79 protein-coding genes and 1 pseudogene (1 of these 80 running past the window's edge) are annotated in these 101,589 nt (G+C 70.3%); 46 read left to right on the top strand and 34 right to left on the bottom strand.

What is annotated here, in order from left to right; translation table 11 throughout:
• The 4 genes and pseudogenes from OEB96_RS35500 to OEB96_RS35485 all read left to right on the top strand — a co-directional run.
• Positions 1 to 709, top strand: a pseudogene (locus OEB96_RS35500) (HNH/ENDO VII family nuclease); the annotation flags it as partial.
• Entirely contained in the window at positions 709 to 1,167 is a 459-nt protein-coding gene (locus OEB96_RS35495) for an SMI1/KNR4 family protein (protein WP_266221295.1), read from the top strand. The pseudogene OEB96_RS35500 and the gene OEB96_RS35495, both read left to right, overlap by 1 nt.
• A 35-nt stretch (positions 1,168 to 1,202) precedes the next feature.
• Positions 1,203 to 2,186, top strand: a complete 984-nt coding sequence (locus tag OEB96_RS35490) for an HNH endonuclease (RefSeq protein ID WP_266221294.1) — start codon at positions 1,203 to 1,205, stop codon at positions 2,184 to 2,186.
• Positions 2,187 to 2,209: 23 nt separating this feature from the next.
• Positions 2,210 to 2,626 (top strand): DUF4265 domain-containing protein, encoded by a 417-nt coding sequence (locus OEB96_RS35485; protein ID WP_266221293.1) that lies wholly within the window; start codon positions 2,210 to 2,212, stop codon positions 2,624 to 2,626.
• A gap of 163 nt (positions 2,627 to 2,789) precedes the next feature.
• Here OEB96_RS35485 and lon read toward each other — a convergent pair whose 3' ends face one another.
• Positions 2,790 to 5,210 (bottom strand): endopeptidase La, encoded by a 2,421-nt coding sequence (gene lon / locus OEB96_RS35480; protein WP_266221292.1) that lies wholly within the window; start codon positions 5,208 to 5,210, stop codon positions 2,790 to 2,792.
• Positions 5,211 to 5,366: 156 nt separating this feature from the next.
• Between lon and OEB96_RS35475 the strand changes: the two genes are divergently transcribed.
• The 9 genes from OEB96_RS35475 to OEB96_RS35435 all read left to right on the top strand — a co-directional run bounded on the left by OEB96_RS35475 (position 5,367) and on the right by OEB96_RS35435 (position 16,007).
• Entirely contained in the window at positions 5,367 to 7,493 is a 2,127-nt protein-coding gene (locus OEB96_RS35475) for a hypothetical protein (protein WP_266221291.1), read from the top strand.
• Between the two features lie 143 nt (positions 7,494 to 7,636).
• Entirely contained in the window at positions 7,637 to 8,932 is a 1,296-nt protein-coding gene (locus OEB96_RS35470; protein ID WP_266221290.1) for a hypothetical protein, read from the top strand.
• A gap of 19 nt (positions 8,933 to 8,951) precedes the next feature.
• Entirely contained in the window at positions 8,952 to 9,329 is a 378-nt protein-coding gene (locus OEB96_RS35465; RefSeq protein ID WP_266221289.1) for a hypothetical protein, read from the top strand.
• Positions 9,330 to 9,405: 76 nt separating this feature from the next.
• Positions 9,406 to 10,215 carry a cytochrome c biogenesis protein CcsA gene (gene ccsA / locus OEB96_RS35460; protein ID WP_266221288.1) on the top strand — a complete coding sequence of 270 codons (810 nt, stop codon included), beginning with the start codon at positions 9,406 to 9,408 and terminating at the stop codon, positions 10,213 to 10,215.
• The gene (gene hemA, locus OEB96_RS35455; protein WP_266221287.1) at positions 10,212 to 11,582 is read left to right on the top strand and encodes a glutamyl-tRNA reductase; all 1,371 of its coding nucleotides are present in this window, start codon (positions 10,212 to 10,214) and stop codon (positions 11,580 to 11,582) included. Before ccsA ends, hemA begins: the two co-directional genes overlap by 4 nt.
• Positions 11,583 to 11,721: 139 nt before the next feature.
• Positions 11,722 to 12,690, top strand: coding sequence for a hypothetical protein (locus OEB96_RS35450; protein ID WP_266221286.1), 969 nt, complete (start codon positions 11,722 to 11,724; stop codon positions 12,688 to 12,690).
• The gene (locus OEB96_RS35445) at positions 12,690 to 14,333 is read left to right on the top strand and encodes a DUF1588 domain-containing protein (RefSeq protein ID WP_266221304.1); all 1,644 of its coding nucleotides are present in this window, start codon (positions 12,690 to 12,692) and stop codon (positions 14,331 to 14,333) included. The genes OEB96_RS35450 and OEB96_RS35445 overlap by 1 nt, the downstream gene beginning before the upstream one ends.
• A gap of 37 nt (positions 14,334 to 14,370) precedes the next feature.
• Positions 14,371 to 15,603 (top strand): DUF1501 domain-containing protein, encoded by a 1,233-nt coding sequence (locus OEB96_RS35440; RefSeq protein ID WP_266221285.1) that lies wholly within the window; start codon positions 14,371 to 14,373, stop codon positions 15,601 to 15,603.
• A complete protein-coding gene (locus OEB96_RS35435; RefSeq protein ID WP_266221284.1) occupies positions 15,600 to 16,007 on the top strand; it encodes a hypothetical protein in 408 nt (135 codons plus the stop codon). The genes OEB96_RS35440 and OEB96_RS35435 overlap by 4 nt, the downstream gene beginning before the upstream one ends.
• A 14-nt stretch (positions 16,008 to 16,021) precedes the next feature.
• Here OEB96_RS35435 and OEB96_RS35430 read toward each other — a convergent pair whose 3' ends face one another.
• Positions 16,022 to 17,866: a hypothetical protein gene (locus tag OEB96_RS35430; protein ID WP_266221283.1), complete on the bottom strand. Its 1,845-nt coding sequence runs from the start codon at positions 17,864 to 17,866 to the stop codon at positions 16,022 to 16,024.
• A gap of 136 nt (positions 17,867 to 18,002) precedes the next feature.
• Here OEB96_RS35430 and hemC point away from each other — a divergent pair, with 136 nt between their 5' ends.
• From hemC to OEB96_RS35415, 3 genes are all read left to right on the top strand, one after another.
• Positions 18,003 to 18,944, top strand: coding sequence for a hydroxymethylbilane synthase (hemC, locus tag OEB96_RS35425; protein ID WP_266221282.1), 942 nt, complete (start codon positions 18,003 to 18,005; stop codon positions 18,942 to 18,944).
• A 140-nt stretch (positions 18,945 to 19,084) separates the two neighbouring features.
• Positions 19,085 to 20,569: a hypothetical protein gene (locus OEB96_RS35420; protein WP_266221281.1), complete on the top strand. Its 1,485-nt coding sequence runs from the start codon at positions 19,085 to 19,087 to the stop codon at positions 20,567 to 20,569.
• A gap of 78 nt (positions 20,570 to 20,647) precedes the next feature.
• Positions 20,648 to 22,183 (top strand): ATP-binding protein, encoded by a 1,536-nt coding sequence (locus OEB96_RS35415; RefSeq protein ID WP_323137467.1) that lies wholly within the window; start codon positions 20,648 to 20,650, stop codon positions 22,181 to 22,183.
• On the opposite strand, the gene gspC is transcribed toward OEB96_RS35415, so the two are convergent.
• Positions 22,180 to 23,190, bottom strand: coding sequence for a type II secretion system protein GspC (gene gspC, locus OEB96_RS35410; protein WP_266221279.1), 1,011 nt, complete (start codon positions 23,188 to 23,190; stop codon positions 22,180 to 22,182). The two genes, OEB96_RS35415 and gspC, sit on opposite strands and share 4 nt — an antisense overlap.
• Positions 23,191 to 23,501: 311 nt before the next feature.
• Between gspC and OEB96_RS35405 the strand changes: the two genes are divergently transcribed.
• The 3 genes from OEB96_RS35405 (at position 23,502) to OEB96_RS35395 (ending at position 28,125) form a co-directional block, all read left to right on the top strand.
• Positions 23,502 to 24,038 (top strand): hypothetical protein, encoded by a 537-nt coding sequence (locus OEB96_RS35405; protein WP_266221278.1) that lies wholly within the window; start codon positions 23,502 to 23,504, stop codon positions 24,036 to 24,038.
• Positions 24,039 to 24,044: 6 nt separating this feature from the next.
• Positions 24,045 to 24,380 carry a hypothetical protein gene (locus OEB96_RS35400; protein ID WP_266221277.1) on the top strand — a complete coding sequence of 112 codons (336 nt, stop codon included), beginning with the start codon at positions 24,045 to 24,047 and terminating at the stop codon, positions 24,378 to 24,380.
• A gap of 130 nt (positions 24,381 to 24,510) precedes the next feature.
• Complete coding sequence (locus tag OEB96_RS35395) at positions 24,511 to 28,125, top strand: serine/threonine-protein kinase (protein WP_266221276.1); 3,615 nt, start codon at positions 24,511 to 24,513, stop codon at positions 28,123 to 28,125.
• 54 nt (positions 28,126 to 28,179) lie between these two features.
• On the opposite strand, the gene OEB96_RS35390 is transcribed toward OEB96_RS35395, so the two are convergent.
• Positions 28,180 to 31,506: a zinc dependent phospholipase C family protein gene (locus OEB96_RS35390; protein ID WP_266221275.1), complete on the bottom strand. Its 3,327-nt coding sequence runs from the start codon at positions 31,504 to 31,506 to the stop codon at positions 28,180 to 28,182.
• 474 nt (positions 31,507 to 31,980) lie between these two features.
• Here OEB96_RS35390 and OEB96_RS35385 point away from each other — a divergent pair, with 474 nt between their 5' ends.
• Positions 31,981 to 34,374 carry a metallophosphoesterase family protein gene (locus OEB96_RS35385; RefSeq protein ID WP_266221274.1) on the top strand — a complete coding sequence of 798 codons (2,394 nt, stop codon included), beginning with the start codon at positions 31,981 to 31,983 and terminating at the stop codon, positions 34,372 to 34,374.
• A gap of 30 nt (positions 34,375 to 34,404) precedes the next feature.
• Here OEB96_RS35385 and OEB96_RS35380 read toward each other — a convergent pair whose 3' ends face one another.
• The 6 genes from OEB96_RS35380 to OEB96_RS35355 form a co-directional block, all read right to left on the bottom strand.
• Complete coding sequence (locus tag OEB96_RS35380) at positions 34,405 to 34,626, bottom strand: hypothetical protein (protein ID WP_266221273.1); 222 nt, start codon at positions 34,624 to 34,626, stop codon at positions 34,405 to 34,407.
• A 99-nt stretch (positions 34,627 to 34,725) separates the two neighbouring features.
• A complete protein-coding gene (locus OEB96_RS35375; RefSeq protein WP_266221272.1) occupies positions 34,726 to 35,448 on the bottom strand; it encodes a redoxin domain-containing protein in 723 nt (240 codons plus the stop codon).
• Positions 35,449 to 35,489: 41 nt separating this feature from the next.
• Positions 35,490 to 37,298 (bottom strand): apolipoprotein N-acyltransferase, encoded by a 1,809-nt coding sequence (gene lnt, locus OEB96_RS35370; RefSeq protein ID WP_266221271.1) that lies wholly within the window; start codon positions 37,296 to 37,298, stop codon positions 35,490 to 35,492.
• Between the two features lie 2 nt (positions 37,299 to 37,300).
• On the bottom strand, positions 37,301 to 39,145 hold the full coding sequence (gene aspS / locus OEB96_RS35365; protein WP_266221270.1) for an aspartate--tRNA ligase: 1,845 nt from the start codon (positions 39,143 to 39,145) through the stop codon (positions 37,301 to 37,303).
• A 74-nt stretch (positions 39,146 to 39,219) separates the two neighbouring features.
• Positions 39,220 to 39,771, bottom strand: coding sequence for a YaeQ family protein (locus OEB96_RS35360; RefSeq protein WP_266221269.1), 552 nt, complete (start codon positions 39,769 to 39,771; stop codon positions 39,220 to 39,222).
• A gap of 133 nt (positions 39,772 to 39,904) precedes the next feature.
• On the bottom strand, positions 39,905 to 41,476 hold the full coding sequence (locus OEB96_RS35355) for an AAA family ATPase (protein WP_266221268.1): 1,572 nt from the start codon (positions 41,474 to 41,476) through the stop codon (positions 39,905 to 39,907).
• Positions 41,477 to 41,989: 513 nt separating this feature from the next.
• Here OEB96_RS35355 and OEB96_RS35350 point away from each other — a divergent pair.
• Complete coding sequence (locus tag OEB96_RS35350) at positions 41,990 to 42,832, top strand: hypothetical protein (protein WP_266221267.1); 843 nt, start codon at positions 41,990 to 41,992, stop codon at positions 42,830 to 42,832.
• 27 nt (positions 42,833 to 42,859) lie between these two features.
• Here the strand turns inward: OEB96_RS35350 and OEB96_RS35345 are convergent, their stop codons facing one another.
• From OEB96_RS35345 to OEB96_RS35335, 3 genes are all read right to left on the bottom strand, one after another.
• Positions 42,860 to 43,909, bottom strand: a complete 1,050-nt coding sequence (locus tag OEB96_RS35345; RefSeq protein WP_266221266.1) for a hypothetical protein — start codon at positions 43,907 to 43,909, stop codon at positions 42,860 to 42,862.
• Positions 43,910 to 43,981: 72 nt separating this feature from the next.
• The gene (locus OEB96_RS35340; protein ID WP_266221265.1) at positions 43,982 to 45,364 is read right to left on the bottom strand and encodes a CotH kinase family protein; all 1,383 of its coding nucleotides are present in this window, start codon (positions 45,362 to 45,364) and stop codon (positions 43,982 to 43,984) included.
• Between the two features lie 255 nt (positions 45,365 to 45,619).
• A complete protein-coding gene (locus OEB96_RS35335) occupies positions 45,620 to 45,799 on the bottom strand; it encodes a hypothetical protein (RefSeq protein WP_266221264.1) in 180 nt (59 codons plus the stop codon).
• Positions 45,800 to 46,119: 320 nt separating this feature from the next.
• Here OEB96_RS35335 and OEB96_RS35330 point away from each other — a divergent pair, with 320 nt between their 5' ends.
• The 5 genes from OEB96_RS35330 to OEB96_RS35310 all read left to right on the top strand — a co-directional run bounded on the left by OEB96_RS35330 (position 46,120) and on the right by OEB96_RS35310 (position 52,524).
• The gene (locus OEB96_RS35330; RefSeq protein ID WP_266221263.1) at positions 46,120 to 46,980 is read left to right on the top strand and encodes a metallophosphoesterase family protein; all 861 of its coding nucleotides are present in this window, start codon (positions 46,120 to 46,122) and stop codon (positions 46,978 to 46,980) included.
• Between the two features lie 41 nt (positions 46,981 to 47,021).
• Positions 47,022 to 48,785 carry a hypothetical protein gene (locus OEB96_RS35325; RefSeq protein ID WP_266221262.1) on the top strand — a complete coding sequence of 588 codons (1,764 nt, stop codon included), beginning with the start codon at positions 47,022 to 47,024 and terminating at the stop codon, positions 48,783 to 48,785.
• Between the two features lie 189 nt (positions 48,786 to 48,974).
• On the top strand, positions 48,975 to 50,177 hold the full coding sequence (locus OEB96_RS35320; RefSeq protein WP_266221261.1) for an FHA domain-containing serine/threonine-protein kinase: 1,203 nt from the start codon (positions 48,975 to 48,977) through the stop codon (positions 50,175 to 50,177).
• Positions 50,178 to 50,195: 18 nt separating this feature from the next.
• Positions 50,196 to 52,085: a cytochrome c3 family protein gene (locus OEB96_RS35315; protein WP_266221260.1), complete on the top strand. Its 1,890-nt coding sequence runs from the start codon at positions 50,196 to 50,198 to the stop codon at positions 52,083 to 52,085.
• A gap of 13 nt (positions 52,086 to 52,098) precedes the next feature.
• Positions 52,099 to 52,524 (top strand): hypothetical protein, encoded by a 426-nt coding sequence (locus OEB96_RS35310; protein ID WP_266221259.1) that lies wholly within the window; start codon positions 52,099 to 52,101, stop codon positions 52,522 to 52,524.
• A gap of 19 nt (positions 52,525 to 52,543) precedes the next feature.
• Here the strand turns inward: OEB96_RS35310 and OEB96_RS35305 are convergent, their stop codons facing one another.
• Positions 52,544 to 54,136, bottom strand: coding sequence for a phospholipase D-like domain-containing protein (locus OEB96_RS35305; protein WP_266221258.1), 1,593 nt, complete (start codon positions 54,134 to 54,136; stop codon positions 52,544 to 52,546).
• A 151-nt stretch (positions 54,137 to 54,287) separates the two neighbouring features.
• On the opposite strand from OEB96_RS35305, the gene OEB96_RS35300 reads away from it, so the two are divergent.
• Positions 54,288 to 55,379: a hypothetical protein gene (locus OEB96_RS35300; RefSeq protein WP_266221257.1), complete on the top strand. Its 1,092-nt coding sequence runs from the start codon at positions 54,288 to 54,290 to the stop codon at positions 55,377 to 55,379.
• Positions 55,380 to 55,414: 35 nt separating this feature from the next.
• Here the strand turns inward: OEB96_RS35300 and fliW are convergent, their stop codons facing one another.
• The 5 genes from fliW to OEB96_RS35275 form a co-directional block, all read right to left on the bottom strand.
• Positions 55,415 to 55,801: a flagellar assembly protein FliW gene (fliW, locus tag OEB96_RS35295; protein WP_266221256.1), complete on the bottom strand. Its 387-nt coding sequence runs from the start codon at positions 55,799 to 55,801 to the stop codon at positions 55,415 to 55,417.
• A complete protein-coding gene (locus OEB96_RS35290; RefSeq protein WP_266221255.1) occupies positions 55,798 to 56,025 on the bottom strand; it encodes a carbon storage regulator in 228 nt (75 codons plus the stop codon). The genes fliW and OEB96_RS35290 overlap by 4 nt, the downstream gene beginning before the upstream one ends.
• Positions 56,026 to 56,273: 248 nt before the next feature.
• Positions 56,274 to 57,881, bottom strand: a complete 1,608-nt coding sequence (locus OEB96_RS35285) for a sigma-54-dependent transcriptional regulator (RefSeq protein WP_266221254.1) — start codon at positions 57,879 to 57,881, stop codon at positions 56,274 to 56,276.
• 174 nt (positions 57,882 to 58,055) lie between these two features.
• Positions 58,056 to 59,666, bottom strand: a complete 1,611-nt coding sequence (locus tag OEB96_RS35280; protein WP_266221253.1) for a peptidase MA family metallohydrolase — start codon at positions 59,664 to 59,666, stop codon at positions 58,056 to 58,058.
• The gene (locus OEB96_RS35275) at positions 59,663 to 61,972 is read right to left on the bottom strand and encodes a coiled-coil domain-containing protein (protein WP_266221252.1); all 2,310 of its coding nucleotides are present in this window, start codon (positions 61,970 to 61,972) and stop codon (positions 59,663 to 59,665) included. The genes OEB96_RS35280 and OEB96_RS35275 overlap by 4 nt, the downstream gene beginning before the upstream one ends.
• A gap of 561 nt (positions 61,973 to 62,533) precedes the next feature.
• On the opposite strand from OEB96_RS35275, the gene OEB96_RS35270 reads away from it, so the two are divergent.
• From OEB96_RS35270 to OEB96_RS35255, 4 genes are all read left to right on the top strand, one after another.
• The gene (locus OEB96_RS35270; protein WP_266221251.1) at positions 62,534 to 62,758 is read left to right on the top strand and encodes a hypothetical protein; all 225 of its coding nucleotides are present in this window, start codon (positions 62,534 to 62,536) and stop codon (positions 62,756 to 62,758) included.
• A gap of 209 nt (positions 62,759 to 62,967) precedes the next feature.
• Positions 62,968 to 63,621, top strand: a complete 654-nt coding sequence (locus OEB96_RS35265; protein ID WP_266221250.1) for an RNA polymerase sigma factor — start codon at positions 62,968 to 62,970, stop codon at positions 63,619 to 63,621.
• Complete coding sequence (locus OEB96_RS35260) at positions 63,618 to 64,310, top strand: anti-sigma factor family protein (protein WP_266221249.1); 693 nt, start codon at positions 63,618 to 63,620, stop codon at positions 64,308 to 64,310. The genes OEB96_RS35265 and OEB96_RS35260 overlap by 4 nt, the downstream gene beginning before the upstream one ends.
• A gap of 38 nt (positions 64,311 to 64,348) precedes the next feature.
• Positions 64,349 to 64,834 (top strand): hypothetical protein, encoded by a 486-nt coding sequence (locus OEB96_RS35255; RefSeq protein ID WP_266221248.1) that lies wholly within the window; start codon positions 64,349 to 64,351, stop codon positions 64,832 to 64,834.
• A gap of 378 nt (positions 64,835 to 65,212) precedes the next feature.
• Here the strand turns inward: OEB96_RS35255 and OEB96_RS35250 are convergent, their stop codons facing one another.
• Complete coding sequence (locus tag OEB96_RS35250) at positions 65,213 to 65,458, bottom strand: hypothetical protein (RefSeq protein ID WP_266221247.1); 246 nt, start codon at positions 65,456 to 65,458, stop codon at positions 65,213 to 65,215.
• Positions 65,459 to 65,524: 66 nt separating this feature from the next.
• Here OEB96_RS35250 and OEB96_RS35245 point away from each other — a divergent pair, with 66 nt between their 5' ends.
• Positions 65,525 to 67,417 (top strand): biosynthetic peptidoglycan transglycosylase, encoded by a 1,893-nt coding sequence (locus OEB96_RS35245; protein WP_266221303.1) that lies wholly within the window; start codon positions 65,525 to 65,527, stop codon positions 67,415 to 67,417.
• Positions 67,418 to 67,443: 26 nt separating this feature from the next.
• Here the strand turns inward: OEB96_RS35245 and thrC are convergent, their stop codons facing one another.
• On the bottom strand, positions 67,444 to 68,799 hold the full coding sequence (gene thrC / locus OEB96_RS35240; protein WP_266221246.1) for a threonine synthase: 1,356 nt from the start codon (positions 68,797 to 68,799) through the stop codon (positions 67,444 to 67,446).
• 47 nt (positions 68,800 to 68,846) lie between these two features.
• Here thrC and OEB96_RS35235 point away from each other — a divergent pair, with 47 nt between their 5' ends.
• Complete coding sequence (locus OEB96_RS35235) at positions 68,847 to 71,198, top strand: hypothetical protein (RefSeq protein ID WP_266221245.1); 2,352 nt, start codon at positions 68,847 to 68,849, stop codon at positions 71,196 to 71,198.
• On the top strand, positions 71,195 to 71,788 hold the full coding sequence (locus OEB96_RS35230; protein WP_266221244.1) for a class I SAM-dependent methyltransferase: 594 nt from the start codon (positions 71,195 to 71,197) through the stop codon (positions 71,786 to 71,788). Before OEB96_RS35235 ends, OEB96_RS35230 begins: the two co-directional genes overlap by 4 nt.
• 45 nt (positions 71,789 to 71,833) lie before the next feature.
• Here the strand turns inward: OEB96_RS35230 and OEB96_RS35225 are convergent, their stop codons facing one another.
• The 7 genes from OEB96_RS35225 to OEB96_RS35195 form a co-directional block, all read right to left on the bottom strand.
• Positions 71,834 to 72,145, bottom strand: a complete 312-nt coding sequence (locus OEB96_RS35225; RefSeq protein WP_266221243.1) for a hypothetical protein — start codon at positions 72,143 to 72,145, stop codon at positions 71,834 to 71,836.
• A gap of 101 nt (positions 72,146 to 72,246) precedes the next feature.
• Positions 72,247 to 74,772 (bottom strand): alanine racemase, encoded by a 2,526-nt coding sequence (locus OEB96_RS35220; protein ID WP_266221242.1) that lies wholly within the window; start codon positions 74,770 to 74,772, stop codon positions 72,247 to 72,249.
• Positions 74,773 to 74,777: 5 nt separating this feature from the next.
• Positions 74,778 to 75,983: an NAD(P)/FAD-dependent oxidoreductase gene (locus OEB96_RS35215; protein ID WP_266221241.1), complete on the bottom strand. Its 1,206-nt coding sequence runs from the start codon at positions 75,981 to 75,983 to the stop codon at positions 74,778 to 74,780.
• Positions 75,980 to 76,312: a (2Fe-2S)-binding protein gene (locus tag OEB96_RS35210; protein WP_266221240.1), complete on the bottom strand. Its 333-nt coding sequence runs from the start codon at positions 76,310 to 76,312 to the stop codon at positions 75,980 to 75,982. The genes OEB96_RS35215 and OEB96_RS35210 overlap by 4 nt, the downstream gene beginning before the upstream one ends.
• 17 nt (positions 76,313 to 76,329) lie before the next feature.
• Positions 76,330 to 77,598, bottom strand: a complete 1,269-nt coding sequence (locus OEB96_RS35205) for a 2Fe-2S iron-sulfur cluster-binding protein (protein ID WP_266221239.1) — start codon at positions 77,596 to 77,598, stop codon at positions 76,330 to 76,332.
• 27 nt (positions 77,599 to 77,625) lie between these two features.
• Positions 77,626 to 78,363: a YggS family pyridoxal phosphate-dependent enzyme gene (locus tag OEB96_RS35200; RefSeq protein WP_266221238.1), complete on the bottom strand. Its 738-nt coding sequence runs from the start codon at positions 78,361 to 78,363 to the stop codon at positions 77,626 to 77,628.
• Entirely contained in the window at positions 78,360 to 78,938 is a 579-nt protein-coding gene (locus OEB96_RS35195) for a Maf family protein (protein ID WP_266221237.1), read from the bottom strand. The genes OEB96_RS35200 and OEB96_RS35195 overlap by 4 nt, the downstream gene beginning before the upstream one ends.
• 152 nt (positions 78,939 to 79,090) lie before the next feature.
• On the opposite strand from OEB96_RS35195, the gene OEB96_RS35190 reads away from it, so the two are divergent.
• Positions 79,091 to 80,059 (top strand): hypothetical protein, encoded by a 969-nt coding sequence (locus OEB96_RS35190; RefSeq protein ID WP_266221236.1) that lies wholly within the window; start codon positions 79,091 to 79,093, stop codon positions 80,057 to 80,059.
• Positions 80,060 to 80,394: 335 nt separating this feature from the next.
• On the opposite strand, the gene OEB96_RS35185 is transcribed toward OEB96_RS35190, so the two are convergent.
• Positions 80,395 to 81,165 (bottom strand): hypothetical protein, encoded by a 771-nt coding sequence (locus tag OEB96_RS35185; RefSeq protein ID WP_266221235.1) that lies wholly within the window; start codon positions 81,163 to 81,165, stop codon positions 80,395 to 80,397.
• A gap of 492 nt (positions 81,166 to 81,657) precedes the next feature.
• Here OEB96_RS35185 and OEB96_RS35180 point away from each other — a divergent pair, with 492 nt between their 5' ends.
• The 7 genes from OEB96_RS35180 (at position 81,658) to OEB96_RS35150 (ending at position 91,160) form a co-directional block, all read left to right on the top strand.
• Positions 81,658 to 83,262 (top strand): hypothetical protein, encoded by a 1,605-nt coding sequence (locus tag OEB96_RS35180; RefSeq protein ID WP_266221234.1) that lies wholly within the window; start codon positions 81,658 to 81,660, stop codon positions 83,260 to 83,262.
• A complete protein-coding gene (locus tag OEB96_RS35175) occupies positions 83,259 to 84,488 on the top strand; it encodes a 2-hydroxychromene-2-carboxylate isomerase (RefSeq protein WP_266221233.1) in 1,230 nt (409 codons plus the stop codon). The genes OEB96_RS35180 and OEB96_RS35175 overlap by 4 nt, the downstream gene beginning before the upstream one ends.
• A 122-nt stretch (positions 84,489 to 84,610) precedes the next feature.
• Positions 84,611 to 86,992: an SF1B family DNA helicase RecD2 gene (recD2, locus tag OEB96_RS35170; protein ID WP_266221232.1), complete on the top strand. Its 2,382-nt coding sequence runs from the start codon at positions 84,611 to 84,613 to the stop codon at positions 86,990 to 86,992.
• Between the two features lie 51 nt (positions 86,993 to 87,043).
• Positions 87,044 to 87,793: a YebC/PmpR family DNA-binding transcriptional regulator gene (locus OEB96_RS35165; protein ID WP_266221231.1), complete on the top strand. Its 750-nt coding sequence runs from the start codon at positions 87,044 to 87,046 to the stop codon at positions 87,791 to 87,793.
• 92 nt (positions 87,794 to 87,885) lie between these two features.
• Positions 87,886 to 88,488 carry a crossover junction endodeoxyribonuclease RuvC gene (ruvC, locus tag OEB96_RS35160; protein WP_266221230.1) on the top strand — a complete coding sequence of 201 codons (603 nt, stop codon included), beginning with the start codon at positions 87,886 to 87,888 and terminating at the stop codon, positions 88,486 to 88,488.
• Positions 88,485 to 89,114 carry a Holliday junction branch migration protein RuvA gene (ruvA, locus tag OEB96_RS35155; RefSeq protein WP_266221229.1) on the top strand — a complete coding sequence of 210 codons (630 nt, stop codon included), beginning with the start codon at positions 88,485 to 88,487 and terminating at the stop codon, positions 89,112 to 89,114. Before ruvC ends, ruvA begins: the two co-directional genes overlap by 4 nt.
• Positions 89,115 to 89,312: 198 nt before the next feature.
• Positions 89,313 to 91,160, top strand: a complete 1,848-nt coding sequence (locus OEB96_RS35150) for a serine/threonine protein kinase (RefSeq protein WP_266221228.1) — start codon at positions 89,313 to 89,315, stop codon at positions 91,158 to 91,160.
• A 21-nt stretch (positions 91,161 to 91,181) separates the two neighbouring features.
• Here OEB96_RS35150 and OEB96_RS35145 read toward each other — a convergent pair whose 3' ends face one another.
• A complete protein-coding gene (locus tag OEB96_RS35145) occupies positions 91,182 to 91,979 on the bottom strand; it encodes a hypothetical protein (protein ID WP_266221227.1) in 798 nt (265 codons plus the stop codon).
• A gap of 273 nt (positions 91,980 to 92,252) precedes the next feature.
• On the opposite strand from OEB96_RS35145, the gene OEB96_RS35140 reads away from it, so the two are divergent.
• Entirely contained in the window at positions 92,253 to 93,218 is a 966-nt protein-coding gene (locus tag OEB96_RS35140; RefSeq protein ID WP_266221226.1) for a hypothetical protein, read from the top strand.
• 52 nt (positions 93,219 to 93,270) lie between these two features.
• A complete protein-coding gene (locus OEB96_RS35135) occupies positions 93,271 to 93,582 on the top strand; it encodes a PEGA domain-containing protein (RefSeq protein WP_266221225.1) in 312 nt (103 codons plus the stop codon).
• Between the two features lie 56 nt (positions 93,583 to 93,638).
• Here the strand turns inward: OEB96_RS35135 and OEB96_RS35130 are convergent, their stop codons facing one another.
• The 4 genes from OEB96_RS35130 to OEB96_RS35115 form a co-directional block, all read right to left on the bottom strand.
• A complete protein-coding gene (locus OEB96_RS35130) occupies positions 93,639 to 94,346 on the bottom strand; it encodes a spermidine synthase (RefSeq protein ID WP_266221224.1) in 708 nt (235 codons plus the stop codon).
• Between the two features lie 16 nt (positions 94,347 to 94,362).
• On the bottom strand, positions 94,363 to 95,781 hold the full coding sequence (locus OEB96_RS35125; RefSeq protein WP_266221223.1) for an AMP-binding protein: 1,419 nt from the start codon (positions 95,779 to 95,781) through the stop codon (positions 94,363 to 94,365).
• A 60-nt stretch (positions 95,782 to 95,841) separates the two neighbouring features.
• Positions 95,842 to 97,053: a hypothetical protein gene (locus OEB96_RS35120; protein WP_266221222.1), complete on the bottom strand. Its 1,212-nt coding sequence runs from the start codon at positions 97,051 to 97,053 to the stop codon at positions 95,842 to 95,844.
• 118 nt (positions 97,054 to 97,171) lie between these two features.
• Positions 97,172 to 98,758, bottom strand: coding sequence for a penicillin-binding transpeptidase domain-containing protein (locus tag OEB96_RS35115; RefSeq protein ID WP_266221221.1), 1,587 nt, complete (start codon positions 98,756 to 98,758; stop codon positions 97,172 to 97,174).
• 343 nt (positions 98,759 to 99,101) lie between these two features.
• On the opposite strand from OEB96_RS35115, the gene OEB96_RS35110 reads away from it, so the two are divergent.
• Together OEB96_RS35110 and mutL are read left to right on the top strand one after the other, a co-directional pair.
• On the top strand, positions 99,102 to 99,998 hold the full coding sequence (locus tag OEB96_RS35110) for a GGDEF domain-containing protein (RefSeq protein ID WP_266221220.1): 897 nt from the start codon (positions 99,102 to 99,104) through the stop codon (positions 99,996 to 99,998).
• A 288-nt stretch (positions 99,999 to 100,286) separates the two neighbouring features.
• Positions 100,287 to 101,589, top strand: partial view of a DNA mismatch repair endonuclease MutL gene (mutL, locus tag OEB96_RS35105; RefSeq protein ID WP_266221219.1) — the 5' portion only. 632 nt of this gene lie beyond the right edge of the window; 1,303 of the gene's 1,935 nt are visible here — the first part of the coding sequence; the start codon lies at positions 100,287 to 100,289; its stop codon lies beyond the right edge, outside the window.

The following is a 101,589-nucleotide window of genomic DNA, read 5'->3' as shown; positions in this document are numbered from 1 at the left end:
CACGGCCGGCCACACGCGTCACGGCAGCGACGCCGGACAGCCCGGCGGTACGCCGGAGTTCACGATCCGGGTGACCCCGGACATATGCGCCGAGATCGCCGCGTGCTCGGGCGGCGTGACCAAGCGGGGCCCGGTCTACATCTGGGACGCCCCGATCGACGACTGGGCCCGCACCGCGGTCGACATCGGGACCGACTTCATCCCGGTCGTGTCGACGCTCAAGTCGGTGTACGATGCGGTCCAGCGGCTCGACAATGGCGAGGACACTCTCGACGTGCTCATGTCCTCCGGGGCGGAGGGGCTACTCGGCCTCATCCCCGGCGGCAAGGCAGGCAAGCGGCTCGGCGATGCCGTCGATGCGGTCGCCGACGTCGCAGACGCAGCGGGCGGCGTGCGGAAGGCCGCAGGGAGGACCGGTCGGGTCAGCGGAGACGCACTGAAAGCTGCCCGTTCCGAGTTCAACAAGGTCAAGCCACAGTTCTGGAAGGACGAAGCCGGGAGAAACCCGGGAGCGTGGTCCGCTGATGCTCTCGCTCGCATGAAGCAGGGAAAGGCTCCAATCGGCGCCGATGGGCACCCGATGGAGCTTCACCACCGAACGCCGCTGGCTGAGGGCGGAACGAACAGCTTCGACAACCTCGCTCCGATGATGCGGACAGAGCACCGTCTCGGCCCCAACTACAAGAAGAACCACCCAAATTTACCGTGATGGAGATTGCGATGGCGCTCGATGAAATGAATCGCGCCCTCAAGGCGCGGAATGATGTGGCAGTCGGCGAGGGTGCTCTCGATGAGGCGATCGACCTCGCCGAGGCCCAGCTCGAGGTGGCCTTTCCACCCGACGTGAGGGAGTATCTGAGGCGGTTCGGGCACGTGGAAGTTGGTCATCTCGAGTTCTTCGGCCTAGGCCGTGGGATTCCGAGCTACCTGGACATCGTGCAAGTGACAACCAGCGAGCGCACCGAGACAGGCTGTCCACTGCCCAAACATCTCGTCCCAGTCCTGAACGATGGCGGCGGAAATCTATACTGCGCATTCTCCGCAAACGCGAGGATGTCCGGTATCGTGCTTTGGGATCACGAGGCTGGGCCGGACCAAGTCCCCGAGCCAATCGCTTCATCGTTGGAGGCGTGGTTCCTCGATGTCTTGCGTGAACTGGACGCGTAGCAAGCCTGCCATCCCACCCGTCCGGGAGGTTCTTCTTGCCCGACCCGCTGGTGGTCTCGCCGCTCGACGGTCAGGCGTACAACCGCTGGAGCTACGTGCACAACCGGCCGCTGGTCGCGACCGATCCCACGGGCTACACCGGGAGCTTCGGCAGCTCGGACGACGACGTGCGGGCGCTGCCGCGACTGTGCGACAGCGAGACCCACTGCTACCGCCCGATCGTCGTCCCCGATCCCAACTCCCCGAGTTCCGCGCTGGACTCGTGGAACCGCGCCGTGGCGATGTTCGACGCGTACAACGGGATCGGCCAGGGCGGCCCGAGCCACAACCCGCACACGGCCGGCGACACCCGCCGCCGCGACGACTCCGGCCAGCCCGGCGGCACGTCGGAGTTCACGATCCGGGTGACCCCGGACATGTGCGCCGAGATCGCCGCGTGCTCGGGCAGCGTGACCAAGCGGGGCCCGGTCTACATCTGGGACGCCCCGATCGACGACTGGGCCCGCACCGCGGCGGACATCGGGACCGACTTCATCCCCGTCGTGTCGACGCTCAAGACGGTGTACGCTGCGGTGCAGCGGCTCGACAATGGCGAGAGTGCATTCGACGTGCTCATGTCCTCCGGGGCGGAGGGACTGCTCAGCCTCATCCCCGGCGGCAAGGCAGGCAAGCGGCTCGGCGATGCCGTCGATGCGGTCGGAGACGTCGCGGACGCGGCCGGGGATGTGCAGAAGGCTGCGAGAACCGCTGGCGGACCAAGGGCAGGCAAGCCTTTCACTCGAAAGGGGAAGGCCGAGATCGATACGGCGAATGCCCAGCGGAATGGAGGTGTGAACCTCTGCGAGAATTGCGGAACGCAGGTCGTGCCGGGACAGAGGTCTCAGCGTGGTGTCCGTCCGCCAGGGAACGAACGCCAACGCGATCATATCATCCCGAAGAGTAAGGGTGGGGATGGATCTCCGTCGAACGGCCAAGTCCTCTGCCGCGATTGCAACCTAGACAAGAGCGACAAGCTATGACTGAACCAGGACGCTCCAAACATGTGAAGGTGCTCTTCGAAGTGGAAAACGAGGGCGGGCAAGTTGAGTTCGAGAGTCTCTGGGCCATTCCAGTTCCGAACGGCTATCAACTGGACAACATACCGTTCTATGCGAGAAATGTGGCATACAACGACATCATCTCTGCCCAGGCTGATCAAGACGGAGCGTTGCGATACGCAGGGCTGAACGCTGCCTCGGGGCACAGCACGATTCGACTCTGGTTTGCGGACGAGCTGAACGTTGCGAAGGTGCGTGACCATCTTCGAGAGATGGGGTGCTCTTCGGAGCTAGACTTGTCGCGGCTTGTCGCGGTCGACGTGCCCCCATCAACCCCATATTCAAGGGTGCGCGCGTACCTCGATCAACTAGAGGCCGCAGGGGTCTTCGAGTACGAAGAGGCATGTCTCGGACAAGAATGACGGCAGGCCTGCCATTCACGATCCGGGTGCCCCCGGAATGTGCGCCGAGAGCGTGACCAAGCGGGGCCCGGTCTACATCTGGGACGCACCGATCGACGACTGGGCCCGCACCGCGGTCGACATCGGGACCGACTTCATCCCGGTCGTGTCGACGCTCAGGTCGTCACTGGGCCGCGTCGGCGTCGGGGTCGGCGTCCACGGGTGCGGGCGCTGGCTCGGGCTCGAGCAGGCACAGCGAGAGCACGTCGTCCACGTGGTCCACGTAGTGCAGCCGAAGGTCCTGGCGCACGCGCTCGGGGATGTCCGGCTCGTCCTTGGCGTTCTGCCGCGGCAGGATCACCTGCCGGATGCCCGCGCGGTGGGCGGCCAGCACCTTCTCGCGCACGCCACCGATCGCGAGCACTCGGCCCCGGAGCGTGACCTCGCCCGTCATGGCGATGTCCGTCCGCGCCGGTCGTCCGGTGAGCACGGACACGAGGGCGGTGGTCAGGGTGATCCCCGCGCTCGGGCCGTCCTTGGGGACCGCGCCCGCCGGGACGTGCACGTGCACGTCGTGCTTGCCGATGAAGTTGGGGTCGAGCCCGTAGCGATGGGCATCGCTGCGCACGAGGGACAGCGCGGCCTGGGCCGACTCCTTCATCACCTCGCCCAGGCGTCCGGTGAGCCGAAGCGTGCCCTCGCCCTGGGTCAGCGTGGCTTCGACGATGAGCAATCGTCCGCCCGTCGGGGTCCATCCGAGCCCGGTGACCACGCCGGGGGCGGGCGAGTGATCGACGCGCTCGTCGTGGTACTTGGGCGGGCCGAGGACGCGCAGCAGGTCGTCTCGACCCAGCCGCTGACGGGGCGCTCGACCCTGTGCGAGCTCCATCGCAACGTCGCGGAGCAGTCCCTCGAGCTCGCGCTGCAGGTTTCGCACCCCGGACTCGCGCGTGTACTCGGTGGCCAGCGACAGGAGGACGTCGTCGTCGAGCTCGAGCGCGGCGGTCTCGAGCCCGTGATCCTCGAGGGAGCGCGGCAGCAAGTAGTCGCGCGCGATCGAGATCTTCTCCTCGACGGTGTATCCGGCCAGCTCGATGATCTCGAGCCGATCGCGCAGCACGTGCGGGATCTTGTGGAGATCGTTGGCCGTGCACACGAAGATCACCCGCGAGAGATCGAAGGCGGTGCCCAGGTAGTGGTCCTCGAACGCATCGTTTTGCTCGGGGTCGAGCGCCTCGAGCAAGGCGCCGGCCGGGTCGCCGCGGAGGTCCGGCCCCCCGAGCTTGTCGATCTCGTCGAGGAGGAACACGGGGTTCTTGGTGCCGGCGCGCTTCATGCTCTGGATGAGCCGCCCGGGGAGGGCGCCCACGTAGGTCCGCCGGTGTCCTCGGATCTCGGCGTCGTCTCGCACGCCGCCCAGCGATACCCGCACGAATTCACGGCCCAGGGTCTGCGCAATGCTGCGCCCCAGCGAGGTCTTGCCGACCCCGGGGGGGCCGGCCAGGCACAGGATGGGCCCCCGCTTCCTGGGCGCCAGCTTGCGCACGCACAGGTACTCGACGATGCGCTGCTTGACCTTCTCGAGCCCGTAGTGCTCGCGCTCGAGCAGCGCGCGGGCTGCCTCGATGTCGAGCGAGTCGGGCGTCGCGGTGGCCTCGCTCCACGGCAGGTCGGCGACCAGCTCGAGGTAGGTGCGCACGATCGTGGCCTCGCCGCTCTGAGGGTTCATGCGTCGCAGGCGGCCCAGCTCGCGATCGACGATGGTGCGGGCGTCGGGGGGCAGATCGGCCTCCTCGAGGCGGATCTCCAGCTCGGACAGGCCGTGATCGTCGTCGTCGTCGCCGAGCTCGCTCTGGATCGCCCGCAGCTTGTGCCGCAAGAGCGCCTCTTGCTCGTGCCGCGAGAGGTGCTCGCGCACGTGTCGATCGAGGTCTCGCTTGACCTGCAGCACGTGGATGCGATGACTGACGAACTCGACCACCTTGCGCAGCCGGTCGGTCACCGTGAGCTCGTGGAGGAGCTCGGCGAGCTCGGTGGACTCGAGCCCCACGTGGGTGGCGCAGAGGTCGGCGATGCGGCTCGGAGCCCGCTCGGCATTGATGACGGCCAGCCCCTGCGTGCGCTGCTTGCTCTGTGCATTGGTGGGCAGCAGGCCGTCGTGCTGCCTGACCAGGTCTTGCAGCGTGCCGGCGAGCGCATAGGCCAGGGTGGGATCCCCCATGGGCTCGTGCGCGCGTTGATAGCGGGCGATCGAGGGCGTCTGGATGCGATCGACCTCGAGCAGGTGCACGCGCTCGATGCCTCGCACGATGGCGGTCATGCGCGAGCCCACGCCCAGGAGCGCCTGGGTGACCTCGGCGAGCACGCCCACCGGATAGAGGTCCTCGAGGCCCGGGCGCTCGGTCAGCTCCTCGCGCTGGGTGGCGACGATCACCAGCCGATGGCGAGGATCGTCGCGCGGGCGCTCGCGAGCCATGCGAATGGCATCGACCGACGCGTGGCGCCCGAGCTCCACCGGCTGTCCGATCCCTGGCAGCAGGGTCATGCTGCGCAGCGGCAGGAGGGGAAGCTCCCCGGAGGCAGGGCGACGACTCGAGCCCGACATGGGCCCGTCACGTTAACACTCCGCGCTGCTCCCCGCGAGGCCAGCCGCGACCGTGGCCTGCACCCGGGCCGATCCCACCAGGAGTAGAGGGGAGTGGAGGGAGTGGCGGAGTCGTGGCGGGGAAGTGGCGGGGAAGTTGTGATAGGAAGCCGGGGCGTGGCCGAGCCCTCGACCGACCCGACTGCCTCCGAGCCCGCGCCGGAGGCCGTCCGAGCCGAGTCGGGGTCGCCGTCGGCGCTCGGGGACACATGGCTGGGAACGCTCGCGGGACCCCTTTGCCTGGTGTTGGTCAGCGGGGTCGTGATGCCACCCCATCGGGGGCTGGTGTGGCCGCTGACCCTGGCCCTGGTGATGGTGGTGGTGGGTGAGCGTCGGCTCGTCCGGCTCGCGTCGGCTCGGGTGCGGCCGGGCCTCGGGATGGGGAACCCCGTGGCTCGGACGGCGCTCCTGGGGACGGCGCTCGCCTCGGTGGCGGTGCTGGCGACCGTGCTCGCACGCGCGGCCGGCTCGCTGATGGTCGAGGTTCCCGCGGCGCTGTGGGGGGCCGGGGCCGCGATCGTGGCGGGGCTCGCATGGTCGGTGCTGGTGCGCTGGCTGCCGCAGCGCGCGAGGCCGGTGGTGCTCGTGGCATTGACGGCCACGATCCCGATCGCAGGGGTGATGGGAACGCGTTTCGAGGCGGAGGGTCCCCATGCGCACGGCTGGGCGCACAGCGGCGCGATCTTGGGGATCCACCCGTTCCAGACCACGGCGATCCTCGTCGATGGGCAGGGACCCATCGATCTGCCCATCAACGACTACGTGGAGCCCGATGGCGGACGGGGATATGGCCCCCGAGCGCTGGCCGATGCCATCGATCGGGCGCTGGCCTCGGCGGCCGACCGCGTCCACCCCGACGGCCCGGCCCGGATTCGTCGCGCGCTGCTCGACGCCGAGGTCGAGGCGGTGGTGACTCCGGCCGTGCACGAGCGGCTCGATCGAGCGCCCAACGAAGCGACGCAGCCTCGCTTCGTGGTGCGCTCGGGATCCTTTGGCCGAGGCAGCCGCGTGGAATTCGTGTGCCCCGGGCGTCGGATCGATCCTCGCGGGCCCCAGGGCGAGACGGTGATGAGCCGGATGTGTGCCGACAAGTACGCATCGGAGGCCAGCGCGGGCCTCGGGGTCACCGGACGCTGGTCCGGCTACTCCGAGGGCCGCGGTCAGGATCGCGGGGGGCTGCATGCCCTGTGGGGCTGGACGCGCGGTGACGACGTCGAGGGGCGTCGAGTGATCGAGCGAGAGACCCGGATCTGGGCGTGGATGGTGCTGGGTCTCGTGGCCGCGATGGTGCTGTTGCGCCCGCTCGCGTCGTTCGGTCGAGGCGTGCGGGGCATCGGGGGCGCGATGGGCGGCCTGGCGGTGGCGGCCCTGGTGCTCGGCGTGGTCTCGGGCGTCGGCGACCTGGCGGTGGGCGCATGGCCGGTCCGGCCTTCGTGGGAAGGAGGCTTCCAACTCGCGGCGTGGCTGCCCGCCCTGGCCCTGGGCGCGCTGCCGCTGTTCGGACTCGAGCTCCGCGCGGGCGAGGCCGGGGCGGCCCAGGCCGGTCGGGGGGTTGCCGTTCCGGCGGTCGTGGTGGTCGTGGGCACGTTGATCCTGGCCACCGCCTTGCCCGCGCTTCGCTGGGCACTGCCGTGGTCCGGCGCGGACGGGCTCGAGCTGGTGCCCTTCGTGCGCGGCCTGGCCGAGGCGATCGGCGAGCGCCACGGACTGACGATCTTCGAGGTGGAAGGGGCGGTGGCGTCGTCGCTGGTCGCGTTGCTGCTGGGAGGGGCACTGGCCACGGGGGCAGCCGGCGTGGCCGCCCGGTCTCGGCTCGGCCCGCACGGGCGCACCCCGGTCCTCGATCTCGCGTCGCTGGGGTGCGTGGTGGCGATCGCTGCGGGCCTGGTCGTTTCGCGTAAGACGGCCGGGGCCGCGGCGTTGGTGCCCGGAATGGTCGGCATGGCTCTGGTCCTGGGCAGCGGGCTGTCGAGGCTGGCGACACGGGCCCCCTCGTCCAAGGGGGCGGGGGCCATGGGGAGGGCCGTGAGGCTGGGGTGGCTGCCGCACCTTGGCTGGACCGCCCTGGGGGCCGCCTTGGTGTGGGCCGCCGTCGAGCCCCTGCCGGCGCACCCGTTCGTGACCCTGTGCACGGTGGCGGGGCTGATGATCGTGATCGGGGCGGGGGTGGCCAGCGCATTCGTGGGCCGGCCCCGGCCGGACCCCGATCCCACGCTTGAGCGCCATGGCGGAGGGCGTTTATGATGCCGCCGCTCGCGCGCCGGACGCCCATGCATCCGGGTGGCTCCCCAAGCCTTGGCTCCCCTCCGGTTTCGAGTCACCCGCACCGTCCCCACCCACCCGTCTTCGCCCAAACCGTCTTCGCCCAAACCAAGGCCTCCAACGCGATGACCGCTTCCTCTTTCCACCGCGCGTCCAGCTTGCTCGCCGCCGCGTCGCTCGCCGCCTCACTGCCGATCCTCGCGGCGCCCTCCACCGCATTTGCGGCCGCGCCCGTGTTCTCCTCGGGCTCGGTGCTGCTGGCGGCGCCCGCCAAGCCGCCGGCCGAGCCCGCGACCGACGGTCGTACCATCGGCGTCCTGCGCTTTACCGGGTCCCCGGCCGCGTCGGAGCTACGCGCCACGCTCCAGCCGTCCCTCGAGGAGGCGGGCTTCACCGTGCGTGGGATCGCGCTCGAGCTCGGCGAGGCGACCAAGAAGGTCAAGTGCAAGGGCGCGAGCGACAGCGACGAGTGCCTGGCCGCGCTGGGCAAGTGGCTGAACGCCAACCCCAAGACCGCGGCCGACTTCATCCTGTTCGGTCGCGTCGGCGAGGGCAACGACGTCTCGCTGGTGATGTTCGACGTCACCAAGGGCCAGCGCGTCGCCACGTTCGACACCCGGTTCAACGAGGGTGATCTCATCCTGCCGATCGTGCTGCCGCAGGCGCTGGTGACCGCGCTGCAGGAGCACATGACCCCGCCGCCGCCCGCCACCGAAGAGGAACTCGCGGCCATTGCGGCGCTCGACGAGCCCGAGAAGACCCCCGAGGAGATCGCGGCCGAGAAGGAAGCGATCGCGGCGGCGGAAGCCGCTGCTGCGGCATCCCAGCAGGATCAGGTGATCGACACCGACAAGATCCAGGCCGACCTCAAGGAAGACTTCGAGACGTTTTGTCGCAACGAGCCCCGCAAGAAGCGCGAGTCCAAGGATGAGCCGCGAGATCTACGCCCCGCGTGCAAGCGAGGGCCGTTTTGGGGGTATTGGCAGCCGCGGGCGTGGGTGGCCCTGGGCCTGACCTCCGGCGCGGCCCTCGGGGCCGCCGCCATGTACACGATGGCGCTGGTGGGTCGTGGCCCCTACGGCGACGCCGTCGATGCCCTCGACGCCTACAACACGGCGGTGGGCGGCGATCCGCGGCGCGACCCCAACCTGGCCACCAACGGCGACCAGTCCTACGACGCGCTGGCCACCGAGGTCAGCCGCACCGGGGCGATCGTGCGGCGCCGCGCGATCGTGGGCGACGTGCTCCTGGGAACCACGGTGCTGCTCGGCGGCGTGCTGGGCATCATCATCTACCAGGATCGCACCGATGCGAAGCGCTTCATCAAGGAGGAGAAGTCGATCAAGGCCATCTCCGATGTGCGCGTCGGCCCCATCCTCACCCGCGAGACCCAGGGCGCCGGGTTGAGCTTCCGTTTCTAGGTTGGACCCTCGGCCCGTCATGCCACGCATCTTCGTCGCCCAGTCCCTCGTCGATCAGTGGCTCGCCGACGGCATCATCTCGCTCGACGGCGACCTGCTGCGCATGTCGGCGGTGGGGACTCCCACGTCGCTGTTCATCAATCCCGCCGTGTACTTCGAGAAGGTGGATGGTGACGAGCCCGATCCCTACCAGGTGGTGGGCTGCGTCAAGAGCTCGCAAGAGCTGGCCCAGATGGGGGCCGAGCACTTCGACACCTCGGTGGTGCTCGGTGAGCTCGCCTACACGGTCATGCCGGGCTTCATCGCGGTGCCCGTGGGACCCGACGGGACCGAGACCCTGATGGATGGGGCGGCGTGGGCGCGGCTTCAGGGAGCCCTGGCCCTGATGGCGGGCTAGGTGCGTCCGCGCGCGCCGGGGCCACGGCGAGGGTGCGCAGACCGTCCGTGATCGGGCATGCTCTGGTCCACGGGCGATGCTGATCTTGTTCATCCTGGCCGCGGTGGCGTATGGCGCGGCGACCTTTGCCTACGGCAGCCGAGCCACCGAGCGCGAGGGTGAGGACGACAGCGGGCCGTTTCGCTACGCACGCTTGCTGCTGGCCGTGGCCGCGGCGCTGCACGTGTTCGCGATCGGGGCGCAGTGCGTGCACGGGGATCACCCGCTCAAGAACATCTACCTGGCCACGAGCTTCGGCACCCTGATCGCGGTCGGTGGCTATCTCGCGCTGGCCCGGCCGGGCAAGGGGCTCGATGCGCTGGGCCCGGTGCTCGCTCCGCTGGGGCTGGTGGGCCTGGCGCTCGGCGTGATGTTCAGCGACGTGGTGGGAACCGCGGGGACCGTCCCCGGGGGCAAGGACGTGGGCAGCGCCCACGTGGCGTTTGCCTCGGCCGGCCTGGCCGGGTTCACGCTGGCCGCGGGCGTCGCGGGGCTCTATCTGGGGATGGAGCGCAGGCTGCGGAGCAAGCAGTTTCGTCCGGGAGGCGGAGGCCTGAGCCTGCAGGGGCTCGATCGCCTGCACCATCGCCTGGTGCTGGTGGTCACGCCGGTCTTCACGCTGGCCATGGTGACGGGCGTGCTGTGGATGGTGGAAGAAGGCGGGCTGCAGCTGATGCGTGGGCGCATGTTCGAGGTCGCGGCCGCGGTGGTGGCCTGGGTCGCCTCGGTGGCGCTGCTGGTGTCGCGCGCGATCTGGGGGACCCGCGGGCGACGCTCGGCGTGGCTCACCCTGGTGGCGTTCCTGGCCATCGTCCTCATCGTCGTTTCCTACGGGGTGCGCTCGTGAGCTCCGAGCTGTTCGCCGTGGGCATCAACCACAAGGGCGCACCGGTCGAGCTGCGCGAGCGGCTGGCCGTCGACGACGATCAGCTCACGGGGCTGCTGCGGGCGCTGCGGGAGCGCGCGGGGCTGCCCGAGGCGATGATCGTCTCGACCTGCAATCGGGTCGAGATCTACGGGGTGGCGCCCAAGGCCGAGCTCGCGCGCGGCGTGCTGGAGATCCTGGCCTCGCTGCGCTCGCTCGATCCGCGACACCTCCAGGAGCACTTCTTTGCCCGCGCGCACGTCGATGCGGCGCGCCACATCTTCCGCGTGGCCGCGAGCCTCGAGAGCCTGGTGGTCGGCGAGCCGCAGATCCTGGGGCAGGTCAAGGCCGCGTTCTCGCGCGCGCGGGAGGATGGCGCCGTGGGACCGGTGCTCGATCGCTGCATGAGCCTGGCGTTCAAGTGTGCCAAGCGAGTGCGCAACGAGACCGACGTCGCGCGGGGTGGCGCGAGCGTGCCGTCGGTCGCGGTGGATCTGGCGCGGAGCATCTTCGGAGACCTGGCCGGCACCTCGGTCGCGGTGCTCGGCGCCGGCGAGATGGCCGAGCAGGCCGCGCTGCACCTGCAGGCGGCCGGGGCCGCCGAGATCGTGGTCGTCAACCGCTCGCGTGAGCGAGGGCAGGGGCTGGCGGCCAAGGTCGAGGGGCGCTACGAGCCGTGGGACCGACTCGAGCCCCAGCTGCGCAGGGTCGACATCGTGATCGCGAGCACCGCGGCGCACGACCCGGTGATCAACCGCAGGATGCTCAAGCCGGTGATGCGATCACGACGTCATCGGCCGCTGTTCCTGGTCGACATCGCGGTGCCACGCGACGTGGACGTGGACGTGACGCGCCTCGACGACGTGTTCCTCTACAACGTCGACGACCTGCAGGGCATCGTCAACGACAACCTTCGCAGCCGCCGCGGCGAGGCCGACAAGGCCGATGCGCTGGTGGAGCAGGAGGTGGCGACGTTCGGCCAGTGGCTGCGCTCGCGCGCGATCGGCCCCTTGATGGGCCAGCTGCAGGCACACGGGCGCGGGGTCGCCGAGGCCGAGCTCGCGCGCGTGATGCCCAAGCTCGGCACGCTGACCCCGGCGCAGCAGCAGCTGGTGGAGCAGCTCGGTCGACAGATCGTCCAGAAACTCCTGCACAAGCCCATGGCCAACCTGCGGCGGGCCTCGGCCGAGGGGGTGGATGGCTTCGACGGGGTCATGCTGGCGGAGGCGCTCGCCGTGTTGTTCGAGCTCGAGACGGGCGCCAGCACGGCGGACGAGCCCGAAGACGAGGCCGCGGCCGACGTGCAAGAGTCCGATCCATCGGCCAGCGGTGCTCGTCGCACGGCGTAGTCGGGACTGCAGGGCGTGATTCCGCTCGGTGTCCGAGTGGCCAATCGATGGCGATCGAGATCACGGGCGAGTGGACGAGGACACGAGTTTCACTCCGATCGTCCACCCGGACGCGACACCATCCGCTATCATCCCGTCGATGTGTTCGGCTCGGCGGGTGGTGCTCGCGGTTGCCATGGCGATGGCCTGCGACGCAGGCGGTGACGCGGAGGAGGGGGCCGACGAAGGCGAGCGGCCCTCCCCCTATGCCGACGACGGTGACGATCCCGAGGCCGAGCCTCCGGGGCTCGGTCCCGACGAGGTGCGTGCGTCCGCGATGGCGGGGTTGCAGGCCTTCGTGGCGCTGCAGCCCGACGAGGTGACCGATGCCTTCGAGACCATGATGGTGCTCGAGGACGGCTGCCCCGAGGAGCAGCTCGCGGTCAGCGAAGGAGAAGGCTCGGTCATCACCTGGTACACCGAGGGCTGCGTCACCAGCACCGGGCTCGCGCTGCGTGGTGGAGGGCGCTTCGAGAGGTTCGGGTTCGTCGACGGCGATCGCGTGGTGGAGGGCGTCACGCTGTCGTCCGAAGGCGGAGCGATGCGCATGGACACGAGCGATGGGCGCTGGCTCGAGCTGTCGGGCTACGTGTACCACGAGCGCGGGAGCTCGCCCGACGGCAACGACAGCTACTTCGAGATCAACGGTCGCCTCGCGGCCGACCAGACCACCGCCGCCGGCTCTGCGCTGCTCGACGGGCGCTCGTTCGCGCAGGGGGGCCTCTATAGCTACGCGGGCGGCGGCTACCAGGTGCTCGGCGGGCAGGGATCGCTGGGCGGCGAGCTCGTGAGCCCCGCGCAGGCGTTCCAGTTCTCGGAGCTGCTGCTGGTCCCGCAGGCGTGCGGGGTCGAGCCGGGGGGCACGATCTCGGTGCGCGACGACGTGGGCTACTGGCACGACGTGGTGTTCGATGCGTCCACGTTCGAAGGCGACGAGGAGCCCGTGTTCGAACCAGATCTGTGCGACGGCTGCGGGACCTACGTGGTGGCCGGCGAGCTGCTCGGGGATCTGTGCGTGGAGCGATCCGACATGGAGGCGCTGCTGGCCTGGGAGGAGTTCCCGTGGTGATGGACGCGATCGGGCGGGGACGCGGGCTCGTGGCGTGCGCCTGGCTCGTTGCCGCGGGCTGCTCGGAGCGTGACGCCGAGGGCGTCGATGCGCGCACGGGCCTTGCGCCCACCGAGCTGCTCGTGCGGGCGAGCCTCGATCTACGCGGGGTCCGGCCGTCCGCGGACGAGCTGGACGCGGTGCGCGACGACCCCGAGCGCGTGGGGGAGCTCGTCGCGGGGTTCGTGGACGATCCCGCCTTCGGCGAGCGCATGAAGGACGTGTTCGCGGGAGCGTTTCGCACCCGGACCGACTTCTATCCGCCGTTCGATTCCCTGGTCGACGAGGAGTACGAGGTGGACGAGCAGATGGCCCTCTACGCCGCGATCGGCGAGGAGCCCCTCGAGCTGCTGGCCGTGATCGCGCTCAATGATCGGCCGCTGACCGAGCTGCTGCGCTCGCCGGTGACCTATGTCGATCCCTCGCTCTTGCCGCTGTGGCCGCTCGAGGAGGTCGAGCCCGAGCCCTCACTGCGGCTGCCGCCCGGGGTGGTGGCGGCGCGCTACGTCGACGGCCGACCCGAGGCCGGGGTGCTCGGCATGAACTCCTTGTTCTGGCGCCACTCGTCCACGGTGGAGAACGCTAATCGAGGGCGGGCCAACGCGCTGTCGCAGGCGCTCTTGTGCCAGTCGTACCTCGACCGTCCGATCGACTTCCCCTCGGATCTCGACCTCACCGACTCGGAGTCGATCCGCCACGCCATTGCGACCAACGCCGCGTGCCAGGGCTGCCACTCCACGCTCGATCCGCTCGCGAGCTACCTCTGGGGCTACGTCTATCCCGAGGCGGAGCGGCCACAGCCCCACTACGTGGTGGAGCAGGAGCGGGCCTGGCAGATCCACACGGATGCCCGGCCCGCCTACTTCGGCCGGCCCGGCGAACGCCTGGTGGATCTGGCCGAGCACGTCGCCGAGGACGAGCGCTTCGTCGGGTGCGCGGTGCGACGGGTCTACGAGGGCATGCTGGGCCGCAAGGCGCGGCTCGAGGACGAAGGGGCGCTGGCGGTGCACCGCGAGGCGTTCCTGAGCGGTGGGCTCACCCTGCAGGCCCTGGTGCGCTCGATCCTCGAGGACCCGAGCTATCGGGGCGAGGCGTGGTCGCCTCGCTTCGGCGGCGAGCCGGCCCCGGTCTACGAGAAGGTCGCGCCGGTCGGCGTGCTCGGCCGCTCGCTGACCCACCTGACCGGCTACGAGATGCGCTTCGTCGGTCGGTCGGCCACCAGCCTCGATCTCGCGCTGCGCTCGCTGGCGGGGGGCTCGGATCGAGGGGACACCACCAACGTGTCGACCGGCGCGGTGCTGGTCCAGCGTCGCCTGGCCGAGGCCGGGGCGATCCATGCGGTGACCGCCGTGCTCGAAGGCCGCGATGGCGGCGGCACGCTGCATGCGTTCCTGGCCGACCGGGATCTCGATGCCGCGCCCACGCGGGCGCAGCTGGTCGGGCTCGTGCGGCTCGTTCGCAGCCGCGCGCGGTCCTCGGACGACGCCGAGATCGAGGCGCTGGCCGGGGTCTGGGACGACGTCGCGGCGCTGTCGGGACCTCACGAGGCCTGGATCGCGGTGGTGACGGCCACGCTCGCGGATCCCGATCACCTGCTCTACTGAACCTCCCACCCTCCAACCCTTCCACGGTCGATTGCACATGCTGACGCGAAGGAGCTTGATCGGATCCCTGGCTGCCTCCACGGCGGTGCTGGCTGCCACTCCGGCGGTGCTGGCCGATCGTGGCGACGCTCGCTGTCGGTTCCTGTTCATCAACGCCGAGGGCGGCTGGGATCCGCTGTGCGTGTTTGCGCCGATGTTCGACTCGGCCGAGATCGAGCTCGAGCCCGACGCCGAGCCCTGGACGATCGGAGGCTTGTCACTGGTCGATCACCCCCAGCGGCCGCTCACGCGCGGGTTCTTCGAGCGGCGTCACGGTGACGTGGCCCTGCTGAACGGGGTCTCCACCCGCAGCGTCAACCACGAGACCTGCCAGCTGGTGGCGTTGACCGGCTCGACCTCGGAGGAGCGTCCCGACTGGGCGACGCTGCTCGGCCAGGCGCAGCGCGACGACAACCCGCTGCCGCACCTCGTGGTCAGCGGACCCTCCTTTCCTGGGCCCTACGCGGTGTTCGTGAGCCACGCCGAGGGGCTGCTCCAGCCCACCATCGATGGCTCGATCCTGCTGCGGTCGGAGGCGCCGCTGCCCCTGCCTCCCGCCCCCTCGTCGCGGGTCGTCGATCGCTTCCTCCATGCGCGCGGGGCCGCACGGGCCAGCGTGGCTCCCCAGGCGCCCATGCTGTCGGACTACCGCGAGGCGCTGGCCCGCGCCCGCTCGCTGTCGGATGCGGGCCTTCAGCTCCGCCTGGTCAGCGGCGAGGACTTTCGCGGCAGGCTGCAGACGGCGGTCTCGGCGTTGGCGTCGGGCGTGTGTCGCTGCGCCACCGTGGGCACGGGGTTCTCGTGGGACACGCACGACGACAACCGCCTGCAGACCGGGCTGTTCGAGGGGTTCTTTGGGGACCTCGACGAGCTGCTCGTGACGCTGGCCGAGACGCTCGGCCCCGGAGGCCAGCCCCTGGCCCAAGACACCGTGGTGGTGGTCACCTCCGAGATGGCCCGCACCCCTGCCTTCAATGGCACGGGCGGGCGCGATCACTGGCCCTTCACGTCGATGATGGTGATGGGACCGGGAATCGTGGGGGGCCGGTCCTTTGGGGGGTTCACGTCGCTCTATACGGGAATCGGGGTCGGCTCGGATGGTGGTCCCGATCCCTCGCAGCCCGGAATCTCGGCCGAAGCCCTGGGCGCGAGCTTGTTGGTGCTGGGGGGGATCGATCCGGGCGAGGTCCTGCGGGGCGAGGTCGAGCCGATCGCGGGGCTCCTTGCATGAGGCCGAGGAGGGCGTGGGTCGCGTTCGTGGCCGGGGCCGTCCTCTTCACGGGGCTGGCGAGCGGATGCGACGAGGAATCCGGGGACGAGCCGAGTGAAAGTGAATCGGACGGTGAGCTCGCGCCTTGCGACGAGCAGTCGGTCCTCACCTACGACACCTTTGGGCGGGGGTTCCTGGCCACCTACTGTGATGGCTGCCACGGCGCGGCGGTCACCGACGAGCGCCGACGAGGAGCCCCCGTGGAGGTCGTGTTCGACACGCGGGAGGGCGCCGAGGCCTACGCGGACCGGATTCTCGCACGCACGGCTCCTCCCGACGGATCGGAGGCCACCATGCCGCCCGTGGGGGGCGTGACGGAGGACGATCGCGCGCGGCTGGTCGTGTGGCTCACGTGCTGGGAGTGAGCGTCGGGAGCCGCCTACTTGCCCTCGAGCTCTGCGCCGACCGCACGGCAGTCCTCGATCAGCGTGGGTCGGGCCTTCTTGCTCACGTGGGGGAGCAAGCGCCGGGCCTTGTCCACGTCGCCCATGGTGCATGCGGCCAGCGCCTGCACCTCGACCGCGTCGCTGCTGCGCTCCACCTTGTTGCTCGCGTGGGCCTTGTCGAACGCGGTCTTGGCATCGCCGGCTTCGAGGGCGGCGCGGGCCTGGACGAGCAGCTCGGGTCCGGTGTGACCCGCGACCTTGGAGGTCACGTCCACGCCGTGGGTGCGGCACTCCACCATGGCCTGCGAGCGAAGCTCGCGACCGAGGAGCTTGCGGAACGCGGCGCGAGCCCGGGGCCCGTCGTGCAGGGCACACGCCGCCCTCGCCATCCCGAGCAGCGCGTCCTGGCTCTGGGTGGCCTCGTAGTCGGCGGCGGCGCGCTCGTAGTCGGACGTGTCGGGCTTGACGGTGATGATCGAGGCGTCGGCATCGGGCGGCGATGGCTCGGGGGGCTCGGCGGCCTCGAACGGAGGGGTGGGGTCGGCGGCGTCGGGCGGAGGCGTGGGGTCGGCGGACGGCGGCTGGGTCTGGGTCGGGGTTGGGGTCGGGGTCGGGGTCGGGGCCGGTTCGGGAGGGCGCGGCGGCGAGGTGGGCGGCTCGGGGGCGACCGCCGCGGGCTTGGCATCGGCGTCGGACTCGTCCGTGCCGCCGGCCAACCACATGATCGCGGCGAGCGAGAGCACGACCGCGACTCCCCCGGCGATCCACGGAACGAGCGGCGTCCCGCGTGGAGGCGGCATGACATCGGCGAACGGCTCGGCGGTGCGCGGTCGCGAGGGCGCGGCCGCAATGGCGTCCACCGTGGGGGCCGGCATCGTCGGGGTCTGGCTCGCAAGCCGCGGCAGCGGGAGTCGCTCCCGGCTGGGGAGCTCGACGTCGAGCCGCGGGATCGCGTCATCGCTGATCTCGATGTCGAGATCCATGCTCTCGCTCGGCCCCGTGGAGGGGCGGGTCTGGTCGAGATCGTCGGCCGGCGGCTCGCCGAAGTCGACCGGCGAGTCGTCGGGGTCGTCGACCGGCGGCTCGTCGGAGTCGACCGGCGGCTCGTCGGGGTCGTCGACCGTGAACTCGTCCTCGTCCTCGCTCGCGTCGGGACGGTAGGGGGCGTGGGGACCGGTCGGCAGCCGGAGATCCGCGAGATCGATGAGGTCGCTCGTCTCGGCGGGGGTCGAGATCGGTACGGGTACGAGCGGGCGGGTGTCGATCATCCCGCTGAAGTCGCGGACGTCGTTCTCGAGCGGTGCATGGCTCGAGTGCGTGTTGGGCCGGAACTCCGGCGGAGGGGGGAGGGCTCCGGTCGATCGAGGCGACACGGTGGGAGGCGGCGCGAGCATGGGCGCCCCCGACTTGCTCGATCCCGCAGGGGGCAGTCGTAGATCGCCCAGGGTCGATACGGGCTCGATCGGCGCGGCGGGAGTCGCCGCGCTGCCCGGGGAGGGGAGCGTCACCTTCGGGGGAGCCGGCACGCTCCCGACCTTGGGCTGCGCGAGCTTGGGTGCCGCGACCTTGGGTGGTCCGACCTTGGGTGCCGCGACCTTGGGCGGCCCGACCTTGGGTGGCCCGACCTTGGGTGGTCCGACCTTGGGTGGTCCGACCTTGGGCGGTCCGACCTTGGGTGGCCCGGCCTTGGGCGGTCCGACCTTGGCCGGCCCGATCGTGGGTGGGGGCGCGATCTTGGGCAGGCGTGCTCTGGGCGGCGAGGGAACGGGCTTGGCAGTTCCGCTCGAGCCTTCGAGTCGCTCGTCCCGGCCGTCGTCGAGTTTGGGTCCGTCGCCCACGCCAGCGGTGATCCTGCCATGACGAGGACTCGATGTGGATGCCGAGATCGCCCGGGAGGGCCCGGGGGCAAGTCACGAGGCCGGGGCCGGTCGCGCCGGCTCTCCAAAGCGGCCGAAACCTCGTAGCCTTGCGCCGATGACCGACGCTCGACCCGTTCGAATCGGAACCCGCGGCTCGGCCTTGGCGCTGTGGCAAGCCCGCCACATCCGCGACGAGCTGATGACCGAGCATCCCGGCTTGGAGGTCGAGCTGGAGATCATCACCACCGAGGGCGATCGCGTGCAAGACCGTCCCCTGCACGAGATAGGAGGCAAGGGGCTGTTCGTTCGCGCCATCGAGCAGCGGCTGCTCGACGGCACGGTGGACGTGGCCGTGCACAGCATGAAGGATCTCCCGGCCTTCGGTCCGCCGGGACTGATGATCGCGTGCACCCCCCCCCGCGAGGATCCCCGCGACGCGTTGGTCGGTCCGGCCGGCGCCACCCTGGCCACGCTCCCCGCGGGCTCGCGCGTCGGCACGGGCAGCCTACGGCGGGGCGCGCTGGCGCGACGGATCAACCCCGGGGTCGAGATCGTGCCCATCCGCGGCAACGTGCCCACGCGCATGGGCAAGGTCGACGCGGGCGAGCTCGACGCGGTGCTGCTGGCCGCGGCCGGTCTTCGCCGGCTGGAGCAGGCCGCCCGCATCGTCGAGTACCTCGATCCCGACGCGTTCTGCCCCGCGCCGGCGCAGGGGATCCTGGCGCTGCAGTGCCGGGAGGATGATGCTCGCATCCGCGGCCTGCTCGCGGCGCTGGCCGACGACGATGCCACGCTCGCGTCGGCCGCCGAGCGCGGGTTCGTCCAGCGTCTGCAGGCCGGCTGCACCGTGCCCATGGGGTGCCACGCCACCCGCGTGGGCGATGAGGTCGTGCTCTACGGGCTGGTGGTGCATCCCAGCGCGGCGCCCTGCTTCGAAGCACGGCGCCGTGGACCCGCGGATCGGGCCGCTGCGCTCGGGCGCTCGTTGGCCGAGGAACTGCTGGCGGCCGGGGCCGACCGGGTGCTCGCCGCACTCGCGACGACGAGCCCGGGCTGACGCCTCGGGATGCGGCCCACGGCCACGCACGTTGCGTCGTCCCGCTCACGTCTGCGCGCGTCGGGACGGGCTGGGGACGGGTCGGGGGCGGCCGATTGGGCCCCCGCGGGCCGTCGCTCCACGCTACCGTCGCAAGCACCATGCGCATGCGATCGAACTCGTGGGTGCCGCTGCTCCTGTGCCTGGGCTGCTACTCCGGGCCGCTGCCTGCGGGCGACGCGACCGACGGCAGCGGAGGCAGCGAGGATGGCGGCACCGCCGGCACCGTCGGCACCACGACGAACGCGGGCACGATGGGCACGACCACCTCCACCACCACCTCGACCGAGCCGACGTCGACCGGGAGCACCGGTGCGACCGAGTCGGCCGACTCCACGGGCGAGGAGCCGCCCGTCGAGGGGCCGCTGCTCGATCGTCTCGAGGTGACCGACGTCGAGCTCCCCGAGGGGGTCAAGGCGGGGGTGAGCAACTGGCGGATCTGGGGCACCGGCCCGCTCCTGGTCGCTCCCGTGTTCACGGTGCCGCTCGCCAACTGCGGCACGCTGGTGGGCCTGACCACCGGCGCCGGCTCGCTCACGGCCCGCGTGGCGGTGCTCGACGCGGACGATGCACTGGTGGAGGTGCTCGACCTCGCGTCGGGCCTCGAGCTGCGCGGTCTCGCGGCCGAGGACGATGGGCACTTTGGAGCCCTCGTGTGGGACGACGCGGCCAATCGGATCTGGGTGCGCCGCTACGATCTCACCGGGGCCGAGCTCTCGTCGACCGAGCTGACCAACGCCGACAACGATCCCACGGACTTCGGGATCGGCGACAGCCGCCTCGAGCACGGGGGCGGTACCTACGGCGCCTACTACCACGTGCACTCGCTGTCGGGTCACGAGGGCGACACCCTCAAGTGGGTGGCGGCCGACACCGGGATGCAGACGACCGGGTGGGCGTGGGGCTGCTCGCACAGCATGAGCAACCTGCTGCGCTGGAACGCGGCGGCCGACCGCTTCTTGCCGGTGTGCGTCACCGATTGCTACCCGGGAACCTCGGGAGACTTCGCCACCAACAGCATCGGCGGGGTCTACCTCGACCACTCGCAGGGCCACGTGATCGACGTGGATGCGGGCTGCAATGGCAGCGTGGCGGGCGAGCTGGGCGGCGCGGCGCCCTCGCCCGACGGCTGGGCGCTGGTGTTCAATGCCCACCAGGCCCCGGCCACGCCGGGGCAGGGATCCTACGATCCCGGCACCATGAACCAGGACGTGGCGCTGTCGATGATCTCGGGCACCCTCGCCCCGGGTCCGGTGGTGTGGCTGACCGACACCGCCGGCATCGACGAGGACGACGCCTCGATCGCACGCTGGGAGCCGGCGGGGGACGACGCCGAGCAGTACGTGGTCGGCTGGCACGAGCGCGACGTGGAGCGCTGGCTGCTGGCGCGCATCGACCCCGCCGGGGCGTTGCTCGAGGGACCGGTCGACGTCGGCGGCGTGGCTCGGTGGGGACGCCGTGACGATCCCTTCCGCGAGCACTACGACGGCGACGTGATGTGGGCGTGGTTCGATGCCCCGGGGAGCACCACGCTCCACGTGGCTCGGCTGCGCTCGGGTGGCAGCCATCGCTGCGCTCCGTTCTGATCCGCGTCCTGATCCGCGCCGTGGAAGAATCCCCTACGCAATCGATGCGCGCGGGGATGGCTTGCATGGCTCGCGCGCGTGTGCGATCGAGGCGTTCGCACCGGATCGGTCGTGAAGGAAGGGGACGACAGCTACCGCCAGGCATGGCAGGCAGCGCCGATGGCCATTCTCACCCTCGACGCCGAGGGCAGCGTGCGCAGCTCCAACCCGGGCGCCGAGCGACTGTTCGGGCGGTCGCGCGAGCTGCTGCAGGGCGTCGCGCTGGAGTCGTGCTCGCATGCCCTCGATCGCGGTGCGCTGCGGCAGATGCTCGGCGAGGCGCTCGCGGGCGGGGTCCCCCCGCGTCAGGAACTCCGGTTCGTGCGCGCCGACGGCAGCGAGGTGACCACCGGCTTCAGCGTGGCCCCGACCCGCGATCCCGCCCGAGGTTCCGACGGACAGCTGGTCTGCATCCTGCGGGACCTGACCCGCGAACAAGCGTTTCGCCCCCAGCTCTTGCACACCGAGCGCATGGCGTCGATCGGCGCGCTGGCCTCGGTGGTCGCCCACGAGCTCAACAACGCGCTGGCGGGAGCCTCGGGCTGTCTACAACTGCTGCCTCGGCCCAGCGATCCCGGCGCGGCCGAGCTGTTCGATGCGACCAGGAGCGAGCTGCAGCGCGCGGCCGACATCGTCAAGGAGCTCAAGGGCTACGCGCGGGCCGAGGACGGCATGGCGGAGCGGGTCGAGCTGCCGGGCCTGTTGGAGCGTCTTCGGCGGCTGCAGCGATTCCACCACGGGGTGTCGGAGGCCGCCGCCGCCCTCGAGCTCCAGCTCGATGATGCGCTGCCCGTGTTGGTGGGCAATGCCAACCAGCTGCTGCAGGCGCTGCTCAACCTGGTGCGCAACGCCGAGCAGGCGACGGCGGGCTTGCCCACCGAGCGACGCGTCATCACCATCCGCGCGCGGATGCAGGCCGACGTGGTCGCGATCGAGGTCGTCGATCGCGGACCCGGCGTCCCTGCGGAGCTTCGCGGGCGGCTGTTCGAGCCGTTCTTCTCGACCAAGCCGGCGGGGGAGGGGACCGGCCTCGGCCTCACCGTGGTGCAGGCGGTCGCGGCCGGTCACGGGGGACGCGTGGAGGTCGACGAGACCCCGAGCGGTGGGGCCACCGTGCGCATGGTGCTGCCGATCGGCGAGGCCGGCCTCCGGCCGCGAGCGGCGGCCATGCCCGTGCCCGCCACCGCGGCCCCTCCCGGCCGGCTCCAGGGCATTCGTGTGCTCGCGGCCGACGACGAGCCCGTGATCCTCCGCGTGGTGGAGCGTGCCTGCCTGCGCAACGGGGCGACCGTCACTTGCGTGAGGGGGACCGCGGAGGCCGAGCAGGCGCTGCGGGATCAGCCGTTCGACGTGGTGCTGCTCGACGTTCGCATGCCGGCCGGCGGGGGTCCCGAGGTGTTTCGCACGATCGTCGCCGACCACCCCGGGCTCGTGCGTCACACCGTGTTCATGAGCGGAGACGTCTCGTCCGCCATGACCGACGTCATCGGCCGCGGCCACGCGGGGGTGATCGACAAGCCCTTCGATCTCGACACCCTGCTCGATGCGATCGAGCGCGCGCTGGCGAGGGGCTAGATGATCGAGATGTCGAGCCGCAGCTCCTGGCGCTCGCCGCTGCGGTTGCGGGTGAGATCGACCGTGAGGTGCGAGGCGTTGCGAAGCCGTGCGTAGAGCTTCATGGCGCCGTCGAGCGAGTCGAGGGGCTGGCCGTTGATCCCGGTGATCACGTCGCCGCTGCGCAGCCCGAGCATGTTGGGCACGGAGCCCGACTTGACCCGCGAGAGCCGAAAGCCCTTGAGGTCGTCGCGCGAGTAGGGGCGAGCGTTGCCCTGACCGGCGAGCACGGCGGGATTGGCCAGCAGCTGGCTGACGAACTCGCGCTTGACCGTGCAGCTCATGCCCTGGCACGAGATCGCATCGCTGGCACCGTCGATCTCGTTCTTGTTGGTCTTGGGCGGGTCCTTGCCCTCGTCCTTCGGCGTGGGCATCGCGGTGGGCACCGGCGGTGGATCGTCGGACGAGACCTGCAAGTACTCCACGCGGGTGGCGGTGCGCAGGTACACGATGCCGAGATCGACCGCGAGCAGGGTGACCTGGTCGAGCACCTCGTCGCCCTCGGCATAGACACCCGTGCCGCCGTCCTGCTTGGAGATCGTGGCCAAGGAGATGCCGGGAGCCTCGGCCTCCATGGTGGCGACCAGGGCGAGCGGGAGCTGGCTCCGCACGGCGCCGGGAAACTCGAGCTCGCCCGTCGGCGTCACGGGAAGCGCCGGCTGGGCGGCCTCCTCGGGCGGTGCGTCCTCGGGCACGCAGGTGGGGCAAAAGGCGTTGTAGCGGGTGATCCGGGTCAGCCGCGCGTCGGGCTGGGTCTTGACGGTGGGGATCTTGGGCTTGCGCTTGGACTCGTCCTCTTCGTCGTCGGCCTCCGCCTCGGCTTCATCGTCCTCGGCGGCCGCGGCCTCGGGCGGCTCGACGTCCATGACCTTCCAGCCCATGAAGGCTCCGATCGCGTGCGTGCCGAGGTAGAGCGCCACCAGGGTGGCGGCACCCGAGACCAAGCGGATCGCGACAGGGGCAGGCATACCTGGTAGGGAAGGCAACGAGAGGCCCTACGGAGCGCTGTTCTCGCGTCTCGAGTGGCCCCAGCTGGCCCCCGGAAGGACCGGGCACCAGGGCAGAGAGTAGCCCAAGCAGCGCGACCGGGCCATCCCGGGCCGATCCCGGGTCGATCCGTGGCCGATCCAGAGCCGATCCAGAGCCGATCCAGGGGGGCCCCACGAGCTCATGGGCCCGGGCGCTTGCCTCCATGGCCTCGGATGCCGTAACACACGACCTGCGGGGGGCACTGCGCCGGGCAGGCATCCCCTTCGGATCTCGAGGAGCGATTCTTCCAATGACGACCAAGACCGCGCTACTGGCGACCCTCGTGCTGGCCGTGCTCGCTTGCGAAAAGGGCGGCGAGACCACCCCTCCCACCACCGGTGGTGAGGCGACCGATACCCCCACCGACACCACCGCCGCCGGCGGGGACGCAGGCGGCGGCGAGGCAAAGACCGAGCCAGGGGCGCCCGGTGTCAAGTGGGCCGACAAGACCTATCAGCAGCGCAAGGAGTGGATGGGGATCGAGGTCCTGCCCCAGATGAAGGCGATGTTCAAGGAGTACGACGAGGCCCAGTTCAAGGGCTTCGGCTGCGACACCTGCCACGGCGCCGATGGCAAGGACAAGAACTTCGCCATGCCCACCGACTCGATCTACCCGCTGCCCAAGGACGATCCCGTGAAGGCGGCCATGGAGTACGACGAGGCGGTCACCAAGTTCATGGTCGAGAAGGTCACGCCCGAGATGGCCAGGCTCGTGGACGAGGAGCCCTACGACCCCAAGACCAAGACCGGCACCTTCGGCTGCTTCAGCTGCCATCCCACCGAGTAGGTCGTCATGCGCAAGGAACTGCAGGCCACCTTCGCCTCGACCGCGGCGGCCCTGTTCCTGGTCGGCTGCGGCAAGGAGCCGCCGGCCACCACGCCACCGGGGGGCGCGGGGGCACCGGTCGCCCAACCATCCGCCGAAGGAGCGGATGGTCTGGGGAGCGCCGATGATGCACCCGGGAGCGACGCCGAGGTCGAGTGCCTGGGCATCAACGAGTGCGCGGGCAAGAGCGCCTGCGGTGTCGCGGGCTCCCATGAGTGCGGCGGTCAGAACGAGTGCAAGGGCAAGGGCTGGATCCTCGCTCCTGCGTCCGACTGCGAGCGCAACGGCGGCACGGAGATGTAGCCGGACCACTCCGCCGTGGCGGGACGATGTTCCGTCACGATACGGGGTAGCCCTACGGGTCGCATCGATACCTACATGCTAGGGTCCGCGGCTGCCTTGTCGGCAACGCCGACGGCATCGACGAGGACCCATGCAATCGCGACTGTTGCCCGGCCAGCGGATCGGTACCGCCACGATCGAGCGAGCCCTCGGTGAAGGGGGCTTCGCGTGCGTGTACCGGGCCCGCACGGACGCCGGGCTCGTGTGCGCGATCAAGGTCGCCCACGAGGCCACCGAGGCCATGAGCACGGCCGAGCTGGGCCTCTTGCAAAACGAGATCGAGGCCGTGCTGCGGCTGCGCCATCGCAGCCTGGTCAAGACCCATGGCTACGGCTACCTCGACGATGGCCGCCTCTACCTGGTGATGGAGCTGGTCGAGGGCGAGCCGCTCATCGATCACATCGAGCGGCAAGGTCGTCTCGATCCTGCCGAGGCGCTCGCGATGCTCGAGCAGGTCGCGGAGGTCATGGCCTACTGCCACGAGCAGGGGGTGCTGCACCTCGACCTCAAGCCGGACAACATCCTGGTCACCGACCGCCACGGGCCCGCCATCAGGGTGTTGGACTTCGGGGTGGCCCGGCTGGCCCGCGCCAGCCGGGGCGAGCAGCGGGTGATCGCGGGGACTCCCGCCTACATGGCCCCGGAGTGCTTCGGCGACACGGCGCGGCATCCCAGCATGGACGTGTATGCGCTGGGGGTCACCCTGCACGTGATGCTCACCGGCGAGCTCGCCTTTGGCGAGGGAGGCGTGACCACGCAGATCGAGCTCAAGCAGAGCGGCCCGCCGCAGCTGTGCCCCGCCACGTGGGAGAGCGCCCCGCCCGGGCTCGCCGAGCTGCTGCGGGCGACGCTGGCGGTGGTTCCCGAGGAGCGGCCCACCATGGGCGCCATTCGACGCCAGGCGCGGCGCCTCTACTTCTTGGCCCTGGCGGGCGGCCTGTCGCTCGCGGGCGGGTCGGGGCCGGCATCGGGAGGGCTGTCCTCGATCTCGGGCATGAGCGCCGCCGACGGCGGGCTCTCGCAGCCCATTCGCGTGCTCGAGCTCCATGGCCGCGACGCAGAGCTCGAGGCGCTGCGCGGTCGATGGGCCGCGGCGCAGCAGCTCGCCACGGGGGCCACCGTCGTGCTGGGGGCCCAGGGCACGGGCAAGAGCGCGCTCATCGAGCGCTTCCTCGAGGATCACGGCGCCGAGCCTGCGCTCGTCGCCTACGGGCGCTGCCGAGAGTCGGGCGACCTCGTGCCCTTTGGGGTGATCCGCGAGGCGGCGGGGCAGCTCGGCGAGAAGCTGCGGGCGCTGCCCAACTGGCGCCGGTTGGCCCGCTCGCTGCGGCACACGCTGGGCAGCCTCGAGGGCGTGCTGATCTCGCTGGTGCCCGAGGCCCAGCCTCCTGGGGCGCCCGTGGTGAGCCCGCCGCTCAAGCCCGGGGCCGAGGCCGTGGGGCAAGCCGTCGCCACCCTGCTCGACGTGGTCGCGCGCGACCGTCCGGTGGTCCTGGTGGTGGAGGATCTACAGTGGGCGGGCGCGGGGGTGCACGCCGTGCTCGAGCACGTGGCTCGGGCTGCGCTGCCCGGTGTGTTCCTGCTGCTCAGCGCGCGAGAGCGACCGGGGTGGGCCCACGACCAGCACGTGATCGAGCTGGCGAACCTGCGAGCGGCCGACAACGACGCGCTGCTGCGGGCACTGCTGGGTACCGACGATCTGGTGGTGCTGCAGCGGCTCCAGCAGCACGTGCCCGTGCTCGCGGCCGGGATCCCCCTGGCCACGGTGCAGGTGGCCGCCGACCTGCAGATGCAGGGCTGCGTGCGCGTGGGGCCCAGGGGCGGGGTGGAGCTCGACGAGGAGCGCCTGCGGGCCTACGTGCCGCCGGCCAACGTGGCCGAGGTGCTCGAGCGCCGCCTCGAGCGACTCTCGGAACCGTCGCGACGGGTGCTCGCCGCGGGGGCGCTGCAGGGGCGCCGCTTCGAGGTCGACGACTTGCTCGAGATCGGTCCCTTCGAGCCACGAGAGGTTCAGGTCGCCCTCCTCGATGCGCATGCCCTGGGACTCGTGCACGTGGACGGGCGCCACTGCTGGATCGCGCACGACACCCTGGTGGAGCGACTGGCCGGGAGCTGGGCGCCGGAGGAGGCCCGCCAGATCCACGCCCGCATCGCCGATCGCATGGGTCGAACCGCGGGTCCGCCGGGGCCTGCGGCGCACCACCTCGAGCTGGCGGGCAAGACCACCGAGGCGGTGCGGATCCACCTCGCGGCCGCTCGGCACGCCGACGTGCTGCACGATCTCGCCGCCGCGGCCCGACACTTCCGCCGAGTGATCGAGCTGTGCGAGGCGCTGCCGCCCGGCCCGCGTCGGGTCAAGATCGTGCGCGAGGCGATCTTCGAGTACAGCCGCCTCGCCGGCGCCCAGGGGGCCGTGGACGAGGCGTTCACCGTGATCGACCAGGGGGTGGCCGTGCTGGCGCGGCAGGGTCGTGGCGAGGACGAGGACATCGCGATCGACAGCGCGCGAGCCCGGCTGCACTACCTGCGCGGCGAGCTCGGCCCCGCGCTCGAGCTGTCGCGGCGGTGCGTCGAGCGGGCGGGCGACGACCCCTCCGCGCGGCGCTTCGTGGTGTTGCCCGCCAACCTCGTGGGGCGAGCGCTGTACCTGGGCGGGCGCTTTGGGGAGGCCGCCCCCGCGCTCGCCCGTGGTTGCGAGCTGGCGGCCGCCGAGGTCGAGCACGTCGAGCTGTCCCACTCGCTGGGCATGCTGGGGCTGTCATTGGCCCACACGGGGGTGCTCTCCGAGGCGCGGGTCTACCTCGGGCGGTCGGCACGGCTGGCCGACGAGCTGGGCGATCCGGTGCGGCGGCTGGCCGTGCTGTGCTACGAGGCGATCGCGGCCGAGATCACCTACGACTGGACGACGGGGGTGATCCGCAGCGCCGATGCCCTGGCCTTTGCCACCCAACAGGGCATCGACGGCCTCTACCACACCGTCTCGATGATGTTCGCGGGGCGCCACCAGTTCCACGTGGGGCAGCTCAGCCGCGCGCGGCTGCTGCTCGAGCACTCGATCGAGCGCTCGCGTCGGCAAGGACAGCGGCCATGGCGAGGCTGGGCCCACGTGTTCCTGGGCGACGTGGCATTCGTGCAGAACCGCTACGACGAGGCCACCGCGTGCTACGACGAGGGCCTGCGCGTGGGGCACGACGACGAGTACACCCGCGCCCTGGGCCTGCTGGGTCGGGCCCATGTGCGAGCGATCACCGGCGGTGACGCCAAGCGCGTGCACGACGACGCCACCGATGCCCTGCGTCGGCTGGACGCGGTCGACAACCGGTCCAGCCGCCCCCATGCGCTGCTGCGCTACGCCGACGCCGTCGAGTCCCTCGAGGCCCTCGATGGACAACCGCCCGACCAACGGCCCGACCACGGTCAGTCGCTGCGCGGGCGGGCCCAGTCGCTGCGCGGGCAGGCCCAGTCCGCCTTCGAGCGCCTGGGCCTCGAGACGGTCGACTGGTGGCCACAGCCTCCGGCGACCGCCGAGGTCGTCGGCTCGGCGCGCGCCTACTGGCGCTGTCGCGATCGGCCGACGATCCCTCCGCCGGGTCGCCCGGCGATCAGCGAGGCGCTGCTGCGGCGGCTGTCCAGGACGCTGAGCGAGGAGGCCCACACCCTGCGAGGCTTGCCCAATCGGCTGGCCCGGCGGCCACCGGGGGCGTGACGCGCTCGCCCGCTCGGCTCGCCTTGCCCGCGCGTCGATCGGCGCGCACCCACGTCACAGCGCCGGTGGGAACAGCTCGTCGTCGATGAGCGGCGTGCTGCCCACGTTGCCCACCAGCTCGAAGCCGGCGCCTCCCAGCGAGAGCTGGACGTCCACGTCCACGATCTGCTCGGTGCACCGGACGACGATCGCCTGGATCGGCACGTCACCGGCCGGCAGATCCACGCTGGGCTCGTCGGGAGTGGCGTCGGGCCACACGAATCCGTGCACCTCGAGGAACAGGTCGCCCACGTTGCTGCTGCCGACCGCGTCGCCGATGAACGCCCACACCCCGTCCTCGACCGAGTCGTCCTCCTCGCGCATGGAGAAGGCGCCGCCCGGATGATCGATGGTGCCCAGGTAGGTCACGAAGAAGTTGAAGCCGTCCGACAGCTCGGTGCCGCCCAGGCGATCGAAGCCATCCACGTCGATCACCGAGAAGGCGTTGCCGCCCGGGTCGTGCCAGGTCAGCAGCGCCGCGCCGGCCACCACGTCGGTGCCCACGATCTCGGTGCTGTCGCCGTTGGCGAAGTCGAAGATGGCGGGGTATTCGAAGCCGCCGGCACCCGAGTCGCAGAACGCCTGGTCCACCACGCCGCCCACCTCGAACACCCGGACGACCGCGGTCAGCCCATCCTCGGGCGCGGGCCAGGGTCCCTCCTCGAACTCCTCGGTCACGCCGTTGCGAGTGGTGCGCAGGACTCGAGGGCTGCCGTCCACGAGCTCGAGCGTCCAGTCGTCCACGTGCCCGTTGTCGGGGTGCACGGGCCAGCCCTGGGGGCTCGTCACGGTGGTGGTCACCTGCCCCGGCCCACCGGGCACCATCACTCGCATCTCGCGGAGGCGCGCCGGTCCAAAGGGGTTGCGGATCTCCGACCACAGCAGGCTCCCCGTGTCGAACGCCAGCTCGTAGGCTCGCGTGACGCCGTCGCGGGTCTGCTCTCCGTGCCACACGGTGCCGTCGAGGGCGTCCAGCAATTCGTCGGGCGGGTCTTCGGTGGTGTCGGCACCGTCCGACGAGCTCGAGCTCCCGGTCGCTGGCGGGCCTTCGGTGGTGTCCTCGGCGGTGGTGGTCGGCCCCGCGGTGGTTGCGGAACCCTCGGTCTCGGTGCCGGTGTCGCCGGCCGGAGGCTCGTCGCCCCCGCAGCCGGTGGTGGTCACGAACGCGGCCGCCGCGGCGAGCAAGGGGCGCCGCCGCAGACCGAGCAGGCCCATCAGACCCAGCAGGACGAGGCCGCCACCTCGGGGAGCACCACCGCGACAGCCACAGCCACCGCCACCCCCTTCGCCGTCGGCCCCGGCGCCCGTCCCATCGAGCCCCGTGCCGCCGGTGCCCGCCGTCGCGTCGTCACCGGTGCCCGCATCCATCGTCCCGCCCGACTCGTCCTCGCCCTCGGGCGGCGCGGGCAAGCCCGGGATCTGCAGGCCGTCGCACTGCGCCGGCTCGGCCGACAGCATCGGAGGATACGCGCGGCTGAGCGAGCCCACCGGATCGGCGAGCAACGACTCGAGCGAGGTGATCGCACAGCTGGCCACCGAAGGCGCGTCGGCAAACGCGGACAGCGAGCCGTCGTGGCACTCCACCGGGCTGTCCGACGGGGGCTGGGCCACGTAGTCGGTGTCGCCCAGGCGCACCGACATGCTGCCCGCCACGTCGATCCCCAGCGGGAAGATCACCTCCGAGAGATGCTCGCAGGCGCCGGCCTGCATCCAGGCGGGCGTATACGAGGCATCGAACGAGCCCGGGCCCACCCCGTCGATCGGCAGCACCGCCTCGTGGCTGGCCATGGTGGCCGCTGCGATGTTGAACGAGTGCGCATAGAGCCCGCTGTCGTAGAAGTGATCGAGCAGCGTGCCGCCCAGGCCCGGCGGTGCCGCGGCCTCCAGGCGGCCCTGGTACTCCGCCTCCACCGCGTCCTTCGCCGCGACGTAGGCGTCCGCCAGGTCGCCCAGGAACACCTCGGCCTGGGCGATGAACGCGTCGTGGATGGCCTCGCGAATGGGGGCGATGAACGGCTGGAACACGGCCTCGATGATCCCCGCCAGGTTCACGTCGACCCCGACCGCCTGCATCGCGGTGTCGAGCTCGATGATCCACTCGGGGATCACCGCATGCACCAGGGTGTCGTAGTCGATGGTGGCCACGTCGTCGGACCACTGGAGCAACGGCTCGAACAGCCCCTCGACCTCCGCGCGCGAGAAGCCCAGGCCGCTGTCGGTCCCGGTCAGCGGCTCGTTGAGCTTGGCCGAGATGTTGGCCACGGTGGCCATGTACGCCGGGTGGAACGCGTCGAGCTCGAGGCGCAGCTCGTCCGCGATCTTGTCGAACGCCGGCGGCAGCTCTTGCCCACCCGCCGAGAAGCGCGGGGCCAGCAGGCCCACGTAGGTGAAGTAGGTGGCGTAGAGGGTCGCGCACGTCACCGTGCATGCGGTGTCGTCGTCCTCGGTGCCCAGCATGCCATCGGGGCCGGCCGTGACCAGCAGCTGTGCACCATCGGCGGTGGTGGGGTCCTGCATGTCGGCGATGGCCTGCTGCAGCGCTGCACGCTGATCGTCGATGACCTGCTCGACCTCGGCCAGGTAGACCGGCGACAGCACCAGGTGGTCGGCCGGAGCCACGTCCATCGCAGCCACCACCGTGGGCAGCGAGGCACCCGGCATGGCTGCGCGCGCGGCCTCGTACTCCTCGAGCGCGTGTGCAGCCACGAGCTGCCACAGCGGGCTGTCCTCGCTGAGGTAGGTGCGGAGCACGAAGTCGGTCGGAATCAGGTGCAAGAGCGCGCCGGTGTCGAAGGCCTCGGGGTCCGCGGCATGGGCCGCGTTCTGGATCGCCGACTCGGCCAGGATGTGGCGCACCACGTTGTCGAACGCCGACTCGCGATCGGCCGTCAGCGGGGTGAGGGTGAAGGTCTCCCCGCTCATGAAGTTGACGTAGTGGTGGGCCAGCGCATCGGTGGCCCCGTGGAGGAAGCAGCCGAGCGCGTACGCACGCTCCGCCCCCGTGAGCGCCGCCTGGTACAGCAGCTCGCACTGATCGTAGGGGCGCTGACCCAGCGCGTGCGAGGGATCGGTCATGCCGGGAAACACCATGTTGTCGGGGCCGATCGCCCCCGCGCGGAACTCGAGCGGGTGGTCGCGCAGCGCCTCGAAGTCCTCCTGGGTCAGCACCACCGCGTGCTCGCCCATGCGCAGCGGGATCGTGCCGTCGTCGGCCTCGATGAGCGCCTCGCGGAGCTGGTTGGCGATCATGATGTGCACGCGCGTGGAGTAGGCGTGCGCGCGTCCGGGCAGCAGCGGGAGCACCAAGGCGAGCAACGAGACCAAGAGCAGGGACCTACGCATGACACTGGCAGGATATCAGCCGCGGTTCGGGCTCGGGGCGTGGGATTGCGCCGCGGCCGGGCACGATGGGCGGCGATCCACGACGGCGGACGTGCGCGCTCGCACTCGTGGTCGACTGGGGGAGTGGTGGTGATCACCCACCGGTGCATCCCCGAGCATCGTGTCGATCGGGACGGAGGGGTGGACCGAGGGGCGGACGGAGGGATGGACCGAGGCTCGGCGCCCCGACGTGGCCGGAGGACCCCGCGCAGCGAGGCTCGAGGCCGCGCCGTGCAAGGCGCCGTCGTCGGTGCATGGCTCGCCGGCATCGCGCCCGATCCAGGGTCGTGCACCCCGACTTCGCGGTGACCGAGTGCATCGGGTCCTCGATGGGACTCGACGACGACGGTCCTTCACGGCGGCGACCGCGAGGCCGCTCTCGTTCGCAGTCCGGTCCCAATGGGTCCGCTTTGGCGAGCTACCTTCGAACTTCGTATGTACGTGCTGCACGTCTCCGATTTGCATACCAAGGAGAGGAGGCTGAGGGATGTCTGGCAGCAGGTCGACGCTGCGCTGCGGGAGCGCGACGTGTCGCTCGATGCGGTGATCGTGAGCGGAGACCTCACGGCGCGCGCGAGCGAGGCCGAGTACGACGAGCTCTACGAGACCACGTGCCGCTTCGTCCTGCCGCTGGTCGATGGCGATCCCGGTCGCGTGGTGTTCGTGCCGGGCAACCACGACGTCAGCTGGAGCATCGACTCGGCCGAACCCGTGCGCATGACCGGTCCCGCTCGCGTGGATGCCATGACATGGGCGCGCTGGCGCACCGATCCCGCCCGCGGTCGCTTGCGCCTCGACATCGACGAGCACACCGGACACACCCAGTGGCTGCTGCGCGCCGACGGGCCTCGCTATCACCTCCGCTTCGAGCCGCTGCAGCGGTTCCTGGCGCGGTTCTACGACGACGGGCGCGCGCTCGAGGCTCACGGCGGTCGCATGTTCCAGCTGCTGAGCTCCGACGATCAGCACTGGTCGGCGCACGTGCTCCCGGGCGGGCGAGCCGCCGTGTTCGGCTTCAACTCCTGCGCCCGCAACGACCGCTGCTGGTCCGGGGCCGAGATCGCCGAGTCGGCGATCACCGCCGCCCGGGAGCTCATCGACGCGCGCGGGCTCGAGTCACGGCTGCTCGTCGCCGTGTGGCATCACGGCCTGACCGGATCGCCGCATCGTCCCGATCGCTTGCGGCCGCGAGACCTCGAGCGCCTGCGCAACGCCGGCTTTCGCGTGGGCTTTCATGGGCACACCCACCGCGAGGAGTCCCATGTGACGCGGGACCTCGTGCACGGCATGGTCGTCGTCTCGACCGGCTCGGTGGGCGCGCCGGCCGAGGACCGAGACGGCGTGGGCAACCAATACTCGCTGGTGTTCCTGTCGCCGCGTCGGATCCGCGTCGATCTGTTCGAGGCCAAGAGCGCCCAGTACGAGCACCGGCGCACGCGGGTGCTCGACGTCGCGGAGGCCGAGCACGCCGAACGAGGCGGCGTCGAGGCCCGCGTGCGGGCCCGTGTGCACCGCCGTCGCTGGCGGCTCGAGCCCAACGGGGTGGCCACGATCGACGTGTCGCTCGAGGGCCTGACCAATCTCGGCGAGGTCCCCATGGCCTCGCTCGAGCCCCCGTTCTGCAACGTGGAGGTGTTGCGCGGCGATCTGTCGATGGATGACGACGACGGTCGAACGATGCTGATCTGGCATCGAACCAGCGCGGCCTCCACCACCCACGAGGCTCGCTTTCGCCTGTCCAACGCGGTGGCGCTGTCCCGGGCCGAGCTGCAGCGCCTCGAGAGCCGCAGCGACGTGTATCCGCAGCTTCGCGAGGGATGCGAGGTGGTGCTGCACACCGTGCGCTTCGACTGTGATCGGCTGCTGCTGCGTGCCGACTTCTCGCGCACCGCGACCCGCCTGGTCTCCGTGGCGCCGTTCGTCCAGCGCATGGAGGAGCGCGCGGGGTGCCGCCGGTGGCGGCGCCAGCCGATCGAGGAGGCGGCGCTCCGCACGTTCATCACCGTCGACCGCGAGCGCACGGGCGCCGAGCTCTCGGTCGACGGGCCGTTGGTCGGCTGGCGATATGGCCTCGAGCTCCAGCTGTGGCCGCTCGGGCACGCAATCCCGCACGAGGCCTGTCGGTTGGCGCGAACCCTGCTGCGGCAGTGCTTGCGCCGCCAAGACACCGGTGATGCGCCGCGAGCCGTACTCGGGCGGCACCTCGCGGAGGCGTTCGAGGTGGCGTGGCAGGCCGTGCGGCCGAGCCAAGCTCTCCTCGGGCCGCTGTTCGGGCCGCGTGCGACCTGGGGAGGCTACCTGTGGGACGACCTCGGGCGACGCCTGGTCCCCACCTTCGGCGCCCTGCTGCCCGCGACGTGGGGCGAGTCGTTCTGCTGCGGGCGCGGGGTGGTCGGCCACGCGTTTCGCTTTGGCGAGCCGGCGTTTTGGTGGAAGGATGCGCGCGACGTCAGCCGGGTGATCCACCGGGCTCGCCCGCCGGCGTTGCCCCATGTCGACCACGAGCCGCGCTGGATCGCCGCATTTCCGCTGCGGCTCTACCAGCACGATCTGGCGATCGGCGTGGTGGCGGTCGGCATCGAGGCCGACGTCACTCCGCTCGAGCAGGCCATCGTCCGCGACGTGGAGGAGGAGTGCCGCGCCGCCTCGACCTCGCCCCGTCGCGACAGCCGGGCGGAGCTGCTGGCCCAGCTCGACTGGAGCCTCAACGCCGGCTTCTGGTCCGCTGCGATCGAGATCTTCGAGGCCGGCTCACCCGAGCACCGCCTGGCGGCCGAGGTCGCCAAGCGCCTCGCAGAGCTGGCCAGTGCCGCCTCGACTCACGGGTGACGACCGGCTCGTGCCGGCCCGGGCTGGTGATCACCCGCGATGAGGGTCGAGCTCGGGGTTGGCCTCGAGCACGCGACCGAGCTTGTCGCGGAGCATCCGGCTCATTGCGTCGTTGGGCGGGCGTAGCTCGCCCAGCACCACGTCGCATCGAGCGAGCGGCTCGTCCTCGTCTCCCCCGTTTGGGTCTGCGCTCGCGGAGGGCGGAAGGGGGTGGCGGTGGAACATCGAGGGGGCCTTGGGGCGGCGCGGCATGAGCGAGAGCGGGGAGCGGGGCCAACGGGAGGCTAGCACGCGATGGCCGAGGGCTCGGCGCCGCACCGAGCCCCATGGGCCGCGAGTCGTCGCCCGGGCTCATCCCTTGGCGTACTTCACCGAGCACCCGTAGGCCGGCGTCTCGGCCGTTCCCACCGGGGTCCCCGCCCGCAGCTCGGCGAGCGCAGCGGCGAGGTGGTTGACCGGCTCGCCGCCTTCGTTGGGCTCGCCCATCGGTGCGTTGTCGATCGCACCCCGGTAGACGAGCGTGCCGGCCTCGTCGATGAGGAACATGTGCGGCGTCTTCTCGGCGCCGTAGGTGTGGCCGACCGTGCCGTCCTCGTCGAGCAGCACCGGGTGCGTCATGCCGAACCTGGTGATGCCCTCGCGGCTGGCCTCGACCCCGTGCCCCTGCTTGCCCGGCGCGCCCGAGTTGATCGCCAGCCACACCACGCCCTGGGCGATTTCCTTGGCGGCCATGTCCACCAGCGGACCCTTGGTGTGCGCATGGTCGACGAACGGGCACTGCGGGTTCCACCACTCCAGCACCACCGTCTTGCCGCGGTAGTCGGCCAGGTGGTGCGCCTTGCCGTCGAGATCGGTCAGGGTGAAGTCGGGTGCCGGCTGACCGATCGCAGCGCTGGTCTCCGGGACGGGTGCCTTGGCGGCCGGCTCGGCGGGTCGATCCTGCTCCTTGGCATCCCCCTTGGCATCCCCCTTGGCTTGCTTGGCGTCGCCGGGGGCCTCCGCCTTGGGCTCGTTCTTGTCGCACGCGGCGAAGGTCAGACAAAGCGCGAGGGGGAGCAGGATGCGAGGCGTCATGGCGGGCTGGAGCCTACCGCGAGGCGGCGGCGCTTGGCGCGTCAGTCGTTGGCGTCCGTCTTCGGCTCGGCGGCTGCCTCGGCTGGGATCTCGGCCAGGGCCTCGGCCGGCGTCTCGGATGGCGTCTCGGCCAGAGGCTTGGCCAGGGCCTCGGCCAGGGCCTCGGTCGGCGGGGCCAGTCCTCGCCGCCGCCAGCCGATCACCAGCAGACCCAGTCCCATCAGCACGTTGAACAGCTCGCCCGTCAGCCCGTAGAGCGTGCGCGCGTCGGGGTCCATCATGGGGACCATGGCCAGCACCCCATCGGCCTCCTGCGGCCCCTCCACGTCGGGGTCGGTCACCTCCGTCTTGGCCACCGCCCGCCCGGTGGGATCGATGTACGTGCTGATCCCCGTGTTGACCGCCCGCACCATGCCCTTGCGGTGCTCGACCGTGCGGAACACCGCCAGGCCCAGGTGCTGGGACGGCTCGTGCGTCTTGCCGAACCACGCGTCGTTGGTCAGGTTGACGAACACGTGCACGCCCTCGCCCGCGGCCTGTCGCACGAACCGCGGCAGGATGTCCTCGTAGCAGATGAACGGCCCCAGCCGCCACGTGCCGCTCTGGGTCTCCACCGTCAGCACGTCCGGCCCCTTGCCCTGGGCGATGTGGGCCGCGTTGGGGATCTGCGACAGGTACCACTCCACCAGGAACGGGATCGGGAAGTACTCGCCGAACGCCAGCCGGTAGACCTTGTCGTACATCCCGGCGATCCGTCCCTGCCCGTCGATGAGCAGCGCCGTGTTGTACGGATAGTTCCCGTTCCCGATGAGCGGTCGACCGTCGGGGCCTCGCGGCGTGGTGACCGTGCCGACCACCACCGGGATCGTGAACTCCTGCTGGATCTTGCGCGGGTTGCCGGGCGGGAGATCGGTCGTGCTGTCGCGGAAGAACTGCCGCCCGTAGGGATAGGCGGTCTCGCCCCACACCGCCAGCTCGGCCCCCTGCGCCTGGAAGCGAGCCGTCAGCGCCTGCTGTCGCCTCAGGATCGGCTGCTTCTCCTCCTTGCGACGCATCTGGAAGATGCTGAAGTTGCCCTGGATCGCCGCAATCCCGAGCGTGGGCGCGGCCTCCATCTGGGCCTCCACCTGCGCGATGCGGATCGCCCCGTAGCTCGGAATCCCCACGATCCACGCCAGCGCAATCGCGGCCGACCTGCGATCGAACCGGCGCTCGTCGAGCCAGGTTGCCAGCGTGCGGTAGAGCGCGGCGTTGAGCGCCACCATGGTGCCGCTGACCATCGTCACCCCGCCCAGCTCCGCCGTCTGGATCCAAAGCGGCTGCCAGCACCAGCCCAGCGCCATGTAGATCGGGAACAGGTTGGGCAGGGCGGCCTCCATCACCACCCAGGCCATGGGGGCGACCACGAGCAGCGACGCGCCGCGCTGGCGCATCCACGCGATCACGTAGGCCGAGAGCCCCCAGATGAGCCCGTGCCACGCCGAGAAGATCGAGGCCACGATGAACGCCACCGGCATCGGCAGCATCGCGAACTTGGTCAGGAGGTTCGTCATCCAAAAGAACCCCCAAAGCACCGTCAGCGTGCCCGTCAGCCACCCGTAGCGCATCGCCTGGCGCGGCGTGCAGCCCTCGATGGCCCACAAGTACGGCACCCAGGCGACCATGCCCAGCCACCACAGGTCGTAGTCGGGGCAGCACAGCACCATCCCCACCGTCGACAGCAGGGCGGCGGCGGTGCGCTGCCGCGGGGTACGGGAGGCCGAGGCCGGCGAGGCCCGCCCTCCCGTGGTGGAGGGGGCCTTGGGGGGCACCTCGGTGGTCGGCTCTGGTTCTTCGCTGGCGGCGGCCATGGTCAGTCGCCCGAAGCACCCTCGTCGGTACCCCCGTCGGTACCACCGTCGGCTTTGGGCAGCGGGCGGTGGCGGATGTACAGCTCGTCCAGCTGAGGTTCGTCCGCCGGGGTGGGGCAGCCGGTCAAGAGGTCCTGGCCGCGCTGCGTCTTGGGGAAGGCAATCACGTCCCGCAGGCTGTCGGCGCCGCACAAGAGCATGGCGATGCGGTCGACCCCCAGCGCGATCCCACCGTGCGGCGGGGGGCCGTAGCGGAACGCCTCGAGCAGGAACCCGAACTTGGCCCGGGCCTCCTCGTCGGTCAGGCCCAGCGCCTCGAACACCCTGGCCTGCACGTCCGAGCGATGGATCCGGATCGAGCCGCCGCCGATCTCGTTGCCGTTCAGCACCAGGTCATAGGCCTGCGCGCGCACCTTGCCCGGGTCGGAGGTCAAGCTCTCCAGGTGCTCGGGCCGCGGCGAGGTGAACGGGTGATGCGACGACACCCACTGTCCCTTCTCGCTGCGCTCGAACAGCGGAAAGTCGGTGACCCACAAGAAGCGCCAGGGCTCGGGGTTGTCCTTCAGCAGCTCGAGGCGATCACGAAGGTGCAGGCGCAGGGTGCCGAGCACCGTGTGCACCGTCTTCCACTCGTCGGCGATGAACAGCATCAAGGAGCCCGGCGTGCCGCCGAGCGCCGCCGTGATGGCCGCCTGGGCCGGGGCCGCGACGTTCTTGGCGAACGGCGCCTCCCACGAGCCGTCGTCCTTGATCCGCACCCAGGCCAGGCCCTTGGCCCCGCCGTTCTCGCGCTTCTTGACGAAGTCGGTGAGCTTGTCGAGCTGGTTGCGGCCCAGGCCCGCCGCCTCGTTCGGCGGGATGCACAGGCCCTTGACGCACGGCGCCGCCTCGAACACCCGGAAGCCGCAGTCGCGGCTCGCCTCCGTCGCATCGCGCAGCTCGAGCCCGAAGCGCATGTCGGGCTTGTCGGAGCCGAAGCGGCCCATCGCCTCGTCCCACGTCAGGCGCAGGAACGGGGCCTTCAGCTCCACCCCCAGGATCTCCTGCCACAGGTTCGTCATGAGCCGCTCCATCGGCTCGAACACCCGCTGCGGGGTGGCGAACGACAGCTCCACGTCGATCTGGGTGAACTCGGGCTGTCGGTCGTTGCGCAGGTCTTCGTCGCGGAAGCAGCGGGTGATCTGGAAGTACTTGTCGAACCCCGAGACCATGAACAGCTGCTTGTAGATCTGGGGCGACTCCGCCAGCGCGTAGAACGACCCCGGGTGCAGCCGGCTGGGCACCAGGAAGTTGCGTGCTCCGCCCGGGGTGTACTTGACCATGTAGGGCGTCTCGAGCTCGTAGAAGCCCGCGTCGACCATGGTGCGGCGCGTGATGTACGACAGCTTGGCCCGCACCGCGAAGTTCTTCTGGAACGAGGGCCGGCGCAGGTCGAGGTAGCGGTAGCGCAGGCGCACGTTCTCGTTGGTCTCGAGGCGCTCGTCGTCGGCGATCGAGAACGGCGGGGTCTCCGAGGTCGAGAAGATCTCGAGCGCATCGACCTCGACCTCGATGGCCCCCGTGGCCATGTTGGTGTTCTCGTTGTCGCCCCGGTCGACCACCGTGCCCGCCACGCCGATGCAGAACTCGCTGCGCAGGCCCTCGGCCGTCGCGTGGGCGGTGGCGTCGAGATCGGGCCCGAACGCCACCTGGGTGATGCCCTCGCGATCGCGCAGATCCACGAAGATCCGCCCGCCGTGATCGCGGCGGCGGTGGACCCAACCAAAGAGGACGACGCGCGACCCCACGTGCTCGCGCCGCAGCGCGTGGCAGGAGTGGGTGCGACCGGTCTCGAGCAGAGTGGCCATGGCCGGGGAGACTAGCAGCGAGGGGGTGGGGGGCAATAGGTGGCTGGAATCGTTGGGGATCGGGCGGTCGAGGATCACCCCGGCCAAGTCAGCCGCTCCACCGTCCCAAAGAGCGAATCCCCCTCGGTCCCTTCGATGTCCAGGTAGAGCGTCCGCTCGGTGATCGACAGCGACCATGCATTGCGCCGCGCCAGGCGGTCGGCCAGCGCGTCCACGAAGTCGCGATCGATGCGATGGAGCGCGATCGTCTCGCTGCGGTGCACGTCGTGCCCCGCGAGCCCGCGCAGCCAGGCCTCGGCGTCCTTGTGGCAGTACACCGCCACCCGATCGGCCGCCTTGCTCGCCCGGTGCAGGCGCGCGGCGTCCGGCGTGCCGACCTCGATCCACGCGCGCAGCCGGCCGCTGGCGTCGCGGATCACCAACGCCGGCTCGTCGGCGCTGGCCAGCCCGGGCGTCAGCTCGATGCCCTCGGCGTGCTCGAGCGCATACGCCAGCACGCGCGTCACCAGGTACACCGCGGTCTCCGAGGGATGCCGGGCCACCTTGAACGAGAGCGTCTGGTAGATCCCTCGATCGACGTCGGAGAGCTGGAACTCGAAGCCGACCACCGTGGAGCCCTGGGCCATGGGGGGCATGCTGCCATGGCGGCACCGGGCGCGCGCCGGGCCCGGTCGTGATGGCCGAGGAATGGCCCAGGCGGTGGCCATCGAGCGTCTGCGACCTGGTTCACGGTTCCCCGAGTCGCTCGCGCCCTCCGCCTCAGCACCCGACCACGTGCACCCGCTTGCCGCGGTGCTCCACCTCGCGGTTGGTCAGCCGTTCGTCCCAACCGTGCTCTGGGCTCGTGGTCGAGCGCGGGTCGAACATCACCAGCCACCCTTCATCCAGCCCCAGTCGATCGAGGTAGTCCGCCACCTGGTCGAGCGCGCGCTCCTCGGTGACCGTCCCGCGCCGGATCTTCACCTCGATTGCATGCCGCTGTCCTCGCCACTCCACCACCAGATCCAGCGCCCGTCGCCCCAGCCCATACTCGCGCTGGATCCTCCCCCCACCGTTGACCACCCGCTGCAGGAACGCCATGAGCATCAGGTGCGGCCCGGCCTCGCGGTAGCCAAAGCCCTCGGCGGCCAAGTGCCCGTCCTCGCGCCAGAACACCTGCCAGTCGGCCATCAGCCTGGGCAGGTCGAGCGAGCCATCGGGGCGCACGAAGGCGGCGGGCTCCAGGAAGATCTGCCCCTGGCGTACGAAGGTGAGCGCGCGCGGGATGACCTCCCGGTAGATGGCGTTGGCGATGACCCACTGGCCTCGCTCGAGGCGCACCAGGCCCAGGCCGAGCACGTAGGTGAAGTCGTCGTCGAGGGTGTCGCCCCCGACGGAGCCGCCCGTGAGCATCGGCGCGATCACCCGCCGCACCCGATCCTCCCGCAGCCGCGCCACCAGCGAGTCGATGTGGGTGCGCCGCTCGAGGATGATCGTCTCCTTGGCGGCCTCGACGTGCTCGGCCGTGATCTCCACCGCACGGTCCCCGACGTCGCGGCGCACGATCTGATCGGCCAGCGCATTGGTCAACCAGGGATGCCCGCCGCCCAGCTCCCAGATCCGCACCACCGCCGCGGTCGAGAACCGCTGCCCGGTGACCGCGGTGTGCTGCTGCAAGAGCTCGCCCACCTCGGCCTGCGTGAACGGCCCGAGCGTGGTGGCCTCGGCGGTGATGTTGAACGGCGACGTCGTGCCCAGCCACGCCACGCTCCTGCGGTCCTCCTCGCGCAGCGCGTAGTCCCGCACCTGTCGCTGCCCCACCAGCACGACGCTCGCAGGGAAGGGCACCTTGCTGCGCTCGATGTAGCCATGGCGGAGCTGGGTGAGGAACGAGACCATGGCCTCGCCGACCAGGCCGTCGGCCTCGTCGAGCAAGAGCACCAGCGGACGCGAGGTCGCGGCGGCGAGCTGGGTGAGGAACGCCAGCAGCGCCCCGTCGGGCTTGGCCAACATGGCATCGAGCTCGGCGCTCGATGGACGGGGCAGCCGGGGGTGACGCCATGCGAGCGCACGATCGAAGGCCGCGAGGATCGCCGTCATGGCCCGAGCCACGTCGGGCTTCTCCCGCGCCGTCTCGAGATCGACCCATAGCGCATGCCACTGCCCGCTGGCATCGAGGTGCTCGGCCAGCCACATCGCGCTGGTGGTCTTGCCGGTCTGGCGCCCCGCGTGCAGCGTGAAGTAGCGCCGACCCTCGATGAGCGCGAGCACCGGCCCGAGCCTCCGCTCGGGGGGCAGCATGTAGTGCTCACCGGGGATGCACGGGCCGGAGGTGTTGAAGAACGGGAGCATGGCAAGGACTCCGAGCGCACCGAGGCTAGCACCACGCCCGCACGGCGCGCATGGCGGGGCACGCGGGCCTCTCGGGGCCGATCGAATGGATCGGGACTCCGTGCGCCGACCCTCCCGAGGCCACCCGACCGGATCGGGGATCCACCCGCCAACCCTCCCGAGGCCGACCGACCGGATCGGACACCCGCCCGCGGACCCTCCGGAGGCCGAGGGATCGAACGGCGCATCCATCCGCCGACCCTCCGCAGGCCGACCGACGGAGCCAGGGAATCCATTCGCCAGCCCCCGAAGGCCGCCGCCCGCATGCTGCGCATGCGAGCTCACCCCCACCACCCCCATCCGCCCACCCCCGCACGCGTCCACCCGCGCTCCCCGGAATCGACCACCGAACCACCGTCACTCATCGCTTCACCCACGCGACCGTCCCCATTCGAACCACCACCGCGCTCGAGCACCCAATCTCCCGATCTTCGCGCTGGCGCTTCCCTCGCTCCCCCCGTATTCCGACCCCGGATGTCCGGTCCCCCGCCCCTCGAGCTCGCCGCCTACGTCACCGCTCCCCGCCTCTCGGTGTCCTCCGCCGTGGCGCTGGGCATCGCCTTGCTCGCGGCCTCGCCCAAGCCCAGGCCCCAGGCCGTGCATCGAGCGGCCAGCCGCCTGCGCGAGGCGGTGGTGGAGCTGCAGCAGCAGTGGCGGCAGCACGCCGACTCGGCCCGGGGTCTGGCCATCGATCCTCGCAACATCGACACCCGCGTCGATCGTGCCTTCCGTGCGCTGGCGATCAGCCTCGAGGCGATCGCGATCCTCCCCCCCGACGCCGGCCCCGACGTCGAGACGGCCAGGAATGCCCAGCGTCGCCTGTTTCCCGAGGGCACGCGCTTCCTCAACCTTCCCTATGCACAGCAGTGGGCCCACTGCGATCGCATGCTGTCCACCCTCGCCGAGGACGAGGCGCTGCGCGCCGACGTCGAGCGGCTCGTGCACACGTCCATCCTCACCGAGGCACGCTCGGCGATGGAGGCCTACGGCGTGGCCCTGGGGATCACCAAGGCCCGCCCGAGCTCCGCCCCCGTCTCGCTCGCGGGCCCGCTCGACGCGGTCCGCAGCGCGATCGTGGCCTACGCCCTGCAGCTGGTCGCCATGCAGAGCGACGACCCCTCGCGCTTGCCCACGGCCCGCCGGGCGCTCGCCCCCATCGACGAGCTGCGCGCCGCCCAGGCGCGGCGAGGGCAGGGCCGTGATGCCTCCTCCGCGGAGCCGCCGGGCGGGGATGATGCCGACGCGGGCACCGTCACCCCCGAGACCCCGATCCCCGCCGTCGACGACGCCCCCGAGACCACCCACGCGGTCGGTTGATCGCCGCCCTCTCGGTCGCGACCCCCATCATCCCGCCGGCGGCGGCAGCGAGTCGCACGAGGTCTGGATCAGCGCCAGCGCATCCGCCAGCGGCTGCGCCAGATCCCCCTGGCAGATGTCCCCCATCAGCCCGTTGGCCACGAGCCCCGTGAACTCGTGCAGCAGCGGCGCGGGCGAGGCCGAGCCGAACGCCGAGTTGCAGCCCATGTTCTGCGGCCCGGCGATCGTCACCACCACGTAGCGCTCCTCTCCGCCCACGAAGCCGTCGAGCGCCGCCTTCGTGCTCGCCGGCACGGTGGTCGTGTACGCGGCATCGTCGTCCTCGTCGGTCAGCAGCACGATCACCAGGAGCGCATCGTCCCCGCGGTAGAACCCCTCGTTGACCCCGCCGACCGCCGACTCGTCGACGAAGTACTCGATCGCATCGAGCGGCCGCTCGTGTCCGAAGTCCGTGCAGCTCATGCAGTCCGACCTCGGGTTGGGCGCCAGGCAGTTGAAGTTCGTCACGATGTCGGGGTCGGGCCCGTCGAGCCACGGCGTGGCCCCGGTGCCGCAGTCGTTCATGGCGCTGCCGTCGAACAGCTCGCCGTCGAGCCCCATCGTCGACTGATCGGTGCCGTTGTCCACGATCGACGAGTTGGTCACCCCCAGCCGATACGCCGTGGCATTGGAGGTGGGATCGGCGATGTAGTCCTCGAGCACCTGCACGAACGAGGGAAAGTTCGCGGCGAGGTTGGCCTTCTCCTGCAGCATCGACGCCGAGATGTCGACCACGAACAGCACGTCGATGAACGTGCACCCGTCGCTCATGGTCCCGGGCAGATCGGGCGAGCCCACGTCGAGCTTGATCCCGCCGTCCTCCGCCGTCGACTCCCCCGAGGCGCCCGCCGTCTCCGTGGCCATCGGCCCGTCGCTGGCGGTGCCGTCGACCGCGACCGTCGTCCCCGAGCTCGTCCCTGGCAGGGTCGTGTCGGTGGCAGGCGCCGTGTCGAAGGGATTGGTCGGGGTCTCGTCCCCCGGACAGCCCAGCAGCATCACACCCACGGCCGCGGTCGGGATCACTCGCTCGAGCTTCATCGCCATCCTCCACGCGCAGGGCCACGGCCCCGCGCGTGCGCACGCATGGTAGCGGAAGTTCGCGCTCGGGGTCTACGGCACGCAGACCCCGGTCCCGTCGTTCATCCCACCCCCCTGCCAGCAGGCCAGCCACGCCTCCAGGAACGCGTGGCGGCCGAGGACGTACTCGCGCAGCTCCTCGAGCTTGTCGTAGTAGAGCTCGTCGTCGTAGGGCTTGTTGACGTCCTCGAGCACCGCCTGCTCGATCTGCGCCGACCACTGGTCGATCCACTCCAGCATCGGATCGGGCTCGTAGCCGTCGTGCACGATCTCGTCGATGATCTCGATGTAGCGCTGGAACCACATCGGGTCCGACAGGGCCAGGTCGAAGAACGGGCGCCCGTGGGTGGTGGGCTTCTCCCACGTGACCGGATCGGGGTTGGTGGGATACTCGCCGTCGGGTGGATCGTTGAAGTACTCGAACGAGCTGTCGAGGTCCCAGGGCAAGAGCATGAACTTGCCCCGCTCGGGATCATCATAGTAGTAGCCGTTGAGGCCGCCTGCCCATGCGCCGTCGCTGTGGGGAACCACCGCCTCGGCGGCGAAGGTGCGCAGCGCCTGCTCGAGGTCGAGGTATGCATCGAGCTCGGCCAGCGTGGTGGCATCCCTCATCGCATCGAGCCGCGCATCGTCGGTGGCGCCCTCGTTGGTCTTGAGCTCCCAGTTGGCTCGCTTCCACAGGTCGCCGGTGGGATCCTCCATGGTGCGCTGCAAGAACACGTCGTCGAGCTTCTCGACGTTGGTGAAGATCCCGTAGTACTCGCCGTTGACCATCAGGCGCGCGTTGTTGGCACAGGGCGCCCGCACCCCCACCTTGCGCATGAACGCCAGCCCCAGGCGATCGCGCAGGAGGTGCCGATTGTAGGTGTGGGCGTCGAGCGCCAGCTTGCGCAGGCCCAGCATGCGTCCGTCGGGATCGATCTGGTCGAACGCGATCTGGAACTGCATCTTGTCTCCGGGCCATGGATCCCAGTAGGTCGCATTGCCGCGCAGGCGGATCCGGGCGTCGTGGATCACGACGTCGCCATAGCGAAACTCGAGCAGCGAGTGGTAGACCTTGGGGTCCTGCCCCGCGTCCTCGATCGCCTGCCCGTGGTCCCACTCCCACTGCAGCTGCTCCCACACCGCCGGGTGCACCGTCACCTCGAACGTGGGCAGGTGATCCTGGGCGTAGATGGCATGACAGCCCTCCTCGTCGGGAGCCGGCACGTCATCGTTGGGATCGGGAGGCGCGCCGGTGGTGTCATCGGCGTCGGTGGTGGGGCTGGGATTCGATCCGCCCGAGCCATCCCCCGTACCCGTGGTGTCGGCGGCGCCGCTCGACGCTGCCGTCGCGGCTCCATCGGCTCCTCCTTCCGTGTCCGAACCGCCCGGATCTACGGTCGGATCCCCGGGCGGAGCCGAGGTGCACGCCATCACCAATCCCCACAACGACCATGACCAACGACTCGATCCTCGCATCGTCCTCCAGATCGGCGGCGCCATGAGTGGTAGGCGTCCGCCCGTCGGACAACCTATGACGCTTCCTCGCCGTTGCATGGCGATCGCGATCGATCGTCGGCGATCTCGGACGCTGGCCAGCGCTCCGGGCCGATGCCGGGGGATCCGACCGGGAACTCCGGGTGGGAGATCGGAGCACGAGATCCGACCACGGCCGGCTCCAGCCTCGCGCTAGCGGGCCGGACAGGGCTCGTCGCCTGCGGCGATCGTGCCGGTCATCATCTGCAGCAGTCGGTCGAGGGGCCCCACCGGTGCCGGGGTCTGCTCGGTGGTCGAGCGGCCGAACCACTCGACCTCGTCGAGCTCCAGGGCGAGCGTCTCGATGGTCTCGGGGGTCGCATCACGGTCCATGCCCTACTCGACAGCAACCCCGGTGCCAGGGCCACGCCGTCGTGATCTCGGGTAGTTGCACGTGAGCAAGGGCCCCAGTGGTGCGGCAGGTTGCCTCGTCCGGGGGCGACGGCCGTCGCCATTGGCTACGGTCGTTGCCTCCGTGACGCCCCGGTGACGGCGTCGGGTCGCGCCGAACGCCCCTTTGCGGCGCCACCTCCAGAATTGGAGCGCTTTTTGCGCGAAAGTGAAGGCCGTGCTTTCCTGGGGCCGTAAAGGCGGTGACCCTCTGTACCCCGCACGCGGTCCTGCTAAAAACGCCCCCGCACGACACCCGCCCGATGTCGCTTCGCTTCTTGCATACCTCGGACATCCACCTGCTGGATCTCACCGGGGTGTCCCCATGGCGCTACCTCAACAAGCGCATGACGGGACGCATGAACATCATGCTCAAGCGCTCGCGCTCGCATGATGGTCGACTGTTCCGGGCGATGCTCGACATGGTGCCCGCGCTCGGGGTCGATCGCGTGGTGGTGACCGGCGATCTGACCAACCTCTCCCTCGAGCCCGAATTCGACCTGGTGCAGCGCACCCTGCGAGCGGCGCCGGTCCCGGTCACCGTGATCCCCGGCAACCACGACACCTATACCCGGGGCAGCGTCCGCTCCGGCCGCTTCGAGTCGTACCTGGCCGAGTTCATGGATGGCGAGCGGATCGGCCGTGCGACCTATCCCTTCGTGCAGCGCCATGGCGACGTGGCCCTCATCGGCGTCTCCACGGCCATCGCCAGCTTGCCCTTGTATGCGGTGGGTCAGGTGGGCGCCGATCAGCTCACGCGGCTCGAGACCATCCTCCAGCGCACGGCCGAGGAGGGGCTGACGCGGGTGGTGCTCATCCACCACCCGGTGGTCGACGGGGTGTCGGGCGCACGCCATGGCTTGCTCGATCTCGAGGCGTTCTCGCGGGTCGTCGCTCGCCATGGCGCCGAGCTGGTGCTCCACGGGCACGAGCACGTCACCATCGAGACCGAGCTACGCGGACCCAAGGGCTCGGTCCCCATCCACGGAATTTCCTCGGGCACCAGCGTGTCCAAAAAACCCGGTCGTCAGGCGTGCTTCTCCGTCTACCACGCGACCGCCGATCACATTCGACGAGACCTGTACACATGGAACGGCAGCGAGTTTCAAGCACGACACGACTGAACAACCCCTCGGATCGGCGCCGAGACGGGACTCCACGCGGGATGAGGACCCGGGCCATCGGCCTGCTCGCCCGCCTAGGCCTGGGCATGGGCCTGGGACTGGCCGTGGGCTGCTCGAGCCCGCTGGACAAGGCGCAGACCGCATGGGCCGAGGGCGAGGGTGACTTCGCCGTGGCCGAGCCCTACTACAAGGAAGCGATTGCCAAGGGCGACGACGAGTCCGAGTACGCGGCCGAGGAGCTGTACGAGATCTACTTGCAGCTCGCCAACCTCAACAAGAAGGACCACCCCAAGGATGCCGAGGTGCAGTATCGAGGCGCGCTGGCACTCCAGCCCGACAGCGTCGAGGGCCGCACCGGCCTCATTCGCCTGCTCATCACCCTCTATCGCTACGAGGAGGCCTACAACCTCGCGTACGAGGGCGTGAGCTCGGGCAAGTGTCCCAGCTGCAAGCCGCTGCTGGCCCGGATGCTGATCGAGGGCGGCGACCAGCGCACCGAGGCCGAGGACTGGGCGGGAGCCGAGGCCTCGTATGCGGCCGCGATGGACCTGCTCCCCGATGCGGCCGTGGCGATGGGCCTGGCCCGCTCGCGCACCGCCCAGGGCAAGGTCAAGGAGGCGGCCGAGTCGCTCGAGCAGGCCGCCGGCATGATCGACCAGAACGACATCGAGGGCCGCCGTCGCTTCCTCGAGCTGCGTCGGGAGGTGGTGATGGCCGCGCTCGGGGCCGGCGAGGCCATGCTCGCCGACAAGGTGCTCGACGTGGCCCCCAAGGGGGTGACCGCCACCGACCAGCTCGGGCTCGCCGTCGAGGTCTCGATGGAGCTGACCAAGGTCGGCAAGGCCGACGAGGCGCTGTCGCGCATGCAGGCGTTCGCGCAGGCGGCCGAGGCGGGGCGGCTGGCGCTGTCCGACGAGCAAAAGGGCGAGCTGCTCGTTCGCACCGCGTTGCTGTTCGGCGCGCGCGCCAACCAAAAGCTGGCCGCGGGCGATGCCGCGGGGGCACGGGCGGACATCGACGAGGGGCTCAAGCTCGTCGCCGGCGAGCCCACCCTCACCATGCAAAAGGCCATCACCTTCGGCACCGAGGGCAAGATCGCCGACGCCCGCAAGGAGCTCGGGGCCCTGTCTCCCCGCACGCCCGGCTACCGTACCGTCGACGCGATCCTCTACGCGATGGAGGTCGACAAGCTGGTCGAGTCGGGCAAGCTGAGCCAGGCGGCCGACTACGTCGAGTTCGGCAAGAAGGCCGATCCCGAGAACCTCGAGATCCACGTGGCCGCCGCCCAGGTGCTCATGCTCACCGAGTGGGACGGCGACATGCTCAAGAAGGAAGCCAAGGAGATGCGCAAGCTCGGCATCGTCCCGTTCCCGAAGGGCAAGCACCGTCCCGTGCGCGCGGCCGAGGCCCTCGCGGAGCTCTCGTGGGCCCGCAAGGGGCTCGAGGCCCAGGACAAGCTGTTCCCGTTCCGCGATCCCAACCTGCCGGCGCGGCTCGACGCGACCGAGGCCAAGGTCAAGGCGTTCTTTCCGTTCAAGGTCGAGCACGTGGCCGAGGACAAGGCCGTCCTCGTGATCAACAACGCCGGCAACGGGCCGATCGAGCTGCTGGTCGAGGGTCGACGGTTCTTCCGCAAGAAGAAGAAGCTCCAGCCCCTCGACGCGATCGAGGTCGAGATGAACAAGCCCGGGCTCACCGTGTTCACGCTCACCGTGGGCGACACCGAGACCCAGGCGATGTTCGTGGCCGAGCCCCATACCAAGGTGGAGATCGCGCTGCCGCTGGCCGACGCCAAGCCCAAGTGACCGGCGAAGGCTCTGGAGGTGGGAACTTTGCGCATCATGTGGTCCACCTCGCAGGTCGGTCGCCAGGGGTCCCGCCGAGCCCCGGCGGGCCTGAACCCTTGCTCAGATTCTTGCGCGACTTCGCACACCCGCGTCAGTTTCAGGTCGAATGCGCGCTGAGGTCGCTTCCTTGGTAAGCTCTCCCACACGGTGAAGGCCTGCCCCCATCGTCGGATCCGTCCCCTTGGAGAAGGGGCAGTCGGTGACGTCCATCTGTGCGTCGATGTGTATCGACGTCGGCTGGTGGTGGTGAAGTGGTTGCGCGCCGAGGTCCACGAGGGGAGCGAGGCGGCCAAGCGCTTCGAGCACGAGGCCAGTCGCATGGCCGGCCGGAGCTTCGACGGCGTCATCAAGGTCGAGGACTACGGATCGGACGAGTTCGGGCGCACCTGGATGGCGATGGAGTTCGTCGACGGCATGCCGCCGAACAGCGTCATCCTTCGTCCGGGAGACACCTGGGGGGTGCATCGCCTGCTCGAGGGCGTGGGGCGCAGCCTCGACGAGCTGCACGGGCTCGGCGTGGTGCACCGCGACCTCAAACCCGACAACATCATCCTTCGCGGCGTGGCCCACGGCTGGGATCCGGTGATCATCGATCTCGGGATTGCCAAGTGGCTGGCGCACGAGGTGGCCACTGCCACTGGATCGGTGTTCGGCACGCCCCACTACATGAGCCCCGAGCAGTTCAAGGACACCAAGAGCGTGGGTCCGGCCACCGATCGCTACGCCCTGGCGGTGATCGGATTCGAATTGCTCAGCCAGGAGCTCCCCTACGACGGCAGCACGCTGCCCGAGCTGCTGCACCAGCACATGGAATCCAGCGTGCCCTCGCTGCGGATCCGGGCGACGGACGAGCACGGGATCGAGCGCCTGCGACCGGTGCCCACCCTCGACGCGTTCATGCAGGTGGCGATGGCCAAGGCGCCCAGCGGCCGCTACGGCAGCGGCGCGGAGATGGCCGAGGCGTTTCGCAAGGCCGCCATGGCCGACGGCCTGTGGTCTGCACCCGCCACGCCGGCGCCGCTGTTCGAGCCGCTCGAGCGACCGATCCTGGAGATGCGGCCGCCGCGGGGGCCGGTGCAGCGCTTCGACATACGCGAGGGGCCCGTGGTGATGGGAAGACACGAGGCCTGCCAGCTCGTGCTGACCTCGCCCCGTCTCAGTCGCCTGCACGCATGCATCTACCCGCACCGCGGGCGCGTGTGGGTGGCCGATCTCAACAGTCAGAACGGCACCCGCTATCAGGACAAGCAGCTCGGCAACTCCACCTCGATGCCCGTGCGCACCGATGGCAAGCCCTCCACGGTGACGCTCTACGATCAGGTCGTCGAGGTCGTGGCGCTTCGCCCCTGATGCCTCGGAGAGGTCGCCATGGCGATCGGCCCGGGGCAGACGTCAACGACCCTGACACCGGGGGGAACCCGGCGGGCGAGCCTCGTGTTGTTCGGCCCGGCGATCGCGTGGACCTTGCTGTGCGCCGCCGGGATCGGGGCGACGATGCTCGACGACGACGCGTGGTCGGCCGTGGATCGCAGTCGAAGCGTGGCGGTGGGCTCGGCGCGCTGCCAGACCTGTCATCCGCGCGAGCACGAGGCTTGGTTTCGCAGCTACCACCGGACCATGACTCAAGCCGCGGGCACCCAAGCCGCGGAAACCCAGCCCATCGTGCTCGCTCCATTCGCGGGCGAGCACCTCGATGCGCTGGGCTTTCGCGCCATCATGACCGGCGGGCCCCAGCGTCCGCACGTTCGCGTGGAGCGGCTGCAGCCCGAGCCGGGACAGGACCCCTTGGTGCTCGATGCCGACGTGGAGCTGACGGTGGGTAGCCACCGCTATCAGCAATACGTGGCCCGGATCGATCGCGGAGGCGGCCCGGGTGAGCGCTGGCGGCTGCCGGTCGCGTGGCACGTGGAGCTCTCGCGGTGGATCCACATCAACGGTGCCTTCCTCACTCCCGAGGGCGCCTGGGGCGACGAGGCGGACTACCTGCGCCACCTGTCGCGATGGAACGACAACTGCATCTTCTGCCACAACACCGAGCCCGTGCCCGGGCTCGACCCGCAGGGGCAGTGGAACAGCGAGGTGGCCGAGCTCGGAATCGGATGCGAAGCGTGCCACGGACCCGCCTCGGCGCACGTGGAGCGCCACGCGTGGCCGCTGCGGCGCGTGCTGGCCGGGCTCGCCCCGCACCAGGACGGCAGCGTGGCTCACCCGGGACGGCTGTCGGCCGGGCTCTCGGCCGACGTGTGCGGACGGTGCCATGGCAATCGGATCGCGGCCGACCTCGCCGACGTGCTCGCGCACGGCGATGGCTTCCTGCCCGGGCGTCCGCTGTCCGAGGTCTCGCGGCCGATCCTTCGTGATGCCACGCTCGGCGATCCGCCACAGCGTCCCTTCGAGGCGCGGTTCTGGCCCGATGGTACGCCGCGGCTCTCGGCCTACGAGTATCAAGCGCTGCTGTCCTCACCCTGCCACCAGGACGGCGCGGGCCTCTCCTGCGGCGATTGCCACACCATGCACGGGCCCGAGCCTTCCATGCAGCTATGGCCCGAGCACGACACCTCGGCCGTGTGCGGGCGCTGCCACGAGGCGGCCACGCTCTCCGACGCCGCGGCACCAGGCGGGCACGGACGACACGGGGCCATCGTCGGCTGCGAGGGCTGTCACCTGCCGCGGGTGACCTACGGTCTGCTCGAAGGGATGATGAGCCACCGTCCCACGCGTCCGCGCCCGCAGGTGCTGCTGGATCGCGACGACCAGCCCGATGCATGCACCCAGTGCCACGTGGATCGCAGCCGGGCCTGGGCTGCCGGCGCGCTCGAGGCCTGGCGCGATGGCGCGCCGCTCCCTGCGCCAGAGCCCGGCGAGATCTCGCGCGTGGCGCTCGACCTCCATGGCGGCGATCCGATCCAGCGGGCACTCGCCGCAGCCGCGCTCACGCGATCCGAGGCACCGGCCGATCCCCGCACGCGCATGGCGTGGCTGGTCGATGCCCTCGAGGACGACTACCCGGCCGTGCGCTGGTTCGGCTATCGCGGCCTGCGTCGGGTGGCTCGCCAGAGCCTCCCCGATGACGCACCGGCCGCTTCGGTGCTCGAGGCCCTCGACGTCTCCAATGCCATGGAGGATCCGGGCCTTCGCGCCATGATGGTCGACCAGCTTCGTGCGATCCTGGGTCCGGGTCCCCTGGCGGCGCAGCCCGAGCTCGAGCAGCGCCTGCACGAGCGCCGTGACGATCGTGCGATCTGGATCGGAGAGTGAGGCCTTCGTCGTCATGACCGCCGCCCGCCACCTGCGCCTGTCGCTGGCCATCGTCGCGCTGTTCCTCGCCATGGGGGTGGGGCTCGAGGCGATGCTGGGCCTGCGCGTACGAGCATGGTTCGACGATCCGCTGCGGCGCGAGCTCTTGCGGCTTGGTCATGCCCATGGTGCCCTGCTCGGTCTGGTCAACGTGGCGCTCGGGTGGGCCATGGAGCGGCTGTCGACCCCGCCCCCCTGGGCCACGCGGATCCGGCTCGCCGCGCTGCTCGGGGCGGTCGCGGTGGGCCTGGGCTTCGTGGGCGGAGGGCTGTGGCATGCGCCCACCGATCCGGGCCCGCTGGTGCTCTTGGTCCCCGCGGGAGCGCTGCTCATGGTGTCGTCGCTCGTTGCGGTGGTGCTGCTGCCGCCTCGCGATGCCGAGCCCGGCCCGAAGTCGTAGCGCCCGCTCGGGGATGACGTCACAGCAGGGGCGACAGCACCCGCGCCGTGCTCTCGGTCAGCCGTACGGGCAGCGTCAGCCTGGCTCGCGAGGCTCGCGTCACCTCGCGCGCGCGCCCCAGGTCCTCCTGGAACAGCGCGGCCAGCTCGGCGGTGAGCGCCGAGTCGTAGAACATCCCCGTGACCTCGTAGTTGATGTGAAAGCTGCGCACGTCCATGTTCGCCGAGCCGATTGCACACAGCTCGTCGACGATGAGGTACTTCGAGTGCATCATGCTCGGCTGGTACTCGAAGATGCGGCCTCCAGCGGCGAGCACGTCGTCGTAGTAGCTGCGCGCCGCCCAGGCCACCAGCCGGACGTCGTTGTTGTGGGGCGCGGGCACGAGGATTCGCAGGTCGATCCCCTTGAGCGCCGCCACGCGCAAGATGAACAGCAGCGGCTCGTCCGGCACGAAGTACGGCGTGGCCAGCCATACCCGCGACGTGGCCCCCGCGATCGCGGCCGACAGCTGCGCTGCGATCACCGAGACCAGCGGAAGGTCGGGCCCGCTGGGGATGATCTGCAAGAGCGGCCCGGCGGAGGTCACCGGCAGGTCCGGCCGGGGGGCGAACGGGCTGATGGCCATCGCGCGGGCGCGTGCCGCCTGGGCACGGCGTCGCTGCCACGGACGATCCGTGGGCAGCGGTCGCCGCGGATCGAAGCGTCGAGGGATCGTCGTGCGCTCGCCCTGCAGATCGAGGACCTCGCCCGTGCTCGCCAGCCAGTCCTCGAGGAAGATCGCCTCGAGCCCCACGACCGCATCGCCGCGAAGGTCGACGGCGAGGTCGCGCCAGCCCAGGCCCTTGCCCTGGGGGTCGAGGTACTCGTCGCCCACGTTCAGGCCGCCCAGGAACCCGCGCTGGCCGTCGACCGTCATCAGCTTGCGATGGTTGCGGAAGTCCACGCGCAGCCATGAAAGGCGCAAGGGGATCCGCAAGCGACCGAACACCGCGACCTGGCCCCCCGCCTCGCGCAGCGCATCGAAGTGCGTTCGCGGCAGGCCCAGGCTGCCCAGGTGGTCGTAGAGCACGCGTACCTTCACCCCGGCGGCCGCGCGCTCGGCGAGCATCTGGGTGATCCGTCGCCCCGCCCGGTCGTCGCGCCAGATGTAGAACTCGCAGTGGATCGTGCGCTGGGCTCCGGTGATCGCATCGGCGAAGGCGTCGAAGGCCGTATCGGGGCGGGGCAGCAGGGTGACCGACTCGCTGCGTCGCAGCGGGGCCGCCGCGCTCTGCAGGGCCAGGCGCACCAGCCCCTGCGCCGATCCCAGTCCATCCGCGGGGAGTTCCTCGAGGTTGGCCACGTCGCGCGTGTCGTCCACCGGATTGATCGGGCGCCGCAGACGTCGACGGATCCGGCGTCGCACCCGCTGCGTGAGCACCAGGTAGACGACCAGCCCCGCAACCGGCAGGAACACCAGCGCCAGGACCAGCGCCAGCGTGGCCGTGGGACGCCGTCGCTCGAGGATGACGAGCGTCGTGACCGCGAGCGCATACACGCCGAAGGCGAGCTCGATGGCCCAGCGGGGTACATCCAGGGCCAGAGGAAGCAGCGAAGCCGCGCTCGATAGCATGAGCCGATCGAGCCCGGCATACCCCACAAGCGGTAGCCCCGCTACCCGGCGGGGCGCTTGGGTCCGGAAACCCCTGAATTCGGGGAGTCGCGAAGCCCCCATCGGGCCCCGAGGCCGCCGCCGAACCGGGTTTTTGCTATCGTTCGCTGCCGTGCTGTCGCTACCCCTGGTCTTGTACGAAGCGGAGTGTCACTCCGTGGACGAGGTGGTGATCCAGCCCGGGCATCCCGTGACGTTCCACGGGGAGCAAGGGGCGCTGGTGCTCGGCGACGATCTCGACGAGGGCACGATCTCCGATGCGCTCTCGGTCGTGCTCGCGCCGGAGCAACAGGCCGAGCTCGCCGTGGCCGGCGTCGTCGAATTCTACGTCGAGGGACACGCCGAGTGGAGCTTGGTCGCCGAGAACGCGGTCGATGGCGTCATCATCCGCGGTCGCGTTCGCGACGGCGCCACGCCCGACCACCGGGGCGTGCCGCTCGACCTGCCGCCCATGCGGCACTTCGACCCCGAGCAGAGCATGGAGATCCCCCGCGCCGCGGTGTCCGTGCTGCAGCAGAGCGCCACCCGCTCCACCCGGTGGGACGTCGGCCTGGCCGGGGCCGTGCTCGATGAGATGCCGCCCGGCGATGGCGACGACCCCGCGGCTGGTCCTGATCGGCCGACCAACCGTCTCGTGCGGGTCCAGGAGCCGAGCCCCGGGTCGGGCCCAGCGATCGAGGACGACGCCATCGACTTCGCCCTCGTGAGCGGCCCGCAGGACCAGCTACCCGAGCTCGATCCCAGCGCTTCGGCCACGATGCCGCGGCTCGTGTCCGGCACGCGTCCCACCATGCGAGGCGACGACACCCTCGCTCACCACATCGATGCGCTCGAGCCCGGGACCGTCGTCTATCTCGCGGGCACCGGGGTGGGTGAGCGACTGCTGCAGCACCTCGACGAAGGCTACGAGGTCGTCGACATCGACACCTGGGACGAGGTCACCACGCGTCCCTTCCAGGACATGCCGGCCGGGCGGGGCTATCTGGTGCGGCTCGAGGATCCCAGCCGCTGTCTTGCGTGGCTCTTGCGTCGCCTCGAGGAGGGCGCCCGCATCGTGGTGGAGACGCGCGCACGAACAGCGGCCGGCGCCCGCCGCACGCTGCTCGGGGTCGAGGCCACCCCGCACGTCGTCATGTGGCTCGATGCGCACCCGCAGCGATGGCTCCGCCCCGACGGGCGTACCTGGGTGCTCGAACGGATCTAGAGCGGACGCTCGGTCCGGATGTCTGGCCCGGACGATCAGCCGGGCAAAGGAGCGTCTTCACTCCAGCGCGGATCGTGGAGGACGATCTGGGCCGCCTTGCGGCTGCGCAGTCCCACCACGACCGGCGCGAGGAGGTTGGCGGTGGCCGCGGCCGGGCGTTGGGGCACCGTGCACAGGGCCAGCGCCAGCAAGGGCTCGTCGTCGTCGAGGTGCAAGAACGCCAGGTTGCGGCGGAGCTGATCGATCGGATAGTCCCGGCGCAGGCTCAGCACGTCGATCGCCAGCAGCTCGATCGAAGGCCCGGTGGTGGAGCGCAGCCAGGCATACGCCGAGCCAGGCGAACGCGCTCGGAGCTCGAAGCTCACGCCCGTCGTCAGGCCGGGAAGCCCCAGGGGAATCTGGATGATGAGGGATTCGCTCACAGGCCAGGCTCGGGGAGCTCCGCGGCGCGGTTCCGGTCTAGGGTGGTCTGCGCCCGGAGGTTGGCCGTGGCGAGGTCTTCGTAGAGCTCCTCGCGAAATACCGGCAAACCATCAGGTGCAGTGATCCCAAGGCGCACTTGCCGACCACGGATTTCGCGGACGACCACCTCGATGCCGTTGCCGATCAGGATCTTCTGCCCGATCTTCCGTGTCAGGGTCAGCACGTCGAAACCTCTGGTTCGGCCATGTTTTCGACCGTTTGGACCTCCCGCGCAACCCCAACGCGACGACGGGTCTCACGGGAATTCGCGTCCCCTCAGTATACCGTCCGTCCGGCCCGTTGCGAGTCGATGGACTCGGTGCAGGACGCGTGTCCATGCCTACAGTCCTGGCAAGGGGTGGTCGGTGGCCCCTTGCCGCCTGCGAGCGGTCGGACGTGAAGCAAGAGGGCCCAAAGGGCCTCCTTGCCGACCTAGCGCTGTCGCTTCCGGAGCTTTTCCACCAGCGTGGTACGGTTCATCCCAAGCAGCATCGAGGCCTGGTTCTTGTTTCCGCCCGTGCGGGCCAACGCCTGGTCGATGAGGCTCATCTCGAACGCCTGGACCGCCTTGCGCAGGTCGATGCCCTCGTTCGGCAGTACGAAGTCCTCCGGCGCCAGCACGGGCGCAGGGTCGCGGGGGGGCGGCGACGTATTGGCCGCGGTGGGCACTTCCGCCACCACGGGGGTCGGCGTTGGAGGTGCCGCGGACGCAGCCGGTCCCGCGGGCGGTGGAGCGCGGATTTCGACCACCGGGCTGGAGGGAGGGGCGGCTGGAACCACCGAGAATGGAGTCGAGCGGCCCGAGAGCGACTGGATCTTCGGGGGAAGATCTCCCAGGTCGAGCATGCCACCGCCTTGATGCAGCAAGGTCATGCGCTCGACCGTGTTCTGGAGCTCGCGTACGTTGCCCGGCCACTCGTAGCGCGTCATCAGCTCGAGCGCCGGCGGCGACAGGGTCGGCGTGGGCTGGCTGGTGCGGGTGCCGAGCATGCCCAGGAAGTGCTGGGCCAGCCGCGGAACGTCCTCGATGCGCTCGCGCAGGGCGGGCAGGTGGATGGGGATGAGGTTCAGCCGGTAGAACAGGTCCTCGCGAAACGTGCCCTCGCGCGTCATCTGCTCGAGGTTCTTGTTGGTGGCCGCGATGATCCGAACGTCGCACTTGCGCGGTCGAGTCTCGCCCACGGGCACGTACTCCTGCTCCTGCAGCACGCGTAGGAACTTCACCTGGACCGCGAGGGACATCTCGCCGATCTCGTCGAGGAACAGGGTGCCCCCGTCCGCGACGGCGAAGCGGCCCTCGCGAGCCGACGTGGCCCCGGAGAACGCCCCCTTGGCGTGCCCGAACAGCTCGCTCTCGATCAGCGTCTCGGGAATCGCTCCGCAGTTGACGGGGACGAACGGCTTGCCCTTGCGTCCCGATGTGTTGTGGATGGCGCGCGCCACCAGCTCCTTGCCGGTGCCGCTCTCGCCGAGCACCAGCACCGTGCAGTCCGTGTTGGCGATGCGCTCGATCACCAGGAACACGTCGAGCAGGCGAGGGTGCTCGCCGATCAGATCGGGCGCATGGGTGTCGCGCCACGCCAGCCGCGGGTCTTGCCTCGTTCCGTCACCGGGTGCGAGGCTGCCCAGGACACGACGCACCAAGCCCGTGAGCTGCTCGAGTTCGAATGGCTTGACCAGGAAGTCGGTGGCGCCCAGGCGGATCGCATCGACCGCATGCGAGATCGTGCCCTCGGCCGACATCATGATGCAGTTGGCAGCCATGCCGCGGGCGCGGGCTCGCTTGAGCACCTCCATGCCGTCGAGGTCGTCCATGCGCAGATCGAGCAGGACCAGATCGAACGGGGTCGCGGCCATGCGTTCGAGCGCCTCGTTGCCTCCGCTCGCTCCCTGGCAGCGACAGCCCAGGACCCCGAGGTAGTTCGTCAGCAGGTTGCGATGCGCGTCGTGATCGTCGACGATCAGCACCGAGCGTCCTTCGAGCAGGGGATCGGGGACGTTGCGACGCGGAGCACCCACGGGGATCAGTGTATTGGCCACGGGTGGGGCTCGGTCAAATCGGATGGCCCGAATCGGAGCGCTCCCGCACGAAAAGCAGCGCAGGGCCAGGTCGGAGCCCGGTAGGCGCCGGAGTCGGAGGTCGAGTCGGACGCAGGGCCCGATGCGTGCTCACGGTGACCAAGCCTTGCACCGTGCCCGCCGTCACCGCGCCGATCACTCGCGGCAGTGGCTGGCCTCGTGCGCGCGTCGCTCTTCCGTTGGGGCGATCTCCGCCAAGTCGCAGTGGATCGAAGGGATGAACGGGTTGTTCCGCACCGCTCGCCCCAGCGCCTCGGCGGCTCCGGCCGTGTCACCACTGCGGAGGAGCGCTCGTCCCAGCGCCGCGGCCAGGTTCGCGTCCTCGGGCTCGGCTTGGCCCGCGATCTGCAGCAGCGGCACTGCCTCCTCCCAGCGCTCGAGCTCCACGTAGAGCTTGCCGAGCCGACGCGAGAGTACCGGATCCTGTCGCGCCCGGCGGTCGGCGTCGCGTGCCTTCTCGTACTGCATCGCGGCCGCTTCGTGGTGCCCGCGCCCCTGCAGGAGCCCCCCGAGGCGGGCGTGCTGCCGTGCCTTGCCGCCTCCGAGGTGCGAGAACACGTCGCCCAACGGCTCGTCCGCGGCCTCGCCATCCTCGCCGTCCTTGAACTCTGGCCCGCGCAGCGGGCCCTCCTTCGCCTTGGTGGTCTTGCGCCGCGTGGTTGCCTTCCACTCCTCCATGAACGCGTCGAAGTCGTCGCCCCATGCGGTGGCCAGCGCCGTCTTGGCATCGTCGCCCATCGCGACCCGGTCCAGCAGCGTCTCGAGCCCCGCCCGGCCGCGCTGCTCGAGCAGCATCCCCAGCATCGTCTCCACCTCGGCGTACGCCAGCGCGGCTCGCTCCTGGCTGGGGAGCATGGCCACCGATGGGTACATCTCCTCCAGCGTGACCAGATCGTCGCGAACGATCGCCTGGTGCAGGTGATACGCCACCCCCGGGGGCAACGGCGGCGGCTTGCGGAGCCTCCATCGCGTCTCGAGCAGCTTGGCCAGGCCCTCCTGCAGCCACACCGGTGCTTGGTTGCTCGTGCGCATCGTCAGCAGGTAGTGCACGTACTCGTGCACCGCCGTGTCGATCCAGCCGTAGCCGTACACCATCACCCGCGGTGTGATCATCATGATGCGGCGGTACTTGGTCACCCCCACCGTGCCCGTCGTACGGATGTTCTCGGTCGACAGCGGCGTGAGCATGGCGAGCTTCAGCGGATCGTCGAGCAACTCGAAGCGCACCGGGTGCGTGGGCAAGACCCCCAGGTCCGCACCCAACGCCTCGCGCGCGCTCGCCATGGCATCGAACAGGTACGGGGCCAGCAGCGCGTCCTTGGGATCGACGAACACGGCCTCCACGTAGCCGTCGGGGCTGGTCACCGTCACGCTGCCCTCGAGCGCTCGCTGGGATCCGCGCGCCAGTGCAAGGTAGTGATGGGCCTCCTCGTCCTCGCTGCTGCCCTCGCCGAGCTCGCCCGACGCGAGCGCGGCCGCCAGTAGCGCCTCTGCCTCGGCGTAGCGCCCCGCGAACACGTACAGCACCCCTTGCTTGACATCCCGAGTCGGGCCGACATCCGCTGCGTCGATCGAGGCCTGCGCCGCGTCGAGATCCCAGCTCGCCAGCGCCGTCTCGGCGGCCTCCAGATGAGGATCGCCGCCCCCTGCCTCCGCCTGCGGACCGGGCAACGCGCTCAGGAGCACCAGACCCAACATCAGGCCACGGGCGAGTCGGCGTCCGGGCCACCGGCGAAATCCACTCATCGCAGCAGCTCCTCGTAGTAGCGTTGCACGGGCTCGTCGTAGCCCGCTGGGGGATCCTCGCGCATCGCTTCCATCAGTGCGTCGCGAAGCGAACGATCTCGCTCTGCCTCGGTCGACGCATCGCCGCTCGCCGAGGGCGGCGGCGGCGGCGACCCGCGACGAAGGCTGTCGATCGCTTCCTGCAGACCCTGCCAGGCGGCTGACTCGGGGTCGATCGCCTGTCCCGGCTGGCGCCGGCCGAGCTGCTGGGCACCGCGTTCCATGCCCCGGTCCGCGCGCCGCATGGCCTTGTGCCCCGGGGCGGGGAGCTGGTCGGCCACCGGGTCGTCGAGGAGATCCTGGGCTTGCTTGCGCAGGCCCATCTGGCGCTCGGTCAGCTGCACCAACTCCTCCACGTCGTCGGGCGACAGCACCTCGCTCGGGGCAGGAAGCCCACGCCCGAGCCGATCACTCAGGCGTTCGCTCTGCTCGCGGGCGCGTCGCACCGCCTTGCCTTCTCGCTCGCTCGCTTCGGCTCCCTCGGATGCTCGCATCAGCGCTCGCGCTGCCTCCTCGGCGGCCTCCACCAGCTCGAGCGCCGACGCGCGCTCGGCCGTGCTCAGGCGCTCGAGTCGTTCGAGCGCGTCCTTCGCATCATCGAGGCCGCGACGCGCATCGCGGCCCAATCGCGCATCGTTGATCTGCTCGAGGGTCTCGCGGAGCGCCTTGGCTTCGGCACCTGCCGCCTCCTGTTCGCTCGCGTCGGCTTGCTGCTCGCCCACCGCTTCGCGCCACCGCTCGTGCAGCTTGCGGGTCTGACTTCGAAGGTTGGTCTGATCGTCTTGCAATCGCGACAGCTCGCGCAGGAGCCTCATGCGGGCGCGTTCTTCCGGGGACAGCTCCGCCGCCTGCTCCTCCTCGCCCAGCCGTTGCTGTACCTGGTCGCGCAGGCCTTGTAGCTCCCCGAGCTCGCCTCGTGCCTGCTGGAGCGCCTGCGCAACGTCACCGCGCCGCAGCATCTCCGACAGCTGACCCTCCTGTTGCAGCCGCTCGAGCACGGCAAATGCGTCGAGGTTCATGAACTCCTCCTCGACCTCCTTGCGGAGCATGGCCCGTGCCTCCGAGATCCTGCGGAGATCCTCACGGCGGCGCTGCTCGAGCTGCTCGAGCTGAGCCCGGACCGATTCGTCGCCCGCCTGGAGCTGCTCGAGCAACTCGACGAGCTTGCGCTGGGTTGCCTCGAGACGCGCGATCAAGCCTTCGAGGCGCTCGATGATCTGGCCGTCCACGAGGTCATCGATGCGAATGATCTCGTCCTCGAGTTGGGAGATCTCCTCCCGGTTGTGGTCGCGCAGGAGCTCGAGGGTTGCCGAGACGTCATCGGGGACGCGGTGCTCGGACTTCGGTGGCATCTTGGCATGGAGTTCGAGCTCGGCACGATGCAAGGACGCAAGGCGTCCGTGGATCTCCGTGAGCGTGGCGATGTCACGCTCACGTGCGAGGGTATCCATCGACAGCACATCGATCGCCTCAGCGAGGCGGGCGAGCAGTTGGCTGCTGCGGTGGAGGACGTCGCGGGACAGGGCTGCCCGCACTGCGAGCGGAGGGGGAGAGGGGCTCTTGGTCGTTCGGCCGGCGGGCCGCGGAAACGCGCGGGTGGTCATGCGCGCCGCCAGCAAGTCCACTGCGAGATCGCGGATGTCACGGAGCTTGACGATGTTGGTGGCGTGCTCTGCTTCGTCGTCGCGAATCATGAGCCGCTGCGTCGCCGATCGGCTCAGCTTCCCCGGCGGATCCGGTAGCGGAACCAGGCCGAGACCCGGATCGTTGTCGCGGACCTCGATCCAGTAGAGGACCTCGCTACGTTCGGAGACCGGGATCTGGGAGATGTCCCAGTCGTAGCTGCGTCGTAGGCGACGCTGCTCATCCAAGGGCATGGGGATGGTCAGGCGATGCGACGTACCGTCGGGAAGCTGGTACACCAGCGCCGCCGAGTGCAGACCGAAGTCGTCGCGTGCCAGGAAGCGGATGTCCACGCGGTCGGTCTCCCGGACCTCGCGCTGGCCGTCGGGCAGTGGCAAGAGCTCGATTTCCGGAGCGCGGTCTGGCTCCTCTTGCAAGGGCAGGGGAGCGGAGCGTCGGCCCGCTTCATCCATCGTATCGTCGTCATCGTCGAGCAGCACGATGGTCCAAGCTCCAGTTGCACGGACGGTGAAGGTACCGGTCCATCCGAGCCCCGCATCGTCGGTCGCATCGAGTGATATGACCTCGGGCGGTCGCGCCGTCGACAGATCCGAAGAGTCATAGTTGACGACGATGCGAGCCACGGCAGCGGGATTACGAGCATCCATCTCGACGCGGATCTCGGTACCGGCCGGGACGCGCAGCGCTCCACTGGGATTGGGTACGTCGCGGCTCGGCCTTTGGGTGTGGGGCGGGTACTCGAGCCGAAGTCGAAGGCTCGACCACGCTGGCTCCGGGCGCGTAGGTGGACGGCCATCGGCCCGGGCGATCAGAAGGCCAAGGCCGTCGGCGAGAAAGCTGGCGGTGGCAACCGAGCCGAGGAAGATCACGATTAGCGCGGTGGCTCGCCGTCGCCAGCGGGGCCCAGGGATCGCGAGGCGAAGGTCCACGTCCTCGGCGCGTGAACGTCGCACCACGTCGTCGATGTAGTGCGCGGCCAACTGTGGCGAGCCCGCGTGGAGAGCGGTTGCTGGTGCTCTCAGAGCGGTGGCGAGCTCGATCGCGCCCAGGATCTCATGGCGCAAGATGCGATGTTCGCGCGATCTCGCCCGCGAGCTTACCGGCCCGAGTGGTGCGTCATGGAAGGCAATCGTGCGGGCAGCCCGCAGATCGGACCCGAAACGGCTTCGGGCCTCCGTGAGACCATGCACGACCAGTCCCCCAAGCAGGGCGGGGAGCGCGACCGCCCAGCCCAGCGCGGCGAGGTCCCCCCGGTGCGTCCAGCCCGCGTAGAATGCGGCAAGGACGGTGACGGAGACGGCGCCCAAGACCCCATCGACGACGACCCGAAGAGCCAGGCGGTGCCGCGCCGAGGCCCGGGCCAGCCCCACGAGCGCCTCGAGGAACTCCACGGGCTCCCTCATCGATGAGCCGTTCCGTCCCCGCTGGGTCTACAGACCGTTGAGTTGGCGCAGGCGTGCACTTGGAAGGTATAACCGGCCCCAGCAAGCCCGTCACCGTCTGTTGCCCGGCTTCCATTTGCGCAACTGACGCCGGACAGTACAGTGACGCCAACCGCGCAGCCCATGGGCGTCCCCTGAATAGGCACCTGGACCCATCGTCCAAGAACGAGGAGCACGTGGCTTCCACCGATGCCGATGACCAACAACTGGTCAAAGCCGCACAAGCGGGAGATCGGCGAGCGTTCCAAGCGCTGTACCAGCGCTACGAGCGCAAGGTCTTTTCGGTCGCCTACGGGTTCTTGCGGAACCAGGAAGATGCCCTCGACGTCCTGCAGGAAGCCTTCATCAAGGTCCATCGGTACTTGCCCAACTTCGAGGGGCAGTCGAGCTTCTATACTTGGCTCTATCGAATCGTTGCGAATCTCTGCATCGATCACCTTCGTCGTAGCGGTCGCAAGCGGGATGTCGAGTTCGACGATCGGCTTCGGCACGACCGTCATACCGAGACGGTGGGAACGGCGGGCACCATCACCGCGATGGGGGATCCGTCGGCAGCGGTCAAGAACAAGGAGATCCTCGCGGCCGTCCAGGACAGCTTGGGCCGGCTCAGTGACAAACATCGCGCCGTCATCGTCATGCGCGAACTTCAGGGGTTGTCCTACGCGGACATGGCCAAGGCGATGAATTGCTCGAAGGGGACCATCATGAGTCGATTGTTCCACGCGCGGCGCAACATGCAGAAGCTACTCAGCGAGCGTCTCGAGTACATCTCGTCGAAGGCCGACATCGAGGACGCAGGTGACTCGATGACTCGGGAGGCGGCATCATGACCACCGAGATTCCCAATGATGACATCGTGCTCCAAGACCTTGGAGCCTACTTCGATGACGAGCTATCGCCGGAACGAGCGCAGAGCGTGGGCGCTGCGCTCGAGGCCGATGAGAAGCTTCGCACCGAGCACCTCGAACTTGGTGCATTGCGGGGGGTGGTTCGTGCCGCCCTCGAGGCCGAGGCGAAGGCCATTCCGGCCGCCCGGTTCGAGCAGATCTGGGATGAGATCGATCGGGCGATCGAGCGCGATGCCCGCTTGCAGGCCGGAGCTGATCGCAACGTGTCGATTTGGACGCGTCTGTGGACGGCGCTGCGGCCCTTGCGCATGCCAGCAGTCATCGCTGCTGGCGCCGCTGCGATCGCCGTCATCGTCGTGCGGCCATCGTCCGAGGGGCCGAATAATCCTGAGGGCATCGCGTCTGTGGCCCCGAGCCCACGGCCCGAGGTGGGTCAGTCGGACGCGCCACCCAAGGCAGAACAAAAGCGCGTCGTCCAAGTTCCTCTCGCCATGGAACCAGATGGGACCGATCATTCGATCGCGCCCATGCCCGTTCCAGAGAACAATGAAGTCGAGATCCACGGCATCGAGTTCGGTGCTGGCAGTGGCAGCATCTCTTCCAACGGAACAGTTACGGTGCTCTACGTCGAAGAGGACGAAGAGCCGACCATTAGTGAGCGCTCGCTATGAAGTACGGAAGGATTAGAACGAGGCTGGTTGTCTCGGCATTGGCCACCGTCCTTGCTCCGGCGGTCCCTGTCACGGCCGTGGTTGCTGGGTTGTCGCCGACCACTGCTCGCGCGGCTGACCTCGATCATGCCGATTGTCAGGTCCACGCAGTGCTCGCTTCCAAGGAAGGGGACAAGGGCATCCCCAAGGAACTCGAGTTCCTGGAGGCACAGCTCCGTGAAGACGAATTCGCCGCTTACAAGGAATTCCACCTCATCGAGCAGAAGGAGACCAGGATCTCGCTCGACAAAGTCTCCGAGATCAAGTTCCGTAGCGGTAATCGCATTGGATTGAGCTTGCTCGGTAACGATGACAAACGGCTGAGGATCCAGATCTCGCTGTCTGCTCGTGATGGCAAGAAGCAATTACTCGCCAGCCAGCTCAGCTTCAACGATGGTGCCGTCGTGATGGTCCGCGCTGGTGACTACGAGGTCGAGCACAAGAAGGGGAAATTGTTCTTCGCCCTTCAGTGCGCGCGAAGCTGAGCGTTTTGCCGTATTGCCCCGAACCGAGCCCCGCCCGACGCGAGCGTCCGGCGGGGCTCGTCGCATGGCGCTCGGAGAGCCGCTCACCGGGAGCGACCCACGAATGGTGACCGGGCAGACGTTGGGCTGGCAACCGCACAGAGATTTGCGAGTGTCCGATCCTCACCGTAGGGTTCTCGGGCTCACCTTGCCTGAGTTCGGTGGGCGTCCCTCCAGCCCATGATTGCTCCTTCGCCCGCGCCCAAGCCACCCCGTCGTCGGACCTGGCCGTGGGTCCTCGCGGTGCTTGCCTTGTTCCTGGTCGTGTTGGTGGGGCTGGCTTGGTGGCTCGTTCCCCCTTGGCTCGAGCGCCTCGCCACGGAGTCGTTGACATCGAAGCTACAGGGCAGGCTCGATCAACCGGTGCACCTGGGGCGGGTCGAGGTGAGCTTGCCCTTCGTACGTGTGCACGACCTGGTGATTGGAGACCGCGCGAGCCCGCTGGTGCGCATCGACGTGGTCGAAGTGCGCCTCGACGAGGAAGCGCTGTGGTCGGGTCGAGCCGAGCCGGTCGATGCCAAGGTGCACGGGGGGGCACTCGTCTCGGAGCGAAGGGCTCTTGAAGATCTGCTTCGCCGTCTGCATCGGGCCGAGCCCGGGGCCGATCTCGAGCGCCAGGGCCGAATTCGGCTCGTACCCCGGCACTTGAGCGTGAAGGGGCTTCTCATCGACGTCTGGCAGGGCCAGCGCGACCAGGCGACGCGCAAGGTCGGCGCCGTGATGAACCTGGATGCGACGCCTGCCACAGGTCACGTATCCATCGAACTCGAAGATCTTCTCCTCGAAGATCGCTCGATTCCCGCCTTCAAGGCGGCCTCCGTGACGAGTGAGATCGTGCTCGAACGGACGGAGAACGGTCGCTCCCTTCGCTTCCCGTTGACGGTGATCCTTCAGGACGTGGGCGCACAAATCACTCCGCAGATCGCGGTGGCGGGGGTCGATGGCCGAGTGACCATCGTCGATTCCGAAGTCTCCGAACTCGATCTCGATCTCGAAGGAGGCTTCTCCGATCGGGACGATGGCCGTTCGACCGAGCGTCTTTGGTCACTGGCGGGCCGGGTCAGACGCGATCTCTCCGAGGGTTCCCTGGACGTGTCGATGGCAGCCTTCGAGTTGGGCAAGGTGCCGGAGGTGCTCGCCCGTTTGCCGTTGGTCGAGTCAGAAGCCGCCACGGTCGGGGGGCGCGTCGCGGTGTCGTTCGGAGCAGGGCTTGCGCGGGCCGAAGGGCAGGTCCGTGTCGACGGGATCAACGTCGCTCATCCCCTGCTGGCACGAGAGGTCGTTCGGGACGTCGGGTTCGATCTGGACTTCGCTTTGGAGATCGATCCAAGCAAGCCCCGCATGGTGCTCCACCAGGCTCATGTACGCCGGCGGGGTGTGGAGCTTGGCCTTCGTGGAGAGCTACTCCATCCCGCTCAGCGCAGCGACCGGAGCTATCGGGTCCACGCCGAGATTTCGCCGACCCCATGCCAGCAGGTGCTGGAGGCGATTCCTGCGGCACTCGTGCCGGCGCTCGCCGGATTCGAGCTCGATGGAGACTTCAGCCTGAATGTGGATGTCGGCGTGGACTTCGCCGATCTCGATGCCCTCGTGCTCGATGGAACGGTCGGGTTGGCTGGCTGCGGCGTTCGGCAGCGTCCTCCCCGTGCAACCGTCGAGCACCTCGCTGGCGGCTTCACGCACCGGGTCACCATGCGCAACGGCCAGCTGCGCACCGTGCATCTCTATCCCGGGTCCGGCACGTTCACCCCCTTGCCCTTGATCTCTCCCCACATGGTGGCGGCCGTGCTGACGACCGAGGATGGTGGTTTTTGGCGCCACAAGGGGTTCTTGCCGTCGCAGTTCGAGACCGCGTTGCGTCGCAACTTGGAAGCCGGGCGGGTGCGTCTAGGGGCGTCCACGATCACGATGCAGATGGTCAAGAACGTGATGCTGAGTCACGAGCGTACGCTGGCGCGAAAGCTTCAAGAGATGATCCTGACCTGGTACGTCGAGACGGTGCTCTCCAAGGAAAGGATCATGGAGATCTATCTGAACGTCGTGGAACTGGGGCCTGGGATCTACGGGGTGACACGAGCGGCGCAGCACTACTTCGGCAAGCATCCATCGGAGCTGACGCCGCCCGAAGCGGCCTATCTCGCGTTGATGCTGCCCAGTCCCGTGCGTCGACACGTACACTACTGCCGGGGGGAGCTGAGCACGGCGTTTCAGGTGAAGCTGGCGCGGATCCTGCGGCTGATGAACGAGCGGGGCCGCCTCTCGGACCTCGACTACGAGGTCTGGAAGGAGATCCCCATCATGTTCGACCTTCGCGAGCGGGGGGACACGGGGGCGTGCCTGGGGGAGATCGAGGCGTTGATGGCGGCCAACGAGGGGCAGCGGGCGCTGTCCGGGCTGCTCACGGAGGCCGAGGACTCGTTCTTCGGCGACAGCGGCGCGCCGCCGGGGCGCTTCTTCGACATCGACGACGTCGTGCTGCCCGATCCCACTGAAGCGGATGCACCCGGCGTACCGGCGATGGATGAAGAACTCGACGATCCATAGGTCGTACGGACTGCCACCATCGGGGCTCACGACGTGCGCTCGTCGAGCACGCGATGGAGGGCGTCCACCACCTGGCCCGGGTCGTGCCCGAGCTCCACGGGAAGGTTGGCGTGGGGCGTGGAGAAGCCGAGCTGGCCCTGGTGGTAGCGGGTCTTGAACTCGGTGAACTTGAGGCCGTGCGCGGTGGAGATCACGACCACTCGATCGCCCCTGGTGATGGTGTTGGCGGCGACGAGCTTCTCGAGACAGGCCAGTGCCACGCCGGTGTGGGGGCAGTTGAACATCCCGGTGCGATCGGCCCGGGCGGCTGCGTTGGCCAGCTCGGCCTCGTCGGCTTGCTCGACGATGCCGTCGAACCGACCCAGGGCGGCAACGGCCTTGGGTAGGCTCACCGGGTTGCCGATCTGGATCGCGGACGCGAGCGTTGGACCAGCCACGACGGGCTCGAAGTCCTCGAGCGCGATGGGACGCCCCGCCGCCTTGGCCTTGAGGTAGGCCAGATAGAGGGGGTTGGCCTGCTTGGCCTGGCAGCACACCAAGCGGGGGCGCTTGGTGATGAGACCGAGGTCGAGCATCTGGTCGAAGCCCTTGGCGATGGCGCTGACGTTGCCGAGGTTGCCGCCGGGGACGAGGACCCAGTCGGGGACCTCCCAGTCGAACTGCTGCACGATCTCGATCGAGATCGTCTTTTGCCCTTCGACGCGGAGGCTGTTCATGGAGTTGGCAAGGTAGATGGTGGAGTCCTGGGTGAGGCGCTGCACCACGCGCATGCAGCCATCGAAGTCGGTGTCGAGGCTGGCCACGATGGCACCATTGGCGATGGGTTGGATGAGCTGGGCGGCGCTCACCTTGGCTCGGGGGAGCAGGACGATCACGGGGATCCCCGCGGCCGCTCCGTAGGCGGCGAGGGCCGCGGACGTGTCGCCCGTGGACGCGCACGCGACCGCGCGGATGGGCTTGCCCTCGGCGATCATCTGTTTGACGCTGCTGACCAGCACCGTCATGCCGAGATCCTTGAACGAGCCGGTGTGGCTGGTGCCGCACTGCTTGATCCACAGATCGGGGACGCCGAGCTGGTGGCCGTAGCGCTCGGCCCAGAACAGGTTGGTGCCGCCTTCGAGCAGGGACACGATGTTCTCGTCGGCGATGTGGGGTTGGACCCACTCCTTCTTGCCCCAGACTCCGCTGCCATGGGGCCACTGCGTTCGCAGGTACCGCTCCTCGAACAGCCGCATCCAGGCGGCGGGAGAGCGGGCGCGAAGCGCCTGGTGATCGTGCTCCACCTCGAGCAGCGCGCCGGAGGGGGCGCGGTAGATCACCTCGTGGAGGGGCCAGCGGCCGGGCGAGCCGTCGACGGGCGAGAACCAGGCGCGGTACTGCATCGGGCGGATGCTACACGGGTGGCGGCTGGGTCCCTATACTGACGCGGGTGACCGGTCGCATCGCCGTGCGTCGCCATCTTTCCGAGCCGCGACTGCGGCGACGCTGGCTCACCGCCGTGGTGGTGGGCGCGCTGAGCTTCGTGCCGCTGGCGGGCACGCTGGGCTACGAGAACGGCCTGTTGCTGTCGCCGCTGGCGGCGGCGCTGGGCGTGGCGGTGGGGGTGGACGGAGTTCGGGCGCTGCGTGGTGAGGCGGTCGAGACGAACCCGGTGCGACGCCTCGCGGCGCGAGCGAGCACGGAGCTGGGGATCTTGATGGGCCTGGCCCTGGTGCTGCTGCTGGTGTCGCAGCTGTGGCAGCGCAATTGCGATCCGTGGGGCGGCCTGGGGTTCTTCGTGATGGGACCGTGCCTGTCGGCGTGCATGGGCTGGGTCGCGGGGCTGTGGGGAGGACTCTGGGCGCGGCGGCGCTGGGTGCAGATCGTGCTCGGGGGATCGATTCCCGCGATCTCCACCGCGATCGGTCTTTGGCGGCTGTGGGCCGACCCGGTGGTGTTTGCGTTCGATCCGTTCTGGGGCTACTTCTCGGGGGCGATCTACGACGAGGCGGTCTCGGTGGGACCGACCTACCTGGGGTTTCGCGCCTACAACGTGCTCGCGGCCGGGGCCGGGCTGGGGCTTTGGCGGCTGTGGGTCGATCCGAGCACGATTCGCCCAACGAGGCCGGTGTCGTGGCGGGCTGCGCTGCCGGGGGGCGCACCGGTGCTCGTGGCCGGTGGGTTGGCGGCGTGGATCGGCCTGCGGGGGGCGGCGATGGGCTTTACGGCCGATGTCGAGAGCATCACCGAGGTGCTGTCGGGGACCCGGGAGACCGAGCACTTCATCATCCACTTTAATCCACGGTCGCCCACGGCACGCTCGATCGATGCGGTGGCGGCCGACCACGAGCTGGCGTGGCACGAGCTGTCGCAGGTCATGGGACGCGCGCCCGAGGGCAAGGTGCGTAGCTTCGTGTTCCTGAACGCGGGGCAGAAGCGGCAGCTGATGGGAGCAGGGACGGTGCAGGTCGCCGCGCCCTGGCGTCAGCAGATCTACCTGGACTGGCGGGGCTTCCCCCATCCGGTGCTTCCCCACGAGCTGGCGCACGTGTTTGGCAAGACGGTGGGGGACCGCTTGTTCGGGGTGAGCATGGATGGGGTGGTGCCCAACATCGCGCTCATCGAGGGCTTTGCCACCGCGATGGCGCCGCGGGCCGCCGACCGGCTGGATCTGCACGATCAAGCGACGGTGCTCGAGCGGCTGGGCAAGCGGCCGCCGCTGGCGGAGATCATGGGGCCGGCGTTCTTCACCCGGTCGTCGCGGATCGCCTATACGACGGCGGGTTCGTTTTGTCGGTGGTTGCTCGACACGCGAGGCTTCGACCGGCTGGGGGAGCTCTATCGCACGGGAGGGAATTTCGAGGCGGCCTACGGCGAGTCGCTGACGTCGCTCGAGCAGCAGTGGTCGACGTTCCTGAGCGAGCGCGAGGGGGTGACCGAGGACGACGTCAGGGCACAGGCGCAGCGCTTCGCGCGGCGCTCGGTGTTCCAGCGGCCGTGTGCTCACCGAGCGGCGACGCTGCTGCAGGAGGTGGCGCTGGCGCAGGCGCGAGGACGGCTCGAGACCGTGGTCGAGGGCTTTCGGACGCTGTGCGAGATCGAGCCGGAGGAGCCCGAGCACAAGCTGGGGCTCGCGCAGGGGCTGGCGGTGGCGGGGCGCTTCGAGGAGGCGCTGGAGGTGCTCGAGGAGGCGATGGCGACACCCGAGCTCACGGTGACGCTGCAGGCGATCGTGCTCGAGCGAAGGGCCGACGTGGCGCTGGCGGCAGGCGAGCTGGCGGTCGCGGTGCAGGCGCTCGATCAGGCGCTGCAGTTGCCGCTGTCGGAATCGCAGCGACGTGGGCTGCTGCTCAAGCGCGCTGCGGCCGACGATGCCGATCTGGCGCCGCTGGTGGTCAGCTTCTATCGGTTGTTCGAAACCGACGATGATGCGGCGTCGGGGGCGGTGCAGCGGGTGTTTGCGGCGCAGCAGATCCGCGATCTGCCGGGATACCGGAGCCTGGGCAGCTATCTGTTGGCCCGCCAGCTCCTCAACGAGCAGCTCGCAGGGCCTGCGCGTCCGCTGCTCGAGGATGCGGTGGCCAATGCTCATCGAGATCGCGGGTTGCCGGGGCCGGAGTTCGTTCGCGAGGCGCGGGAGCTGCTGGTGAGCGCGTGCGTGGTGACGGGCCGCTACGACCAGGCCAATGCGGTGCTGGACGAACTCGAAGCGGAGCCGGGGCTCGGCAATGGTCACCGGCTGACGCTCGAGCAGTGGCGGTCGCGGGTGGCGTTCCATCGCGAGTACTTGCAGGAGCCGTGAGGCGCGTGGCGGAGGAGGATCGCGAGCGCTGGAATCGCAAGCACGGGGCGGCCGGTCCCGGGTTTGGTCGGGTGTCGGCGGCGCTGACGGAGCTGTCGCAGTGGCTGCCCACGGTGGGCGCGGCGCTCGACGTGGCCGGGGGTGCGGGGGCCAGCGCGGTGTGGTTGGCCCAGCGAGGGCTGTCGGTGACGATGGTCGATGTGTCGGACGTGGGGCTGGCTCGGGCGACGGAGCACGCGCGGCACCGCGGAGTGGTGCTGCAGGTCGAGCCGCGGGACCTCGAGTGCGAGCCGCTGCCGCCGGGACCGTGGGACTTGGTGCTGTGCAGCTTCTATCTGCAGCGGGCGCTGGTGCCGTGCATGGCCGCTACGCTGGCGCCCGGTGGTCGCCTGGTGTGGATCCATCCGACGACGACGAACCTCGAGCGACATGCGAGCCCCAGCGCGCGCTTCCTTTTGGATCCGGGCGAGGCGCGGGTGCTGGTCGAGGCGGCGGGGCTCGAGGTGCGATGGTACGAGGAGGCGTGGGTGGGCGAGGGCGATGCGGCGCGTCACCTCGCCCGTGTGGTGGCGCAGGCGGCCATGGGATGATGCGTGGAGGGTCCGGTCGACGAGCGAAAGACCACGACCGTGGCGCTATCTCTGCAGGTAGAAATAGTTGCGCAATCGCTGGTGCAGGTGTTCGGGCACGGAGGATGAGAAGCGCAGCACGACGCGATCTCCTTCTGGAATGCCCATCAGGCGTGCGCCCTCGGGGAGCGAGAGATCGGCGAGGAAGGCGGCTACGTCACCCGGTGGGTGACCGGGCACCGTTCCCTGGATGCGGATGCCCTCGGGGCCCTCGCCGCGGACGGTGATCGTGTAGCGGGCTCCGCTCAGCCCGCCGCGCGCCACGATGACGGCGAGGGCGGCCACTCCGAGCACGATCGCGATGCCGACGAGCTCCACGTGCGGTAGCGTTCTACCTCCGGCGCTCGGATGCAACCCGCGGGCGACGGGTCGATCCCCAGCGCACGGGCGGCGGGCACCCGACGAGGAACGAATGCACGCTACGGAGTGATGGTCGGGGCGAACGCGTACCAGTGCTCGAGCGGAGCGCCGTCGACGTCGAGCCCACCGACGAGCAGCATGGCTCCCGAGGGCAAGGGCGTGACGCTGCCTCCCGACGCCCGCGGGGCGGGGCTGGGCAGCTCGGTGACCGCGAGGTCGGTACGAGCGATCCGTAGCCAATGACCGTCGCCCTGGGCGTAGAGGGCCAGGTCGTCGGAGAGCACGAGCGGAGCGGAGAGCGGCAGGGGCAACAGCTGTGATCGCTCTTCGAGGTGCAGCATGCCATCGTCGATCCACAGGCCAAGCGCGTCGGCCGTGGGGTCGTCCTCGCGCATCCCGCCCATGCACAGCGTCTGCGGGGGGTCGTGGATCAGCGGGGCACAGGCCATGGACGTCCACGCGCCGAGCGTCTCGGTGCCTCGTGCTGCGTCGGCCTGCCAGGCGAGGGGCAGGGAAGGATCGTGACCTCCGACCACGATGGGGTGCCCATCGAGCTCGATGACGACGGCGCCGGGTCGTGGCGCATCGAGGGCAAGGCCCTCGACCACGGTGACCTGGCGAGGCTCGTCGCCGGGCAGGGAGAGCTCCACGACGTCGAGAGCAGACGCCCCGCCGAACAGCCGCAGGATCCCTTCGCCGGGAGAGACCCAGACGGCGGCGTCGGGGCGAGGCCGCAGGTCGCCTTCGAGCTCGAGCGCCTGCCAGACATTGGCCACGGCATCGAAGCGCCACGCGGCCAAGCCGTCGGCCCATGCCACGCGGACGATCCCACCGTCGGCCGCGCCCACCAGCACGCCGTCGCTGGCCGCGGGCCCGTCGAGGAGCGATGCCGCGGCCTGCAGCGTGTACTGGTAGGCATCGAGGTAGAGCGCGCTGCCGTCGCTGGCGAGGACCAGGACGCCGGCATCGGCCACGGGCGCGGCGAGGGCGGCGGCATCGGGGGCGGTGAACTCGAGATCGAGAGGGGTGAGGGTGCCAGGCCGAGCCAGGAGCAGCGCCAGGCCTCCGAAGGCGCTGGCGTAGGTGAACGGTGGGGTTCCGCCCCAGGCGAGCAGCTGTTCGTCTTCGGCGAGGTAGACGGACAAGGTCCGCAGCCGACCATCGGGGGGCACCTCGAACGAGAGCGCGAAGTCCAGGCCGTCGGTCGCGATCGTGCTGGAGAAGCCCTCGGGGTCGAGCACCACGCTGACGTTGTTGGTGCGCTGCAGATCCACGTCGTCGGGGGGCAGCACCAGCTGCACGTCGATCTCGGTGACGTTGGGTTGGCAGCCGGTCGTGGGGCCCAGCGCGGCGAGGGCCGCGAGCATGCCGAGGGGGGGCAGCCAGGGGGTCAGCCACGGACGATGTCCGCGGGCCAGCACCGGAGCCGAGCCGACCACGGTGTTGGTGCGCACGTAGAGCACCTCGGCGTGGAGGTTGACGGTGGTGCACACGTGATCGGGGACGAGCCACCAAAGGCTCCCGCGATCGGGGCGAGGACCACGGGGAATCCGTACGGGTCGATGTTCTTCGCTCGCCGTCAGCGGCTCCCAGTCGGGCCGTCCAAGGACCGCGCAGCCCGGGGCGGCACAGTCGGGGGCGATCGCCTTGCTGCCGGCATCGAGGGTGATCCGATCGTCGCCGGGGCGGGCCACCACGCGGCTGCAGACGAACGCGGCCTGCTCGAGCCCGAGGTCGGCGGCCGCACGGGCCGAGCGACGATCGGAGAGCACGAGCGTTCCGGGGCTGACCTGATGCGACCACGGGCCCCCGGCGAGCCCGGGGTGGGCGAGGGCGTGGGCGTAGCCGTGGGTGCCCGACGTGCAGAGCTGCCGCACGCCGAGCACGGTGGCGAGCTGGCACAGGGCATCGTAGCCGCGGAACGCGGGCTCGCGCTCGGTCCACTGCAGGTGCCCTTCGTAGCCATGGAGGCCCTCGAGCACGAGCCAGGGGCTGCCTTGGAGCTCGGCGTCGCGCCACACCTCGGGCGGGCTGCCGGTGCGGTGCATGCCGACGTCGACGTCGAGCCACAGCGCGAGCGCGGGCAGCTCGTCGTGGGCGCCGATCCCATCGCGGAGCTCGAGAACGTGCGCGGGCGAGTCGGCCAAGAGCCCCAGGTGGGCCCGTGGATGGGCGCGCCGCAGGGCGAGCATCGCCTGCAGCTGGGGCGGAGCGACGGGATAGGCGAGCAGCACGTCGACCGGCTGGGGCAGCGTGCGGTGCTCGGCGGCCTCGAGCACCAGCTCGACCTCGGCCACGGTCGCGGCCTTGAAGCGATGGACCCCGGCGTCGAGCAAGAGCCCCACGAGCGTGGGCTGCTTGATGGTCTTGATGTGCGGGCGCCAGCGGCGGGCATCGCCCACGCGGCGTACCATCGCGGCCACGTTGTGCTCGACGGCGTCGAGATCGATCACCAGCGCCGGGGTGTCGAGCCGGGCCAGGCATGGGGTGACGGCAGCGGTGAGCGCGGCCGCACGGGCATGCTGCCGCTGCTGCTCCGCACCCGTGTCGTCGGCTCCCGTTTCGTCCATGTGCGGATCGTTCATGGCGCTCACCCGATGATCATGTCCTCGCGTCGGGTGCTGTCGCCCCGCCCGAAGCGGGCCGGATCCCAGCGCTCGAGCATGGGGTGGCGCTTGCCGGTGGCGAGCAGCTCCGCGACGATCTTGCCGACCGCGGGCGCCATCATGAAGCCGTGCCCCGTGAACCCGCAGACCTGGTAGAGACGCGGAACTCCGGGGCTCGGCCCCACGATCGCGTCGCCATCGGGAGACACGTCGTAGGGGCCGGCCCACTGCCGTAGCACGCGTAGGCGCGCGGTGACGGGCATGATGTGGACGAGCGCCTGGCCGAGCACGGAGAGGAAGCGGCGCGAGGAGCCGAGATCGACCTCGGTGGGCGTGGGGCCGTCGTCCTCCATGGTGATGCCCGCCACGACCTCACCGCGGGTGCTCTGCGAGAAGTAGAGGCCGGTGGAGAGATCGACGACCAGTGGATCGAGGAACGGCTTGAGCGGCTCGCTCGACATGATCTCGTGGCGGTGGGGGTGATTGGGCAGGTGGATTCCGAGCGAGCGGTTGAGCTCGATGCTCCACGCGCCGGTGGCGTTGAGCGCCCGGTCGGCATCGAGTCGCTCGCCGGTGGAGAGGTGCAGCCGCAGCCCATCGGCGAGCACCTCGATGCGCTCGACGCCGGTGTGGGTGCGCACCGTGACGCCACGTGCCACCGCCTGCCCCGCATAGCCCCAGACGAACGGCCAGGGAAAGACGACGCCATCGTCGGGGTTGAAGGCGCACAGCCGGACCTCGGAGACGTCGAGCTGGGGCACGATCTCGAGCGCCTCGGCGCCGGTGAGCAGGCGGGTGGGGGCACCGAGCTCGCGGTGGAGCTGCTCGTTGCGCACCAGCCTCGCCTCGCCGGCCTCCGAGCGCGCGAGGAACAGATAGCCGCCCTGGCGAAACCAGAGGTTGATGCCGAGCTCCTGGGCCAGGCCTCGGCACATCTCGATGCTCTCCATCATCAGGGCGACGTTGCCGGCGTCGCCCCACTGCATGCGCAGGCCCCCGCCGTTGCGGCCCGAGGCCCCCGAGACCAGGTACTCGCGCTCGAGCACGGCGATCCGGAGCTTGGTGCTTCGCGCGAGATGATAGGCGGTGGACAGGCCCATGATGCCGCCGCCGATGATCGCAACGTCGACGCGCGGCGGCAGGGGAGCGTCGCGTCGGCCCATGGCCGCAGCCTTGGCCTGGCCGATCATCGCGTACCTCCGGACTGGGGCTTGGACTGGGGCCTGGTCTGGGGCTTGGTCTGGGTCGCTCGCGGGGCGGCCGATGCGAGTGCGCCCAGGGTGACGGGCTCGGTGGGGGGACGGGCGGTGAACGGCTGCACGGTGCCGGGATCGGCCAGACCGCGATCGACGAGCAGTGACACGAGCACGCTCATGCACTCCTTGCCCTGGCATGGCCCCGTGCCGAGGCCGGTGTAGCGCTTGAGCTCCTCGACGTCGGTCAGGCCCAGCTCGATGGCATGCTCGAGCTCGGAGCGGGTGACGTCCTCACAGCGGCACACGAAGCTTCGGCGTGACATGGTGTGGCGGCTCGGGCTCAGGGCGTGGGTGAGAGGGCCGACGATGACGAGCTGGCGGCGAGCAGGGCCTGGGCCACCCGGCGGCCGTCGTCGCCCGCGGCGAGGCCTTGGTGCCCGCAGACGTCACCGGCGGCCCAGACGGTCCATGGCCCGAGGGCGCAGCGGCCCGCCTGGTCGCGCACGATCGCAAAGCCATGGCCATCCCAGCGAACGGAGGCGCCGGCCTGACGAACGAGCTCGTAGGCGGGGGCGGGCGGGGCGGCCAGCGCCACGAGGCGAGCCTCGCAGGCGCTGCCGTCGCGCATGCGCACGGCTTCGACGGGGCTGCCTTCGATCCGTTCGACCGCGGCCGGATCGATGCATGGGCGATCGAGGGCACGGGCCAGAGCCTGGGCGTGGGCGCCCGCTCCGATCACCACCGCGGGGGCACGCAGGCGCGCCCCGCTGCGCCGTAGCTGCTCGACGAGCCCGCGCGCCGACACGACGCCCGGTCGATCGTTGTTGGGCAGCGGGATGGTGGGATCGCGCGCGCCCGTGGCCACCACGACGTGCCGGGGGGCGATCGACCGCAGCACTGCGCCTTCGCCGGGGCGCTCGGTCACCGCGGCCCACAGGCGCTCGGGGGGATACACGCCGAACACTCCCGTTTGATCGCAGAGCCCATCGAGGCCGTCGTCGTCGTTCTGGGCGACCAGGCCCGCGCGATCGAGGCGGTCGATCCACAGGACCTCGCGGCCGGCGGCCCGCAGCACCTCGACCGCGGCTCGGCCCGCGAGACCGGCGCCCACCACGAGCACGTCGGGGTGGTGCTCCTCGTGGCGAGCCGGAGCATCGGGCTCGGCGCGATCGGGCAGCGTGCCCAGGCCCGTGAGGTTGCGGGCCACGCCCTGCATGATCTGATTGACCACGCGCGGTCGCACCATGAAGTGATGGTGATCCATGTCGCCGCGCATCATGGTGTCGATGAGCGCGCTGGGATCGGGGCCGGAGACCAGGCGGTTTTGGGGCTGGACCTGCAATCCGTCGCGCACCACGGTGGTGCAGGCGCGGCGGTTGGGCAGTCCATCGATGCGCACGAGGCAGGTACCGCAATCGCCTCGCAGACAGAACGCGCCCCGAGGGCGGCGGTACTTGGCGCTGCGACTGGTCTCGAGCGCGCCAGCGTCGAGCAGGGCCAGGCTCACGGTGTCGCCGCGACGTGCTGCGACCGGCCGGTCGCGATCCCAACGCAGCGACACGTCGGGGCGCTCGTCGGTCCGCGAGAGCAGGGGATCGTAGCGGCTCATCGTGGATCTCCCTCGTAGCACACCCGGTCAGCCAGTGTCGTCGTGGGGATCGGATCTGGAAGATGGCCGCGGGCCGAAGATCGCCGTGCCCACGCGAACCAGGGTGGCGCCTTCTTCGATCGCGACCTCGAAGTCGGCGCTCATGCCCATCGACAGCTCCTCGAGCACGACTCCGGGCCGCGACGTTGCGGCCTGAGCCTCGGCGAGGTGGCGCAGCGCCCGAAAGTGGGGGCGGGTGGCCTCGGGGCTGGCCTCGGGCGGGATCAGCATCAGGCCGCGGCAGCGCACGTGGGGTAGATCGGCGAAGCGGTCGAGCAGCGCGGGGAGCTCGTGGGGGGCGATGCCTGCCTTGCCGACCTCGCCCGCCACGTTGACCTGCACCAGCACGTCCTGCACGTGACCATGCTCGGCGGCGTGGTGCTCGATCGCGGGGAGGAGCTTGGGCCGATCGATGGTGTGGACGAGCGCGCATCCGACCACGAGGCGGACCTTGTTGCTCTGAAGCGCGCCGATGAAGTGCCAGCGCCAGGGCGCGTGGGGATGGGCCTGCTGCTTGTCCCGCAGCTCCTGCGCGTAGTTCTCCCCGAAGTCCTGCAGACCGGCCGCAGCGGCGTTCTCGATTGCGGTCAGGGGCTGTCGCTTGCTCACGCCCACCAGGCGCACGGCGGGGCCATCGCCTCGGCGGGCCACCGCGGCGGCGATGCGCTCGCGCACCGCGGCGAGGCGGGCGGCGACGTCGGCGACCGTTGCGTCGGCGTGGCTCACGGTTGGGGCTCTCCCCGCGCGAGCGCTTGCAGCACCTGGGCCAGCGGAAGTCCCACGACGTTGGTGTACGAGCCCTCGATGCGCGTGACCAGGCCGGCCGCGTGTCCCTGGATTCCGTAGCCGCCCGCCTTGTCGCGCCACTCGTCGGTATCGAGGTAGCGCTCGAGCTCGTCGTGGGACAGCGGGCGCATCCATACTCGGGTGGTCTCGTGGTCCACGGTGGGGGCGCCATGGGGGTGCATCACGGCCCACGCGGTCGTCACGAAGTGATCCCCACCGACCAGCGCCTGCAGCACCTGGCGTGCATGCTGACGATCGCGCGGCTTGCCGAGCGGTGCGGCCGTGGTCTCGCTCCACACCACCGTATCGGCCGCGAGAGCCGGGTGGGGCCACGAGGTGTCGGTGAGCGCGGTGGCGAGCTTGGTGCTCGCGATGCGGCGCGCGTAGCCCACGGCGGGCTCGTGGGGCTCGGGGCTCTCGTCGCAGTCGACCGGGTGCACCTGCACGCGCAGGCCCGCGGAGCGCAGCAGCTCCAGGCGGCGCGGCGAGCGAGAGGCGAGCACCACGGTGGTCACGTGGCAGAGGGTGGCTGCCCCCCGAAGCTTTGCGCAAGGGGAACTCCGCAGGACGCGCAGAACCCCTGACGAGGGGCTCGGGGGCGGGGCGATGGCGTGCATCGGGCCGGTCGTCGATCGCGGCGGGGGCCCGACATGCCATGCTGGTGCCCATGGTTGCTTCCGCACGCGCCGTCGGTCGCCTGCTCCGCCAACGGGGGCCGGCGCTGTTGCTCTACGCCGCTGCCGTGGTCCTGGTGCCGATGGGTCTGGGTGCATTCGGGGACCGCGAGCGCCTTCGCGACACGGGGGCCGGATCTCCGTCGACCACGTCCGAGTCGGCGCGCGAGCGCACCGACGTAGCGCCGCGGCTACGGGCACTCTCGGGAATCTGGTGGCGTTACGAGACGGGAGGACGGGGCGAGCGCGTGCGCTTCTACTACTTCCATGGCGATGGGACGGGGCTCTACCGCTACGGTCGGATCGGCCTGACCAACACCCACGGCTTCGACTACGACGTCGTCGGCGATCGCCTGGTGCTGGACTTTCGCAAGACCGGCGAGCACTACGAGGTGCCGTTCGTGGTGAGCCATGGTCGTGATCTCGGTGAGGATCGCGACTGGCTCGAGCTTCGGGACGATCCGCGCGAGCACGGCTCGACTCGGTACTTTCGCGAGTCCGACGCGATCGTCGAGCCCAGCGTGGGGGCCAGCTCCCGCAGCAGCTCCGAGACCGGCTCCCAAGCGGGCGCGCCCACGGGTCCCCCGCCGGCAGGACACATGTGGATCGACTTGGTGCCCTATGCGACCGGCGGGCGGGGTTTTGCCCTCTATCAGCTCCGTCCTGCCGGCATCGATGGTCGCGGCGTGGGCTGGTTCCACCGCGGGGACTTCGACGACTGGAGCACCGAAGCGCTGGCCTATCGCATCACCGGGAATCGGCTGGAGCTCGACTTCTCGCTGGCGGGCGAGCATGCATCGACGACGTTCGCGGTGCGAAGCGACGCGCAGGGGAGGCGCTGGCTCGAGCTCGGCGATGATCCCCGCGATTTCTGGCACCCGCATCGCTATGTCGACATGGGTCCATCGTTCGGCGCAGCGCTCGCCCCCTTCGAACTCGATTCGGCGCTCGGTCTGCGGTAGGGGGCCATGGTCCCGAGATGGCGACGGCCGCCCTCTCGTGTGAGGAGCGGCCGTCGACCTCGAGCGATGGCATCCGCATCAGCGGGGGGTGGGGTCCGGGGACCGCTTGCTTCCCTCGGTTGGCACGATCTCCGGGACCAGGTCGCCAAACGCGTTCATCTTGAGCCGAAACCGAGCGCTCGCAGACGGGTGCACGTCGTCGTTGGAGTCGCGGGGTTCGGCAAGGGACGCAGGCTTGTTCATCATTGCGATCCGGCGTAGCACGGATCCGGCACAGGGGCCCGTTTTTGCGCCATCGGGCTCGATCGCGGAGCGTGCGCTGGCACGGGTCTCGCTCACAGGCGAACCGAGTAGATGGTGCCCATGCGCGTGCTCGAGAACCGTGGAAACTCGGTTTGCGCGAGCGCTCGTGCGACGCAACGCCCCAGCGATCCGGTGGCGTGCTCGTCCTGCGGGGTGGCGGAGAGCACCGAGCCGGTCGATCCTTCGATCGACAGCTTGACGCGTACGGTGACGCCCGGATCCACGCCGTGCTCGGGCCCGCAGCGACGCGCATCGGCCTTGGTGGTCGCGAACGCCTGCTTGAGCTGGCTGGTCGAGAGCTTGGCCGGGAGCGGGGCGGGACGGGAGCTCGGCTCGGCGGCGGTGGTCTTGGTGATGGATCCGCGGTCATCACAGCGCGAGGGGTCGAGCACGCACTCGACCGGTATCGAGGCCTTGGCCTTGGCTTCGTTCTTGGTCTCGTTCTTGGTCGCGACCTTTGCCTTGGTGCTCCGCGACGAGGCCGTGCTGCGGGTACGGGTCGCCTTCTTGGTGGGCTTGGGCTCCGGCTCGGCCACGGGCTCGGCCACCGGCCCCGCGGGCTCGGGATCGTCCTCTGCGAGCTCCGGAGCGTCTTCGTAGGGCACCTCCGCTGGGCGTGCGTGCATGGCTTCGGAGACTCGGGGTGCCGTCGTGGTCCGCGACTCCGGACCGGTCACGGCCTCGTGCATGGCCAGCTGACCGGAGGTGCGCCCGGAATGCTCGAGCATGGGCTCGCCGGTGGGGGTGAGGGCGGTCGACAGCCCCAGCACGCCCAGACACAGCGCCATCGCGACCCCAGCCACCGCTCGCCAAGCTCGAGGAGGAGATGGGTGAGGGCGGGGCGGGGGCGACGTGGTCGACGATCCGCACGACAACGACGAAGATAGTGACAGTGGGATCGGCTCGGCTCGCAGATCCTGGATGTCGATGATCCCGGATGATCCCGGGTCGGTGAGTGACAGCGCGAGGCGAGCGGTGGGAACGGGATGGATGCGAGGATTGGGATGTGACATGGACATGAGGCTCCTTTGGCGTCGCGCTCGGCCCGTGGTCGTCGGGTCCGTGCGTGACGTCGTCTCGATGTTCCGACGTGGGTCCTGCCGCGCGATTCGATCGGTCTGGGGTCGCGCGCCCACAAACTCGCCGATCCACGGATGCGACACGGGGCATCGACCCAACGGCGCAGCTCCTCCGACAAGGGGGCTCCCGGGGGCCATTCCTCGGTCGTGGCGCGCCCGACCCTCGGCTCCGCCACGAACACGGGCGATCGGCACGGGCAGTGGTACTCTCATGCCATGATCCTTGGCCTACGGATTGGGGGGGCGATCTGCACCTTCGGATTGCTGGCGCTTGGGGGGTGCAAGGTCGACCCAGGGGGCTCGATGGGCTTCCAGGAGCACTGCTCCGACCTTCAGGGGGACCTCACCTGCCGCGCCGCGTATACCGATCGTCCCCATTGCAGCTTGTGCGAGAGCAACAACCAGGGGTGCGTGGTGGTCCCTCCGGCGCTGATCTGCCAGATCGATGGCGGAACCACGGGATCCGACGACGAAGGTGAGTCGTCGTCTTCGTCCGATTCCACGGGCGAAGGCACGGTGGCGGTGGACAGCACCGGGGCCGACAGCACCACGGGCGAGCCGCCGTGTGAGGTCGAAGGGGAGCTCGATCCGGGCTGCCTCGAGCTCGATCCGGCGCGGCCCTTCTGCATCGATGCGGTCTGCGTGGGGTGTGATGCCGCGGGTGGGGACGAGTTCTGCGGAGCGCGCGATCCTGCCAATCCTGCGTGTGACGTGGCCGATGGTGACTGCGTGTCCTGCGGGCAGGCCGATCACGCGGTCTGCGAAGACGGGACTCCGGTGTGCACGGGCTCGGGCGAGTGCCGGGCCTGCGCGACCCACGAGGAGTGCCCGACGAGCGCGTGCCACCTGGGGGACGACGACCCCCTGCAGGGGCACTGCTTCGCGCCCGACGAGGTGGTGTGGGTCGACAACGCCGCGCCGTGCCCGGGCCAGGGGACCGAGCAGGAGCCGTCGTGCAGCCTGCAGGCCGTGGCGGCGACGTTCGAGCCGGAGCACAACCGTGTGATCCGCATCAAGGGCGGGATGCCCTACGCCGAGCGTGCCGTGTTCACGGGCCCGATGACGGTGGCGATCATCGGTGACGGCAATCCGGTGCTGACGGGGCATCCGGTGCAGCAGGCCGTCACGCTGTTGTTCGAGGACGAGGCGATCGGCTACGTGCAGGGCGTGAGCGTCGACGGCAACATGCTCACCCATGGCATCATGTGCAATGCGAGCTCGCTGCGCCTCGACGACGTCCGGGTGCGTGGCAACGCCGGCTGGGGCGTGTTCGACTTCGAGCCTTGCACGCTCGACGTGCGGCGCAGCGCGATTGCGGGCAACGAGGACGGCGGATTGCGGATCTCGGGGGGCGTGGTCCGTCTGGACAACGCGGTGGTGGCGGTCAACGGCCTCGGCGGCAACTCGACGGGGGTGCGGGTCCTCAATGCCGAGGCCAACATCCTGTACAGCACCATCGCCGGCAACGATGGCTCGGGCGCCGACGGCATCGAGTGCACGAACGCGACCGGATCGCTTCGCAACAGCATCGTGGTCGGGGTCGACCCGCTGTCGATCGGGCTGTCGTGCTTCCCGTTGGCGATGAGCAACAACGCGTTCGATGCGAACAACTTCGCGGGGGGAAGCAACATCGCGGTGCCTCCCTACAACCCCGTGTACTTCGAGGCGCCCGCGCAGGGAAACATGACGCTCACCGCTCCGCCGCTGACGCCCTACGGTGGCGTGGCGCTGTGGACGATGGGGGATCCGTCCTTCGACATCGATGGTACGCCGCGTCCCACCGGCGGTAGCCTGGGCTACGCGGGCGTCGACGAGCCGTGACCCTCGACTTCTACTTCGACGTGGTGTGCCCCTACGCCTACCTCGCCGCGTGCGAGGTGGAGGCGCTGGGGCAGCGATGCGGGGTGGAGGTGCGATGGCGGCCGATCCTGCTGGGAGGTCTCCTGCGTGCGGTGGGGGCCCCCGACGATCCCAATGCGTCGATGGGCGAGGCCAAGCGTCGACTGCTGGGGCTCGATCGCCAGCGCTCGGCGGCGCGGCTGGGGGTGCCGCTACGGACTCCGAGGGCGCATTCGCGGCGCACGGTCGAGGCGATGCGTCTGTGCCTCGCGGCGCCGCCGGGGGCGTTGCGACGCGCGGTGTCGCGGTCGTTGTTCGATGCCTACTGGGTGAAGGGGGACGACGTGGCCGATCCGCGGGTGCTGGCCGAGGTGGCCGGGCGCCACGGCCTGGCCGCCGATGCGTTCGCGATGCCGGACCTGCGGGAGGGGCTGCGCGCGGCCACGGCCGAGGCGGCGGCCAGGGGAGCGTTCGGGGTGCCGAGCTTCGTGGTGGGCGAGCGCCTGTGGTGGGGACGAGATCGCTTGCCGCTGGTCGAGCGCGCTCTGGGAGGGACCGTGGCCGATCCATGGGAGGCGACCGCGTCAGTCGTGCCCTCGGGGACCCGGGTGTCGTTCTTCCACGACTTCTCGAGCCCGTTCAGCTATTTGGCGGCCGCTCGGATCGAGGGGATCGCCCACGCGCGCGGCATTCGGGTGGAGTGGGTCCCGATCCTGCTGGGGGCGCTGTTTCGGGAGATCGGGACGGCGAACGTGCCGCTCTTGGAGATGAATCCGACCAAGCAGGCCTACGTGCGTCGCGATCTGCACGACTGGGCCGAGCGCTGGGGGGTGCCGTTCGTGTTTCCGCGGCACTTTCCGCTGCGCAGCGTGCTGCCGCTGCGGGTGGCGCTGGGTGAGCCCGCGGCCACGCTGCCGATCTATCGGGCGGCGTGGGCGGAGGATCGAGCGGTCGACACGCCCGAGGGTCTGCATGCCGTGCTGGAGGCGGCGGGGCTGCCCGCGGCGGATCTGCTGGCTCGGGCGCAGCACGTGTCCATCAAGGATGCGCTGCGCAGCAACACCGAGCGGGCGCGCGGGCTCGGGGTGTGCGGCGTGCCGACGATGGAGGTCCAACGAGAAGGGCGCTCGGTGCTGCTCTGGGGGCAAGATCGCCTGGATCTGCTGGCGGCGGTCCTCGACGGGTGGTGGCCCCCCGGCGAGGCCTGAGGGGCGCCGGCCCCGGCGGTCATGCGGTGGTTTGGTCCTGGTGGTCGAGGTCGAGCCGGTTCGATCGGTGTCCCCTGGACCGGTGGCGCGGCCGAAGGACACGGGCGATGCTTGGCGCGTCCATGGCGACGGCCCCCGAGAGCCAGGGCGATGGCCCCCAGACGATGACCGGCTCGGTGGAGCGCGTGGTCTATCACGACCCGCGAACGCGCTACACGGTGCTGCGCCTGCGAGTGCCCGGGCAGGACACGCTGGTGACGGCGGTGGGGCGAACCCCGGGGCTGGAGGCGGGGGCCGAGGTCACGGTGACCGGCACCTGGGATGTGCACCCCACACATGGTCCGCAGCTCTCGTTTGGAGCGGTCCACGTGGCGGTGCCGACCTCGCGTGGTGGCATCGAGCGCCGGTTGATGCGCTACCCCGGGGTCAAGGAGGTGATGGCGGCTCGCATCGTGGCGCGCTTTGGCATGGACACGCTGTCCATCCTGGACAAGCAGCCGCGGCGCTTGCTCGAGGTGGAGGGGATCGGGAACAAGACGCTGGAGCGGATCCTCGAGCACCACGAGACCACGCACGGGCCGCTGGCCCAGCTCGAGGCGCAGCTCATCGAGCTCGAGCTGCCGCCCCATCTGGGCCAGGCGATCCACGAGCGCTATGGCGAGGAGGCGCTGGGGATGGTGCAGCGGCGGCCGTATCGGCTGGCTCGGGAGGTGCGAGGGATCGGGTTCTCCACCGCCGATCGGATCGCGCGGGGTCTGGGGATCGCGCTCGACAGCGACGAGCGCCTCGAGGCGGGACTCCTGCACGTGCTCGAGCAGGCCGAGTCGGATGGCCACTGCGCGGTGCCGATCGAGGGGCTGGTGGATCGAGCGGTACGGGCACTGCAGGTGCCCGACGTGCTGGTGCGTGCGGCGGGCGAGCGCCTGGTGGAGATGGGCGACCTGGTGCTCGAGCACGGCCGCGACGGGATGGAGCTGTGCTTTCCGGCCACGATGGTGGCGGCCGAGCGCGATGTGGCGGAGCAGCTGGCCCGGCTGTCGCGGTGGCCCCGGGAGGTCTGGGAGGTGCCCGCGTTGCCCGAGCACCTGTCGCCGGGACAGCGGGAGGCGGTGCATGCGATGGCCGGAGCGGGGGTGGTGGTGCTGACCGGGGGGCCGGGCACGGGCAAGAGCACGGTGGTGCACGAGATCTTGCGACTGGCGCGCGGGGCGGGGAGCGACGTGCTCTTGGCCGCGCCCACCGGCCGCGCGGCCAAGCGCCTCGAGCAGACCACCGGCCACTCGGCGAGCACGATCCATCGCTTGCTCGAGGTGCAGCCCGAGACGGGGCGCTTCATCCACGGGCCGGGCAACCCGCTGCCGCTGGGATTGCTGGTGGTCGACGAGATCTCGATGCTCGACATCCACCTGGCCCAGTCGCTGCTGGATGCGCTGACGCCCGAGCACCGGTTGCTGCTGGTGGGGGACGCCGATCAGCTCCCGTCGGTGGGGCCCGGCAACGTGCTGCGCGACGTGATGGTGGCGGCCGAGGACCCCGGCTCGCCGATCGCCCTGGTTCGGCTGCACGAGGTGTTTCGTCAGGGGGAGGGCTCGTCGATCGTGGTCAACGCCCATCGCATCCTGGCGGGGGAGCGGCCGGTGGCCGATCCGTCGGGGGACGGGCGCGGCGAGTTCTACGTGGTGAGCACCCGCGATCCGGACCGCGTGCACGAGAGGGTGGTGCGCATGGCCACCGAGCGGATCCCGCAGGTGTATGGGCTCGATCCGGTGCACGACATCCAGGTGCTGTGCCCCATGCACAAGGGGCGCGCGGGCACGGAGGCGTTCAACGTGACGCTGCAGGCCCACCACGCGGCGGGGCGCTCGGCGCTCGAGTACCGCGGGGGCGGGCGCACGGTGCTGCGTCGCTTCTGCGTGGGCGACCGCGTGATGCAGACCAAGAACGACTACCAAAAGGGCGTGTACAACGGCGACGTGGGCACGGTGCTGGCGCTCGATCCCGCGGAGGATGCGGTGGACGTGTCGATCGACGGGGTCAAGCACCGCTACACGGGCAAGGAGCTGATGGCGCTGCGTCTGGCCTATGCGGTGTCGATCCACAAGAGCCAGGGCAGCGAGTTCCCGGCGGTGATCATTCCGCTGCTGACCGAGCATCACGTGATGCTGCGACGCAACCTGCTGTACACGGCGGTCACGCGGGCTCGAAGCCTGTGCGTGCTGGTCGGGGATCCTCGGGCGATCGATCGGGCGGTGCGGATGGTGGATGCGGCGCGACGCTTCACGGGGCTCGCGGGGCGCTTGAAGGATGCGCTGCGAGATCCGGCGCTGTTCGTGGCCCGCGCGGACGACGATGGTGCGGGGAAGGCTCTCGATGGTGGCTCGCACGAGGGCCTCGGCCGAGGTCCCGAGCCCGATCGGGAGTCGGCGCTCGAGCCAGGGCCGGACGGCCCGACCGATCTCGAACTCGACGACGACTGGCTCACCGAGGCCCCGCTGGGGGACTGACGAGCGGGCCGCCCCTCGTCCCCGAGCCCGCGCTCGTGATAAGCAACGGCCATGTCCGGCCATAGCAAGTGGTCCACCATCAAGCGCAAGAAGGGGGCGCTGGACGCCAAGCGCGGCAAGATCTTCACCAAGATCGCACGCGACATCCAGGTGGCGGCGCGCATGGGGGGCGGTGATCCGGCGGGCAATCCGGCGCTGCGCCTGGCTCTCAACGCGGCCAAGGCCGCCAACATGCCCAAGGACAACCAGGACCGCGCGATCAAGAAGGGCCTGGGCGAGCTGGGCGATGCGGCGCTCGACGAGGTGGTCTACGAGGGGCGAGGGCCGCAGGGCAGCTCCTTCATGGTCGAGGTGATGACCGACAACCGCAACCGCACGGTGGCGGAGATCCGCAGCGTGTTCACCAAGGGCGGCGGCGAGCTGGGCTCCGATGGCTCGGCGGCATGGATGTTCGATCGCCTGGGCGTGGTGACGATCGTGAAGGAGCGCATCGACGAGGACGCGCTGACCGAGCGCGTGCTCGAGCTGGGGGCCGAGGACGTGCGCGACGGCGGCGAGGAGTGGGTGGTGCTGTGCGAGCCCACGTCGTTCGCGGCGGTGTCGACGGGACTCGAGGACCTCGAGCCGTCGTCGGCGCAGCTGCAGTACCTGCCCAAGCCCGAGTCGACGTTGACGCTGTCCGGCGATGCGGCCGTCTCGGTGGCCAAGTTCTGGTCCAAGCTCGACGAGCTCGATGACGTGCAGAACGTGTTCACCAACGTCGAGCTGCCCGACGAGGTGATGGAGGAGCACGGCCCCTAGTGACTCGGCAGCGGAACCCAGGGCCGGAGCGATTGCCGGAGCGAGGACCGGAGCGGCCGCCGGAGCGAGGACCGGAGCGACCGCCGGAGCGCGTGCGAATCCTTGGCGTCGATCCGGGCACGCGCACGCTGGGCTACGGCCTGGTGGAGCGCGTGGCGGGCCGGACCGGCCCGACGTTCGCCTACGTGGAGTGTGGGCTGGTCAAGGCGCCCGAGCGGGCGCCCATGATCGAGCGCCTGTTGGTGATCGCCCAGACGCTCACCGAGATCCTCGCGGAGCTCCGCCCGCAGGAGGTCGCGCTGGAGACGGCCTTCCACGGCCGCAATGCGGCCAGCGCCCTCAAGCTGGGACAGGCGCGCGGGGCCATCATGCTGCTGGTGGCGCAGGCCGGGCTGCCGCTTTGCGAGTACGCACCCTCGCAGGTCAAGCAGCAGGTGGTGGGGCACGGCCGCGCGACCAAGGAAGACGTGCAGCAGCGGGTGCGGCTGCTGCTGCGGATGAAGCGGGTGCCAGCCACCGATGCGGCGGATGCCCTGGCGATCGCGCTGTGCCACGGGACTCGCTTGCTCTCCGCTCCCCGCGGCGGGCAGGCCGGCCACGAGGTGCCCCCCAGGGGGGGGCTGGCCACGCTGGTGCGGGAGGCTGCGGGTGCGACTGGCAAGCGTGGGGCGGGACGAGGAGGAGCAGGTCGATGATCGGTTGGCTCGGAGGCAAGGTACGGGTACGCGACGTGCTGCGTGGCGAGGTCGTGCTCGACGTGGGCGGGGTGGGCTACCTCGTGGCCGTGTCGTGGCAGACGCTGGCGGACGTGCCCGAGGTAGGCGGCGCGTGCGAGCTGTGGATCCACACCCACGTGCGCGAGGAGGCGCTCAATCTCTACGGCTTCTCCACGCCGGCGGAGCGCGACGTGTTTCGGCTGCTCACGAGCGTGCCGCAGGTGGGCCCCAAGCTCGCGGTGGCGGTGCTGGGTGGGTTTCCGCTGGTGGAGCTGCTGGGGGCGATCGCGGGGGGCGAGCGCCCCACGCTCGAGCGGATTCCGGGGGTCGGGCGGCGCACGGCCGAGCGGATCCTGCTCGACCTCAAGGACAAGGTGGTGCCGCTCTACGAGGCACTGCAGGGGCAGCGGCCGACCGCGCCCACGGCGGCGGCTCCGGTCGGAGACGACGCGCTGCGCGAGGAGGCACGCCTGGTGCTGGTCAACCTCGGCTGGAAGCCCAAGCCGGTCGAAGCTGCGCTGGACAAGGCGTGGGCCGAAGCCGATGGAACGGAGACCCTCGACGGGTTGGTGCGACGCGCCCTGGCCCAGCTCATGGCCCGTTGATCCGCTCTTCTGTGCAGTGGTGCGCGATGGTGCGCAGTGGCGCTCGGGTTCGCGGGTGGCGGGCGCGGGACCGCTCATGCGGTGTTCGCGAGGTCTCCTGACGAAATCCGTCGCCAGCCTGCGTCCTAATGCTTTGCGTCGAGGGGAGCCGACGACTAACGTTGGTCCGTGGTCCCGAATGCGGCCGCTTCGGCGAACGTGGAGAGCACGCGTGACAGCGTGGCGCCCGGCGATCGGCTGGGCGACGGCGGGCGCTACGAGCTGCTGGAACGCATCGGCTCGGGCGGCATGGGGGCGGTGTTCCGGGGCCGAGACCACAAGCTCGGGTGCGACCGGGCGGTGAAGGTGCTCGACGGTCGCTTCGCCTCGATCCCCGCGTTCATCCAGCGCTTCCGTCGCGAGGCGAATGCGGCCTCGCGGATCGCTCATCCCAACGTCGTGGCCGTGCTCGACGTGGCCGAGGAGGACGAGCGCCCGATGTTCCTGGTGATGGAGCTGCTCGAGGGCAAGACGCTCTCGCAGCTGCTGCGAGGTGGAGGTCGCTTGCCGTGGGCACAGGTGCGGCGCTACCTCGATCAGATCGCAGCGGGTCTGGGGGCCGCGCATGCGCACGGTGTGGTGCACCGCGACATCAAGCCGGGCAACTGCCTCGTGCTGCCCGACGGCCAGGTCAAGATCCTCGACTTCGGCATCGCCAGCCTGCGCGACGAGGCCCGCATCACCGTGCACGGCGAGATCATCGGGACCTGCAGCTACATGGCGCCCGAGCAGATCCGGGGCCAGGTGGACGCGCGCTCCGACGTGTATGCACTGGGGGCGCTGGCGTTCCGCATGCTCACCGGGCGCGTGCCGTTCTCGCATCGCGAGCAGGACAAGGTGTTGCGGGCTCACCTCAGCGAGCCGCCACCCAAGCCCAGCAGCGTGGTCAACGGATTGCCGGCGGCGGTGGACGACGTGGTGCTGCGCATGCTGGCCAAGCAGCCGCACCAGCGCTTCGACAGCATGGACGAGCTGCGGCGCGTGCTCGAGCGGGTCGAGCAGGGTGAGGCGGTCGCGATCGACGATGCCACGGCGTTGCCTCCGTCGCGCGGGCCGTCGCCCACGGCGATGTTCGAGGATGCTCCCACGCGAGCGCGGATGCTGGAGGGGACTCCATCGACCGACTCCAACGGTGGCCCGGTGCGACACACCATGAACACCGCACGCGCGGGCTCGGGGGCGCTGGCCCAGATCGAGGAGGAAGCCGCAGGTGCGGCCGCATCCGATCCGGACGGGGCGCGAGGGAGCGGTCGCGGCGGGACGATGGCCATGGGAGCAGCCGGTGCCGCGGTCTCGACTCCGGCGGGCACGATGCTGCTGGGTGAGGGCGGCGAGTCCGTCGTGCCGCCGAGGGGGGGCACCATGGTGGCCGCGGAGTCGTCGTCGCCGGTGATGGCGACGCCGGGCGCAGTGGCGGCTTCGGGTCCGACGCCGCCACCGCGGCGGCTGGCCGAGCTGCCTGCAGGCGCAGGCGCACCACGGATGACCCGGGTCGCCGTGCCAGCCGATGCGGGCAGCAGCGGCGTGCTGCGCGGGGCGGTCTGGGCGCTGGGGGGCATCGCGCTGGCGGTCGTGGTGGTTGCGGGCGTGACGATGTGGCCGCGCGATCGAGGCGATGGTGATGCCGGGGCGCCGATGGGAGCGGCAGCGGCGGTGAGCGCCGAGGTCGAGACTCCGGAGCCAGTGGAACCCGCATCGTCGCAGCCGGACGGGGGTGCTCCACCGGTCGACGATCGAGGGCGCGAGTCCGTGCAGACTCCACCGAGTGACGCGGTCGATGCGAGCCCGCCTGCGCCGCTCGATGATGTCGCCGGCGGCGCTGCGCCGAGCGATCCGCCGGCCGGCGATCCGGCCAGTGAGGCCGAACGGCCGCGCAAGCGCAAGACGGTCAAGGGCAAGGGCACGACCAAGGTCGATGCGACCACGACGAAGGCGGAGCCGGAGCCCGAGGCGACCTCGGGGCAGCCCTCGGGCAAGCGCAAGGGCGACCTCCGCGATCCGTGGTGAGCCCGAGCCGTGCCTTGCTTGCTACGCCCCGTCGGCGCTGCGGACGGCGTCGATGAGGTCGCCCACCGTGAGGGTCGAGGGCACGCCCTGGCTGGCCAGGGTGTTCCACAGCGGGAGCAGGCTGTCGTCGCGATCGGTGCGGCTGAGGACCTCGGACAAGGCCACGACGACCGCACGTCGTCGGCCCCGGTCGAGCGCCAACTGCAGCTCGCGGGCGATGGGGTCGTCGTCGGCAACCGAGGACAGCTCGGGGACCAAGGTGACTGGGGCGACCGAGGCAATCGGGGCGCCCGTGACCGCATCGCGCAGATCGTCACGACCGTGGCCGTCGCGTCCGGTGGGGGCGTGACCGTTGCGGGCGATCCGCTGGATCACCACCGGCTGATGCGGCTCCTTGCGCCAGCGTCGGCGAGGCCCACCCTCCCAGCGCTCTTCGGACTCGGGTGGGGCGGCGGCGGGGCTGCGTGCGGCGGAGGCCTGCCCGGCGGCCATGCGCTGCTCCATTGCCTGTCCGCGCTGGAGGATCTCCTGTCCGTGTCCCTCGGGAAGCACGGTGACCACCGTGTCCTCCTTGATGATCGCATAGAGCACGTCACCGAAGGTGTCGACGGGCACCAACGTCTGGGGCTCGCCGAGCATGGCATCGAGGGTACGGATCGCCTTGCCGGCATCCTCGGCGGCACCGAGGGCCTCGTCGAGGCGATCGCGAAGGCTCTCGTCGTCTTCGTCGTCGCGGCTGGGGACCAGCTCGCGCAGGCGCTGCACCGCCCGGTGGGTAATGCTGTAGCGACGGTGGCCGGGAAACGGCTGACGCATCATGGGCTGCGGGGGTTTAGCCTCCGCGCGCGCGCTTGCCAACCCCACGCACGCGACGGCCACGCGACGGCCACACGGCGGCGCGGTAGAGCCCGTACCGCCCGCTCGTCCGGCTGGCTTGCCAAGCATGGCATCACGCGACCATGATCGGGAGCAGTGCCGGGATCGGGAGCAGCGCGCGGACGCGCCAATGGCGAGCACGATCGTCGCGGCTTCCGTGTGACGCGTCACGGTGAGATCGTGCGGCCCTGGTCATCGAGATGCAGGCAGTGGGTCATGATCCGATCGCTGGTGGTGGGGCTGGCGCTCGGGCTGATGCCCGCGGCCAATGCCGCACCAGTACGTGCGCAGGGCAAGGCCACCGCATCGGAGACCAAGGAGCCCAGCCTCGCGGGGGCGCGTGCGCGGGCGCTGCGACGGGCGCGTCGGACCGCGCTGGAGACGGCGCTGTCGCAGCTGTCGGTGCCGATCGACGGCGAGGCGCGCAAGGACGTGCTGGCGGCGGCCGATGCCTGGACGGGTGCCTATCGGATCCTGTCCGAGCACGGCGATGGCGAGGCGGTGAACCTCGAGATCGAGGTCGACATCGATCTCGTGCGGCTGACCAAGCGGGTGGCCAAGCGAGATCCGGCCGCGAGCGGCCGGCCGGTGTTTCGCTTGGCCGAGGTGACGGCGACCCCGGCTTGTGGCGACGTCGAGGCGGTGAGGGCGATGGTCCGCACCGAGCTGTCGGGGCAGGGCAGCGTGGCGCTCGACGGCAAGGGCCCGGCGTTGACGGTCGCACTCGAGTGCCAGCCGCTGGGGCCCGTGCAGCACACCTACCTGCGGGCGGCGCGGGTGCGGATCACGGGCAGCAGCGGCGGCCAGGCGGTGGCCGAGCTGTCGGTGCCGGCGTTTGCGACCACGCCCGAGGAGGCGGTGACGGCGGCGATCCAGCGCGCGCTGTCGGACGCATCGAGCCAGCTGCGCGCGCGTCGATCGGGCCACGTGCGCGTGCAGGTGAGGGCTCCGCTGCCCTCCGAGCGCATCCGCCGGCTCGAGACTGCCATGCGCAACTCCGTGCTCGGCGTCGACGAGGTCGAGGTGGGGGCGCTCTCCCGCGGCGTGGTCGAGCTGCACGTGCGGGGCACGCTGTCGGCCAAGGAGCTCGCGCGCAAGCTCGGCGAGCTGTCGCTGCCCGGTTTCTCCCTCACCATCGTCGACGTGGATCCTCCCGATGCCCTCACCATTCGACTCGAGTAGTGTTCGCCCCCCTCGCGCGCCGGCCACTCCATGGCGGTCCGGGAGGGCGCTCGTGGTGGTGACGCTGGGGCTCGCGCTCGTGCTGCCCCCGATGGGATGTCGTCATGCCGACGCAGGCACGGCGCTGCGCATCGAGGTCCCCGATGCCGATCGCGACGCCGACCTCTACGTCGATGGCAACTACGTGGGACAGGTCGGTACGGTGGGCAAGGACCCGGTGGGACCGGTGATGCTCGCGCCGGGGGTGCATCGCGTGGAGGTGCGCAAGCCGGGGCGGTTCCCCGTGCAGCGCACGGTGAGGGTCGATGCCGACACGCCCGCCGAGACGGTGATCGACGCCGAGCTGCTCGAGGATCCGCAGTAGCTCCGTCCCGACGGCACCGAGCGCGAGCCGTCGCGTGGTGCCGCGTCGGTGCTCGATCAGCGCCGGGAGGAGGTCGGTCCGAGCGGGCGCTGGGCCACGTAGATCGCGTGTCGCCGTCCCCCGCGGCCCGAGAACTCGACGCGAACGTCGACGCCCAGCGAGCGCAGGCGTCGCTCGAACGCCTGCTCGCGATCCTCGGACCAGATGCTCAGGATGCCCCCGGGGCGCAGCGCGTCGATGGTGCGGCGCAGCGCCGCCTTGCCGAACAAGGGGTCGTCGGGGCGCTGCGTGGCCACGTACGGACCCTCGTAGAGGTCGAGCACGATCGCATCCCAGCGGGCATGCGCGGGAGTCCTGGCGATCACGTCGGCCACGTCTGCGACGTGTACGCGCACGCGAGGGTCGTCGACCGCGTGATCGGTGAGGGAGGCCATCGGACCTCGGCACCAGTCGACGATGCGGGCGGTGAGCTCGGCCACGGTGACCTCGGCATCGGACGGTAGCTCGTCGAGCGCGGCGCGCAGCGTGAACCCCATGCCGAGCCCGCCGATCAGGACCCGGGGGCGCGAGGCCGCGCGGCCGGAGCGGTCACCAAGGGGTCGGCAGGCGATCACGGCCACCTCGAGCTCGGAGCGGTGGGACGCGCTGCCCATGAGCACGCGGCCGTCGACCAGGATGAGGAAGTCGTCGCCGCGCCGACGCAGCTCGAGCGAGCCTTCCTCGGTGTCGACGCGATCGAGTCGCTGCCACGCACGTGTTGCCATGGAGTCGGGGAGGGCTTCAGTCGTCGCACCGCTCGAAGCGGCGCGGCACCATGAACGGAGGGAGCTGGCCGATCGCATGCTCCTCGAGGTCGTCGAGCGTGGACTGGCCGGTGGCGCGGTACTCGAGCCACAGCGAGGGGTCTCCGTCGGCATCGACCTCCACGTGGGCCCGCACCCAGGTCAGCCGGGGATGCTCGAGCATTCGCTCCTCGACGTCGTCGAGGCAGGCGCGCCGGCCCTCGAGGTTGACCAGTCCGTCGTCGCGGCCGAGCACCTCGATGAGGCGCTCGTCCTTGCCGAAGCGGCCGGCGTAGCCGGTGTGTCGCCACGGCGCATCGGCGATCGCGCCCGGCTCGGTCCGTGGGATGGGGGGCCGGCAGGCGGCAGCCTGAGGCGTGCTCACGAGCACCTCGTGTCCGCCCGATTCCATCGCGGCCCCGGGTCGCAGCTCCACGCCGGGCGCGGGCTCGAAGGCCGCGCCTCGCTGGAGCACGCGGTGGGCGAGCACGCCGATCTCCTCGAGCAGCAGCAGCTGACGCGCAGGCTGGGTGAGGGTGGCCTGCAGCGCGCGGCCGGTGCCCAGCGGGACCGAAGCCTGCGGGATCACGGGAGTGAGGCCGAGGGTGGTGCCGCGGGCCTTGAGCGCGCGCGACAGCTCGAGCAGCTGCCGCACGGAGTCGACCACCACCAGCTCCTCGTGGTGCGACGACAGCGGCAGCACGGCATCGGCCGCGGGGCCCTCGGCCATCACGAGCTGGGCCTCGGAGGCGAGCCAGCCGAGGATCACGGGATCGAAGAAGCGCGGCACGATGAGGGGCTGGGCGCACAGCAGGCGCGCGCCCGCGTGCAGCTGCAGCGCGGCGGCGGCGGCCTCGCCCACCGCCGCGAGCTCAGTGCCGGTGCGGACCACGTCGCGAACCACGCCGCCGATTCCCCGCGCCTCCATCACCAGCTCGGCGCCCTCGGGCAGGGTGGTGGCCTCGCGCAGCGCGGCCGGTGGCTCGAGCACGTCGATGGCCAGCAGCGAGCTCGACAGGCGCCGCCGCGCATGGAAGCCGTAGTCGTCGCCGTAGTCGGGCGTAGGGGCCTCCTGCCCCCGCGGGCGGCGGACCACCGCGCGCAGCGGCAGGCGCGAGGCGGTGTCCTTGACGAGGCGCTCGCCGTGGGCGGCATCGATGGGCACGGCCACCGCCCCGAGCTTGCTGCACGCCAGCAGCATGATCGGCAGCTCGGCCACGTTGCCCAGCGACAGGGCCACGGGATCCCCTCGACCGATGCCCAGGCCCTGCAGCTCGCGTGCTCGCTTGTCCGCGCGGATCAGCAGGCCTCGGCGGCTCAGCGTGTTCTCGGGGCCATGCACCGAGCGCGCACCGCCCTTGCTGGCGACGGCCTCCGCCAGGCGCGTGTACATGTGGCCCGGCGTGGCGGTGCTCATCGGAAGGGAGGTGATCCTCGGCGTGATGGTGCGAGACGTGACGGCGCGCGGGCGGTGCGCTCAGAATCGCGGAGCGTATCCGATGTCGACCGACACGACCAGCGCAGGGCCTTCCCTCAGGCCGAAGTGCTCGAACGCGGAGGGCTCGTCGGCGCAGCCTTGGCCGTCGGCGTCCTCGCTCGCGCTCGAGCCGGCGCCGTAGGCCGACAGCCCCGGACCGAGCCGCAGCGACAGCTCGTGATTGCGACGCGGACCGAGCAGCGCCGCCAGCGTCACGCGGGTGCTGGCCCAAAGACCAGTGCGTCGGCTCGCCTCGTCGTTGCGCGTTCCACCGACCGCACAGCGCAAGGGCTCGTCGCCGTCGTAGACCAGGCTCTGGGTGCCGAAGCCCAGCACGCCGCCGCCACCGAGCTCGAAGCGACCGCGGCGGCCCAGCGGGTGGCGAGCCTCCACGAGCACGCCGAGGTAGGCCACGTGCAGGCGGTGCCGGGTGCTGGCCGACGTGGGCTGGAGCGCGATCGCCAGCTCGCCGCCGAGCCCGATCAGGCGGCGCTGGCCCAGGAACGCGTTGCCGCGCACGCCCAGGCCCAGCGCGGGCAGCGGGCGTAGCTCGGTGCTCGCGGCGAGGTCTCGCGGGTGGCTCGAAATCAGCGGCAGGAATGGTCCCACGCGTCCGCGCGGTCCGGTCGGGGGCGGCGGGCGAGGGGCGGTCGCGGGTGGGGTGGTGGTCGTGGTCTGGGACTCCGGCGGCGGCGTCGGTCGTGCGAGCGGGTCGTCGGACTCGTCCAGTCCTGGCGGGTCGGGTACGTCGTCGGGCTCCACCAGCTCGATGGTCCACGGCTGGGTGTCGTCGTCGGCCGGGGTTCCGCCCAGCGCTCGGATCATGGCCTCCACGTCCTCGGCATCGGAGGCGTGGGGGGCCGCCTTCAGGTAGTCGTCGTACGCGGTCACGGCGGCCGCACGATGCTGCTCGTAGGGGACGGAGCCGGGCTCGTGCTCGGCCATCGCGCGGTGATGGCACACGCCGATGTTGAAGTGGAGCTTGGCGGAGGGCCAAAGGCGCAGCGCCTCTTCGAACCCTGCGAGTGCGGCGTCGTGATCCCCGGCCTTGGCGGCCGCGCGCGCGCGATCGATTGCGGCCTTGGCCTGGGCCTTGGCCGCCTCGGCCTGCGGCGAGGGGCTCGGTGCCGCCGCCTCGACGGACGTGGCCGCGAGTGCGGCACGAACGAAGAGCGCGATGGCGAGGCATCGCCGTGCTCTCGTGGCCGTCACCGACGCTCAGAGTACCAGCTCGTGCTCGTCATCGCCTCGGCCCGTCGTGGGTCCGGTCATCGCCGGAGGCCATTGCACGGGTCGGCGCTCGCATGGCGAGGGCTCGACCTCGCGCCAGCTAGGCCGGAGGTGGTGTGGACGTGGGCGGAGGGGGCAGGGGCCCGGGCACGGGGGGCAGCGCGGGCGGATCGGATGGATCCGGTTTCGAATCGCCGGTGGCCTTGGCTTCGCTGCTCTCCGCGTTCGCGCCGGGCTCGGTTGCCGACGCGGTCAGCAGCGCTCCGCTGGCGTCGCGCACGGGCAGCACCAGCGCATTGGGCTCGAGCCGAGCGTCGCGCTGCCTGGCGATCTCGGCCCGACGCTCGAGATAGATCTGCACCAGGCGGCGCCCGGCGTAGTGCGCCTTGATCCGCCACGCGGGCTCGTTGGCCAGCAGCACCGCGAATGCGATCTCGGGAGCGTCGGCCGGCGCATAGCCGATGAGCCAGTTGTAGTTCAGGGCGGGCGGGCGCTTGCCGGTGAGGCTGCCGGTCTTGGCGGCCACGGTGACGCCGGGGATGTAGTCGTTGCCCTGGGCGTCGCGGAAGCTCTTCTTGGCGGTGCCCGCAGTGGTGGTGCCCACCATCATCTCGCCCACGGCGAGCGCCACGTCGCGGTTGAGCACGCGATCGGTCTTGGGGAGCGCGGGCGTCAGATCGGTGCCGTCGGGGCCGATGACCTGCGCGATGATGTGCGGTGGTTGGTACACGCCGCCCCGCGCGAGGATGCTGGCCAGCACCGCGCCGTGGACGGGCGAGAGATCCACGTTCCAGAAGCCCGCGGCCACCTTGGCGCGCTCGATCGGATCGGCCGGGATGTGGGCGGGGCTCCGCTCGACGGGGATCTCGAAGGGGATCTCGGTCTCGAAGCGCAGCGCCTTGGCCATGCCCATCAGCGTGTCCTGGGGCAGCTGCTGCATCGCGAGCTTGCCGATCACCAGGTTGTAGCTGTGGGCCACCGCATTCGCGAGCGTCTCGCACTGGGTGTCGCGCGCCGGATCGTCGCGCAGGTCGGCGTCCTCGATCCCGTGCAGACCGCCGTGGAAGCACACCTTGGTGCTCGGCGTGGCCAGCTGAGCGTCGAGCAGGGCCGCGGTGGTGACGAGCTTGAACGTCGAGGCGGCGGGGGCCCAGGCGGTGGTGGCCACCTCGAGCGGATCGACCTCGGAGTCCATCGACGAGTGACCCACCAGCGCCAGCACCGAGTTGTCTCGCACGTCGAGCACCACCGCGGCTGCGTAGGGCACCTCGCGGTTGCGGAAGATCGTCAGCGCGGAGTCCTGGAGCACCGGGTCGATCGTGAGCAGGATGCGGTGGCCGTCGTTGATGTCCTGGACCAGCCGAGCTTGCGCCGGGTCGACGGTGATCTCGCTTTGGCCCTGGGTGCTCCCGTCGGGGGCGGGCTCGGGGGCGGCCCCCGGCGTGGGGGTTGGGCCGTACGGGCGGAGCTGAGCGGCGGAGAGATCGAGGCGATCTTGCCAGGGCAGGGTGGGCGCAGCGGGCTCCTCGACCACCTCGGGCAGCATGGTCGCCGTCTTGCGCACGTCGTCCCGCGCGGGCGGAACCTCTTGCTGCTGCACGTAGAAGGCGATTGCACCCAGCGAGCCCAAGAAGAAGAGCGCGCCGAGACCGCCCAGGCGTCCGCGTGGTGCTCGACCCTCAGCCACGACGTCGGGCTATAGCAAGCCGCCGGGATCCGGGCAAAAACCCGACGAGAGCCGCTCCTTCGCCGTCCTCCGTGGGCGGCGGAGACCGGGTAGGAGAATCCCCACGCCGTGTCGAAGAATCGGCCGCTCCATCACGGGATCCGCCCCAATCCGCACGCTGGATCCATCCTCTGGATCCGCCATGCGCCCACACTGTAGGACCACGGTCCACCTGGTGAAATCACGTCCCACTCCGTGATGCACCTGCCCCAAGAGTCGATCCAGCGGTTCCTTCGCACGCGTACCCTCTGCTACGCTGAGCGCTCCAACGACGAGCCCGAGCCGGCCGCAAGCGTAAGAAGGCATGCGCGACGAAACTATCGTCACCGTCATCCACAAGGTGGAAGACACCGGCATCACCCGCCGGAGGAGAGACGCCTGCATCGTCGTCATCTACGGCGCGGAGCTGGGGCGCAAGTACAACATCGAGGGGCGCGAGATGACCATCGGGCGCGCCACGGTGAACGACATTTGCGTGAGCCAGGACTCCGTCTCGCGGACCCACGCGACCATCACCGCCGACGACAGCGGCGTGAAGATCAGGGACAACGAGTCCACCAACGGGACCTACGTCAACGATCACAAGATCCACGAGGCGTATCTCAAGGACGGCGACCTCATCAAGGTCGGGCGCTCGATCTTCAAGTTCCTCACCGGCGACAACATCGAGAGCTCGTACCACGAGGAGATCTACCGGCTCTCCACCGTGGATGGCCTCACCCAGATCTTCAACAAGCGCTACTTCACCGACACGCTCGAGCGCGAGCTGTCGAGGGCGCGGCGCTACGACCGCCCGCTGGCGCTGATGATGTTCGACATCGATCACTTCAAGCGCTGCAACGACACCTACGGCCACCGCGCGGGCGATCACGTGCTGCGCCAGGTGGCCGAGCTGGTCCGCGAGCGCTCGCGCAAGGTCGACGTGGTGGCGCGCTACGGCGGCGAGGAGTTCGCCGTGATCCTGCCCGAGATCGATCTGCAGGGGGCCGCCAAGTTCGGCGAGACCATCCGAGGGATGGTGGAGCAGACCCACTTCGTGTTCGAGGGGCGGCACATCCCGCTGACCATCTCGGTGGGCGTGGCCGAACTCGAGCCGCACATCGCCAATGCGGATGATCTGATCCAGACCGCGGATGCGCGGCTCTACCGGGCCAAGCAGGGCGGCCGCAACCGCGTCGTCGCGGTCGACTCCGATAACTAGATTGGCCCGCTCGGCCGACTTCGCCGCCGGGGGCGACGAAGCCGCCCGAGCGGGGGGCCGATGCGGAGGGGCGCGAAGGCTCGACGGGGTCGAGCCTTTGCGCGTGGTGGTGCGGGCTGGGTGGGTGCCGGTGGGGCGGTTGGTGGCGGTGGTGGCGGTGGGTGGTGAATTGGGTGGGGGGTGGAGGGGTAGCGGACAAGGGGCGGGGAGAGCGGGGGAGATTGGGGAGCGGGGAGATCGGGGAGATTGGGGGTGGGAGGGGAATTCTGCTAGAGGGGCAGGTGGGTCATGGAGGAGAGGGTCGAGCTGCCGCGAATTCATCCGTTGGGGGATGCGCTGGCGGATCAGATTGCGGCGGGGGAGGTGGTCGAGCGGCCGGCTTCGGTGGTCAAGGAGCTGCTGGAGAATGCGATCGATGCGGGGGCGCGAAGGGTCTGCATCGAGCTTCGAGACGCGGGGGTCGCGTCGATCGTGGTGACCGACGACGGGTGCGGGATCCATCCCGAGGATCTGCGGCTGGCGGTCATGCGACATGCGACCAGCAAGCTGCGGCGCCCCGAGGAGCTGGTCGAGATCCACACGCTGGGGTTTCGCGGGGAAGCACTGGCGAGCATCGCCGCGGTGGCGCACCTCGAGATCCGCAGCCGTCCACGAGGGCAGGATCGCGGCACGGTGCTGCGCTGCCGGCCAGGGCTTGCGCCCGAGGGCTCGGCGATCGGGATGCCGGTGGGCACGCGCGTGGAGCTGCGCGGGCTGTTCGGCAACGTGCCGGCGCGTCGCAAGTTCCTGCGCAGCGAGGCCACCGAGCTCGGACACGTCACGCAGACCGTGCTGCGGGTGGCGCTGCTGCAGCCGCAGGTGCACGTGTCGCTGCACCATGGCTCGCGACGGCTGGTCGAGCTACCCGCCGGATCGGCCCGGATGCGGGTGGAGCAGGTGCTCGCGCGGGGCAATCGAGCGTCGCTGCGCCTGGTGGAGGGCGAGCACGACGGCGTGACCGTCAAGGCCTGGCTCGCGCCGGCCGAGGCGGCCCTGCGCGATCGCAGCGGACTCTACGTGGTGGTGCGGCGCCGAGTGGTGCGCGAGCCCCATGTGGCCAAGATCGTGACCGCGAGCTACGGCGATGCGCTGGCCTCCGGGCGACACCCGCTGGCCTGTGTCGTGGTCGAGCCACCGCGCGGTGAGGTCGACGTCAACGTGCACCCGCAAAAGTCCGAGGTCCGCTTCGGCGCTCCTCAACGGGTCTACGCCGCGGTGCGAGCGGTGCTCGATGCGGGCACGGCCGCCGCGACGAGCGACGACGCCTCGACCGCGCCGGCCGTGGAGCGAGCGAGCCTGCCGGCGCTCGACGTGCCCCCCGCGGCACCGCCTGGCATGGCCGCGCGACCCGGCCTCGGGGCGGCGCTCGAGCGCTGGGCCGATCGTACGGCCATGCCGGTGGCCCGCGAGAACTCTCCCGGCTATCGCCTGCGCACGCGGGCGGCCGACCACGACTATGCCGATGCTCGAGCCTCACTGCGGCAGCAAGCGCAGGTGCTGCACCAGGCGTGGCGCGACGATCGGGCGCCCGAGCCCCAGCCCCCGGCGGTGC

The organism is Paraliomyxa miuraensis, from assembly GCF_026337845.1.
Lineage (GTDB): Bacteria > Myxococcota_A > Polyangia > Nannocystales > Nannocystaceae > Paraliomyxa > Paraliomyxa miuraensis.
Note: the sequence above shows the minus strand (reverse complement) of the source record. Positions and strands in the feature narration are given on the sequence as shown.

What these genes read in the sequence shown, in the direction of transcription:
- OEB96_RS35495 (WP_266221295.1), top strand. Translation starts at nt 709, where the DNA reads ATGGAGATTGCGATGGCGCTCGATGAAATGAATCGCGCCCTCAAGGCG.
- lon (WP_266221292.1), bottom strand. Translation starts at nt 5,210, where the DNA reads ATGTCGGGCTCGAGTCGTCGCCCTGCCTCCGGGGAGCTTCCCCTCCTG.
- OEB96_RS35470 (WP_266221290.1), top strand. Translation starts at nt 7,637, where the DNA reads ATGACCGCTTCCTCTTTCCACCGCGCGTCCAGCTTGCTCGCCGCCGCG.
- OEB96_RS35465 (WP_266221289.1), top strand. Translation starts at nt 8,952, where the DNA reads ATGCCACGCATCTTCGTCGCCCAGTCCCTCGTCGATCAGTGGCTCGCC.
- ccsA (WP_266221288.1), top strand. Translation starts at nt 9,406, where the DNA reads ATGCTGATCTTGTTCATCCTGGCCGCGGTGGCGTATGGCGCGGCGACC.
- OEB96_RS35450 (WP_266221286.1), top strand. Translation starts at nt 11,722, where the DNA reads ATGTGTTCGGCTCGGCGGGTGGTGCTCGCGGTTGCCATGGCGATGGCC.
- OEB96_RS35445 (WP_266221304.1), top strand. Translation starts at nt 12,690, where the DNA reads ATGGACGCGATCGGGCGGGGACGCGGGCTCGTGGCGTGCGCCTGGCTC.
- OEB96_RS35440 (WP_266221285.1), top strand. Translation starts at nt 14,371, where the DNA reads ATGCTGACGCGAAGGAGCTTGATCGGATCCCTGGCTGCCTCCACGGCG.
- OEB96_RS35435 (WP_266221284.1), top strand. Translation starts at nt 15,600, where the DNA reads ATGAGGCCGAGGAGGGCGTGGGTCGCGTTCGTGGCCGGGGCCGTCCTC.
- hemC (WP_266221282.1), top strand. Translation starts at nt 18,003, where the DNA reads ATGACCGACGCTCGACCCGTTCGAATCGGAACCCGCGGCTCGGCCTTG.
- OEB96_RS35420 (WP_266221281.1), top strand. Translation starts at nt 19,085, where the DNA reads ATGCGCATGCGATCGAACTCGTGGGTGCCGCTGCTCCTGTGCCTGGGC.
- gspC (WP_266221279.1), bottom strand. Translation starts at nt 23,190, where the DNA reads ATGCCTGCCCCTGTCGCGATCCGCTTGGTCTCGGGTGCCGCCACCCTG.
- OEB96_RS35405 (WP_266221278.1), top strand. Translation starts at nt 23,502, where the DNA reads ATGACGACCAAGACCGCGCTACTGGCGACCCTCGTGCTGGCCGTGCTC.
- OEB96_RS35400 (WP_266221277.1), top strand. Translation starts at nt 24,045, where the DNA reads ATGCGCAAGGAACTGCAGGCCACCTTCGCCTCGACCGCGGCGGCCCTG.
- OEB96_RS35395 (WP_266221276.1), top strand. Translation starts at nt 24,511, where the DNA reads ATGCAATCGCGACTGTTGCCCGGCCAGCGGATCGGTACCGCCACGATC.
- OEB96_RS35390 (WP_266221275.1), bottom strand. Translation starts at nt 31,506, where the DNA reads ATGCGTAGGTCCCTGCTCTTGGTCTCGTTGCTCGCCTTGGTGCTCCCG.
- OEB96_RS35385 (WP_266221274.1), top strand. Translation starts at nt 31,981, where the DNA reads ATGTACGTGCTGCACGTCTCCGATTTGCATACCAAGGAGAGGAGGCTG.
- OEB96_RS35380 (WP_266221273.1), bottom strand. Translation starts at nt 34,626, where the DNA reads ATGCCGCGCCGCCCCAAGGCCCCCTCGATGTTCCACCGCCACCCCCTT.
- OEB96_RS35375 (WP_266221272.1), bottom strand. Translation starts at nt 35,448, where the DNA reads ATGACGCCTCGCATCCTGCTCCCCCTCGCGCTTTGTCTGACCTTCGCC.
- lnt (WP_266221271.1), bottom strand. Translation starts at nt 37,298, where the DNA reads ATGGCCGCCGCCAGCGAAGAACCAGAGCCGACCACCGAGGTGCCCCCC.
- aspS (WP_266221270.1), bottom strand. Translation starts at nt 39,145, where the DNA reads ATGGCCACTCTGCTCGAGACCGGTCGCACCCACTCCTGCCACGCGCTG.
- OEB96_RS35360 (WP_266221269.1), bottom strand. Translation starts at nt 39,771, where the DNA reads ATGGCCCAGGGCTCCACGGTGGTCGGCTTCGAGTTCCAGCTCTCCGAC.
- OEB96_RS35355 (WP_266221268.1), bottom strand. Translation starts at nt 41,476, where the DNA reads ATGCTCCCGTTCTTCAACACCTCCGGCCCGTGCATCCCCGGTGAGCAC.
- OEB96_RS35350 (WP_266221267.1), top strand. Translation starts at nt 41,990, where the DNA reads ATGTCCGGTCCCCCGCCCCTCGAGCTCGCCGCCTACGTCACCGCTCCC.
- OEB96_RS35345 (WP_266221266.1), bottom strand. Translation starts at nt 43,909, where the DNA reads ATGAAGCTCGAGCGAGTGATCCCGACCGCGGCCGTGGGTGTGATGCTG.
- OEB96_RS35340 (WP_266221265.1), bottom strand. Translation starts at nt 45,364, where the DNA reads ATGGCGTGCACCTCGGCTCCGCCCGGGGATCCGACCGTAGATCCGGGC.
- OEB96_RS35335 (WP_266221264.1), bottom strand. Translation starts at nt 45,799, where the DNA reads ATGGACCGTGATGCGACCCCCGAGACCATCGAGACGCTCGCCCTGGAG.
- OEB96_RS35330 (WP_266221263.1), top strand. Translation starts at nt 46,120, where the DNA reads ATGTCGCTTCGCTTCTTGCATACCTCGGACATCCACCTGCTGGATCTC.
- OEB96_RS35325 (WP_266221262.1), top strand. Translation starts at nt 47,022, where the DNA reads ATGAGGACCCGGGCCATCGGCCTGCTCGCCCGCCTAGGCCTGGGCATG.
- OEB96_RS35315 (WP_266221260.1), top strand. Translation starts at nt 50,196, where the DNA reads ATGGCGATCGGCCCGGGGCAGACGTCAACGACCCTGACACCGGGGGGA.
- OEB96_RS35310 (WP_266221259.1), top strand. Translation starts at nt 52,099, where the DNA reads ATGACCGCCGCCCGCCACCTGCGCCTGTCGCTGGCCATCGTCGCGCTG.
- OEB96_RS35305 (WP_266221258.1), bottom strand. Translation starts at nt 54,136, where the DNA reads ATGCTATCGAGCGCGGCTTCGCTGCTTCCTCTGGCCCTGGATGTACCC.
- OEB96_RS35280 (WP_266221253.1), bottom strand. Translation starts at nt 59,666, where the DNA reads ATGAGTGGATTTCGCCGGTGGCCCGGACGCCGACTCGCCCGTGGCCTG.
- OEB96_RS35270 (WP_266221251.1), top strand. Translation starts at nt 62,534, where the DNA reads ATGCACGACCAGTCCCCCAAGCAGGGCGGGGAGCGCGACCGCCCAGCC.
- OEB96_RS35260 (WP_266221249.1), top strand. Translation starts at nt 63,618, where the DNA reads ATGACCACCGAGATTCCCAATGATGACATCGTGCTCCAAGACCTTGGA.
- OEB96_RS35250 (WP_266221247.1), bottom strand. Translation starts at nt 65,458, where the DNA reads ATGCAGACGGCGAAGCAGATCTTCAAGAGCCCTTCGCTCCGAGACGAG.
- thrC (WP_266221246.1), bottom strand. Translation starts at nt 68,799, where the DNA reads ATGCAGTACCGCGCCTGGTTCTCGCCCGTCGACGGCTCGCCCGGCCGC.
- OEB96_RS35220 (WP_266221242.1), bottom strand. Translation starts at nt 74,772, where the DNA reads ATGAACGATCCGCACATGGACGAAACGGGAGCCGACGACACGGGTGCG.
- OEB96_RS35215 (WP_266221241.1), bottom strand. Translation starts at nt 75,983, where the DNA reads ATGATCGGCCAGGCCAAGGCTGCGGCCATGGGCCGACGCGACGCTCCC.
- OEB96_RS35210 (WP_266221240.1), bottom strand. Translation starts at nt 76,312, where the DNA reads ATGTCACGCCGAAGCTTCGTGTGCCGCTGTGAGGACGTCACCCGCTCC.
- OEB96_RS35205 (WP_266221239.1), bottom strand. Translation starts at nt 77,598, where the DNA reads ATGAGCCGCTACGATCCCCTGCTCTCGCGGACCGACGAGCGCCCCGAC.
- OEB96_RS35190 (WP_266221236.1), top strand. Translation starts at nt 79,091, where the DNA reads ATGGTTGCTTCCGCACGCGCCGTCGGTCGCCTGCTCCGCCAACGGGGG.
- OEB96_RS35180 (WP_266221234.1), top strand. Translation starts at nt 81,658, where the DNA reads ATGATCCTTGGCCTACGGATTGGGGGGGCGATCTGCACCTTCGGATTG.
- recD2 (WP_266221232.1), top strand. Translation starts at nt 84,611, where the DNA reads ATGGCGACGGCCCCCGAGAGCCAGGGCGATGGCCCCCAGACGATGACC.
- OEB96_RS35165 (WP_266221231.1), top strand. Translation starts at nt 87,044, where the DNA reads ATGTCCGGCCATAGCAAGTGGTCCACCATCAAGCGCAAGAAGGGGGCG.
- ruvA (WP_266221229.1), top strand. Translation starts at nt 88,485, where the DNA reads ATGATCGGTTGGCTCGGAGGCAAGGTACGGGTACGCGACGTGCTGCGT.
- OEB96_RS35145 (WP_266221227.1), bottom strand. Translation starts at nt 91,979, where the DNA reads ATGATGCGTCAGCCGTTTCCCGGCCACCGTCGCTACAGCATTACCCAC.
- OEB96_RS35140 (WP_266221226.1), top strand. Translation starts at nt 92,253, where the DNA reads ATGATCCGATCGCTGGTGGTGGGGCTGGCGCTCGGGCTGATGCCCGCG.
- OEB96_RS35130 (WP_266221224.1), bottom strand. Translation starts at nt 94,346, where the DNA reads ATGGCAACACGTGCGTGGCAGCGACTCGATCGCGTCGACACCGAGGAA.
- OEB96_RS35125 (WP_266221223.1), bottom strand. Translation starts at nt 95,781, where the DNA reads ATGAGCACCGCCACGCCGGGCCACATGTACACGCGCCTGGCGGAGGCC.
- OEB96_RS35110 (WP_266221220.1), top strand. Translation starts at nt 99,102, where the DNA reads ATGCGCGACGAAACTATCGTCACCGTCATCCACAAGGTGGAAGACACC.